Annotated in this window: 121 protein-coding genes and 1 other RNA gene (2 of these 122 cut by a window edge); 60 read left to right on the plus strand and 62 right to left on the minus strand. The window is 37.3% G+C overall.

Features of this window, described 5'->3' with window-relative positions; genetic code table 11:
• Both HCU67_RS11175 and HCU67_RS11180 read right to left on the minus strand, forming a co-directional pair.
• A protein-coding gene (locus HCU67_RS11175) for an NIPSNAP family protein (RefSeq protein WP_168552702.1) crosses the window boundary here: on the minus strand, positions 1-117 show its 5' end (the start). 627 nt of this gene lie to the left of the window's left edge; the window shows 117 of its 744 coding nt (coding positions 1-117); it begins with the start codon at positions 115-117; its stop codon lies beyond the left edge, outside the window.
• Between the two features lie 32 nt (positions 118-149).
• Positions 150-617 carry a nuclear transport factor 2 family protein gene (locus HCU67_RS11180; RefSeq protein ID WP_168552703.1) on the minus strand — a complete coding sequence of 156 codons (468 nt, stop codon included), beginning with the start codon at positions 615-617 and terminating at the stop codon, positions 150-152.
• A 69-nt stretch (positions 618-686) separates the two neighbouring features.
• On the opposite strand from HCU67_RS11180, the gene panB reads away from it, so the two are divergent.
• From panB to HCU67_RS11200, 4 genes are all read left to right on the plus strand, one after another.
• A complete protein-coding gene (gene panB / locus HCU67_RS11185) occupies positions 687-1,505 on the plus strand; it encodes a 3-methyl-2-oxobutanoate hydroxymethyltransferase (protein WP_168552704.1) in 819 nt (272 codons plus the stop codon).
• A 9-nt stretch (positions 1,506-1,514) separates the two neighbouring features.
• Complete coding sequence (locus HCU67_RS11190) at positions 1,515-2,210, plus strand: RluA family pseudouridine synthase (RefSeq protein ID WP_428047162.1); 696 nt, start codon at positions 1,515-1,517, stop codon at positions 2,208-2,210.
• A gap of 113 nt (positions 2,211-2,323) precedes the next feature.
• On the plus strand, positions 2,324-4,087 hold the full coding sequence (locus HCU67_RS11195; RefSeq protein WP_168552706.1) for an adenylate/guanylate cyclase domain-containing protein: 1,764 nt from the start codon (positions 2,324-2,326) through the stop codon (positions 4,085-4,087).
• Between the two features lie 45 nt (positions 4,088-4,132).
• Positions 4,133-4,654 carry a DUF4252 domain-containing protein gene (locus tag HCU67_RS11200; protein WP_168552707.1) on the plus strand — a complete coding sequence of 174 codons (522 nt, stop codon included), beginning with the start codon at positions 4,133-4,135 and terminating at the stop codon, positions 4,652-4,654.
• Here HCU67_RS11200 and HCU67_RS11205 read toward each other — a convergent pair.
• Positions 4,651-5,517 carry a DMT family transporter gene (locus HCU67_RS11205; RefSeq protein ID WP_246865765.1) on the minus strand — a complete coding sequence of 289 codons (867 nt, stop codon included), beginning with the start codon at positions 5,515-5,517 and terminating at the stop codon, positions 4,651-4,653. The genes HCU67_RS11200 and HCU67_RS11205 overlap by 4 nt on opposite strands.
• A 9-nt stretch (positions 5,518-5,526) precedes the next feature.
• Positions 5,527-7,071 carry a hypothetical protein gene (locus tag HCU67_RS11210; protein WP_168552708.1) on the minus strand — a complete coding sequence of 515 codons (1,545 nt, stop codon included), beginning with the start codon at positions 7,069-7,071 and terminating at the stop codon, positions 5,527-5,529.
• 143 nt (positions 7,072-7,214) lie between these two features.
• Here HCU67_RS11210 and HCU67_RS11215 point away from each other — a divergent pair, with 143 nt between their 5' ends.
• On the plus strand, positions 7,215-8,387 hold the full coding sequence (locus HCU67_RS11215; RefSeq protein WP_168552709.1) for a 2-isopropylmalate synthase: 1,173 nt from the start codon (positions 7,215-7,217) through the stop codon (positions 8,385-8,387).
• A 20-nt stretch (positions 8,388-8,407) separates the two neighbouring features.
• Complete coding sequence (locus HCU67_RS11220) at positions 8,408-8,551, plus strand: hypothetical protein (protein WP_168552710.1); 144 nt, start codon at positions 8,408-8,410, stop codon at positions 8,549-8,551.
• Here HCU67_RS11220 and HCU67_RS11225 read toward each other — a convergent pair whose 3' ends face one another.
• Positions 8,552-9,781, minus strand: coding sequence for a peroxiredoxin family protein (locus HCU67_RS11225; protein ID WP_168552711.1), 1,230 nt, complete (start codon positions 9,779-9,781; stop codon positions 8,552-8,554).
• 130 nt (positions 9,782-9,911) lie between these two features.
• Here HCU67_RS11225 and pheT point away from each other — a divergent pair, with 130 nt between their 5' ends.
• Complete coding sequence (gene pheT / locus HCU67_RS11230) at positions 9,912-12,317, plus strand: phenylalanine--tRNA ligase subunit beta (protein ID WP_168552712.1); 2,406 nt, start codon at positions 9,912-9,914, stop codon at positions 12,315-12,317.
• 10 nt (positions 12,318-12,327) lie between these two features.
• On the opposite strand, the gene HCU67_RS11235 is transcribed toward pheT, so the two are convergent.
• Positions 12,328-12,852, minus strand: coding sequence for a fasciclin domain-containing protein (locus HCU67_RS11235; RefSeq protein WP_210423692.1), 525 nt, complete (start codon positions 12,850-12,852; stop codon positions 12,328-12,330).
• 264 nt (positions 12,853-13,116) lie between these two features.
• On the opposite strand from HCU67_RS11235, the gene HCU67_RS11240 reads away from it, so the two are divergent.
• Positions 13,117-13,830, plus strand: a complete 714-nt coding sequence (locus tag HCU67_RS11240; RefSeq protein ID WP_168552714.1) for a hypothetical protein — start codon at positions 13,117-13,119, stop codon at positions 13,828-13,830.
• Between the two features lie 10 nt (positions 13,831-13,840).
• On the opposite strand, the gene HCU67_RS11245 is transcribed toward HCU67_RS11240, so the two are convergent.
• A complete protein-coding gene (locus HCU67_RS11245) occupies positions 13,841-15,472 on the minus strand; it encodes an ABC-F family ATP-binding cassette domain-containing protein (protein WP_168552715.1) in 1,632 nt (543 codons plus the stop codon).
• A 164-nt stretch (positions 15,473-15,636) separates the two neighbouring features.
• Here HCU67_RS11245 and HCU67_RS11250 point away from each other — a divergent pair, with 164 nt between their 5' ends.
• Positions 15,637-17,019, plus strand: a complete 1,383-nt coding sequence (locus HCU67_RS11250; RefSeq protein ID WP_168552716.1) for a TlpA family protein disulfide reductase — start codon at positions 15,637-15,639, stop codon at positions 17,017-17,019.
• A gap of 57 nt (positions 17,020-17,076) precedes the next feature.
• Here HCU67_RS11250 and fsa read toward each other — a convergent pair whose 3' ends face one another.
• From fsa to ffs, 4 genes are all read right to left on the minus strand, one after another.
• On the minus strand, positions 17,077-17,733 hold the full coding sequence (gene fsa, locus HCU67_RS11255; protein WP_168552717.1) for a fructose-6-phosphate aldolase: 657 nt from the start codon (positions 17,731-17,733) through the stop codon (positions 17,077-17,079).
• A gap of 232 nt (positions 17,734-17,965) precedes the next feature.
• The gene (locus HCU67_RS11260) at positions 17,966-18,382 is read right to left on the minus strand and encodes a hypothetical protein (protein ID WP_168552718.1); all 417 of its coding nucleotides are present in this window, start codon (positions 18,380-18,382) and stop codon (positions 17,966-17,968) included.
• Between the two features lie 31 nt (positions 18,383-18,413).
• The gene (locus HCU67_RS11265) at positions 18,414-19,223 is read right to left on the minus strand and encodes an SDR family oxidoreductase (RefSeq protein ID WP_168552719.1); all 810 of its coding nucleotides are present in this window, start codon (positions 19,221-19,223) and stop codon (positions 18,414-18,416) included.
• 47 nt (positions 19,224-19,270) lie between these two features.
• Positions 19,271-19,369: signal recognition particle sRNA small type (gene ffs / locus HCU67_RS11270), an RNA gene on the minus strand.
• Between the two features lie 75 nt (positions 19,370-19,444).
• Between ffs and HCU67_RS11275 the strand changes: the two genes are divergently transcribed.
• The 8 genes from HCU67_RS11275 (at position 19,445) to HCU67_RS11310 (ending at position 27,319) form a co-directional block, all read left to right on the plus strand.
• Positions 19,445-20,482 carry a glutaminyl-peptide cyclotransferase gene (locus HCU67_RS11275; RefSeq protein WP_168552720.1) on the plus strand — a complete coding sequence of 346 codons (1,038 nt, stop codon included), beginning with the start codon at positions 19,445-19,447 and terminating at the stop codon, positions 20,480-20,482.
• A gap of 1 nt (position 20,483) precedes the next feature.
• The gene (locus HCU67_RS11280) at positions 20,484-20,873 is read left to right on the plus strand and encodes an acyl-CoA thioesterase (protein WP_168552721.1); all 390 of its coding nucleotides are present in this window, start codon (positions 20,484-20,486) and stop codon (positions 20,871-20,873) included.
• Between the two features lie 59 nt (positions 20,874-20,932).
• Positions 20,933-22,423 (plus strand): hypothetical protein, encoded by a 1,491-nt coding sequence (locus HCU67_RS11285; protein ID WP_246865766.1) that lies wholly within the window; start codon positions 20,933-20,935, stop codon positions 22,421-22,423.
• Between the two features lie 103 nt (positions 22,424-22,526).
• Positions 22,527-23,261, plus strand: a complete 735-nt coding sequence (locus HCU67_RS11290) for a LytR/AlgR family response regulator transcription factor (RefSeq protein ID WP_168552723.1) — start codon at positions 22,527-22,529, stop codon at positions 23,259-23,261.
• Between the two features lie 133 nt (positions 23,262-23,394).
• The gene (locus HCU67_RS11295; protein ID WP_168552724.1) at positions 23,395-23,568 is read left to right on the plus strand and encodes a hypothetical protein; all 174 of its coding nucleotides are present in this window, start codon (positions 23,395-23,397) and stop codon (positions 23,566-23,568) included.
• Between the two features lie 118 nt (positions 23,569-23,686).
• Positions 23,687-25,789 carry an ATP-binding protein gene (locus HCU67_RS11300; RefSeq protein ID WP_168552725.1) on the plus strand — a complete coding sequence of 701 codons (2,103 nt, stop codon included), beginning with the start codon at positions 23,687-23,689 and terminating at the stop codon, positions 25,787-25,789.
• Positions 25,789-26,457: a response regulator gene (locus tag HCU67_RS11305; protein ID WP_168552726.1), complete on the plus strand. Its 669-nt coding sequence runs from the start codon at positions 25,789-25,791 to the stop codon at positions 26,455-26,457. The genes HCU67_RS11300 and HCU67_RS11305 overlap by 1 nt, the downstream gene beginning before the upstream one ends.
• A gap of 190 nt (positions 26,458-26,647) precedes the next feature.
• A complete protein-coding gene (locus tag HCU67_RS11310) occupies positions 26,648-27,319 on the plus strand; it encodes a hypothetical protein (protein WP_168552727.1) in 672 nt (223 codons plus the stop codon).
• 10 nt (positions 27,320-27,329) lie between these two features.
• On the opposite strand, the gene glyA is transcribed toward HCU67_RS11310, so the two are convergent.
• The gene (gene glyA, locus HCU67_RS11315) at positions 27,330-28,601 is read right to left on the minus strand and encodes a serine hydroxymethyltransferase (RefSeq protein WP_168552728.1); all 1,272 of its coding nucleotides are present in this window, start codon (positions 28,599-28,601) and stop codon (positions 27,330-27,332) included.
• Between the two features lie 222 nt (positions 28,602-28,823).
• On the opposite strand from glyA, the gene HCU67_RS11320 reads away from it, so the two are divergent.
• Complete coding sequence (locus HCU67_RS11320) at positions 28,824-30,008, plus strand: hypothetical protein (protein WP_168552729.1); 1,185 nt, start codon at positions 28,824-28,826, stop codon at positions 30,006-30,008.
• A 47-nt stretch (positions 30,009-30,055) separates the two neighbouring features.
• On the opposite strand, the gene ytxJ is transcribed toward HCU67_RS11320, so the two are convergent.
• The gene (gene ytxJ / locus HCU67_RS11325; RefSeq protein WP_168552730.1) at positions 30,056-30,448 is read right to left on the minus strand and encodes a bacillithiol system redox-active protein YtxJ; all 393 of its coding nucleotides are present in this window, start codon (positions 30,446-30,448) and stop codon (positions 30,056-30,058) included.
• A 141-nt stretch (positions 30,449-30,589) separates the two neighbouring features.
• On the opposite strand from ytxJ, the gene clpB reads away from it, so the two are divergent.
• Both clpB and HCU67_RS11335 read left to right on the plus strand, forming a co-directional pair.
• Complete coding sequence (clpB, locus tag HCU67_RS11330) at positions 30,590-33,190, plus strand: ATP-dependent chaperone ClpB (RefSeq protein ID WP_168552731.1); 2,601 nt, start codon at positions 30,590-30,592, stop codon at positions 33,188-33,190.
• A gap of 75 nt (positions 33,191-33,265) precedes the next feature.
• Entirely contained in the window at positions 33,266-33,865 is a 600-nt protein-coding gene (locus HCU67_RS11335; RefSeq protein ID WP_168552732.1) for a TetR/AcrR family transcriptional regulator, read from the plus strand.
• Between the two features lie 10 nt (positions 33,866-33,875).
• On the opposite strand, the gene HCU67_RS11340 is transcribed toward HCU67_RS11335, so the two are convergent.
• Complete coding sequence (locus HCU67_RS11340) at positions 33,876-35,453, minus strand: PorP/SprF family type IX secretion system membrane protein (RefSeq protein WP_168552733.1); 1,578 nt, start codon at positions 35,451-35,453, stop codon at positions 33,876-33,878.
• A 58-nt stretch (positions 35,454-35,511) separates the two neighbouring features.
• Here HCU67_RS11340 and HCU67_RS11345 point away from each other — a divergent pair, with 58 nt between their 5' ends.
• The gene (locus tag HCU67_RS11345) at positions 35,512-36,057 is read left to right on the plus strand and encodes a phosphoglycerate mutase family protein (RefSeq protein ID WP_168552734.1); all 546 of its coding nucleotides are present in this window, start codon (positions 35,512-35,514) and stop codon (positions 36,055-36,057) included.
• 4 nt (positions 36,058-36,061) lie between these two features.
• Here HCU67_RS11345 and HCU67_RS11350 read toward each other — a convergent pair whose 3' ends face one another.
• Complete coding sequence (locus HCU67_RS11350) at positions 36,062-36,799, minus strand: DUF6503 family protein (RefSeq protein WP_168552735.1); 738 nt, start codon at positions 36,797-36,799, stop codon at positions 36,062-36,064.
• Between the two features lie 76 nt (positions 36,800-36,875).
• On the opposite strand from HCU67_RS11350, the gene smpB reads away from it, so the two are divergent.
• Positions 36,876-37,337, plus strand: coding sequence for an SsrA-binding protein SmpB (gene smpB, locus HCU67_RS11355; protein ID WP_168552736.1), 462 nt, complete (start codon positions 36,876-36,878; stop codon positions 37,335-37,337).
• On the opposite strand, the gene HCU67_RS11360 is transcribed toward smpB, so the two are convergent.
• Positions 37,334-37,975: a protein-L-isoaspartate(D-aspartate) O-methyltransferase gene (locus HCU67_RS11360; RefSeq protein WP_168552737.1), complete on the minus strand. Its 642-nt coding sequence runs from the start codon at positions 37,973-37,975 to the stop codon at positions 37,334-37,336. The genes smpB and HCU67_RS11360 overlap by 4 nt on opposite strands.
• Before the next feature lie 98 nt (positions 37,976-38,073).
• Here HCU67_RS11360 and HCU67_RS11365 point away from each other — a divergent pair, with 98 nt between their 5' ends.
• From HCU67_RS11365 to HCU67_RS11400, 8 genes are read left to right on the plus strand one after another with little or no spacing between them, the layout of a single operon-like run.
• Complete coding sequence (locus tag HCU67_RS11365) at positions 38,074-39,036, plus strand: Gfo/Idh/MocA family protein (RefSeq protein ID WP_168553498.1); 963 nt, start codon at positions 38,074-38,076, stop codon at positions 39,034-39,036.
• A 1-nt stretch (position 39,037) separates the two neighbouring features.
• Positions 39,038-39,925 carry a 3-hydroxyacyl-CoA dehydrogenase family protein gene (locus HCU67_RS11370; protein ID WP_168552738.1) on the plus strand — a complete coding sequence of 296 codons (888 nt, stop codon included), beginning with the start codon at positions 39,038-39,040 and terminating at the stop codon, positions 39,923-39,925.
• 1 nt (position 39,926) lies between these two features.
• Complete coding sequence (locus HCU67_RS11375; RefSeq protein ID WP_168552739.1) at positions 39,927-41,156, plus strand: DUF1015 domain-containing protein; 1,230 nt, start codon at positions 39,927-39,929, stop codon at positions 41,154-41,156.
• Positions 41,157-41,162: 6 nt separating this feature from the next.
• The gene (locus tag HCU67_RS11380) at positions 41,163-41,822 is read left to right on the plus strand and encodes a YggS family pyridoxal phosphate-dependent enzyme (RefSeq protein WP_168552740.1); all 660 of its coding nucleotides are present in this window, start codon (positions 41,163-41,165) and stop codon (positions 41,820-41,822) included.
• 19 nt (positions 41,823-41,841) lie between these two features.
• Positions 41,842-43,128, plus strand: a complete 1,287-nt coding sequence (locus HCU67_RS11385; protein WP_168552741.1) for an exonuclease domain-containing protein — start codon at positions 41,842-41,844, stop codon at positions 43,126-43,128.
• 5 nt (positions 43,129-43,133) lie between these two features.
• Positions 43,134-43,982, plus strand: coding sequence for an ion transporter (locus HCU67_RS11390; RefSeq protein WP_168552742.1), 849 nt, complete (start codon positions 43,134-43,136; stop codon positions 43,980-43,982).
• Positions 43,972-44,892, plus strand: coding sequence for a tRNA (adenosine(37)-N6)-dimethylallyltransferase MiaA (gene miaA / locus HCU67_RS11395; RefSeq protein WP_168552743.1), 921 nt, complete (start codon positions 43,972-43,974; stop codon positions 44,890-44,892). Before HCU67_RS11390 ends, miaA begins: the two co-directional genes overlap by 11 nt.
• A complete protein-coding gene (locus HCU67_RS11400) occupies positions 44,885-45,376 on the plus strand; it encodes a gluconokinase (RefSeq protein WP_168552744.1) in 492 nt (163 codons plus the stop codon). The genes miaA and HCU67_RS11400 overlap by 8 nt, the downstream gene beginning before the upstream one ends.
• Positions 45,377-45,435: 59 nt before the next feature.
• On the opposite strand, the gene HCU67_RS11405 is transcribed toward HCU67_RS11400, so the two are convergent.
• The 15 genes from HCU67_RS11405 to HCU67_RS11475 all read right to left on the minus strand — a co-directional run bounded on the left by HCU67_RS11405 (position 45,436) and on the right by HCU67_RS11475 (position 58,866).
• Positions 45,436-46,155, minus strand: coding sequence for a response regulator transcription factor (locus HCU67_RS11405; protein WP_168552745.1), 720 nt, complete (start codon positions 46,153-46,155; stop codon positions 45,436-45,438).
• Between the two features lie 6 nt (positions 46,156-46,161).
• Complete coding sequence (locus HCU67_RS11410; RefSeq protein WP_168552746.1) at positions 46,162-47,742, minus strand: sensor histidine kinase; 1,581 nt, start codon at positions 47,740-47,742, stop codon at positions 46,162-46,164.
• Positions 47,743-47,819: 77 nt separating this feature from the next.
• Positions 47,820-48,404 (minus strand): dephospho-CoA kinase, encoded by a 585-nt coding sequence (gene coaE / locus HCU67_RS11415; protein ID WP_168552747.1) that lies wholly within the window; start codon positions 48,402-48,404, stop codon positions 47,820-47,822.
• Positions 48,401-49,351, minus strand: a complete 951-nt coding sequence (locus HCU67_RS11420) for a CdaR family protein (protein ID WP_168552748.1) — start codon at positions 49,349-49,351, stop codon at positions 48,401-48,403. The genes coaE and HCU67_RS11420 overlap by 4 nt, the downstream gene beginning before the upstream one ends.
• Positions 49,352-49,357: 6 nt before the next feature.
• Positions 49,358-50,365: a glycosyltransferase family 2 protein gene (locus tag HCU67_RS11425; RefSeq protein ID WP_168553499.1), complete on the minus strand. Its 1,008-nt coding sequence runs from the start codon at positions 50,363-50,365 to the stop codon at positions 49,358-49,360.
• A 64-nt stretch (positions 50,366-50,429) separates the two neighbouring features.
• Entirely contained in the window at positions 50,430-51,239 is an 810-nt protein-coding gene (locus HCU67_RS11430; RefSeq protein ID WP_168552749.1) for an enoyl-ACP reductase FabI, read from the minus strand.
• A gap of 96 nt (positions 51,240-51,335) precedes the next feature.
• On the minus strand, positions 51,336-52,997 hold the full coding sequence (gene recN / locus HCU67_RS11435) for a DNA repair protein RecN (protein ID WP_168552750.1): 1,662 nt from the start codon (positions 52,995-52,997) through the stop codon (positions 51,336-51,338).
• Between the two features lie 45 nt (positions 52,998-53,042).
• Positions 53,043-53,933 (minus strand): type IX secretion system protein PorD, encoded by an 891-nt coding sequence (gene porD / locus HCU67_RS11440; protein WP_168552751.1) that lies wholly within the window; start codon positions 53,931-53,933, stop codon positions 53,043-53,045.
• Positions 53,926-55,134, minus strand: a complete 1,209-nt coding sequence (gene coaBC, locus HCU67_RS11445; protein WP_168552752.1) for a bifunctional phosphopantothenoylcysteine decarboxylase/phosphopantothenate--cysteine ligase CoaBC — start codon at positions 55,132-55,134, stop codon at positions 53,926-53,928. The genes porD and coaBC overlap by 8 nt, the downstream gene beginning before the upstream one ends.
• A 1-nt stretch (position 55,135) precedes the next feature.
• Positions 55,136-55,465: a DNA-directed RNA polymerase subunit omega gene (locus HCU67_RS11450; RefSeq protein WP_168552753.1), complete on the minus strand. Its 330-nt coding sequence runs from the start codon at positions 55,463-55,465 to the stop codon at positions 55,136-55,138.
• 13 nt (positions 55,466-55,478) lie between these two features.
• Positions 55,479-56,303, minus strand: a complete 825-nt coding sequence (locus HCU67_RS11455) for an outer membrane protein assembly factor BamD (RefSeq protein ID WP_246865767.1) — start codon at positions 56,301-56,303, stop codon at positions 55,479-55,481.
• A 112-nt stretch (positions 56,304-56,415) separates the two neighbouring features.
• Positions 56,416-57,306, minus strand: a complete 891-nt coding sequence (dapA, locus tag HCU67_RS11460; RefSeq protein WP_168552755.1) for a 4-hydroxy-tetrahydrodipicolinate synthase — start codon at positions 57,304-57,306, stop codon at positions 56,416-56,418.
• Positions 57,307-57,308: 2 nt separating this feature from the next.
• Positions 57,309-57,839: a DUF6913 domain-containing protein gene (locus HCU67_RS11465; protein WP_168552756.1), complete on the minus strand. Its 531-nt coding sequence runs from the start codon at positions 57,837-57,839 to the stop codon at positions 57,309-57,311.
• Positions 57,840-57,974: 135 nt separating this feature from the next.
• The gene (locus tag HCU67_RS11470; protein WP_168552757.1) at positions 57,975-58,271 is read right to left on the minus strand and encodes a hypothetical protein; all 297 of its coding nucleotides are present in this window, start codon (positions 58,269-58,271) and stop codon (positions 57,975-57,977) included.
• 10 nt (positions 58,272-58,281) lie between these two features.
• Entirely contained in the window at positions 58,282-58,866 is a 585-nt protein-coding gene (locus HCU67_RS11475) for a M23 family metallopeptidase (protein ID WP_168552758.1), read from the minus strand.
• A gap of 43 nt (positions 58,867-58,909) precedes the next feature.
• Between HCU67_RS11475 and HCU67_RS11480 the strand changes: the two genes are divergently transcribed.
• Positions 58,910-59,908, plus strand: a complete 999-nt coding sequence (locus tag HCU67_RS11480) for a DUF3089 domain-containing protein (RefSeq protein ID WP_168552759.1) — start codon at positions 58,910-58,912, stop codon at positions 59,906-59,908.
• Here the strand turns inward: HCU67_RS11480 and ligA are convergent.
• From ligA to prmC, 3 genes are read right to left on the minus strand one after another with little or no spacing between them, the layout of a single operon-like run.
• Positions 59,902-61,896: an NAD-dependent DNA ligase LigA gene (gene ligA / locus HCU67_RS11485; RefSeq protein WP_168552760.1), complete on the minus strand. Its 1,995-nt coding sequence runs from the start codon at positions 61,894-61,896 to the stop codon at positions 59,902-59,904. The two genes, HCU67_RS11480 and ligA, sit on opposite strands and share 7 nt — an antisense overlap.
• A 17-nt stretch (positions 61,897-61,913) precedes the next feature.
• Positions 61,914-62,495: an LOG family protein gene (locus HCU67_RS16640; RefSeq protein ID WP_246865768.1), complete on the minus strand. Its 582-nt coding sequence runs from the start codon at positions 62,493-62,495 to the stop codon at positions 61,914-61,916.
• Between the two features lie 18 nt (positions 62,496-62,513).
• Positions 62,514-63,362 (minus strand): peptide chain release factor N(5)-glutamine methyltransferase, encoded by an 849-nt coding sequence (gene prmC, locus HCU67_RS16645; protein WP_246865769.1) that lies wholly within the window; start codon positions 63,360-63,362, stop codon positions 62,514-62,516.
• 25 nt (positions 63,363-63,387) lie between these two features.
• On the opposite strand from prmC, the gene ribD reads away from it, so the two are divergent.
• Genes ribD through HCU67_RS11510 form a run of 4 tightly spaced genes read left to right on the plus strand, consistent with a single transcriptional unit; the run spans position 63,388 to position 66,502 of the window.
• Positions 63,388-64,434, plus strand: coding sequence for a bifunctional diaminohydroxyphosphoribosylaminopyrimidine deaminase/5-amino-6-(5-phosphoribosylamino)uracil reductase RibD (ribD, locus tag HCU67_RS11495; RefSeq protein WP_345890711.1), 1,047 nt, complete (start codon positions 63,388-63,390; stop codon positions 64,432-64,434).
• Complete coding sequence (locus tag HCU67_RS11500; protein ID WP_168552761.1) at positions 64,431-65,033, plus strand: HAD-IA family hydrolase; 603 nt, start codon at positions 64,431-64,433, stop codon at positions 65,031-65,033. Before ribD ends, HCU67_RS11500 begins: the two co-directional genes overlap by 4 nt.
• Positions 65,033-65,896, plus strand: coding sequence for a DMT family transporter (locus HCU67_RS11505; RefSeq protein WP_168552762.1), 864 nt, complete (start codon positions 65,033-65,035; stop codon positions 65,894-65,896). The genes HCU67_RS11500 and HCU67_RS11505 overlap by 1 nt, the downstream gene beginning before the upstream one ends.
• A 6-nt stretch (positions 65,897-65,902) precedes the next feature.
• Positions 65,903-66,502 carry an IMPACT family protein gene (locus tag HCU67_RS11510; RefSeq protein ID WP_168552763.1) on the plus strand — a complete coding sequence of 200 codons (600 nt, stop codon included), beginning with the start codon at positions 65,903-65,905 and terminating at the stop codon, positions 66,500-66,502.
• Here the strand turns inward: HCU67_RS11510 and HCU67_RS11515 are convergent.
• Positions 66,499-66,912 (minus strand): acyl-CoA thioesterase, encoded by a 414-nt coding sequence (locus HCU67_RS11515; RefSeq protein WP_282597829.1) that lies wholly within the window; start codon positions 66,910-66,912, stop codon positions 66,499-66,501. The genes HCU67_RS11510 and HCU67_RS11515 overlap by 4 nt on opposite strands.
• A 195-nt stretch (positions 66,913-67,107) precedes the next feature.
• Between HCU67_RS11515 and dnaA the strand changes: the two genes are divergently transcribed.
• From dnaA to HCU67_RS11530, 3 genes are read left to right on the plus strand one after another with little or no spacing between them, the layout of a single operon-like run.
• The gene (dnaA, locus tag HCU67_RS11520) at positions 67,108-68,532 is read left to right on the plus strand and encodes a chromosomal replication initiator protein DnaA (protein WP_168552764.1); all 1,425 of its coding nucleotides are present in this window, start codon (positions 67,108-67,110) and stop codon (positions 68,530-68,532) included.
• A 10-nt stretch (positions 68,533-68,542) separates the two neighbouring features.
• Positions 68,543-69,004 (plus strand): low molecular weight protein-tyrosine-phosphatase, encoded by a 462-nt coding sequence (locus HCU67_RS11525; RefSeq protein WP_168552765.1) that lies wholly within the window; start codon positions 68,543-68,545, stop codon positions 69,002-69,004.
• Positions 68,994-69,722 (plus strand): SAM-dependent methyltransferase, encoded by a 729-nt coding sequence (locus HCU67_RS11530; protein ID WP_168552766.1) that lies wholly within the window; start codon positions 68,994-68,996, stop codon positions 69,720-69,722. Before HCU67_RS11525 ends, HCU67_RS11530 begins: the two co-directional genes overlap by 11 nt.
• Before the next feature lie 11 nt (positions 69,723-69,733).
• On the opposite strand, the gene HCU67_RS11535 is transcribed toward HCU67_RS11530, so the two are convergent.
• The 4 genes from HCU67_RS11535 to dapF all read right to left on the minus strand — a co-directional run bounded on the left by HCU67_RS11535 (position 69,734) and on the right by dapF (position 72,873).
• Complete coding sequence (locus tag HCU67_RS11535) at positions 69,734-70,372, minus strand: hypothetical protein (protein ID WP_168552767.1); 639 nt, start codon at positions 70,370-70,372, stop codon at positions 69,734-69,736.
• A 151-nt stretch (positions 70,373-70,523) separates the two neighbouring features.
• On the minus strand, positions 70,524-71,570 hold the full coding sequence (gene mltG / locus HCU67_RS11540) for an endolytic transglycosylase MltG (RefSeq protein ID WP_168552768.1): 1,047 nt from the start codon (positions 71,568-71,570) through the stop codon (positions 70,524-70,526).
• Positions 71,567-72,091, minus strand: coding sequence for a GNAT family N-acetyltransferase (locus HCU67_RS11545; protein ID WP_168552769.1), 525 nt, complete (start codon positions 72,089-72,091; stop codon positions 71,567-71,569). The genes mltG and HCU67_RS11545 overlap by 4 nt, the downstream gene beginning before the upstream one ends.
• A complete protein-coding gene (dapF, locus tag HCU67_RS11550) occupies positions 72,085-72,873 on the minus strand; it encodes a diaminopimelate epimerase (protein ID WP_168552770.1) in 789 nt (262 codons plus the stop codon). The genes HCU67_RS11545 and dapF overlap by 7 nt, the downstream gene beginning before the upstream one ends.
• Before the next feature lie 118 nt (positions 72,874-72,991).
• Between dapF and HCU67_RS11555 the strand changes: the two genes are divergently transcribed.
• The 10 genes from HCU67_RS11555 (at position 72,992) to HCU67_RS11600 (ending at position 85,479) form a co-directional block, all read left to right on the plus strand.
• On the plus strand, positions 72,992-74,386 hold the full coding sequence (locus HCU67_RS11555; protein WP_168552771.1) for a trypsin-like peptidase domain-containing protein: 1,395 nt from the start codon (positions 72,992-72,994) through the stop codon (positions 74,384-74,386).
• Positions 74,387-74,509: 123 nt separating this feature from the next.
• Positions 74,510-75,958, plus strand: coding sequence for a glyceraldehyde-3-phosphate dehydrogenase (locus tag HCU67_RS11560; RefSeq protein ID WP_168552772.1), 1,449 nt, complete (start codon positions 74,510-74,512; stop codon positions 75,956-75,958).
• Positions 75,959-76,031: 73 nt separating this feature from the next.
• Positions 76,032-76,667, plus strand: a complete 636-nt coding sequence (locus HCU67_RS11565; protein WP_168552773.1) for a tRNA (guanine-N1)-methyltransferase — start codon at positions 76,032-76,034, stop codon at positions 76,665-76,667.
• Positions 76,668-76,724: 57 nt separating this feature from the next.
• Entirely contained in the window at positions 76,725-77,129 is a 405-nt protein-coding gene (locus HCU67_RS11570; protein ID WP_246865770.1) for a GNAT family N-acetyltransferase, read from the plus strand.
• Positions 77,130-77,163: 34 nt separating this feature from the next.
• Positions 77,164-77,838, plus strand: a complete 675-nt coding sequence (gene trmD / locus HCU67_RS11575; RefSeq protein WP_168552774.1) for a tRNA (guanosine(37)-N1)-methyltransferase TrmD — start codon at positions 77,164-77,166, stop codon at positions 77,836-77,838.
• Positions 77,839-77,961: 123 nt separating this feature from the next.
• On the plus strand, positions 77,962-78,312 hold the full coding sequence (gene rplS / locus HCU67_RS11580) for a 50S ribosomal protein L19 (RefSeq protein ID WP_168552775.1): 351 nt from the start codon (positions 77,962-77,964) through the stop codon (positions 78,310-78,312).
• A gap of 581 nt (positions 78,313-78,893) precedes the next feature.
• Entirely contained in the window at positions 78,894-81,113 is a 2,220-nt protein-coding gene (locus HCU67_RS11585; RefSeq protein ID WP_168552776.1) for an NADP-dependent isocitrate dehydrogenase, read from the plus strand.
• A 162-nt stretch (positions 81,114-81,275) separates the two neighbouring features.
• A complete protein-coding gene (locus HCU67_RS11590) occupies positions 81,276-83,675 on the plus strand; it encodes a TonB-dependent receptor (protein WP_168552777.1) in 2,400 nt (799 codons plus the stop codon).
• A 2-nt stretch (positions 83,676-83,677) separates the two neighbouring features.
• Entirely contained in the window at positions 83,678-84,580 is a 903-nt protein-coding gene (locus HCU67_RS11595) for a DUF4249 family protein (RefSeq protein ID WP_168552778.1), read from the plus strand.
• Positions 84,577-85,479, plus strand: a complete 903-nt coding sequence (locus HCU67_RS11600; protein ID WP_168552779.1) for a DUF4249 family protein — start codon at positions 84,577-84,579, stop codon at positions 85,477-85,479. The genes HCU67_RS11595 and HCU67_RS11600 overlap by 4 nt, the downstream gene beginning before the upstream one ends.
• Here the strand turns inward: HCU67_RS11600 and HCU67_RS11605 are convergent.
• Entirely contained in the window at positions 85,469-86,800 is a 1,332-nt protein-coding gene (locus HCU67_RS11605; RefSeq protein WP_168552780.1) for a GntP family permease, read from the minus strand. The two genes, HCU67_RS11600 and HCU67_RS11605, sit on opposite strands and share 11 nt — an antisense overlap.
• A 57-nt stretch (positions 86,801-86,857) precedes the next feature.
• Here HCU67_RS11605 and HCU67_RS11610 point away from each other — a divergent pair, with 57 nt between their 5' ends.
• On the plus strand, positions 86,858-87,091 hold the full coding sequence (locus tag HCU67_RS11610) for a DUF6095 family protein (RefSeq protein ID WP_168552781.1): 234 nt from the start codon (positions 86,858-86,860) through the stop codon (positions 87,089-87,091).
• Position 87,092: 1 nt separating this feature from the next.
• On the opposite strand, the gene HCU67_RS11615 is transcribed toward HCU67_RS11610, so the two are convergent.
• The gene (locus tag HCU67_RS11615) at positions 87,093-87,791 is read right to left on the minus strand and encodes a DUF4294 domain-containing protein (RefSeq protein ID WP_168552782.1); all 699 of its coding nucleotides are present in this window, start codon (positions 87,789-87,791) and stop codon (positions 87,093-87,095) included.
• A 103-nt stretch (positions 87,792-87,894) separates the two neighbouring features.
• Here HCU67_RS11615 and HCU67_RS11620 point away from each other — a divergent pair, with 103 nt between their 5' ends.
• Entirely contained in the window at positions 87,895-88,986 is a 1,092-nt protein-coding gene (locus HCU67_RS11620) for a M42 family metallopeptidase (protein ID WP_168552783.1), read from the plus strand.
• A 39-nt stretch (positions 88,987-89,025) separates the two neighbouring features.
• A complete protein-coding gene (locus HCU67_RS11625; RefSeq protein WP_168552784.1) occupies positions 89,026-89,565 on the plus strand; it encodes an NUDIX hydrolase in 540 nt (179 codons plus the stop codon).
• Here the strand turns inward: HCU67_RS11625 and hisS are convergent.
• From hisS to rpsF, 5 genes are all read right to left on the minus strand, one after another.
• Positions 89,562-90,941: a histidine--tRNA ligase gene (gene hisS / locus HCU67_RS11630; protein ID WP_168552785.1), complete on the minus strand. Its 1,380-nt coding sequence runs from the start codon at positions 90,939-90,941 to the stop codon at positions 89,562-89,564. The genes HCU67_RS11625 and hisS overlap by 4 nt on opposite strands.
• A 98-nt stretch (positions 90,942-91,039) precedes the next feature.
• A complete protein-coding gene (locus HCU67_RS11635) occupies positions 91,040-91,510 on the minus strand; it encodes a DUF6495 family protein (protein WP_168552786.1) in 471 nt (156 codons plus the stop codon).
• A gap of 72 nt (positions 91,511-91,582) precedes the next feature.
• The gene (rplI, locus tag HCU67_RS11640) at positions 91,583-92,035 is read right to left on the minus strand and encodes a 50S ribosomal protein L9 (protein ID WP_168552787.1); all 453 of its coding nucleotides are present in this window, start codon (positions 92,033-92,035) and stop codon (positions 91,583-91,585) included.
• 12 nt (positions 92,036-92,047) lie between these two features.
• Entirely contained in the window at positions 92,048-92,344 is a 297-nt protein-coding gene (rpsR, locus tag HCU67_RS11645) for a 30S ribosomal protein S18 (protein ID WP_168552788.1), read from the minus strand.
• A gap of 2 nt (positions 92,345-92,346) precedes the next feature.
• A complete protein-coding gene (gene rpsF, locus HCU67_RS11650) occupies positions 92,347-92,688 on the minus strand; it encodes a 30S ribosomal protein S6 (protein ID WP_168552789.1) in 342 nt (113 codons plus the stop codon).
• Positions 92,689-92,921: 233 nt separating this feature from the next.
• Here rpsF and HCU67_RS11655 point away from each other — a divergent pair, with 233 nt between their 5' ends.
• Positions 92,922-93,614 carry a LytR/AlgR family response regulator transcription factor gene (locus HCU67_RS11655; protein ID WP_168552790.1) on the plus strand — a complete coding sequence of 231 codons (693 nt, stop codon included), beginning with the start codon at positions 92,922-92,924 and terminating at the stop codon, positions 93,612-93,614.
• On the opposite strand, the gene priA is transcribed toward HCU67_RS11655, so the two are convergent.
• From priA to nadC, 4 genes are read right to left on the minus strand one after another with little or no spacing between them, the layout of a single operon-like run.
• A complete protein-coding gene (priA, locus tag HCU67_RS11660) occupies positions 93,611-96,064 on the minus strand; it encodes a replication restart helicase PriA (RefSeq protein ID WP_168552791.1) in 2,454 nt (817 codons plus the stop codon). The two genes, HCU67_RS11655 and priA, sit on opposite strands and share 4 nt — an antisense overlap.
• A 2-nt stretch (positions 96,065-96,066) precedes the next feature.
• Positions 96,067-96,498, minus strand: a complete 432-nt coding sequence (locus HCU67_RS11665; protein ID WP_168552792.1) for a DUF2147 domain-containing protein — start codon at positions 96,496-96,498, stop codon at positions 96,067-96,069.
• Positions 96,485-97,474: a YihY/virulence factor BrkB family protein gene (locus HCU67_RS11670; RefSeq protein WP_168552793.1), complete on the minus strand. Its 990-nt coding sequence runs from the start codon at positions 97,472-97,474 to the stop codon at positions 96,485-96,487. The genes HCU67_RS11665 and HCU67_RS11670 overlap by 14 nt, the downstream gene beginning before the upstream one ends.
• Positions 97,474-98,331, minus strand: a complete 858-nt coding sequence (gene nadC, locus HCU67_RS11675) for a carboxylating nicotinate-nucleotide diphosphorylase (protein ID WP_168552794.1) — start codon at positions 98,329-98,331, stop codon at positions 97,474-97,476. The genes HCU67_RS11670 and nadC overlap by 1 nt, the downstream gene beginning before the upstream one ends.
• Positions 98,332-98,402: 71 nt before the next feature.
• Here nadC and rlmH point away from each other — a divergent pair, with 71 nt between their 5' ends.
• Positions 98,403-98,876 (plus strand): 23S rRNA (pseudouridine(1915)-N(3))-methyltransferase RlmH, encoded by a 474-nt coding sequence (gene rlmH / locus HCU67_RS11680; protein ID WP_168552795.1) that lies wholly within the window; start codon positions 98,403-98,405, stop codon positions 98,874-98,876.
• On the opposite strand, the gene HCU67_RS11685 is transcribed toward rlmH, so the two are convergent.
• The 4 genes from HCU67_RS11685 to HCU67_RS11700 all read right to left on the minus strand — a co-directional run bounded on the left by HCU67_RS11685 (position 98,812) and on the right by HCU67_RS11700 (position 102,994).
• The gene (locus HCU67_RS11685; RefSeq protein ID WP_168552796.1) at positions 98,812-99,774 is read right to left on the minus strand and encodes a type IV pili methyl-accepting chemotaxis transducer N-terminal domain-containing protein; all 963 of its coding nucleotides are present in this window, start codon (positions 99,772-99,774) and stop codon (positions 98,812-98,814) included. The two genes, rlmH and HCU67_RS11685, sit on opposite strands and share 65 nt — an antisense overlap.
• Positions 99,775-99,864: 90 nt before the next feature.
• The gene (locus tag HCU67_RS11690; RefSeq protein ID WP_168552797.1) at positions 99,865-100,398 is read right to left on the minus strand and encodes a type IV pili methyl-accepting chemotaxis transducer N-terminal domain-containing protein; all 534 of its coding nucleotides are present in this window, start codon (positions 100,396-100,398) and stop codon (positions 99,865-99,867) included.
• Positions 100,399-100,513: 115 nt separating this feature from the next.
• Positions 100,514-102,406, minus strand: a complete 1,893-nt coding sequence (gene serA, locus HCU67_RS11695; protein WP_168552798.1) for a phosphoglycerate dehydrogenase — start codon at positions 102,404-102,406, stop codon at positions 100,514-100,516.
• Positions 102,407-102,541: 135 nt separating this feature from the next.
• Positions 102,542-102,994 (minus strand): methyltransferase family protein, encoded by a 453-nt coding sequence (locus HCU67_RS11700; RefSeq protein ID WP_168552799.1) that lies wholly within the window; start codon positions 102,992-102,994, stop codon positions 102,542-102,544.
• A gap of 38 nt (positions 102,995-103,032) precedes the next feature.
• On the opposite strand from HCU67_RS11700, the gene HCU67_RS11705 reads away from it, so the two are divergent.
• The 4 genes from HCU67_RS11705 (at position 103,033) to HCU67_RS11720 (ending at position 108,080) form a co-directional block, all read left to right on the plus strand.
• Complete coding sequence (locus tag HCU67_RS11705; RefSeq protein WP_168552800.1) at positions 103,033-103,611, plus strand: non-canonical purine NTP diphosphatase; 579 nt, start codon at positions 103,033-103,035, stop codon at positions 103,609-103,611.
• Positions 103,612-103,752: 141 nt separating this feature from the next.
• Positions 103,753-105,468: a DEAD/DEAH box helicase gene (locus HCU67_RS11710; RefSeq protein ID WP_168552801.1), complete on the plus strand. Its 1,716-nt coding sequence runs from the start codon at positions 103,753-103,755 to the stop codon at positions 105,466-105,468.
• 76 nt (positions 105,469-105,544) lie between these two features.
• Positions 105,545-106,333 carry a carboxypeptidase-like regulatory domain-containing protein gene (locus tag HCU67_RS11715; RefSeq protein ID WP_168552802.1) on the plus strand — a complete coding sequence of 263 codons (789 nt, stop codon included), beginning with the start codon at positions 105,545-105,547 and terminating at the stop codon, positions 106,331-106,333.
• 55 nt (positions 106,334-106,388) lie between these two features.
• Complete coding sequence (locus tag HCU67_RS11720) at positions 106,389-108,080, plus strand: alpha-amylase family glycosyl hydrolase (RefSeq protein WP_168552803.1); 1,692 nt, start codon at positions 106,389-106,391, stop codon at positions 108,078-108,080.
• 12 nt (positions 108,081-108,092) lie between these two features.
• Here HCU67_RS11720 and HCU67_RS11725 read toward each other — a convergent pair whose 3' ends face one another.
• Genes HCU67_RS11725 through HCU67_RS11735 form a run of 3 tightly spaced genes read right to left on the minus strand, consistent with a single transcriptional unit; the run spans position 108,093 to position 109,694 of the window.
• The gene (locus HCU67_RS11725; RefSeq protein WP_168552804.1) at positions 108,093-108,473 is read right to left on the minus strand and encodes a VOC family protein; all 381 of its coding nucleotides are present in this window, start codon (positions 108,471-108,473) and stop codon (positions 108,093-108,095) included.
• Between the two features lie 4 nt (positions 108,474-108,477).
• Positions 108,478-108,999 (minus strand): SRPBCC family protein, encoded by a 522-nt coding sequence (locus tag HCU67_RS11730; RefSeq protein ID WP_168552805.1) that lies wholly within the window; start codon positions 108,997-108,999, stop codon positions 108,478-108,480.
• Positions 109,000-109,040: 41 nt separating this feature from the next.
• Complete coding sequence (locus tag HCU67_RS11735) at positions 109,041-109,694, minus strand: TrmH family RNA methyltransferase (protein ID WP_168552806.1); 654 nt, start codon at positions 109,692-109,694, stop codon at positions 109,041-109,043.
• Between the two features lie 44 nt (positions 109,695-109,738).
• Between HCU67_RS11735 and HCU67_RS11740 the strand changes: the two genes are divergently transcribed.
• Genes HCU67_RS11740 through purB form a run of 3 tightly spaced genes read left to right on the plus strand, consistent with a single transcriptional unit; the run spans position 109,739 to position 112,417 of the window.
• Positions 109,739-110,455, plus strand: a complete 717-nt coding sequence (locus tag HCU67_RS11740) for an SIR2 family NAD-dependent protein deacylase (protein ID WP_246865771.1) — start codon at positions 109,739-109,741, stop codon at positions 110,453-110,455.
• Positions 110,456-110,460: 5 nt separating this feature from the next.
• Entirely contained in the window at positions 110,461-111,042 is a 582-nt protein-coding gene (locus tag HCU67_RS11745; RefSeq protein WP_168552807.1) for an adenylosuccinate lyase, read from the plus strand.
• 31 nt (positions 111,043-111,073) lie between these two features.
• Positions 111,074-112,417 (plus strand): adenylosuccinate lyase, encoded by a 1,344-nt coding sequence (purB, locus tag HCU67_RS11750; RefSeq protein WP_168552808.1) that lies wholly within the window; start codon positions 111,074-111,076, stop codon positions 112,415-112,417.
• 82 nt (positions 112,418-112,499) lie between these two features.
• Here purB and HCU67_RS11755 read toward each other — a convergent pair whose 3' ends face one another.
• From HCU67_RS11755 to HCU67_RS11775, 5 genes are all read right to left on the minus strand, one after another.
• The gene (locus tag HCU67_RS11755) at positions 112,500-113,321 is read right to left on the minus strand and encodes a mechanosensitive ion channel family protein (protein WP_168552809.1); all 822 of its coding nucleotides are present in this window, start codon (positions 113,319-113,321) and stop codon (positions 112,500-112,502) included.
• Positions 113,322-113,442: 121 nt separating this feature from the next.
• The gene (locus tag HCU67_RS11760; protein WP_168552810.1) at positions 113,443-113,982 is read right to left on the minus strand and encodes a DUF4252 domain-containing protein; all 540 of its coding nucleotides are present in this window, start codon (positions 113,980-113,982) and stop codon (positions 113,443-113,445) included.
• Positions 113,983-113,988: 6 nt separating this feature from the next.
• Positions 113,989-114,522, minus strand: coding sequence for a DUF4252 domain-containing protein (locus HCU67_RS11765; RefSeq protein WP_168552811.1), 534 nt, complete (start codon positions 114,520-114,522; stop codon positions 113,989-113,991).
• A gap of 84 nt (positions 114,523-114,606) precedes the next feature.
• Positions 114,607-115,149, minus strand: a complete 543-nt coding sequence (locus HCU67_RS11770; protein WP_168552812.1) for a DUF4252 domain-containing protein — start codon at positions 115,147-115,149, stop codon at positions 114,607-114,609.
• A 10-nt stretch (positions 115,150-115,159) separates the two neighbouring features.
• On the minus strand, positions 115,160-115,343 hold the end of the coding sequence (locus HCU67_RS11775) for a hypothetical protein (RefSeq protein WP_168552813.1). 242 nt of this gene lie beyond the right edge of the window; the window shows 184 of its 426 coding nt (coding positions 243-426); its start codon lies beyond the right edge, outside the window; it ends in the stop codon at positions 115,160-115,162.

Below are 115,343 nucleotides of genomic sequence, written 5' to 3' on the forward strand. Positions count from 1 at the left end.
ATCGGCATTTTTAAAAAAACCGATTTCATAGGTACGCAGCTCGTAAACCTGATCTTGTGCATTTATTGACAACGCTACAAAAAAACTAAGTGTCGCAATTACTTTGTGAAGTTTCATTTTATTGGTTTGATTTTTTGTTAGACAGATTTCTATTCTACATTACAATCCGCTTTCCCCCGAGTATCGATAAGGTAGATTATTTTCCATTCTCCATCAAAATTCACCATCTGAAACGAATTGATGCCGCAGTGGCTAAATTTATCATTTAGCCAAAACTCATAACCCACCCAAGCATTGGCCATTGTTCGATCTACTTGTACATTCCATGATGTTAGCCTTTCCTCAAAAGAAATACTATCGGGAATTGATACAATAGATTCGTACAATTTTTCGATGGGTTGACTTCGATACATGGTTTTACCCTCTTTATTTCTGCCCGTTGTTTGCAATACTACATTTTCTCCCATATAACTTTTCATGGCCATGGAATCCTGTTTGTGGAAGGCTTCAAAAAAACCTTCCACTACTTTTTTAACAGATTCTTTTTCAGAATCCTGCGCAAGATTGATTTGGCTGGCAAATAGTGCAAGGCTTAAAATCAACAGTTTGTTTTTCATGATTTCCATTATTTGATTCGTCTACAAATTAACCAAATCTGCTTATTTTTAGCGTCAAACCCGATAAGAATGTCCATTGCAAAAAAGGAATACAAGCGCGTTACAGTCAAATCGCTAATTGAAATGAAACAGAATGGGGAAAAAATCTCCATGTTGACTGCTTATGATTTTTCAATGGCCAAAATTGTCGATTCTGCCAACGTAGATGTGATTTTGGTTGGTGATTCTGCAAGTAATGTTATGGCCGGTCATGAAACAACGTTGCCCATTACCCTTGATCAAATGATTTATCATGCAAGTTCGGTAGTAAGAGCGGCAAAACGGGCGCTTATTGTTGTTGATATTCCTTTTGGAAGTTATCAAAGTGACTCTAAAGAAGCACTTCGTTCTGCAATTCGAATTATGAAAGAAAGTGGTGCCCATGCAATAAAGGTTGAAGGAGGAGTAGAAATAAAAGATTCTGTAAAACGTATTTTACAGGCAGGCATTCCGGTTATGGGGCATTTGGGACTTACACCGCAATCCATTTATAAATTTGGAACCTATACCGTACGAGCTAAAGAAGAAGCTGAAGCCGAAAAGTTAAAAGAAGATGCCAAATTTTTAGAAAAAGTAGGATGCTTCGGGATTGTTTTGGAAAAGATTCCAGCAAATCTAGCCAAGGAAGTTGCCGATAGTGTCTCTATACCAGTAATCGGTATTGGAGCTGGCGGAGGTGTTGACGGTCAAGTTTTGGTCGTTCATGATTTATTGGGTATGACACATGAGTTTAATCCACGCTTCTTACGTCGTTATTTGAACTTATACGATGAGATGGGAAAAGCCATTGGCCAATATGTGGCCGATGTAAAATCAAAAGATTTTCCGAATACCAACGAGAGTTACTAATTGTCTGAATTGGACCAACACTCCACTCCCGCTAATTTGCAAGTGCTCTATGAGGACAATCACCTGATTGTTGTCAATAAACGTGCTGGTGATATTGTTCAGGGTGATAAGACGGGTGATATTCCTCTTGCCGATGTAGTCAAGGAATACATAAGGATAAAATACAACAAACCCAGAAACGTCTATTTGGGTGTTGTTCACCGATTGGACCGACCAACCTCGGGTATTGTTGTTTTCTCGAAAACCTCCAAGGCTTTACCCCGACTCAACAAATTGTTTGCTGAAGGCAAAACGAAAAAAACGTATTGGGCCGTGGTTAAAAATGCCCCTCCCAAAGAAAAGGACGAACTTGTTCATTGGCTTGTCAGAAATCCAAAACAGAATAAATCATACGCTCATAAAAATGAAGTGCCTAAAAGCAAAAAGGCCATCTTAAGCTATCGTATACTGAAAAAGCTTGATCACTACTTCTTATTGGAAATTGATTTAAAAACAGGTCGACACCATCAAATCAGGGCCCAACTTTCCGCAATCAATTCAATTATCAAAGGAGATTTAAAATATGGTGCCGATAGAAGTAACAAAGATGGTAGTATTCATTTACACTCAAGATATCTGGCCTTTGAACATCCCGTAAAAAAAGAACAAGTACAATTTTTAGCTCCCCCACCCCATGATGTTATTTGGGATACATGTGTGGATTAATTTGTATTTTTTATTTGATGAAAATCTGTTTGTCAATAACTCTTCGTTTTTGGTTTTTCTTCCTGTTTTTAATAGGATCATTCTTTTCCTACGCTCAAATAAACGAATCTGATTTGGAGCTTAAAGAAAAACAGCTTCGTGTTATTTATGGAGTGGACAAACTTAATATGCTCAATGAACTTTCCTCAGATTTCCAAGAACTCAATGAAAGAAAAGCATTGAGATATGCCAAACAAGCAGCATCATTGGCCGACAATCTTAAGAATGAAGACAATTCCTTGCCAACCAATTCTAGTATTGCCCAGGCCTATGAACAAATGGCAACTATCAATTTAAGCCGAGGCAAATACTTCGAGTTTGCAAAAAATGTAGAAGCATTAAAATCCGTTCAATCCTTTTTGCGAGACAGTATGCTGCATAAAAGAATTATGGATTATGATTTCAAAATTGACTCCTTGGATGCCCTGGGAGAAATTAAATCAGGATTTATAAATAGAACGCTATCTAAAATAAAGGTGGGCGAAGCCATTAGAAATGAGTCGAACGACCTAAGACTTAAGTCAAAACTTAACCAAGCCACTAGCAAAGAAGAAAGTGGCGATTTTCTTGCGGCCATAGCAAATTATGAAGAGGCCATAAATCTTTACAGAAACTCTGGAGAACGTGTTGAGATTAATAAGCTAAGACTAAAGATTGCCACACTATACGATAGCTTGAACATGCACAAAACCGGACAAGCATATCTTGAAGAAGTGTTGAAGGAAAAAAATCCTAGTTCTACTAAGGAAGAAGTAATACCAAACTTCAGCAACCTGTCATCGGTTTCTCGAGATTCTTTGCAGAATGTTCAAAAAAAATATCAAGGTCTTGCTAAAAAGTTCGAAAACGAAAAAGACTTTAATCGATCATTACGGTATTATGATCTTTACCAACAAGTTACCCAAAAACTTTTCGAAGATAGTATTGCTGCCATCGCCCAAAACAAGATCAATGAAAATGAGATTACCCTATTAACCCAGCAAAAGAACATAGCTGCCCTTAAACTTGAAAAATCAAAGGCTGAAAACGTAAGGCAAATCCAGCTTAAAAGAACCTATCTAATAATAGGCTTATTGGCTCTTGTTAGCGCAATAATTGGTGGTTCATTGTTTTTGTCCAAGCGCAAAAAACATAAAAAACTAACGATAGCCTATACCGATTTAGATGTGGCAAATGTAAAATTGAAACAGGCCGAATCGCGAATAACAACATTACTACAACAACAAGTTTCAGATGTAGCTGCCAACGAACTATTAAAAGCCGGTGATAAATACAGTGGAGAGTCGAATACCGTTTGTGTATTGTTCCTTGATATTCGAGGATTTACAAAAATTGCTCAGGTATTAAGCCCTGAGAAATTAATTGAATTTCAAAACGAGGCATTTGGACCGATGTTGGACAGTATTCAAAAAAATGGTGGAATGGTTAATCAACTGATGGGTGACGGATTCATGGCCACCTTTGGAATTGGGAACAAAGAAAAAGATTTTTGTGTTCGAGCCTTTGAATCGGCTATTGAAATTTTAGAGGCCTTACAAGGTAGAATTTTAAAAAAAGAAATCAGAAACTTTGAAATTGGTATTGGGCTTCACACTGGTGATGTAGTCGTTGGTAATGTTGGCAATGATAGTCGTAAACAATTTTCTATAACAGGAAACCCGGTTATTATCGCGAGTCGATTAGAGCAACTCAACAAAAAATACCAATCTAATCTTATTGTTTCTGACGAAGTATACGCCAATATCAGCCGAATAATAACGGATGAACAATTTGAAACCGAGGTAGTGAACTTAAAAGGGAGAAACGACAGATTTAAAATCCATATTTTGAAAGGGTAATCTCATGGAGTATTTTTTTGTTACATTTCGGTCAAACACAATCTCATGAAAAAATTCTTTTTTCTTCTGTTCCTGTTTTTATTGGCGTCTTGCAGTAGTTACAATTCTATTGACGGATTTTACGAAGCACATAAAAATGATGATAAAGTCACTGCTTTTAGGGTACCACAATTCATGTTTTCGCTCTTAAGTGAAATTTCTCCAGAGATGAAAAGTATGGTCGGAAATACAAAGGACTTACGCTACATGCAGTTTCCTAGCGCCAGTGATTCTCAAACAAGATTCTTAAACTCTCAAATGGATAATTTTGCTTCTAATTCATTTATAGAGGTATTTCGTAAGAATGATGATTTGAAACGAAACATTGTTTCAATTCGTGAAAAAAAGGATGTTGTAAAGGAAATACTGGTCTATAAGAACGATAATGCTTTTGGTTCTTTTCTATATTTCAGTGGCAATTTTGACCCTATGAAGGTTCGTGAATTGGCAAAAAATCAGGAATTCGAAAAATTTACAAGCGGGTTGCTTCCTCAAATGAACTTGCAAACCCCGGGCTTTTCCAATTAGGAAATTTTTCTATTTCTGTAACTTTCTATCACTACGGCCGACAAAATCAAAACCCCACCCCCTATTGTTGTAAGACTTGGAAATTCTTTCAAAAAAAGAGCTCCTAAGAGAATACCATAAATAGGCTGGATACTACTTAAAATACTAATTGAGGTTATTGAGAAATACCGAAAACACTTCAAGAAAAGCGTGTGCCCAATGGCGGTGGTAACTAAAGCCAAAGTAAAAATCCAAGGTAATTGCGATAAAGCTTGACCACTATCTTCCCAAAAAAAGAAGGGAAATAAGCCGATGGCTACTATAGCCATTTGCCAAGTCATTAAACTGGAACCATTGTATTCTGCAACCCGTTTTTTTAGAATAATATTCCGTAATGAATACAGGACAGCTGAGAACAGGCCAATTAACACTGCCAAGGTGCTGCTATTGCCAAAATCAAAATCAGGAACCAAAAAATAAACCCCTACCAAAACCAAAAACCCTAAAAAAAGATGTACACGCTGTAGTTTTGTTTTTAAAATAAGTGGCTCTAAGAAAGCCGTTATTACGGGATAGGTAAAAAGTGAAAGCATCCCAATTGCAACATTTGACAGTTGCAGGGAATAGAAATATGTAACCCAATGAGCTCCCATAAAAAGGCCACTTAAAATAACCGGGAGCCGATGCCCCCTTTCAATCTTGAGAGTAATACCTCGAAATTTACAATAACCCCAAAGCAACATAAATGCCAATATCCCTCGAATACAAATAGTCAATGAAGGAGCCAATTGAATATACCTACCCAAAGCTCCTGATGTACCCACCAAGATCATGGCTAGATTAATTTCAAAAAAATGTGAGAGATTACCCTTATTAAGACTCAAATCAACAAATTATCGTGTGACAGCCAACGCCTTTTCGTGAATGATTTCAGCTACTGGCCGGTTCTGCAAATGACTCTCCAACCATGAAAGAATATCCAGGTACAAAAACGCCCTCTTTTCATAAGGATGGTCTTCATATTGCTTCAAATTGTCATAGAGTTTTTGAAACTCATTTTTTAAGTCACTAGGATAGATGTCACCCAATCCTCTGAGAAACTTTATCATTTCTTCTTGGACTGCATGTAAGTCATTCATTTTCAGCAAGAATTTATACGTACTCTTAAGTTGAACTTCAAGATGATAGTCCATACCTGCCTCATAATGTGCGACCAAACTTAAAACTCGCGCAAAACACATGAGGTCCTCACGCATTTTCAAGTTTTTATTATTGATGATTCTTTTCAGATATTCTATGCAATTTTTGTTGTCTCCTACGCCAAAATACAAGCAAGCTATTTTATAGTACAACAACATTACGTGGTGCTCATCGATACGGTTTTTGTGTTTCTTAATTCCATACTCAATGATATTGACCAAATAAAGCCCTTTTTGAAAAGTTCCTTCCAAAAAATGATGGTTCAGCTTATTGGAATTCAAATATAAAAACGCCAAAGAGTTGATGTTGTCATTCTTAGGGAAAGCATCGGATTCCAATACTCCCTCTAACCGTTCTAAGGTGCCTTTGAATTGTGTGGCGTACTTAATGAAGAACAAAGCTTCCAATAAATAGTTGTTTCCCTTTAAAAAGAAAACTGGATTAAGCGAAATCATTTCTGAATTATCATAAAACAGATCCACCCATTTACTTGCAAACTTGTAAGATGAAAGAAAATCTTGGGTCAATAGACTATACCACAAATGAGCCTTGTAATACCATAATTTTTCACGAAAACCCAATTCAACCAAATTGATGTTGGGAAGTTGTTTTTCGAAATAAGACCTAACATTTTTTAAATCTTCATCATTTCGAACATAACCAACTTTCAACATCATTCCATAAAGCTGAAGCGAAAGGTTTGAAAGCTTACTTGTCAAAACATTATGCTGCGAAAGCTCCTTTGCTTGTTGCACCAACTCTTCGGCCCTGGCAGGTATGCTTCTGGTAATATATTGTGTTTCAATTACTTTTTCGAGCTCAACAATTTCATAGGCTACGTTTTTCTCTTCATGTTCAATAGCCAAGTTTTTTGCCTTTTCCAACAACTTAAGGCTTTGTTTGTAAAGTCCTTTTTGGTATAGAATAGTTGCAAAATCGAGTTGTTCCCGTATTTGAACCCTGATATTTTGGTTGACTGGATTTAGACGTAAACTGATGAGCAACTGTTTGTACAAATGGGCCTTCAAATTAGATAGCTGCGCTTTTTTGACAATTCCGTTATTAAGAATCTGAGACTCGTCATAGCTTTTCAGCTTATCTAAAAGATTAAATAAGGCCAGAAATTTTGCGTCAGAATTGACGCCCAATCTTCCCACATACAATTTAAATTGTCGCTTTTCTGATTTCGAAAGCGATTTTACCAAAACGAACAGGGGGTCGGAATGGTTATTTGTCATCGTAAAAACAATTAGCTATCTTCTTGAAATTCAGTCTAAAAAATAGACTCATTACCTATTTAACGTTGTAAAGTTTTCACCCCTATTTTACAATCGTAAGACCATAATCTTACATTCGTAAGAATTAGCAAAAACCAACTATAATGGGTAAAGATAGGGTACATATTTTTGACACTACATTGAGAGATGGTGAGCAGGTTCCAGGATGCAAATTGGATACCACTCAAAAGCTAGTTATAGCAAAAAGACTAGATGAGCTTGGAGTAGACATTATTGAAGCAGGCTTCCCTATTTCAAGCCCTGGTGATTTTAATTCTGTCAGTGAAATTGCAAAGTTGGTCAAAAACGCTACTGTCTGTGGATTGACCCGGTCAGTCAAAAAGGATATTGAAGTTGCAGCTGATGCCATTAGGCATGCCAAAAGACCTAGGATTCATACAGGCATCGGAACGTCAGATTCCCATATAAACTTCAAATTCAAATCAAATCGAGATGATATTTTAGAGCGTGCAGTTGCTGCAGTGAGCTATGCTAAATCATTTGTCGAAGATGTTGAGTTCTATGCTGAAGATGCCGGTCGTACGGATAACGAGTACCTAGCTAGGGTTTGTGAGGCAGTTATCAAGGCAGGGGCTACAGTATTGAACATCCCTGATACGACAGGTTATTGCCTACCTGAGGAATACGGGGCAAAAATGAAGTATTTAAAAGAAAATGTAAAAGGTATAGAGAAGGCCATTTTGTCCTGTCATTGTCATAACGATTTAGGTCTTGCAACTGCAAATTCAATTGCCGGTGTAATAAACGGGGCAAGGCAAATAGAATGTACTATAAACGGAATTGGTGAAAGAGCTGGAAACACTTCGCTAGAGGAAGTGGTAATGATTATGCGCCAGCATCCTGATTTGAACTTGGACACTAATATCAACAGTAAACTTCTGAACGATACCAGTCAAATGGTATCAGAGAAAATGGGAATGCCTGTACAACCAAACAAGGCCATTGTTGGTTCAAACGCGTTTGCGCATAGTTCAGGTATTCATCAAGATGGCGTAATAAAGAATCGTGAAACTTACGAGATTATTGACCCCGCAGATGTTGGCGTCAGTGAATCATCTATAGTGCTAACTGCTAGAAGTGGAAGGGCGGCCTTGGCTTACCGTGCAAAAAACGTAGGCTATGAATTGACTAAACTTCAGCTAGACAAAGTCTATGAAAACTTCCTTCGCTTTGCTGACCAGAAAAAGGAAGTTGTGGATAGCGACATCCATAAAATAATAGAGACAAGCGATGTCAATCTTGCAAGTTTGGCTTAGGTTAAAAGAAAGTTCAAGCAATGACTGAAAAAGAAAAATCATTCCCCTTATTTGAAAGTAACCGTATGAGTTCTGTGGTGGATGAATTGTTTAGAACCGCTGAGATGAAATCTACAGATTGGAGACAGGAAAACCTCGGTCTTGGCAAGTCTACGATTATTTAATCATTCAGCTAGTAATTCTTTTACTGTTTCATTAAAGTCAACCTGGAATTCTTCATATTTTTCTCCCGTTGCGGGACCATTGAATCCAGTATGGATTTTTCTAACCTTACCCATTTTATCAACGAATATTGTTGTTGGATAGGAAAGTACATGATTGAGCATTGGTAATTTTTCATTCGCCAATTTTTTATCAGCACCTCCATATTGAGCGAGTAAAATAGGATAAGGAATTTCTTCACGATCTATTAAGCGTTTTACCCTACCCATTGCCTTTTCTTTTGTTTTGGCGTATTCAAATGCCAACCCAATCATTTTTAAATCTGGATTAGGATTTTGTTGCAGGTAATCCACATAATATCTAGTCTCATCCAAACAATTGGGACACCATGTTCCTAAAATCTGAACTAAAACCACCTTGTTTTCAAATGATTCGTCCGATATGCTTATCATATCGCCCTTGGTATCAGGAAAGGAAAAATCGAATGAATCGAACCCATCCTTTAAAAAGGTGAGCGTATTGGAATCAGACAATTCGAAAGCTTCATTGCGCTTTGCTACAAACTTTTCGATGGAATGTTTGCCAGAATAAAAAGTTCCATTGAGCGTACTATCAGTTGCTTCTGCCAAGAAAAGGAAGGCATGGGTTCCATCAAATGTGGACAATTTCAATTCAACGCCGTCAACAACACCTTCCAAATAACGGTAATCACCAGTATTCGTGCGAAAAGTTCCAGTGACCAAACTATCCGTTTGCGTGAAAATTCCTTTGGCAGGATAACCGCCATTAGGGTTATCAATATCAAAAGTTACTTCCCAAATGCCTGAAACATTCACTTTGGACTGTGAGCCTACAACAAAACGAGGTGAATCACCAAACGTAGCTGAAAACGGAACAACCCTATCCCTGCTTTCTTCTATAAATTGGCCTTCGATTTTCTCTTGAGAATAAATCCCCTTTAACTCTCCATCAAAAACAGAAAGCTGCACTATTATTGAATCGCCACTCAAAAAAACTTCATCAAATTCGACCTTTTCATCAGCATTTCTCACAGTAAGATTATATTTTTCGGAAGAATCCTTTGAAATACTGAAATTAAAAGGAAGCGATTGGTTTTCTGAAAGTGTCATTGTCCCTTTCCAAGTTCCTTCTTTAAGTCCTTGTTTTTCATCTGAATTCTTGCAAGCTATAATTGAGCTTATGAGCAATAAGCTAAAGACGAATTTTTTCATTCCAGTGTTTTAGATGTCAAGTATATCGAAAAAATCAGGTTCGACTTACAAAAAGCACAAAAAAGATGCTATTTGAACTCTTTGAAAGCATAACACCAACGGTTATCTTTGCTGACTTTAAAATTAACCAATGAAAATTTCATATAACTGGCTCAAACAATTCTTAAATCTTGATTGGGAAGTTTCAAAAACCGCTGAATTACTAACTGATTTAGGACTAGAGGTTGGTGGTATAGATGATTTTGAATCGGTTAAAGGAGGTCTTGAAGGTGTTGTTGTCGGACACGTGCTCACATGTGTAAAACATCCTAATGCAGATCGACTAAAATTAACTACGGTAGACATAGGCGGTGACTCCCCAGTGCAAATCGTTTGTGGAGCACCTAATGTAGCAGTTGGACAAAAGGTACCGGTTGCTACGGTTGGCACAACCCTTTATAATCCTGAAGGTGAAGAATGGCAAATAAAAAAGGGTAAGATAAGAGGTGAAGAAAGCCATGGTATGATATGCGCCGAGGATGAACTTGGACTGGGAGAAAGCCATGATGGCATTCTTGTTCTAGATGAAAAATTAGTTCCTGGAACACCTTGCTCACAAGTTTTTGCCATAGAAAATGACAAGATTATAGAGATAGACTTAACCCCTAATCGTTCAGATGCAATGAGTCATTATGGGGTTGCAAGAGACCTAAAAGCTGGTTTAGAGCAAAATAAGGTAGATGTAGAATTGATTACACCTTCAACAAGTAATTTTTCGGTAGATAACCGCACTTTAAAATTGGATGTAGAGGTCGAAAATTCTGAAAAGGCACCGCGATATTGCGGGGTTACCATTGATGGCATCAAAGTAGGGCCGTCACCAGATTGGATGCAGCATCGATTAAAAGCAATTGGCTTGTCTCCTATTAACAATGTTGTAGATGCCACTAACTATGTATTGCACGACTTAGGCCAACCACTTCACGCTTTTGACGCACATAAAATAAAGGGTGGAAAGGTTGAAGTACGAACATTACCTCAAGGAACTAAGTTCATTACTCTAGATGGTGTTGAACGTGAACTACACCAAGATGACCTTATGATTTGTGATATCGAAAAACCTATGTGTATTGCGGGCGTTTTTGGCGGTATTCATTCTGGGGTGACCGAAGAAACTTCTGCGATATTTTTGGAAAGTGCATATTTTGACCCAATTACAGTACGTAAAACAGCCAAAAGACATGGGCTGAACACAGACGCCTCTTTTCGCTTTGAACGAGGTATTGATATAAATTTCACAGAATATGCACTAAAGGTTGCAGCTAATCTTATTAAAGAAGTTGCCGGCGGACAGATAAGTTCTGAAATCGTTGATCTTTACCCAACTAAGAAAGAAGATCTTCAAGTTGTCGTCACTTTTGAGAGGATAAACTCTCTCGTTGGTCAAGAAATTCCTCGTGAAACAGTTAAATCAATCCTAACCTCCCTAGAGATAAAAATTAACAATGTCACGGAAACTGGATTGGGTCTAACAATCCCGTCGTATCGAACCGATGTTGTTCGTGAAGTAGATGTAATTGAAGAAATACTAAGGGTTTACGGGTATAATAATGTCGAATCCAAGGAAAAATTCACCACTTCAATTTCAAAAACTGAAAAGGTAGAAAACCACATTTTGCAAAACATTATATCTGATGTATTGGTAAGTAGAGGCTTTTTCGAAATCATGACCAATAGCTTGTCAAGTAATTCGAAAAATGAAACGAATAGCGTGGAAATGCTCAATCCGCTAAGTGCAGATTTAGCAGTACTCCGAACTTCTATGATAAAAAGTGGTTTGGATACCATACTTCACAATTCAAATCGAAAACAAGCTGATTTAAAATTATTCGAGTTTGGAAAAACATATTCGGTTGTTGAAAATAAGTACCTTGAATCACAGCAGCTGGCACTTTTTATAACTGGAAACATTAACGCAGAAAGTTGGTTAGAACCTTCACGGACAAGTAATTTTTTCTATTTAAAGGGAATGGTTAACGCGATTATCTCGAAATTAGGTTTGGGTAGATTGAGTGAAGAACCATCTCTTAGCGACATTTTTTCTGAAGGATTACAGCTTTCATTGGATAAAAAAATCATAGTTGAGCTCGGTTTACTTTCTAAAAACTTAATTAAAGAAGGTCAACTTAAAGCTGACGTTTTTTATGCCAAATTCAATTGGGACGCCATTTTGGAACTATTGAATCGAAGTAATACCGTTTTCTCTCAACTATCAAAGTTTCCCGAAGTTAAAAGGGATTTTTCGCTTTTATTGGATGACAACATTAGTTATGCAAGATTAAAGGAAACAGCATTTAATGCGGAACGTTCCTTGCTGAAAGAAATAAATCTATTTGATGTCTATACAGGAGATAAGCTGCCAAAAGGAAAAAAATCCTATGCCGTTAGTTTTACCTTATTAGATGAAAAGCGAACGTTAACGGAGAAGAATATTGATAAAACAATGCAAAAACTTCAGAGGGCGTTTGAAAAGGAATTGAAAGCCGAACTTCGTTAAGAAAGTACCTTTAGGGAATACTGGCCACCATTACGCTATCAATTTCATGTATGACGGTGGCATCATTTTTAAAATCTGCTTTTGTAATTTTTGTTCGGTGACCTAAACTGTCTATTAGAACAATATCCAAGCCATCCATTCGAGCAGTCAACTTATTGCCTTGAATTGTAGTAAAAACTGCTCTGCCCCCACCTTTGCACATCGCTTTCAAAATTTTTGATGCAGTGAGTTTACCAGGAACGATATGACTGGACATTAGATAACTTAGTTTTTTTAAGTTATCAGATTCAAAAAGGTCCTTTAATTCTTCAGCAGTAAATTGAGAAAAAGCATTTTCAGAAGGAGCGAAAATTGTGAAAGACCCACTGTTTCTCATTAAATCATCAAGCCGAGTTGCTTTGAGTGCTGCGTAAAGTGTTTTGTGACGAACAGAATCCGCAAAAATTACTTCCTTTTCAACTTTAATATCAGATTTAAAATAGAAAGAGGAAGGGACGGTACTTAACTTGTTTTGAGCGGAAACTATTGTGCACAAAAGGCACAAAAAGATACATACAGTGTTCCGGGAGTTAAGCATGTTTTGTTAGTCGTTGGTTTCGTATCGATTAAATAGTACAAATAATCGATGAAATGCACTCTTATATCGACAAAGAAACAACTTTATGGTCAATACTGTTTTTTTATAGTATGCAGTTCATCGTATTTAACATTTTATTAACATAATCAAAGGCCACTATAACGATGTAGTGAAATTTCATAATTCTTTACCTTTGTAAGGCTACCGAAAAAGAGAAATATTATGTTCAAAACAAACATCGAACTACAGCTTAAAAAATTACGTGAAAATCAGTTAAATGAATCACGCATTCTTGAGGAAGTTGCCCATATTTTAAAGCAAACTGAACTTCAAGACGACGAAATCAAAGAAAAACTTTCAAGTGGTAAAAATTCAAACTTCAATGAATTCGAATTTGATTTGCTAGAAACCGACAAAATCTACCACATAGAAACCATCAAGAATATCTGTATTGATTACAGGTTACGTTTTCTAGATTCAAAGTATTTCAAAGGTATTATTCCTCAGTCCGCCATTTCTAAAATAAAATCTTTGGAAAAACAGCACAATACGGAACTGGAAGGCTTTAAAATAATGGCACCCTCAAAACTTTTCAAGCTAGCGGATAAAGATGATCCTTTACTATTTGCTCCAATAGGAAATGGTTACTACTATTTGATACATAAATGGGGAAATGATTTGCATCCATTAAGAAAGTTGTTGGTATGGCCCTTTAAGAACATAGTCAACCTAACTTTGGTAACATTGGTAATAAGTTATTTTGCCACTTTACTAGTTCCACATGGTCTCTTTTCAAAATCAAATTCCTCAGCTGAATTTTGGATTATTTACTTTTTTATGTTCAAATCAGTTGCAGCGGTAGTTTTGTTTTATGGTTTTGCCATGGGTAAGAACTTTAATCCCGCTATTTGGAACAGCAAATATTTTAATGCTTAAGTTTTTTTCTTTAAGCTTCGACCAAACCGTACATTTTTTCGCGTTGTGCTTTGATTGATTTATCTGTCATATAATCATCAAACGACAAGTACCTATCGATGGTGCCTTTTGGTGTAAGCTCAATGATTCGGTTGGCAACTGTTTGAACAAACTCATGGTCATGTGTGGTGAGAAGAACGGTTCCCTTGAAATTCTTCAAAGAATTGTTAAACGCAGTAATACTTTCGAGATCTAAATGGTTAGTTGGTTCATCAAGCATTAAAACATTCGCACGTTGCAACATCATTCGACTTAACATACAACGTACTTTTTCACCTCCAGAAAGTACGTTGCTCTTTTTAAGGGCTTCTTCCCCACTAAAAAGCATTTTTCCTAAAAACCCCCTTACATAGACTTCTTCTCTTTCTTCTTCTGTTTTTGTGTATTGCCTCAGCCAATCAACAAGACTTAAATCATTCCTGAAGAAATCAGAATTATCAACAGGTAGATACGACTGGTTAGTAGTTACCCCCCAACTAAATTTTCCTGCTTGCGGGTTTCGATTACCAGATACGATTTCGTAAAAGGCTGTGGATGCACGAGAATCTTTGGAAATAATTGCCACTTTATCTCCTTTGGCCAAATTGATATCGACATTGTCAAATAATAAATCACCATCTTCAGAAATTGCAGAAAGACCTTCTATATTTAATATTTGATCTCCAGCCTCACGTTCGCGATCGAATATAATTGCAGGGTATCTTCTGCTCGAGGGTTTTATGTCATCAATTTTTAGTTTGTCAAGCATTTTCTTTCTTGAAGTAGCTTGCTTACTCTTAGCCACATTAGCACTGAAACGTTGGATAAACTCCTGAAGTTCCTTCGCTTTTTCTTCAGCTTTTTTATTCTGTTGAGCTCGCTGTCGTGCTGCCAACTGACTACTTTCGTACCAGAATGAATAATTACCTGAATAAAGGTTTATTTTGCCAAAATCTATATCTGCTATGTTGGTGCAGACTGCATCTAAAAAGTGTCTATCGTGCGAAACTACAATAACCGTGTTCTCGTAGTTTGCTAAAAAATTTTCCAACCAACTTATGGTTTCATAATCCAAATCGTTGGTAGGCTCATCCATTATCAGAACATCAGGGCTACCAAAAAGAGCTTGAGCCAAGAGTACTCTTACTTTGAGCTTGGAGTCCAAATCAGCCATATTACTGTAATGTAGATCTTCCTTAATTCCAAGGTTTGAAAGTAAGGCCGCTGCATCACTCTCAGCATTCCATCCATTCATTTCTTCAAATTGGACCTGAAGCTCTCCTATTTTTTCAGCGTTCTCATCCGTATAATCAGCATAAAGGGCATCTATTTGGGTCTTTATTTCAAATAGGGGTTTATTACCCATCATAACTGATTCCAACACTTGTTTTTCGTCATAGGCATTGTGATTCTGCTCTAATACGGACATCCGCTTACCGGGTTCTAAATGAACATGCCCAGAAGTAGCTTCCTGCTTACCTGATAAAATCTTTAGGAATGTTGATTTCCCTGCCCCGTTAGCACCAATGATTCCATAACAATTGCCGATGGTAAAAGCAACATTGACCTCATCAAAAAGCACTCTTTTTCCAAATTGTACAGAAAGATTGGATACTGATAGCATAGGAATATCTTTAAAATTCGCGCAAAAATAATCAAATTTTAGGCCTTAACCCAATATCCTTGTTTGCATATAAAACTCTTTATTCACAAGCTTTAGCAATATTTAACGGGTCATTAACAACGGTGTTTTTTGCCTATTCATAGTTTTGTTCACCAATAATTTATATGGCGAAGTATTTACTTCTATTTTCTTTATTAGCGTGTATTGCTTGCGGGTCATCAGATAAAAATGATACCGAGGGTGTATATTTTGCTGGTGAAATAGTTAATCCGACCAGTAGTCATGTTGTACTTTACAAAAATGATATGGTCGTTGATTCAGCTGAATTGGATGCCAACAATCATTTTAAATTCAACTTGGCACAAATCGATAAAGGATTGCACCATTTTGACCATTCTCCGGAACTCCAATATGTTTTTCTTGAACCAGGAGATAGTCTAACGCTTCGCTTAAATACCGTTGCTTTTGATGAATCTTTAGTTTTTTCAGGAACGAATGGTGATGTAAACAACTTTCTTGTAGAGATGTTTTTGAGCTATGAAGACGAGGAAAGGTTTGTTTACTCGCTTTATAAATTACATCCTGAGGAATTTAGTACTAAAATCGATTCTTTACGTAGCCTTAAACTTGAAGAGTTGAAAACCTTAAAAGAATCAAATAGTATTTCTGATGATGCTTATGGTATGGCAAAAGCAGCAATTGACTATAGTAGCTTTACCTACAAGGAAAAATATCCGTTTTACCATAAGAAATACACTGGTGAAGAAACTATTCATGAATTGGATGATATCTACTATGATTATCGAAAAGAAGTAAACACAAATCATGAAGACCTTGTGTATTTCAGGCCTTACTATGATTATATGAAATACCATTTTGGCAATCTTTCATACATGCATTGTTCTAAAAACTGCGGTATGCACACCCACAAACCGATTGATTATATCCATTTGAACAAGCATAAACTTGCACTCATTGATAGCACAATCAAGCATGAAGAACTTCGAAACAACCTTTTTAGAAGTGTAGCCATGGACGTACTTCTAAAAGAACACGATATCAATGAAGAGTGCAAGAAATTCATTGAAGACTTCGAAAAGTTATCTACCAACAAGACTCATCATGACGAAGTGCAGTTCGTATTTAATGGTATCCGTGATTTACAACCCAAACATGTGGTACCAGAAGTGAACTTGGTAACGCTAAATAATAACCCAATCACACTAAAAGAGGTTGTCGGCGATGGTGAAAGTATAATCTATTTTTGGTCAGGTGTGCAAAAAAGACACTTTAAAAATGTATCAAAACACGTTAGACAACTGCAACAAGAGAAACCAGATGTGAAATTTATCGGTATATGCGTTCAAACTTCCCGCAATCAATGGCAGAAAATGGTTGAAGATTCAGGCCTTGATAAAGAGAGTCAATTTTGGAGTGTAGACGATGATAATGTTCGAAAAACACTTATCCTTGACGGACTGAATAAGTGTATTGTAACGAAAGACTCGTTAATAGAAAACGGATTCGCCTACCTTTATTCTTTATAAGAAAGGCTTTCCAAAATAGTTCAGAAAGCCTTCAAAATTCATTAAGTCAATTTCTATTTAAGAATTTCCTTTTCTATAGTCTGCCAAGAATTTTTCAAGACCGATATCTGTAAGTGGATGTTTCAAAAGCCCTTCAATCGAAGAAAGTGGACCGGTCATTACATCGGCTCCAATTTTTGCACAGTCAATAACGTGCATGGTATGCCTAATTGAAGCTGCTAATATTTGAGTATCAAATTGATAATTGTCGTAAATCAATCGAATCTCAGATATTAGATTAAGTCCATCAGTTGAAATATCATCAAGCCTTCCTAGGAAAGGAGAGACATACGTGGCTCCTGCCTTGGCTGCCAATAAGGCTTGACCTGGGGAAAACACCAATGTGCAATTTGTTTTGATTCCATTATCAGAAAAGTGCTTTAGTGCTTTTACTCCTTCTTTAATCATTGGCACTTTAACCACAATTTGATTGTGTAATTTGGCCAATGCTTCACCTTCCTTCACCATACCTTCAAAGTCAGTTGATACCACTTCGGCGGAAACATCTCCGTCTACGATTTCACAAATATGTTCATAGTGCTTTAAAATATTTTCTTGTCCGGTAATACCCTCTTTTGCCATTAAAGATGGATTCGTAGTAACACCATCAAGTACACCAAGAGCTTGAGCCTCCCTAATTTGATCAAGGTTCGCTGTATCAATAAAGAATTTCATACTGTATTTTTTACGATTTTATTTTTGAGTTTGGGACTAAGGTACAATCTAGAGATTGAAATACGGTCCATGCAATGCCCTAAACTCAGGCATAATTTGAAAAAATCGTCGAAAAGGTTTTAGTAAAAGATAGTACCTAGCTTGTGGTAATTATTGCTTAATAAATAGGTTGTGCAAGAGAATCAATTATCCAGAGTAAAATTCAGAAATTAAACTTTTGACTCAATTCACCCTAGGGTAAAACCCGAATCGAAAATTGTCTTTCAACATATTCCTTGCAGGTGGGACTACCATCAAAGCCATCTTCGTCAAAGGTCTCCACAAAAAGCTCAACGGAAAAGTAGTATGTACCTGCTTCTTGAGGAGTACCATACAATTCTATTGATCTACGGTCAATATCAAAATAAACCCCTGGAGGAAGCTCTCCCAAAACATCGAAAAAATAGTCATATGAATTGTCAAAAACGGCATTTTTCACTTCGGCCGTAATCACGTCATAATATTGTTCTCCAACAACACCCATTGACAAACGCCTATCATGAATTTCAGGATTTACCCCAAAAACACACTCACTTATTTCATCACAACCATTAAAAAAGAACGCTAGAATAACTAGGCTTAAACTTGCAAAAAATTTTTGATACCCCATATCAAATGGTAATCAAAAAACATGCCAACTCTTAGATTTTATAATGCCTCAAGAGTAATTTTTCGAAAACCTTACTGGGAAGTATTTTCTTAAGAACAATAGAAAAGCGTTGCATAAAATCCCCTACCCTATAATGACCTTTTGGGTTTTTAGCATTGATTATTTGCCACACTTTCATTGCGACCATTTTTGGGTCACCACCATCATCAACATGGGCATTCATCAAATCCAATGACATTTTGTAGTTCTTATAATATGGTGAATCTTCATTTGGCTCCACTGTGTATCGGCCTGATGCTATATTTGTTGCAAAATCGCCTGGGGCTAAGTTTACCATGTTGACGCCAAAATTCTTTATTTCCATGCGATAGGCTTCAGTTAACAGTTCCAAAGCCCCTTTAGACGCTGAATAAGCGCCCCTGAAAGGTAAACCCATATAACCTGCAATCGAAGTTATATTCACAATCAAACCAGATTGTTGTTGCCTCATAAACGGAAGAACGGTTTTAATGACACGCATCGGACCTGAAAAATTAATGTCAAAAACATTTGCAATAGCATCAACAGGTGTTTCCTCTAATGGCCCGGTAATTCCAATGCCCGCATTATTTATAACAATATCAATACTTCCTTGTTCATCAATAATTTGTTTAACTGCTTTATTGATGCTTTGTTGATCTCTAACATCTAATTGTAGTAATTGGAAGTCTTGAAAATCTTTATGTTGGTCTAAATTTCTTGAGGTTCCGTAAACAATATATCCCCTACTTGAAAGAAAATTACCGATGGCCTTTCCTATACCACTTGAACCACCAGTAATCAGAACTACTCTTTTTTTCATCCGTCAAAGCTATTTAATCCTTTTAAATGCTAAAATTAGGGTACAAAAAAAGGCAAGCTACCTACATCGCACCGCTACAACCGCTTACCCTTGCTGCGTTCCCGCCCTGGGGGATTCTGCAGGAGCTGGTCGTGTAGGACTTGCCAAGGGCAAATATACAACCCTTTAAATTTGCCGCAAAGTTGCTACATGCTTAATTTGGTCAAAGAATACTTTCAATCATGAAACGCATTTATAATTTAATTTTCATTCTGAGCCTAATCTTAATTTCCTGCGGAAGCACTGCTGATGCTTCTAACTTTTTTGCAATTGAATTAGAGGGCAAAAAGAAAGAATTTCAAAAAGGCGAAAAAGTTGGTGTTGCCATTAAAAACAAAAAAGAAAAGACCATCAATAAAGTTGAATATGAATTAGACGGTCAAGCAATTGTAATTGAAAACGGTAAACTCACTTTAGATTCCCAAAAATTGGGACGCAAGGAACTCAAGGCAAAAATATATTTTGACGACACCTCAACTGAGGTAACTAAATCAATTAGCATACTAGCCACCAGAGCTCCTGAAATTTATACTTATGAAATAATAAACGAGTTCCCCCATGACAAACGGGCTTTTACCCAAGGATTGGAATTTTACAAAGACACCTTATACGAAAGTACGGGCAGGTTGGGTAAATCAACACTTAGAAAAGTCGATTTTAAAACTGGTGAAATACTTCAAAAGATTGATTTAAAAAATGACGAGTTTGGTGAAGGACTCACCATAATCAATGACCAAATCGTACAATTAACTTGGCAAAATGGATTGGGCTATGTGTATGACCTGCCCGATTTAAACCAAACTAGCAGCTTCAATTACGGGCAAAGCAAAGAAGGATGGGGCCTATGTAATGATGGCTCAAAAATCTACAAGAGCGATGGTACTGAAAAAATATGGATACTCGATGCCAAAACTTTTACTGAGATAGACTACATAGAAACGGTTACCAATAAGTCAATTTTCAATAAGGCTAACGAATTGGAATATGTTGATGGAAAAATCTATGCTAATGTATGGCAAAAACCAAGCATGATGATTATAGATACTAAATCAGGGGCCATTGAAGGTGTTGTGAATTTTTCTGGATTAAAAAGCAAGGTCGAACAGCACTCAGAAATCGATGTTTTTAATGGTGTTGCTTATCATCCTGAACGAAAGACTTTTTTTGTTACGGGAAAGAATTGGAGTAAGATTTTTGAAGTTAGCATCAATAAAAAGTAATATGAATTCCTACTCAAAATTGATTTATGTATCAAAGGATGATCTTGATGAATTAAATCATGTCAATAATATTCGATACATAGAATGGATTCAAGAAATTTCACGTGAACATTGGCAAAACGCCGTTTCAAAAGATATTGCCAATAGTTGTATTTGGGTGGTTAGAAATCACAATATAACCTACCATAAAAGTGCGGTTTTAAATGATGAACTAAATATTAGGACTTATGTAAAGCAATGGCATGGAGTGATTTCGACCAGATTTGTTGAAATTAAAAACAATAAAACAGATGTCATTTTGGTTACATCCCATACAGAATGGTGTATGTTAGATTCCAAGTCATTTAAGCCTAAACGGGTTACGGAAGAAATCATTCGTCAATTTGAGTAATCAAAATGCAACAATTCTTTAAAATTTTAGTTTTTTCGATTTTTTTAACCGGTGCTATCTTGAGTTCCTGCAGAAAAGACTTTGATTTTGAAGTTTCTTCCTGTGATTTACGGTTTTCAAAAGACACTGTTTTTTTGGATACCATATTTGCCAACATTTCAAGCAGCACATATGTCTTAAAAGTTTATAATGATAGTAGTAGAGACTTATCCATACCCACAATACGGTTGCGGCAAGATGCCAGCAACTATCGTTTGAATGTTGATGGTCTCTCAGGTCAAAGTTTTGATAACATTCCATTATTGGCAAATGATAGTCTTTTTGTTTTTATTGAAACTGTTTTACCTCAAACGCAATTAGAGCAAGCGGAATTCTTAAATACAGACGCTATACAGTTTATTGGAAGTCAAAATACACAAGAGGTGCAACTGGTTTCCTTGGTCAAGGATGCAAATTTTCTTTTTCCACAAGAGGATGGAAATGGAATGTCAGAAACCCTCTTGATAGGGATTGATGAAGATGGTAATGAATTACGAATTGATGGTTTTTTCTTAGAAGAAGAAGAATTGGTTTTTTCCAATGAAAAACCCATAGTAGTTTATGGTTATGCAGCCGTACCGCCCAATAGAACTCTGACCATTGAAGCCGGAGCAAGGGTGCATTTTCATAAGAACTCTGGATTAATTATTGGAAATACCTCTTCATTGCATGTTTTAGGGTCGCTTAGTCAAGACCTTGAACTGTTGGAAAACGAGGTGATTTTTGAAGGAGATAGGCTCGAGCCCGAATTTGCTGATGTTGGCGGTCAATGGGGTACCATATGGTTTTTTCCTGAAAGTACCGATAATCAATTGGAACATCTTACAATCAAAAATGCTACCATTGGATTGTTCTGTGAGGGTACGGAGAATGATGAAACAATACGATATCAAATGAACAATCTTCAAATCTACAATAGCTCATCGACCAACCTATGGGCAAGAACTGCAAATATCGTAGCCAATAATTGTGTTTTTGGCAATGCCGGTGAGGTATCGGCATATTTAAACTTAGGAGGAAGCTACGATTTCAAACACTGTACGCTGGCAAATTATTGGACAGCTTCATTTAGATCTTCCCCCACCCTCTTAATAGATAATATTCTTGAATTGCAGCCAGATGTATTCATCCAAGCTAACCTTACAAAAGCTACGTTTGGCAATTGTATTATTGATGGTAATCAATTTTTAGAACTTGGTTTGGTGAAATCAGATACTAAAACATTCAATTTTCAATTTAAAAATTGTTTGATTCAATTTGATGATAGAAACTCTGATTTTACGGATAATCCACTTTTTAACTTTGCGGACCTAACCAATTACGACGAAATTGGATTGAATATGGATGTAGGATTCAGCAAACCACTTAGTAACGATTTCAATCTTTTGGAAAACTCTGCCGCTATCGGGTTTGGAGACTCAACCATCTCTTTATCAGTGCCTTTAGACCTTGTTGGAAGCTCTAGAGCAAACCAATCAGATGTCGGCGCATATAATTATATTCCTCAATAATTGTAAGTTTTCCTTTACTTTTTTATGTAAAAACCATAGTTTTTTTAAGGGAAAACTATAAACCTTTTTGACCCCTTCTTACTAATTTAGAGAGTTGATTCTTATGGGTTTTAGATACATCATAGTCGATTCGAATGCATCCGCCATATTGCGGATGAGAGGTATTCTTGAAGAGCTTCAAGACCTTGAATGCGTTTCTATGTGTAATTCCCTTAGTGAATTGCAAAACAATATCTTTAAGCATCTGCCTGATGTCGTTATTATTAATGTAGATGAAAATCAACACTGTCCATTTCAAATAATTGACGGATTACACCAGTACCTTGACACTTTACCAAAAATAGTCGGGTTTTCAAAAACCACAGAGCGTGCCTACAAAGCGATAAAATCAGGATTCTTTGACTATTGGGTTCTGCCATTAAATGAATTTGAGGCAAGAAGAACTGTTTTTAAACTCAAAAAAGAAGAAAGTCTTAATCCTGCACCTACCACAATCTGTCTTAAATCTTATAAAGACTACCATTATCTTAATACGGATGAAATCCTTTATTTAAAAGCAGACAATAACGCCACTGATTTTTTCATGAAAGATGGGAGAAAAATAAGTGCTTACAAAACATTAAAGTCTTTTGAACAGAAGTTGCCCGATAACTTTATGCGGGTACACCAAAGCTATATTATCAATAGCAAATTTGTTTCTAGGATCAACTACGGTAAATCTATCTGTACCCTAAAAAATGAGACCAATGGTCTTCCTTTTTCAAAGTCTTACAAGGAAAAAATCGATGAGTTGAAAGCCTTGCTCTCCAAAAACGCGATTAATACACTTTCGCAATAGAATTCTTACAAATTTAAGAGGTATACTCACAAAGCTTCTTAATATACTAACAAACTCATTTCTGCAAGTAAAGCCTTGATGACACCAAGTAGCTTTGAGTCATTAATCATTATTAACCTCAAAATCTACACGTATGAAAAAAGTATTCAGTATTTTATTGATATCGGTCTTTACCTTTGGTATGATTTCTTGTGAAACCGAAAGTACAGCAGAACAAGAACAACTCTATATTGACTCTCCAGATACAGACGATATACCACCACCAACCGATTCACCAGATACCGATGATATCCCGCCAAAAGGATAAGCTCAGTTAGAATTACTGTTATATCTACAACATACCCCAAATTTAACGTTTGGGGTTTTTTTGTATCTTGTAAGTAAGTCTTTTCTTAAGATGCTGGGAGACGGGAAGAAACTGCGCTATGAAGGGAGCTTTTTTACTTCTTTACACTTGTTTGTCTATTGTCACAATTCTTCATACCAACAAAACAGAAGAAAAGACCGATAAACCATCATGTTGTGATTCCATTCAGGATCTTTTAAAAAATCCCAACATAGATTCACCAGATAAAATCAAATTATTAGATAATAAGGTTAGTCATTGTTTAGGTCATACTAAGACTTTAGAAGAAACGTGTATCAATATTTTCTCTTCTGCTTATTTGGAATTAGGCCAAGACAAGAAATTTAGAAGCTTCATAGAAGAACAAATAAAACAAAGTGCCAGAGAGGTTTCGATAGAAAAGTTGAGCGCTGCCTATATTGCCCTTGGCGACTATCAGAAAAAGAACTCACAAAAAGATAGCGCATATTACTACTACTATCAAGGGTATAAAGAAGTAACATCATTTAAACCTATTGTCAATACTCATGAAGTAGGCTTATTACTTTACCATATGGCGTCTATGCAGGAAAAAACCAATGATTATGTTGGCGCTGAAAAAAACTCCATTGAGGCCTTGAAATGGTTTAGTGTTAAGGCTGAGGCCCAATATATGTTTTTGGTACACAATCTTTTAGCAATTACCCAAAATGGCTTGAATAAACTCAATGAAACATTGGAATATCATATAATAGCAAAAGGGTTTATTCCAGAAATCGAAGATGAGCAAAAGAGAAGGTTGTATGGAATCATCAACGCTAACAACATTGCCAGCGCCTATTTAAGAGCAAATAAAGAGAATAGAGCCTTGGAATTATATGACGAACTTTTATTAAAAGAATCTGAAATAAAGTCTTTGAGACCTACCACCCTTATCAAAGCTTTAGCGAGTAGAGCCGAGGCCAAATTAAGGCTTGGCACCTTTTCTGAAAGTGAAATCTTAAATGATTTGGATAAGGCCTATGATTTAGCCAATAATGTAGAATTGAATTATGAATTGGCAATGATCAATCATTACTATGCCAGAACCTATTTAGCACTTGGCAAAAAAGAGGTCGCTTTTGAAAAAGCAGTTATAGCCAAAGAATTGGCCGAAGCAAGTGAAAATAATGGCCGTCTGCTTGAAGTTCTCAAATTTTTAGCAGAAAATGATTTCAGCGGAAGCAGTCAGTACGCCAAAGCCTCTTATGAATTAAATGAACGACTGACTCTGGAAGAACGAAACACGCAAGAAAAATTTGCTAGAATCCAGTTTGAATCAGACGAAATAGAGTCACAAAATGCCAAGCTTTCAAAACAACGCGAACTTTTAGCTGGAATCGCCTTAGGGCTTTTGTTATTGGGTATCGGGGTAATCACTATAATCACCCAACGAATTAGCAACGAGAAATTAAGGTTCGAAAAAACCCAACAAGAGAGTAATCAAGAGATTTATAACCTTATGCTTTCCCAAAAAGGTAAAGTAGAAGAGGGGAAAAAATTTGAGCAGCGCCGAATCTCAGAAGAATTACACGATGGTGTTTTAGGCCAAATGCTGGGCATACGGTTAATTCTTAGTGGACTTAACGAACGTAATGACGATGAAGCTATAGCGCAAAGGGCTGAACTTATCGAGAAATTGCAAGAACTGGAAGAAGAGATTAGGCTGATTTCCCATGAGCTTAATAAAGAATCGTATAAAAAAGTGGATAACTTTATATCAGCCTTACACGATTTGATTCAAACATCCGAAAAAGCCGGAAAGGCAAAAGTGCTTCCGAATTTTGACACCTCGATTGATTGGGATATGGTAGATGGAAATTCCAAGATTAACATCTATCGGATAATTCAAGAGGCCTTACAAAATTGTATTAAGCATGCCAATTGCCAAAATATCTACGTTGAACTGAAAAAATCGAATCAAAATCTTTATATTCAAATAAAGGATGATGGTATAGGTTATCGTACAAACAAAACCAAAAAGGGTATTGGGCTAAAAAATATCGTATCCCGCACAAAAAAGATAAATGGAAGCTTAGATGTTGAGAGCATAAAAGGCAAAGGGACATCGGTAAACATTAAAGTTCCTTTAGATTTTTCAAAAGAAAATATTGCTGGAACACGTAAAAAAAAATTGACTACCAACTTTAAACTACAGACCTGATGAAAACACTGAGAATACTTGCAGTTGATGATCATGAAATGATAATGCTCGGTTATAAATTCATTCTTGAAAGACTCATTTTCGAAGACTACAACATTATAGTCGATACGGCAAACGATTATGAAACCGGTAGACAAAAAATTGAAGAGTCCTCAACATCATTCAAATATGATGTTTTGTTATTGGATGTTCAGCTATATCCTCCAAATGAAGAAAAACCGTATAGTGGAGAAGACTTGGGCAAGTTAGCGCGAACACTGGTGCCTGATACTAAAATTATTTTTATGTCCTCCTTTGGTGACAACTATCGCATTAATAGCATTTTAAGGTCGGTAGATCCAGACGGGTATATGGTAAAATCCGATATTGACCCACGGACTTTAGAAGAAGCCATACGAACCGTTGTCAAAAATCCCCCATTCTATTCTTCAAAAGCGCTAAGCGCCATTAGAAAAAAAATGGCGAACAACATTTCTTTGGACGAAAATGACAAAAAGATTCTATTTCATTTGGCAAAAGGTACCAAGACCAAAGATTTAGAGAAATATATTAAGCTTTCTTCTTCTTCAATTGAAAATAGAAAAAGACATTTGAAATCACTTTTTGGTACAGAAAAAGAAAACGATTTGGCATTAATCTTGGCAGCGAAAAACAGGGGTTTTATATAAACTGCTCACCTTTACTTTAGAACAGTTCACCTTTTATAACCGACATTTCAACCCTGCATTTCATCGAATTTAACATTTTTTTAAGAAAAAAATGATGGTTTTGGGGAAATTCCCTAGAATAAATATGGTTTTTCTACTGCCGTTGATGAAAAATTCATTCTAATTTTACTTGAGTACCAGAAAATAGTCTATGTCAAATAAAAACAAAATCCATTTCGAAAACGGGGTAAGCGATGGGTCTAGAAAACCTGAGGCTGTTGGTTTAGAAACATTTCAAAAAATATTGGAACGTGATTTTTTCGCAGAATCATCTATTGAAACCATCTATGTAGAAGAACACGACCGATTTGATTTAATCATTGATTTAAATTGTAATTTCAGTTTAACCGAAAGTCTTTTTCACCTAAATAATGGGAATTGGGGTTCCTTTAAAAAAGGAGAAGGAAAGCACAATAAAAAGTCCGTTTGTCAATTTCAAGAGTATTTTGAATACTTAATTGAAATCAACTACACAAAATTTGATTTGAAGGAATTATCCATTCATCTCAGTGATACATCCATTGTTGTTGAACGTCTGTATTGTATGAGCATAGTTGAACAACTTGCAACAATAATGGATTCTATATGCAGCAATTTTGTTCATATAACACTTGGTTTAACTGAAATGCCATACGAGATATTCGTACCAGTATTCGAAGAAAAAAGTTCCAATGGCATGTTGCCTACTCATTGTGAAAGCAATAGAGGACCAGAAGACTACTTTAAATATTGGGGATTGTATTTTGATTCTTCCTCAAAAATGATGGTCTACGATTATGGATCCAAAAAGGTCATTTCAGGAGACTTTCACTTGATAGCTTAGGCATATTTTGCTAATTAAATAAAGGACGGTCGACCATTAGTTGGTTGACCTTCTCTTTTATAGCGGCTACAGTTTTTTGATTTTCATGATTATTGATTACCTCATCAATATATCCTACAATTTGCTCCATATCCCCTTCCTTGAGCCCTCGAGTGGTAATTGCAGCAGTTCCGAATCGAATTCCTGAGGTGATGAATGGTGATTGATCATCAAAAGGCACCATGTTCTTGTTAGCCGTAATATCTGCATGTTCAAGAACCTTTTCGGCGTCTTTGCCTGTAATGTTCTTGTTACGTAAATCAATTAGCATCATGTGATTATCAGTACCGCCAGAAATCACTTTGTAGTCTAAATCAACAAATGCCTTTGCCATTGCCACAGCATTTTTCTTTACCTGCACTATATATTCCAAAAAGTCGTCTTCTAAAGCTTCTCCGAAGGCCACAGCTTTAGCAGCAATAACATGTTCAAGTGGCCCACCCTGATTACCTGGGAAAACTGCCAAATCGAAAAGTCCTGACATTTTTCTCAAATTTCCATTTTTCAATTTAATTCCGAATGGGTTCTCAAAATTCTCACCCATCATGATTAATCCCCCGCGAGGTCCACGCAAGGTTTTATGGGTTGTGGTAGTCACTACATGGCAATGTGGTATCGGATCACTTAGCACTCCTTTGGCAATAAGACCTGCGGGGTGTGATATATCAGCTAGCAATAAGGCACCTACCTCATCTGCAATCTCCCGAAAGCGCTTAAAATCCATATCACGCGAATACGCTGATGCCCCAGCAATTATCATTTTGGGTTTTTCCTTAGCCGCTATCTCAAGAATGTTATCGTAATTCAACATGCCTGATTCCTCTTCCACACCATAAAAAACAGGGTTGTAAAGCCTGCCTGAAAAGTTCACTGGCGAACCATGCGTTAAATGCCCTCCGTGTGATAAATCAAAGCCCAAGATGGTATCGCCCGGTTGTAAACATGCGTGATAGACTGAAGCATTGGCCTGTGACCCTGAATGAGGCTGAACATTGGCGTAAGAAGCACCAAAAAGTTCCTTGGCCCTATCAATAGCTAGTTGTTCTACCTGATCAACAACTTCACAACCTCCATAATAACGCTTACCAGGATATCCCTCAGCATACTTATTGGTCAAAACTGAGCCAGCAGCCTCCATTACTTGAGGGCTCGTAAAATTTTCAGAAGCAATTAATTCGATTCCCCTGATTTGCCTACTCTCTTCCTTCTTGATTAAATCAAATAGATGCTGGTCTCTTTTCATTTTAAAATTTTAAGTGGTAAAAATACAAAGAGACAGAACAAATTAATACTCGGCCTGAAAGGTTTTAAAAGAACTTTTTAGGCAGTTTTCAACACTCATATTTTTAGACTAAAAGTGCATTTCATCGATATTATACGTTCTTTCAACTTATAGCGTTCTTATGAAAATGGATTTTGGCACGTTGCTTGAACTCCATAACCCAAATCATAAAACCATAACATCATGAAAAAATCTCTACTCCTAATTGTTTTAGCGGTTTTAGCATCGTGTAGCGGTGTAAAGAAAACCCAGCAAGCCCTTAATACTGGAAATTATTTGACAGCCATGAATAGGGCCATTGATAACCTTTCTAAGAATAAAACGAAGAAAGGAAATCAACAATACGTTTTGATGCTTGAAGAAGCTTTTGCCAAACACACTGAAAGAGAGTTGAACAACATCAACTTTTTACAGAATGATGGCAATCATGCAGGTTATCGCCAGATATATGAAAGTTACACTGGACTAAAAGATTTACAAAATCGAATCAGTCCACTATTACCATTGCCTGTTTACGATGAGAGTAGACAAGCTAATTTTACATTGAGAAACTATGACCATCAAATTGTTTCGGCTAAGAATGAACTCTCAAAGTATCTCTTTGAAAGTGCCAACAACACCATCGAAAATGCGGTTACGAAGCTTGATTTTAGACGTGCTTATGAAGATTTGCATTATCTAGAAGAGATTAATCCCGGCGCTTATGATGTTGTGGAATTAATGGAAACATCATATAAGAACGGTTTGGATTATGTCAAGGTAAAACTGAATAATAATACAGAACAAATATTACCATCACGATTAGAGGAAGAATTATTGGACTTTAATGCATTTGGTGTAAATAACTTTTGGACACAATATCATACAAATCCCATCAAAGATTTTAGGTATGATTATGAAATGGAATTGGATTTTGAGCGAATTAACATATCTCCAGAACAGGTACAAGAAAAACAACTGGTTAAGGAAAAATTAATCAAAGATGGATTCGAATATGTGCTTGATGAAAATGGAAATGTGGCGAAAGATAGCCTTGGAAATGATATCAAAGTAGATAAATTCAAAAAAGTCAAATGCAGCTTTTATCAATTTACGCAATTGAAGACAGCGCAAGTTGGTGCCCAAATCACTTTCAGAGACTTGCAAACTAAGCAGGACATCAATTCCTATCCAATTTCCAGTCAATTTGTATTCGAACATGTTTATGCCAGACATAGTGGTGACAGAAGAGCACTTGACGATGATTTAATTGGTTTGTTGGACCTGGTTGCGATTCAATTTCCAAGCAATGAACAAATGGTCTACGACGCTGGTGAAGACTTGAAAAACAGATTATCAGAAATCGTTAGAAGACACGGTTTCAATTAAAGACCATATTTGTAATACTTATAAAGCCCCTTTATTTGGGGCTTTTTTTATAAATATTTATTGATATCCACATCTGTTATGGCACCATGGGAGGTATGGAAGGTTGTTTGACCATTGCTTACGATTATTAATTGCGGGGATTGGTGTATTACCTGAAATTTTATTGCTGCTTCATTTGAAACTTCCCGGTATGCATGTAAATCGAGAAAGTACAAGTCTGAAGTATCGGCATCAAGCTCCCAAGAACTAGTTATCATTCGTAAAACCATTCCACTAATACCACAGGTAGTTGAATGTTTAAAAATAAGTTGTGGTTTGTCTTTTGAATTAACCAAGATCTCCTCCAATTGTTCCAATGAAGTCAGGGGTTTCCAAGGTAACTTCTTTTCAGGTTTTCTAGATTGTTCACCACCACCGAATAGTTTTCCGAATAAAGCCATAATGCAAATTTAATGGTATGTCGGAATATAGAACAATACATTTCATGCTGACTAATTGGCACTCAAAATCAATCAATTACGGCCATTTTGACACTCTCTTTGGAATGGTAAGATTATTGAACACAATTGGAAAAAGAATATATGAATCCGAATAACTTCACTATAAAATCACAGGAGGCTTTGCAGCAAGCACAGCAAATTGCTATGGGCCATGAGCACCAGCAAGTAGAAAATGAACATCTATTTAAAGCAATTGCCGAGGTTGACGAAAACGTTCTTCCTTTTTTATTAAAAAAAATAGGAGTTGACCTCAATTTATTACTTCAAGTATTGGAGCGAGAATTACAGAGTTTTCCCAAGGTTTCCGGTGGCGACCTCATGTTTTCACGAGAAGCTGGCAATACTCTGAACCAAGCAGCTGTTACTTCAAAAAAAATGGGCGATGACTATGTTTCCATTGAACATATTCTTTTGGCAATAGTTAAGTCCAAAAGTAAAATCGCAAAAATCCTAAAGGACCAAAACATAAAAGAATCGGCACTTTTAGCTGCTATTGAAGAACTTAGAAAAGGCGGAAAAGTGACTTCGCAAGGTGCTGAAGACACGTATAATTCATTGGAGAAATACGCTAAAAATCTGAACAATCTTGCAGATTCAGGTAAACTTGACCCCGTAATTGGTAGGGATGAGGAGATTCGGAGAGTTTTACAAATACTTTCACGAAGAACGAAAAACAACCCAATGCTGGTCGGCGAACCGGGCGTGGGTAAAACGGCAATAGCCGAAGGATTGGCCCATAGAATAGTTCAGGGAGACGTACCTGAAAACCTAAAAGAAAAGACACTCTATTCTTTAGATATGGGGGCGCTAATTGCTGGCGCAAAATATAAAGGGGAGTTTGAAGAGCGATTAAAATCAGTAATCAAAGAAGTTACCACTTCCGATGGTGACATCGTACTTTTTATTGATGAAATACATACACTTGTTGGTGCTGGTGGCGGCCAAGGTGCAATGGACGCTGCTAATATTCTCAAACCTGCTTTGGCTCGTGGGGAACTTCGTGCAATTGGGGCAACCACTTTGGATGAATACCAAAAATATTTTGAAAAGGACAAGGCATTAGAACGTAGATTCCAAAAAGTATTGGTTGATGAACCCGATACTGAAAGTGCCATTTCAATTCTTAGGGGTATTAAAGAAAAATATGAAGCACATCACAAAGTAAGAATCAAGGATGAAGCGGTTATCGCAGCAGTTGAATTATCACAACGGTACATTACCAATCGATTTTTACCGGACAAGGCAATTGACTTAATTGACGAAGCAGCCTCAAAGCTTCGCATGGAAATCAACTCTAAACCAGAGGAATTGGATGTTTTGGACAGAAAAATAATGCAGCTGGAGATTGAGATTGAAGCCATCAAACGTGAAAAGGATGATGAAAAACTTAAGTCCTTAAATCTTGAATTAGCGAATCTAAAAGAAGAACGCAACGAAATCTTCGCACAATGGGAAAGTGAAAAATCTGTTGTTGATAACATTCAAAAAACCAAGCAAAACATTGAAAACTTCAAAATTGAAGCAGAACGTGCGGAGCGTAATGGTGATTATGGATTAGTTGCAGAGCTGCGCTATGGCAAAATAAAAGACGCCCAAGATGAATTGGAAAAACTCAATACCCAGCTGCAAGAGCAACAAAAGGGAAATACACTAATTAAGGAAGAGGTTTCCAACGAAGACATTGCAGAAGTTGTAGCAAAATGGACCGGTATTCCGGTCACTAAAATGCTCCAAAGCGAAAGGGAAAAATTGTTGAACCTGGAATCAGTGTTGCATGAACGTGTCATTGGCCAAAATGAAGCCATACAAGCCGTGGCTGATGCCATAAGAAGAAGTAGAACCGGTCTTCAAGATGAGAAAAAGCCAATTGGTTCCTTCTTGTTCTTGGGCACTACAGGTGTGGGAAAGACGGAGCTTGCAAAAACGTTGGCGTCATATCTTTTTGATGATGAAAATGCTATTACGCGTATTGACATGAGTGAATACCAAGAAAGGCATTCGGTTAGTAGGTTGGTTGGGGCTCCTCCAGGTTATGTTGGTTATGAGGAAGGTGGTCAATTGACCGAAGCGGTAAGAAGAAGGCCATATTCCGTTATTTTATTGGATGAAATTGAAAAAGCCCATCCAGATACATTCAACGTTCTTTTACAAGTTTTGGATGAAGGTAGACTAACAGACAATAAAGGACGTGTTGCCGATTTTAAAAATGCCATAATCATCATGACCAGTAATATGGGCAGCCATATTATCCAGGAAAAATTTGAAACATTGGATGATTTGGATAGTGCAACAGAAGCATCACGGGTTGAAGTACTTGGTTTATTGCGAAAGACAATACGTCCTGAGTTTTTGAATCGGATTGATGATATAATTATGTTTACCCCACTTTCAAATTCAGATATTAAAGCTATCGTAAAATTACAACTAGAACAGTTGAAGAAATTATTGATGAAACAACATATTACCCTTGAGGCAACCGAAGAAGCAGTGGACTATTTGTCCAATAAGGGATTTGACCCTCAATATGGGGCCAGACCCATAAAAAGACTGATTCAGAAGGAGGTTCTCAATCTTTTGTCAAAAAAATTGCTAAAAGGAACCGTAAAAAATGAAAGCATCATTCTTTTGGATTCATTTAATGAAACCTTAGTATTTAGAAATCAATCCCAGCTTGTGGAATAAAGAAGGCCCCTAAAGGGGTCTTTTTTAATACCCTACGGTATCTTTTCATATATTTAGTCCTTCAAACCAACCGAAATGACTACCAAGGCAGAGCGCACCTCTCAGTATATTATTGAGACCGTAGCCCCCATATTCAACAAGCATGGTTATGTTGGAACCAGTTTAAGTCATCTAACAGAAGCAACTGGTCTCACCAAGGGTGCCATCTACGGGAATTTTGAGAATAAAGAATCTCTTGCACTTATTTCTTTTCAACATCTACGAACGATTTTACTGGACAAAATCGATGAAAAGCTTGGTGTGGAGGGAGATTCGAAAGTTCGAATTTTCAATTTGATAAATTTTTATCGCGAGTATGATCAATTTATTGAACCACTTGGTGGCTGTCCAATATTAAATTTTGGAGTGGATTCGCAGGGCAATAATGATAAGCTGGCAGCAGCTTGTAAAGAAACTGTAAAGGAGATTGAAGGTAAAATCGCCTTTGTTCTGGAAAATGGTGTCAATTTTGGGGAAATAAGGCTCCCCGTAGCACCTTTGCAATTTGCTAAACAACTGTTTACTTTTTTAAATGGAGCAATCGCCATGAATGATATAACGGGGGACAGAAAATACCTGCTCAATACGATTGCGTACTTAGAACAATTAATTGGGCAAGAGTTCAGTCAGCATTAAAACACGTACTTTATTTAACTCTGAAAACCCATAACTCCCCAGAATACCTACCGCCAAAATTGCTATTGCGAGCAGCCCTAGCTTCTCCAAGGGTACTATACCTTTCTAAATAAACATAATTGAATTTATTCACACTTCGATAAAATGATTTTGGCTCCAATCCTCGATTACGGAGTGTAACCATGAAGTTTTCAAAATAGCGTTGCGTTCCAAATACATTGGCAATCAAATAATAACCAGGCTCCAGACCCTCAGCAGAAGAAACTTCTTGATATCGTTCATTTGGTTCGGGTTTCTCTTCTAATTGTTGTGCCTCAACTCTCGCAATGCTATCTTGCTTAGCCTTCTCAATTTCCTTTCTTATCTCTTCCTGGCGAACCTTTCTAATTGAGTCTTCTTTAGTTTGACGTAGTTGTTCAAGTTTTTCTGCTTCAGCAAGTTGCTTGGCTTCTTCAACCCTTGCTAAGGAATCGTTTGTGGCCTTATTCCACTCTTCCCACCTTTTTGCCTCTTGAGCCCTCTGAATGGAATCTCTTGCAACCTCGGCCAGCCTTTTCGCTTCTTCACGTTGTTCACGTTCCAAGCGCCTTTGTTCCCTTCTTGAAAGCTTAGGTTCTTCAGGAGACAATTTCTCTTCTTCTAATTGTTCTTCTGTATTTCCTTCCTCGGGTTCCTCTTCTAAATCGGTCTCATTTTGTGCCTCTTGGGGAGAAAATTGTTGTTTGCCAAAATGATATGTAGCGACCAATTCAAATGTTGGGTCAGCTTCGCTAGCCACATCATCTATTCCGAACTCAACAAGGCCTCCAATTGAGAAATTCTGAAATAAGGTGACACCAGCCCCTCCGGAAATTCCATAAAAATTATTGTATCCCCCTTGAACCCAAAATTTTGGATGCTGTAATAAACTCACTAACCCATATTGTAAATCGGCCTCTGGAAAAGAACGAACATACGCCTGCGGCCTCAAATAACTGTCTGCCCCGAATAGAGTAATTGGAAAGTCATAGGACATTAAGCTCCCGAAAACCCGACCTGTTTCTTCTCTTTGACTATCAGAAAAATCAAAATTCAATGCATTTTCAACGGTAAATCCCAAGTTAAACGAACCAACCTGTACGCGAATTCCAGGGGCAAATTGTCCAACAAAACTATCTTCCAAAGTATCAGTTAGCGTGTTGTCAACGACCTTCTGTTGAAAAAAACTAACATTAGAACCAAAAAACAAATTGGATTGTCCCGTTTCATCAAGCGGTATCGCAAATGAAAAATTAAGAATTCCACCTGTCAATTGAAACGCCCCTGTATTATTTTGAAAGAAACCAATTCCTCCTGCTGCTTGAGGACCAAGTCCTTGGGTATAATTAAAAAAAAGGGTTGTAGGATCTCCATCAGGTGCTTGCCACTGCCATCGGGTCCAGACGGATAAAGAGCGAGGATTATTCCTGTCTAGCGAGAAAGTTGGATTTAGCAAGCTTGAATTTATATTGCTAAGGTTATGTTGGCGCAAATCATCCAGTAATATGGTCTGAGCGCTCAATCCGATTGAAAAGAAAAATAAAACAGCCTTAAATATGAATTTATACATATTTTTAAAATTAGACGCCCATACAAAGTCTTGACAAATCGTTTTAAACCAAATAATTATGATTAAAATTCCTGTTGCTTTAACTAAATATGTTCTTTTTGCTTCCTTATTGTTTTGGGGGAATTGGTGTCAAAACACAATGCAAGATATGGAAAATAGGCAAGAAGGGCTTGCAACTACATTTTACTTTATAAGGCATGCTGAAAAAGAAACGGCCAATAAGAATGATAGAAATCCTGATTTAACGAATGTCGGAATTGAAAGGTCGAATAAGTGGGCAGGTATATTTGAATTTATTGATTTGGATGCCATATTTAGTACTAATTACAAGAGAACTAGAAATACTGCCAAACCAATTGCAGTTTCAAAAAATCTTCCAGTTGAGCGATTAAACTATCCTGAAATTCCTTACGATTCCTTGTTGTCGGTTTATAAGGGAAAGCAAATTTTGTTTGTGGGGCACAGCAATACAACTCCAGAAATGGTAAATTACTTATTAGGTTCCGATGTTTACGCCCAAATGGATGAAAATGACTACGGAAGTCTCTTTGTAGTAACACTAATTGATAAGAAAGCTACCAGCACTAGACTTAATTTAGATTGACGGTCTATCTCACCTCTATCTCCTCCAGTTTAATTTCTGAGAGCAGTTCTAACCCATCATTCACGTAAAGACTATCGATTTTTTCAAAATTGGTCCCTTTGACCTTGGGTTTAAAATTCAAATAATCCACAAACCGGATACCATTGACATACCTTTCATTAAAGGCTTTACGAAAACGTTGACCCCCGCCTTCGGTTTGATATTCATAAGCTAAAAAATCAGGCTTTTGGGTTTCCTTGTTAAACCAATAAAGGAAAACATCTTCAAAATCTTCTCCTCCGTTTTCTTCAGAAAACGTTATTCTAACCTTGTCATAAGTCTTATTAGCAATTACTACTTCCCCTAAAAACTTTTTCCGCACTGCTTGGTCGTTTAATCCGTAAGGCAACCTAGAAAAATAATGAACCGAATTAACTGAATTTGCATACTTAACCGCCATGCTGTCCGGCACTGTGATTAAGCTATCGTTTACATACCTTTTTAAAACGTTATTGTATAAAATGTCAATTATCACCAAATCATCATCTTGTTGTTCACGCTCTAGTCTGGGCTTGCCTGACTCATACGAATACCGGTAACGCATACCCCTAAATAAAAAAGACGTTTGTTTGTTCTTGTAGTTTTCGCCTCCCGAAACCGTAATAGCTTCATCAACAAACTGTTGTGCGCTAGGAACACTTTTAACCTCGTTTTTACACGAAATAATACTAATTGCAACAAAAAGGGTAAGATAAACTTTCATCAAAAACGTTTTGTTCTAAATCGGATTATTCCGGACAAACTTACAATTTAGAGTGTTTAGCTTAATTTTGCAGGCCATGCAGAAGAATATCAACATAAAAAATAAGCGGGCCACATTTGATTACGAAGTTCTGGACAGGTATCAAGCTGGAATTGTTCTTTCTGGAACTGAAATAAAGTCAATAAGATTAGGTAAAGCGTCTATTTCTCAAAGTTTCTGCGAATTCAATGACCGAGGAGAACTATACATTATCAATATGCAAATTGACCCATATAGTCACGGAGGTCACTACAATCACAGCCCAAAAGCTGAACGTAAATTATTATTGAATAAGAAAGAACTGAAAAAACTGAACAAAGAAGTCAACACTTCTGGCCTGACGATTGTTCCCTTAAATTTATTTGTTAACGACGGAGGGTTGGCTAAAATGAACATTGCCCTTGCAAGGGGAAAAAAACAGTATGACAAACGGGAAACTATAAAGGACAGGGACAATAAACGAAACCTCTCTAGGATAAAAAAGGCTTTCAATAATTAATTCTTATTTCCTAAAAGCGGTACAAATCTGAAACTACCCAACTCCTGTTTTTTAAATTCTTTTTCCGAAGCTCTCACATAAATTGTCATAATTTGGGTATTCGTTCCAATAGGGATTACAAGACGTCCTCCAATTTTTAACTGGGATAAAAGAGCCTTAGGCACCTCTGGAGCACCAGCAGTTACGATTATACCATCAAACTGGGCATCTTCGGGTAATCCCTTATAACCATCTCCAAAAACCATTTTCTTGGGACGATAGCCCATCTTTTTAAAAAAGAGTCTTGTTTTCTTGAACAGTTCACTTTGTCGCTCAATAGTATACACTTTAGCCTTTAAATACAGTAAGATGGCAGTTTGATAACCACTTCCAGTACCTATTTCCAAAATCTTATCACCTGGTTTTATATCCAATAACTCTGTTTGGAAGGCCACCGTGTAAGGTTGGGAAATGGTTTGTTCAGCACCTATAGGAAACGCCTTGTCTTGATAGGCATGATCCTCGAAGCTACTATCCAAAAAAAGATGGCGTGGTACAGTTCGAATTGCTTCAAGCACCGTAGAATCGGTAATACCCTTTTGAGCAACCTCATTGGCGAGCTGGTTTCGTTTTCCCCGGTGTCTCGGTAAGTCTTGCATATTATTTCAGTGCGAATTTAAAAACATTGCTTTGAAGTTACCATTTGAGCAGACCTTTATTTATACTCATATCCGTATTTTTGAAAAAAATAAAACCTATGCTCAAAGCAGGTGTTTTAGGCGCCGGTCATCTTGGTAAAATTCATCTTAGATTACTCGAACAATCAGATAAATATGAGCTTGTTGGATTCCATGACCCCGACCAAATTTTAGCAAAAAATGTGGGAGATGAATTCGGGTATACCTCATTTGACAATATCAATGACTTAATTGAAAAGACGGATGTCATTGATATCGTGACCCCTACCCTATCACATTTTGATGTTGCGAAAAAGGCGATTGAAAAAGGTAAGCACATTTTCATTGAAAAACCCATAACAAAGACTTTAGATGAAGCCGAAGAACTAATTCGACTTAAAAACAAGCATAATATCAAAGGACAAGTAGGGCATGTGGAGCGTTTCAATCCAGCATTTATAGCGGTCAAGAATAACATAAAGAATCCAATGTTCATTGAGACACATCGCTTAGCTGAATTCAACCCAAGAGGTACTGACGTCCCTGTGGTTTTGGATTTGATGATACATGATATTGATGTAATACTGAGTGTAGTCAATTCAAATGTGAAAAGCATCAATGCCAGCGGTGTCTCGGTAATCAGTAAGTCGCCCGATATAGCAAATGCCAGATTGGAGTTTGAAAATGGATGTGTAGCGAATTTGACGGCGAGCCGTATTTCATTGAAGAATATGAGAAAGTCAAGATTCTTTCAGCAGGATGCATATATCGCGGTCGATTTTTTAGAAAAAGCAGTGGAGGTTGTTCGTATGAAAGATGCGCCTAAACAACCAGGGGATTTTGACATGATTTTGCAAAATGCAGAAGGGGAAAAAAAGCAGATTTATTTTGAAAATCCTGAAATAAATCCCAACAATGCCATTTTAGACGAGCTCGAGACCTTTGCTGACGCTATTGTAAATCAAACAGAACCTATTGTTAGTTTAGAACAAGGAACAGAGGCATTGCGTGTAGCTTTAAAAATAATTGAAGATTTTAACTAAAATGAAATATATTGCTGTAATTGGTGCGGGAACAATGGGTAATGGAATTGCCCATGTCTTTGCGCAAAATGGTTTTAAGGTTAATTTGATTGATATTTCTGAAGAAGCCTTGAATAAAGGCTTGGCGACCATTACAAAAAACTTGGATAGAATGCTTTCAAGGGAAAAGATTACAGTTTCCGACAAGGAAAACACCTTGAATAACCTAACTACTTTCCATAAAATTGAAAATGGAGTAAAAGACGTTGAATTGGTGGTTGAAGCGGCAACAGAGAATATCGCCTTAAAACTTAAAATTTTCAAAGAACTAGATGAAATATGCCCAAGTGATACAATACTTGCAACTAATACCTCTTCAATTTCCATAACTCAAATAGCAGCACAAACCAATCGCGCAGAAAAAGTGATTGGCATGCATTTTATGAATCCGGTTCCAATCATGAAACTAGTTGAAATCATTAGGGGCTACAATACCTCTGAAGAAGTTACTCGAACAATTATGGATCTTTCAAGGCAATTGGGAAAAGTGCCAACAGAGGTAAATGATTACCCAGGATTCATCGCCAATAGGATATTAATGCCCATGATTAATGAAGCTATTGAGAGTTTGTTCAATGGCGTGGCCGGAGTTGAAGAAATAGATACAGTAATGAAATTGGGAATGGCCCATCCAATGGGACCGTTACAGCTTGCAGATTTTATTGGCTTAGATGTATGTTTATCAATTTTGAACGTTATGCATGACGGCTTTAAAAATCCGAAATATGCTCCTTGCCCATTATTGGTGAATATGGTTACAGCAAGAAAACTAGGGGTTAAATCTGGGGAAGGCTTTTATGATTATTCAGAAAGCCGAAAAGCTGAAAAGGTAGCTTCACAATTTTCTTAAAATGGCTAGTATTAAGCCCTTTAAGGCTATTCGGCCTGCACCAGACAAAGTTTCTTTCGTAGCTTCAAGGTCCTATGAAGAGTATGATAAAAAGGAATTAAAGGCTGTTTTGGCGTACAATCCCTACTCCTTTTTACATATAATCAATCCTGGGTTTAAGTATCACCGAAATTCCAGTGGTGAGGAACGTTTTAAGTTGGTGCGAAACAGGTACCTGGAATTTTTAGAAGAATCAACACTTATCCGAGATTTAGAGCCTTGTTTTTACCTGTATCAAATAAGTAAGAATGATTTTAGCAGTCTAGGCCTATTCTGTATAACCAGTATCGAAGATTATAGAAAGAATATCATTAAGAAACATGAGGATACCATTGAGAAAAGAGTCTCCCTTTTTAAGGATTATTTGAATACAGTAGGATTTAATGCCGAACCAGTGCTCATGACTTATGAAGATAAGACTGCAATCAGACAGGTCTTAAATAGAGAAATTAAGCACACTCCTGCTTATGATTTTACCACAACTGACGGATTTAAACATACCATGTGGAAAGTTTCCAGCATCGAAAGTATTCAGAAATTAGAGATGGCCTTCGACGAAATTCAAGAGTTGTATATTGCCGACGGGCATCATAGAAGCGCTTCAAGCGAATTATTACTAAAAGAACTGGAACATCAAAAAAGCGGTAATTCAAATTCTAAACAATATTTTTTGAGCTACCTGATTCCTGAATCAGAGATAAAAATATCTGGTTTCAACCGTATGCTCTCTGACCTAAATGGCCTTACAAAACAAGAATTTTTGGTTCGCCTAGATGAGTTCTTTCTTATTGAGCATAAAAAGTATATGGGTGTACTTCCGAAATCAAAGCATCAATTCACGATGTATTTGGAGGATGAGTTCTATATACTCCAACTCAGAAAAAACATCATTCAGTTCGAAGATGCACTCAGTCGACTTGACACCTACATTCTTTATAAAACCATATTGAAGCCAATTTTAGGTATTGAGGATCTAACTCGGGATAAACGAATTTCATATAGTCAAGGAAAAGCAGATTTATTGGAACTAAAAGAATCAATCGATAACGGCCCATATAAAGTTGGGTTCAGCACTGCTCCAATTTCAATTGAAGAGATAAAAGCAATTGCAGATGAAGGTCTTGTAATGCCGCCAAAAAGCACCTATATCGAACCAAAGCTTAGAAGTGGCCTAACCATTTATGAAATTTGATAACGTATGTCAATCCAGGAAAATCTCCGCTCAATAAAATCCTCCTTAGCGAAGGAAGTCACATTAGTGGCCGTTTCAAAGACCAAACCTATTGATGATATCATGGAAGCCTATAATGCAGGGCAACGCATATTTGGTGAAAACAAGGTGCAAGAAATGGTAAAGAAATGGGAGCAATTACCCAAAGATATTCAATGGCATATGATTGGACATTTACAACGGAATAAGGTCAAGTATATGGCTGAATTTGTTGATTTAGTTCACGGTGTTGACAGTTTAAGATTACTTAAAGAAATTAATAAGAATGGTGCGAAACATAACAGAAAAATAGGTTGCTTACTACAAATGCACATTGCAGAGGAGGACACAAAATTTGGTTTAGATCAAGAAGAATTAAACGACTTAATTGCGTCAGACGAATTCCAAGCCATGCAGTATATAGAAATTAGAGGGTTGATGGGCATGGCAACTTTTACAAATAATACCGATCAAATTCGTAAAGAATTTAAATTTCTAAAATTGTGTTTTGAAGACCTAAGTAAAAAATTGCCTCAAATTTCAATTCTCTCGATGGGTATGAGTGGAGATTATCAACTGGCCATGGAAGAAGGAAGCACTATGGTGCGTATTGGAAGTAGTATCTTTGGGGCGAGAAATTACCAATGATTGTCACAAATTTATTAAGGTGTACGCAGTTTTAGACATTGAAAGTACAGGAGGTAAATACAATGAAGAAGGAATCATGGAAATTGCCATACACCGCTTCGATGGACACTCTGTAACGGACAAATTCATTAGCCTTATAAATCCTGAGCGTGAAATTCAGCCATTTGTTTCAAAATTGACTGGAATAAACAACAAGATGCTCAGAACGGCTCCCAAATTCCATGAAGTCGCTAAAAGAATAATAGAGATTACAGAAGATGTAACTTTAGTTGCCCATAACGCCCAGTTTGATTATCGCATTCTAAGGACTGAATTTAGACGCCTTGGTTATGACTACCAGCGTAAAACGTTGTGTACGGTTGATTTATCCAAACAATTAATGCCTGATGCAGAATCTCATAGTTTAGGAAAATTAGTGCGTTCATTGGGCATTCCAGTTAGCGACCGGCATCGTGCAAATGGAGATGCCATAGCCACATTAAAGTTGTTTAAATTGCTTTTAACCAAAGACTCAGATAAAAAAATAATTAAAGAGGTTATAAGGGCAGAGACCTTGGGGGAACTTTCACAGGTACAACTAGATATCGTTGAAAGCTTGCCAAGTGAAACCGGGGTTTATTATATGCATGATAAGAGAGGTGAGATTATTTTTATTGGCAAAACCAAGAACGTTAAAAAAAGGGTCAATCAACATTTTACCAACGTTGGTGATTTGGCAAGAAAACTTCAAAAAGAAACGAAAAAAGTAACGTTTGAAAAGACCGGTAGTGAATTGATTGCATTACTGAAAGAACAACATGAGATTAAAAAAAATAAACCTCAATACAACAAATCAGGTTCGAAGGGCTTTACCTATGGTATCTATAAAAAAACCGATGAGCATGGAAAGTATCTCCTAAAATCTGAACCTAAAAATGGCCAATCTGAGCGTCTCAGCAGTTTCACTAGTCTCAAGTCCAGTAGGGATTTTTTGCGAAAATTAACTTCAGAGTATGATTTGGAGCAAGAAGAATCCGTAGAGCTTCATAATCAAAAAATCCTCTCCCTTTTCGAAAAATACAGTATCAATAATCGGAATTTAATACTCTTGGATAGAGGTCGTGAATTAGGAGAACAAAGTGCCATCTTAATAAAGCATGGGCAAGTTAAGGGCTATGCCTTTACAGAATTAAATCATCAAGTGAATAGCCCTGAAGTACTTCATAAAATTGCGACACCAATAGAGGATTCAGATGAAAGCACTTATATTGTAGAATCTTTTTTAAGAAAACAGAATCGATTGAAAATGATTCAAGACACGAATTAACAAAGTTGAAAAAAGACGAATCAAATAGAGGCTGGAAACATCGTCTTCATGAGATAATTTATGAAGCAGATACTCCAGCAGGTAAATTCTTTGACATCTTACTTTTTATCCTAATTCTTGTCAGCGTGGTTCTGGTCATGCTTGAAAGCGTTAAGGAAATAGACATCAAGTATCACAACATACTTCTTGTCTGCGAATGGATTGTCACTATTTTTTTTACCATTGAGTACATAGCGAGGATTATAGCCGTCAAGAAACCTTGGAAATACATTTTCAGTTTTTATGGAGTTATTGACTTTTTGTCTACCATACCATTATATGTTTCTTATTTGTTCGCTGGTTCACAAGTTCTACTTGCATTTAGAGCTTTTCGCCTTTTAAGAATTTTCAGGATTTTAAAATTGGTCAAATATATTGGGGAAGCTTCGCAATTAAGGGCTGCATTAATTGCCAGTCGAACTAAAATTGCCGTATTCATTTATGTGGTGTTGATATTGTCAGTTATCATGGGAACAATTATGTACTTAATTGAAAGCGATGAGGCTGGTTTTACAAGTATTCCACGTAGTATCTATTGGACTATTGTGACCTTGACCACTGTTGGTTACGGAGATATAGCACCTCAGACAAATCTTGGACAATTTATTGCTACGGTAATCATGATATTGGGTTATGGAATAATTGCCGTACCCACTGGAATTGTTACTGTAGAATTCTCCAGAGCAGGTAAAGACCAATTAAACAAACGTACGCCAGGATTTGTTCACACAAATACACAAGCGTGCCCGAGTTGTGCTAGCGAAGGCCATAGGGACGACGCAACACATTGTTACAGTTGTGGTGATGCCCTCTAAAAAAAAGCGGTTAATCGCAATAGTAGGGCCAACAGCTATTGGCAAAACCGCCCTGGCCATTAAATTGGCCGAGCATTATCAAACTGAAATCATATCGGCGGATTCCAGACAATTTTTTAAGGAAATGAAAATAGGAACCGCTGTTCCTTCTGAAAGTGAATTGGCCTCAGTCAAACACCATTTCATACAACATAAGAGTATAAATGAAAGCTACTCTGTAGGTGATTTTGAAAGGGAGGCCCTTAGTTTATTGAAAAAGCTGTTTTCGAAATTTGACAATGTTATAATGGTTGGCGGAAGCGGGCTTTATGTAGATGCAGTTACCAATGGCCTTGATAAATTTCCCGAAGTTCCTGATGCTGTTCGTCTTGAATTAATAAAAAAACTGGATTCGGAGGGCTTAGAAAGTCTTCAGAACGAATTAGCTAAAAAAGACCCAGAATACTATCAAAGAGTTGATTTGGAAAATCCACATCGATTAATTCGAGCTTTAGAGGTCTGCGTAGCATCTGGCCAACCTTACTCTTCTTTTTTAAATCAAAATAAGGTGCCTCGAAATTTTGAAACGATTTATATAGGAATCACAGCTGAAAGGGAAATTATCTATGATCGTATTAATCAACGCGTAGATCAAATGATTAAAAACGGTTTGGTCGAAGAGGTTAAAAAACTGTATCCCTACAAAAAACTCAATGCCTTACAGACCGTTGGTTACAAAGAACTATTTCAATTTTTTGATGGAAGGGTAACACAGCAAGGAGCAGTGAAAGAAATCAAAAAAAACACACGCAGATTCGCTAAACGGCAATTGACCTGGTATAGAAAAAAAGATGATATGCTTTGGGTTGATTTTCAAGAATCGTTTGTATCGGTTCATAATAAATTACAATCAAAAATCGAGCATGGATAAAACTATTTTTTACATCATGGGTGTTTCAGGTTGTGGAAAAAGTACAATCGGCAAACTACTGGCCGCTGAATTGGAATTACCTTTTTTTGACGGAGATGATTATCACCCTCAGGAAAACATTAAAAAGATGCAATCTGGCCAAGCTTTGGATGATAATGACCGAAATGGCTGGTTGAAACGTTTGAATACCTTGGCATCGGAACACCATAAAAAAGGCGCTGTTATAGCATGTTCAGCACTTAAGGAAAGATATCGAACAATTCTTTCCCATGAATTAAAAGAAAAGGTTTCATTCATATTTCTCAACGGTACATTTGATGAAATCCATTCGCGGTTAAAAAATCGAAAAGGTCATTTTATGCCAACTGCTTTGTTGCAATCACAGTTTGAAACCTTGGAAATCCCTACAGAAGCCATTGAAGTGCCGGTTTCGCTCGAATTAAAAGAACAATTAAAAATCATCCTTTCCGCATTAAACAAATAAAAAAAGCGGTCTGCAGAATAAACTGATGACCGCTCGGTTTCTAAATTTTGAATAATCTTTTATTTGGTTTCTCCCTCAGTTTTTACAACCAATCGGAAACCTTCGCCGTGAATATTTAAAATCTCTACTACATCATCACGTTTCAAATACTTTCTCAATTTAGCAATATAAACATCCATACTTCTAGAAGTAAAGTAATTGTCATCTCTCCAAATTTTTGTTAGGGCCAATTCTCTTGGCATCAAGTCATTTTCATGTAATGCCAACAAACGAAGTAATTCGTTCTCTTTTGGTGACAATTTAATTGGTTCCTCCTCTAAATACTTCAGAAAACGCAGCTTAGAATTCAAGTGGAAATTACCTATTTGAAATTCAAATTGTTTACTATCGGCTAACGTATTTGACGCTTTACGTTGAATAATGGCCTTTAGTTTCATTAAAAGGACTTCTGAATCGAAAGGTTTGTTTAAGTAATCATCAGCACCTGCCTTATATCCTTTCAACACATCCTCTTTCATTGTCTTAGCTGTTAGAAATATGATTGGAACGTTCTCGTTCTTTTCTCGTATCTCTTTTGCCAAGGTGAAACCATCTTTATAGGGCATCATTACATCTAAAATACAGACGTCGTAATTATCTTTTTTGAACTTCTCAAAGCCTTCCATTCCATTTTTCGCCAAAACAACATCGAAGTTGTTCATCTGCAAATAATCCTTCAATACGATTCCGAAATTTGGATCGTCCTCTACTAACAGTATTTTCTTGTTCTCAGTTTCCATAGATTTTTAAATTAAGGGTAGCTTTATGAAAAAAGTGCTTCCTTTTCCTTTTTCACTTTCAGCATAGACCTCACCCTGGTGATCATCGACTATTCGTTTTACGTAGGCAAGACCTAAGCCGTGCCCCTTGACATTATGTATATTCCCGGTATGTTCCCGGTAAAATTTTTCAAATACTTTCTTTAAAACTGCCTTGCTCATACCCGCCCCTCGATCCTGAATCTTTACTACGATATGGTTTTTGACCACTTCGGTAAAAACATCAATTTTAGGAGCTTCCGGAGAATACTTCACAGCATTATCCATGATATTTACAAGTACATTGGTAAAATGCATATCATTGGCCAACACTTCATCACGTTCAGCTTCTAGGTGCGTATTTATATATCCACCTCTATCTTGTACAATTAGCTCAACATGGGAAATGGCGTCATTTACAATGTCGTGAACACGCACCCTATCCTTACTAATATCAAGCTGATTCTTTTCTAATTTCGATATTCGGAGAACATTTTCTACCTGAGCATGCATACGTTTGTTCTCGTCTCGAATCATACCCAAATACCTTAATACCTTATCCTTGTCGTCTATGGAAGCAGGATTTCTGATTGCTTCAACTGCAAGGTTTATGGTGGCTATTGGCGTTTTAAATTCGTGAGTCATATTATTGATAATATCCGATTTGATTTCAGAAATCTGCTTCTGTTTTATCAATTGATAAATCGCGCTGGAATAGGCTACAACTATCACTAAAGTGAACGCAAGCGACAGAACTGCCATTCCCAAGATACTTCTCAGTAAAAATTTCTTTTTCTCAGGGAAAGACATTAACAATGAAAAGTTGGTATTGCCCTCACTATCTCTAAATATGGGCATTTTATACATGGTGGTTTTACCAAATTTGAATCGTTTCGATTTTATTTTGGTTGGGAAACCTCGGCTGTAAACTCCATATTCATAGCCTATATCAATACCATGGTCATCCAATTCTTGACTTATCAAAAGTTCAAGTTCTTGAGTACTAACCCTCTGATGTATGGGTTGTCTCTTGGCTGATTCTAAAAACACATCTTCTATAGCCAATTTATCGATTTTCGATAAGCCGCCTATCTTCTCTAATTTTTGAATTGGGGTCAAAGCATATTGCTTACCGTCAAGTCCATATTCCTCTTTTAGAACAGTTGTGGTGCGCTTACTCGTAAAATTGGTTACAGTTGTAGTGTCTGCATTACCATCGTTGTCAAAGAACAATGATGAAACATCATAATCTTCTTCTAGTATTCCATGGGAATAGAACGTTCTCTCGTCAGAACTGATATCGCGTTCAACAAAAAGAAACTCTCTTATTTGAGTGGCTTTTGGCTGGCCAGCACTGTCTATTGCTTCTACCAACCTATCTGAATACTCCTGAAGCTCCCTGCGTTCTACCCTATCCACCACCTTCGCCAGAACATCCTTAACTGTTGTCTTGAACTGTTCTTCTTTGTCGTCTACGGATTTTTGTATCCAATAAACTTGTACAAAGATTATCCCAACTAGGGAAAGGCTCATCAAAATGACTAGAAGAACAAAAAGTTTTCTGTTCATCGGTGTAAAATTAGAAATTTAACATTTAGACGTTTTTGCGTTTAACCTAACCTTAACAAAAATGTTAAAATCTTGATTTATCCAACCTGATTTAACAATAATTGGTGTATTTCTACAACTCTTTCTTTCGTCAATGTAAGGTCTACATTTTCAACCAAGAAGTCCGATTTTGGAATCTTTTCTTCATCCGATAGTTGATTTTCCATGCGTGACAACACTGCTTCCTTAGCTACATCATCTCGCTGAACCACCCTGTTTATACGTAATTCAAGAGGTGCGGTAACCAATATTATTCTATGATAAGAAGCTTGCATTTGATTCTCAAAAATCAAAGCTGTCTCTTGAATAACGTATGGAGAATCTTGATTTTCGACCCATTTTTCAAAATGGGCACGAACTGCAGGGTGTACAATTTTGTTTAACTTTTCCAGTAATTTTTTATCATAGAAGACTTTAGATGCAAGGAAAGTGCGGTTTAGTTTACCTCCTTCATATGCCATCTTTCCAAACAATGAAATAATCGCTTTTTTTACCTTGGCATCATCGTTCATTAAGTTTTTTGCTTCTTTATCAGAATCGTAAATGGGAACACCCAACTCATTGAACATCTGAGCAACCGTGCTCTTACCACTTCCAATACCACCTGTTAAACCGACAATCATTTTGGTTCTAATACAAATTTTACCTCATTTTCCAGGAGTCGTAGAGCAATAGTGTTTTTGGGTTTTTGTTCAATTGTAAGTCTTAATGCGTTTTGATTCGTTACTATTGAATCATAAACTGCAACGACTTTAAAATCACTTTCAGTTAATTTTCTCAAATCATCCTCCCCTGCTTTACACAGTAATGAAACAGTTTTAGGAAAAACCCTTAAATCATATCCTTTTGGTGTATTTTTTACTTCAATGGGCAGTTCAAAGACTTTTTCTGAAAACTTTACAACATTCCCTGAAACCAATACAGCACTTTTCAATATCTCGCTGGATGAAAAATTTTCAGGTTTTGCTATTAAAAGTTTTTGACTAAAATTTTCAGAGACTTCTCTTAAAGTGAATTCAACTGTTTCAATGACATTAATATTTTCAATTTCACTTGCAGGGCCTTTTATCATTATGCTATCTGGTTCAACTCTTAATGAACCTAATAAAACGTAATTCTGAACTAAATCCAGTCCCAATTTTGGTTTGACCTTAACTTTTTTAGCTTGTACTTGGTAAAGATCAAAAAAAACAGAATCTGGTTGAAGGCTTAAAATTTCGGCATTCGAAAATCGACGTTCCCATTGGTTTTTTAGTTTTCCATTGGTTAGATAATAGCCTGCATTGTTTTTAGAAATGGAACTCAGATTGACCTTCTCGCTTTTTTCCCCAATCTGCATACCCAATAATTTAAAACCACTCGCTTTCAATCTAAGATTGACCCTTTGGGTACTTTCATTTTTGAGCAACAAGCTATCAGGAAATTTTGTCGGAATCAAAGTGACCTCAATCCAAGAGTCATAGGTTTGAGATAGCTTACTAATACTCCATGAAACAAATGAAAAAATCAAAAACACAAAGAATACCTTCAGTTTTTTTTGATCTAGATTTTGAATGAAGTTTCTAAACATTTGTTCCTATTTCTTAAAGAATAGTTTTGGAAACAATACTTCTGGTTCTCCTCCTTTAAAAGTAAGCAAGAAAGTAGATTTTAAAAACCCCTTTCCATAACCATAAAATTGAATAATCGATGCATAAACAGACCAAAATGCAATTTTCAAACTTTTGTTTTTAACTAAGGAATCAAGAAACAGAAGAATAAAATAGGCCAAATACAACAGCAATGGCAAATACCACTTAATTAATAGTACAGCAATTGAAGCCAAAAAGCCAACAACAAAGAGAGTTGGAAACCAGTAAGTGAGTTTTTTGGTTGATGGGTGCCAATGATTAAGAATTGGTCGAACCATACCGAATTTATTGACTTGAACTTTAAATTTATTCCAATCAATTCTTCGCTTGTGGTAAACAAAGGCGTTTGGGAAAAGTCTGGTTTCATAACCTGCATCCCAAATACGGAAAGTTAAATCAGGGTCTTCTCCAGGGTGTATGTTTCCGAATCCATTGGTTTTAGAGAAGGCTTCCTTAGAAATACCCATATTAAAACTTCTTGGTTGAAATTTACCTACCGCAGTCTTTTTACCACGAATACCCCCTGTAGTAAAAATTGAGGTCATCGCATAATTTATTGCTTTTTGTACATCTGAAAATGAATCATGAGCCGCATCCGGACCTCCAAAACAATGAACAAAATTCGATTGAAGTTCTTTCTCAACTTCGGCAAGATAATTCTTGGGTAAAATACAATCGGAGTCCAACACCAAGAAATAATTGCCCTTTGCATTTCGCATTCCAAAATTTCTGGAATCACCTGGACCGGAATTCTCCTTAAAGTAATATGCTATTTGTAACCTATCAGCGTATCTTTCAACAACAGCTTGTGAATCTTTATCTGACCCATCTTCAATAATAACTATCTCGAATTCTTTATCTATGGTTTGGTGTAATAAACTATCTAGTAGCTCGTCAACTTCATCTGGCCTGTTATAAACCGGAACAATAAAAGAATAGCTGATATCCTCCATACTTAATAATACGAAAGCCACCCAGACTATGGATGGCTCTACTTTTTATTCTTTTCTACGATTTTTATGAAAACTCGTCAATCACTTCTTGGCTAACTCCTGTATTTGAGAATCCGCCATCGTGAAATAAGTTTTGCATCGTAACCTTTTTGGTTAAATCTGAGAATAACGAGACCGTATAATTGGCACAATCATCAGCCGTGGCATTGCCCAGAGGTGACATTTTTTCCGCATAACTTATAAAACCGTCAAATCCTTTAACACCTTGTCCTGCAGTAGTTGGAGTCGGTGATTGTGAAATGGTATTTACACGAACTTTCTTCTCTTTTCCAAAGAAATAACCAAAACTTCTAGCCACCGATTCCAAATAAGCCTTATTATCAGCCATATCATTGTAATCAGGAAAAGTTCTTTGAGCTGCCATGTATGTTAAGGCCACAATACTACCCCATTCATTCATGGCATCAGCCTTAAACAAAGTCTGCATTACTTTATGAAATGACAAAGCCGAAACATCCCAGCCTTTAGCCGTAAAATCATATTTTTCGTCTGTGTAGTGTCGGCCTTTCCGAACATTTATTGACATTCCTATAGAATGGAGCACAAAATCCAATTTACCTCCTAAAACCTCCATGGACTGAGTTACCAGATTGTGAAGATCTTCTTCATTTGTAGCATCAGCAGGAATAATCTCAGAACCTGTTTTTTCGGCCAATGTTTTTATTTGGCCCATTCGCATTGCAATTGGGGCGTTTGTCAAAACAAATTTACCTCCTTGTTCATGGACCCGTTCAGCGGTTTTCCAGGCGATTGAATTTTCATCCAATGCACCGAAGATGATTCCTTTTTTGCCTTCTAATAAACTATTTGCCATTTTCAATTGTTCTTTTACGCGCCCAAAGATAATGAAATGCCCTGACCAAGAATTCCAAAAAACAGGCGTTTAGATTTGTTCGCAAAACTGAAAAAACTAACTGTTGGATGTCAAAAGTTCCTTAGCGTGATTTATGGCAGTGGCTGAAAACTGACTGCCACCAAGCATTTCAGCTAGCTCAGTGATGCGCTCTTCCTCTTTTAGCAATTTTAAATAAGTTGATGTGGAATTTGAGTCTTCCTCTTTGAATACCTTGTATTGTTGTTTTCCCTGCGCTGCCACTTGAGGTAAATGGGTTATCGAAAAAACCTGCATCGATTTTCCCATCTTTTTCATTATGGCCCCCATTCTACCTGATATCTCGCCAGAAACCCCTGTGTCAATTTCATCGAACATCAAGGTCGGCAGCTTATCATATTCTGCCAAAATTGATTTAATCACAAGCATTATTCTGGATAATTCACCGCCTGAAGCTACTTTTTTCAGCTCACCAAAGTCTGAGCCTTTGTTCGCAGCAAATAAAAAACTTAAATCGTCTTTACCATTTTGCCTGAACTCAGGTGATTCATTCAATTCAATATTGAATTTTGCTGCTGACATACCCAGGTTTGCCAGTTCGCTCTCTAAAGATCTACCAAGTGTAGGAATAATTTCTCGGCGTGCCTTTCGAATTGAAATTGAGATTTTATTCAACTCCTCTTCTTGATTAGCTACACTATTCGATTTTGCTTCAATTTTTGAATCAATATTCAATGAATGATCAACCTTCTTTTCAAGATCTCTTTTAATCTCAATTAATTCTTCAATAGAGGTAGTCTGGTGTTTTTTAAGCAAATCATGTAGCAAACTCAATTGGCTATTCACTTGTTCCAATCGTTGAGGGTCGGGTTCCACCCCTTCACCCAATCGTTCTAAATCAGAAGCAATATCATCAAATTCAATAGTAACTGAATTTACCCTTTCAAGAATGGCCTCATAATCCTTATTCAACCCAGCTATCTTTGTTAAAGCCTGTTTGAGTTGTAATATTTGAACTAAAATGCCATGATTCTCTTCTTGTGACAATTGATTGCCCAAAGCAAGTTGTTCTAAAATAATTTCAACATTATTTAATTGGTCGTACTCTTGTTCGAGTAATTCTTGAATCCCTGGTTTTAGATTGGCAGCTTGTAATTCCTCCAGCAAAAAACTATTGTAATCCAATTCCTTTTTTGCCGTTTCTTGTTGCGCTAATAGTAAGTCTAGCTCTCTTTTTTCTTTTTTGAATTGACTCAGTTTGGATTCAAAATCTGAAAGGAGCTTTCCGTTGTTGGCATAGGCATCAAGCACCTTCATCTGAAATTGATTATCTGTCAACAATAAAGTCTGATGTTGTGAATGAATATCCACCAAGCGCCCACCCAATTCTGATAGCACATTTAATGTGACAGGAGAATCATTAATGAATGCCCGGGATTTTCCACTGGGTAGAATTTCACGCCTTAAAAGCGTTTGAATTTCAAAATCCAACTCATTTTCGGAGAAAAAACTTTTTAATTGATAATCTTCAATTGAAAACTCAGCTTCAACAACACATTTTTTATCCTTATCACGAAGTGAAGAAGAATCGGCTCTTTTGCCCAAAACCAATGATAGCGCATCTAATAGAATAGACTTCCCTGCCCCAGTTTCACCTGTAATAGTGCTAAAACCACTTTCAAAACTGGTTTCAAGTTCTTCGATTAATGCGTAATTTTTTATTGTAAGCTGGGTAAGCATGTTGTCCTATTCGGAAGGCAAATATAGGACTCGTATTGAAATCAGTTAGTATTTAATCTGATTCCAAACCGTAGAATAGAAAGGAGCTACTTTATTAAGGCTCTCTTTAAGTTTTACAACGTCAATTTTAGGGCCATCTGAAAAAATATTCTGGATTTCCTCGCTTTTGGCATCAAAAAATGTTTGTATTAAAAACGCGTTGGGCCTTCTTTTAACAAGACTTTCAAAAAGGCGAATGCTACCGGCCACAATCTGTTTTCCAGTACTATTGTTGTCAGCCATTACATCCAAGCCTTTACGGTGGTAGTTGTACATTGCCAAGCGATATTCCCGAAAGGTGTTAGACAACAAATTGTCAATCAATTCATATCTTGTTCGTTCCCCAGTCTCTTGAGCCCATCCCTGATTTCCAGAACTTTGAGCTTGGGTTACTATATTCCTGGCCTTTTCAAAATACTCGTCACCGCCCTGAAGGGTAAATGTGTCTGCATCCAAGCCCAAAATAACGTAGATATAGTATGTTACAACACCTACTAAATTCGAATCAAAAGAGTTTGGATTGTACACTAATGGTTCAAATTCTTGATACCGAAAATTAAATGCATTGTCTTTGTAATTGAATATTGGACTTTCGTAAGAAGTATTAAAAACTGGTCGCGAAGATTGAATTTGAATATTGGCTTCGAAACGATCGGATTCGTAGTTACTCACCGTAATGAACATGCTACAATTTATTCTTTCGTTTTCTTCAAAAACGCGATCACTCCACTTGGTCTTATTTACGTAATCATTTAAAGAACTTTCTAGAGTCTTGAATATTTGTTGATTGGTTTGGTTTACCTGTCCAGAATTCACCACAATTCTACATTCCAACTCCTGACCAAACAAACGAACTGAACTAAATAAAATAAGGTAAACGAAAATGAAATTACGCATGTGTTCTGGCAATTATTTCTGCCCAAATATCTGAGGCAACCTCTGCTTTGGACTTAAGTTCAAACGTTTTTTCACTTAATTTCTTATCAAGAAAGGTTATTTTATTAGTACTCCTGCCAAATCCTGCACCTTCATCTTCAAGCGTATTTAATACTATTGCATCAAGGTTCTTCTTTTTCAACTTCGCCTTCGCATTTTCAATTGCATTATTGGTCTCCAGCGCAAATCCGACTAAAAATTGATTTTCCTTTTCTTGACCAAGGGAAAGTAAAATGTCTTTTGTTCGTTCAAGCTCTAGTTTGAAATCGTTCCCTGGTTGTTTTTTAAGTTTCTGATTTGAAGGATTTTTAGGGCGGTAATCAGCAACGGCAGCAGCACTAATAACAAAATCCATCATTTTAAAATGTTCATGAGCAGCCTGATACATTTCTTCCGCTGTCTCAACATTGACCAAGCGAATATTAGAATGGGTAATTGACAAATTAGTAGGTCCGGAAACCAACACCACATCAGCTCCTAAATCCGCAGCACATTTTGCCAATTCGTACCCCATGGTTCCTGTGGATCTATTTCCTAAAAACCGAACTGGATCTAGGGCTTCGTAGGTCGGCCCAGCGGTTATAAGAACCTTTTTCGTTGACAATGGCAACCCTGTTGATAGGTGGTTTTCAATAAATGTAATTATATGCTCAGGTTCGGCCATTCGCCCTTCGCCACTAAGACCACTTGCAAGTTCTCCAGATTCAGCAGGAATCATGACATTCCCAAATTTTTGAAGTTTTTCGAATGAATTTTTTGTGGTTGGATGTTTAAACATATCCAAATCCATAGCGGGGGCAAAGTAAACTGGACATTTTGCGGAAAGATAGGTCGCCATTAATAAGTTGTCGCAAGTACCATTCGCCATTTTGGACAAGCTATTCGCTGTAGCAGGCGCAACTATCATCAAATCGGCCCAAAGACCCAATTCAACGTGGTTATTCCAAGAAATTGTGCCGTCTTCTTGGTTCACAAAATCCATCATAACAGGATTTTTGGATAACGTTGAAAGCGTAAGTGGGGAAACAAAAGAGCTGGCGCTTTCCGTCAAAACAATTTTGACTGCTGCACCAGCTTTAATCAATAAACGAACAAGAAATGTTGTTTTGTAGGCAGCAATCCCTCCGGTAATCCCCAAAAGGATGTTTTTTCCGCCTAGCATACTATTCTGTATCTCGCTCCGTATTTCTGTAGTAAATTTTGTCATCCATCCATTCCTGAACGGCTAAAGCGTGTGGCTTCGGAAGCTTTTCGTAAAACTTGGAAACTTCTATTTGTTCTTTGTTTTCAAAAACTTCTTCTAAGCTATCACTATAGGTTGCGAACTCCTCCAATTTCTCCAATAGCTCTTTCTTAATTTCAGAGTTAATCTGAACCGCTCGTTTTGAAGCTATAGAAATGGCCTCATAGATATTATCCGTTTTTTCGTCAAATTCATTTTTGTTATGAGTGACTGTAGAAACGTGAGCTTTGGTGTTTTTTAAATCCTGCATCTATTTGTAATATTTATTTTGTTATTCCATCCTTTACTTCAACTTCCTTTTGGAGTTTTTTCAAAAGATTATCTGCTTGCTTTTTATATTCTGATTCTGGATACGATTTTAGTAATGCCTTGTACGCATCCATGGCATTCTCAACACGCTCTTGCTTTTTACTGTAAGTACTGTTAAAAGCTAAATTCGATAGCGCCACTAGTCTTTGGTATAAAGCATCTTCCTTGTAAATGGTTCCGGGATTCTCCGAAACAAAATTTTCTAAGGCAGTACCTGCTGCAACATTAAAATCGAGGAGATACAACTCTCCCAGTTTTGCATACTGCTTACCAATTTCAAACTGTTTTTTTTGTTTTTTCCTGGCCAACTCTTGTGCCAATGCATTTGCTTCTTCAAAATATTCCGATTCCGGATACGTATTGATAAAAACCTGAAGCTTACTAAGTGCCTTTTCGGTATCTGTCTGATCTAAAGAATACTTTGGTGAGAGTTGGTAATAACTTTTAGCTTCTAGAAATGAGGCTTCTTGAAGTTTATCACTATTCGGATAGGAACGGATAAATCTTTCAAATTGATAACCTGCCAAATAAAAACTTTTTGTTTGGTAATAGGAATTGGCAAAGAAGAACATTACGCGTTCACCTTGGGGTTTACCGGCATATTTCGGAGCTATTTGTTCGAACAGACGTTTAGCCCTAGTATAATCCCCTTCATTATAGTACTTCTCCGCTAACTCATATTTAGCTTTGACATCGGTATTCTTGAGTACTTTTTGGTACTCGTTACATGAAGTCAGTAGAAGTAATAGGAGTAAAATTGGAAAAGTTATCGCCCTCATTTTCAAAAACATTCGGCAAAATTATAAATTATCACTGAATTACTAAAATCGAAAATGCTCATAAATGGGCACAGTTCAAAGAAGTGTCCTGATTTTTGGGCGAAGTTTAACGTTAGGCCTCTACCCTATCCTGCCTATTGAGAAAGCTTCCGATTTTGGATTTAAGAACTCGACTGGCAGGAACCAATGGTAAACGAACACCACCCGTACAAAGCCCAAGGTGTTCAAAAATTGATTTAATCCCTGCAGGATTTCCCTCTTCAAAAATCAGGTGCATTCCGTCCAGCATAGCTTGATGAAGTTCGTACGCAGATTCAGAGTTTCCGTTCAATGCGTAAGAAATCATACTCGAAAATTGATTAGGAAGTCCTTGACCTAGAACTGAAATTACCCCAGAACCACCAGCCAATACTGTGCTCAAGGCTGTAAAATCGTCACCAGAAATGATATGAAAATCTTCAGGTTTACCTTGCATCAGCTTATCTATTTGAATAGGGTCGGCACAAGCCTCCTTTATAGCGATAATGTTCTTAAAATCGCGTGCTAAATGAATTGTAGTTTCCGGCAACATGTTACTGCCTGTTCTTGATGGAACATTGTATAGAATGATTGGTAGTGGAGAAGCTTCAGAAATTGCTTTAAAATGTTGATATATCCCTTCTTGAGTAGGCTTATTGTACGCTGGAGAAACTGATAAAATGGCTTGGTAATCCAAAAAGTCAATTGACTTCAAATCCTCAACAACTGCGTGGGTATTGTTTCCACCCACACCAACTACTAAGGGCAATCGCCCCGCGTTTACCAAAGATACGGTCCGCATTACCAGTTCCTTTTCATCTTTATTTAAGGTTACAGACTCCGCTGTAGTTCCTAAAACAACAAGATAATCGATACCACCGGCAATATTGAATTCTACTATTTCTTGAAGTGCCTGAACATCAATTGACAAATCCTCCTTAAAAGGCGTTACCAATGCCACGCCAGTGCCTATAAAACAATCCATTACTATATTTCTTTCAGAATTTTTAGATACTTCTTTAATTCTGCTTGAAAGGTTTTAATGTCGCCCAATTGACAGTCAAAAATTAAATCGTTCATTAGATTATCTGCTTCCACTAATCCAACTCTTAACCTAGCATTGACCTTAACCGACATTAACTTAAGAACAAGTCTATCTGCGGTGTAGTAGTTAATCAAAACATCATAATTACGACCTGCAAATTCTGAAAAATCACCATTCTCAATTGACCCGTTCCAACCCAAATCTTTTTCCACAACAAAAGGAATCGAGAACATTCCTGCCTTGTCTTCAGATTTTTTATAACCAATGATATTGATGGCATTGGGTTTTAAACCCAACTCTTTTACTAAGGCATTAAAAGCCTCGGCATTTTTAAATGAGTCCATATCAACAATACAGGCAATGCTGGAAATTCCTTTTTTTTCAGAGAACGGTTTGGGCCTGTTAAGTTCATCTTCGAGATATTTTTGTCCCGACTTGACCTTGAATTTATCCTGAATTGAGCGAAAAATCATTCGAAAATGTATTTTCACAAATGTAGACAATCCCCTTACAAGCTACTGCGAAATTATTTCAAACAGTTTGTTGAAAAAATATATGGTTTGTTATAAATACAACAAACAGAAGCGTGTCGGAGTTCTTATGGACGACTATTTGGAACAGAAATAACCCAGTAGTTGCTCAAATTCCATTTCTAAAGCACCCTTACAAAATGGTCTATCGGCCTGTCGGTACCAATAGCTCGCATTCCATTCATCACCTTCCTTTCGATGCAAATAAGCATGAATCCATTTTGAATCCGAATCAACCTCTTGATCTACCAATTCATGGGCCTTTTTCCAATCTCCTTTGGCATCGAACCAAAGTGATTTTAAGTGTAAGTTGAAATTACTTGGCGGTAGGTTACCTTCTAAACTTTCCTCGAAATGAGCTCTATCTAAATTCATACCAGAAATATTAAGGGCGTAGCCAATTATCAGGATTCAAATAAAACATCTTTTTCCAGCCCTGCACGGCCTCACCATCTCTCAACCAAAAATAAGGAAACGGACTAGTGATGCTGTAATGTAAATGTGGAGGTGTAAATTTAGCATTTCCGGTATTACCCACGGTACCAATGGTTGTTCCGAGCGAAATTGGCTGCATCGGAAAAGCATTTATTTCATCTAAATGGGCATAGTAGTGAAATCGCCATTTAGGACCTAAAACCATAACAGAATTACCACCTTTACCCGAATTCTCGGCAGTATAAATAACCAACCCATGGGTAGCAGAGATAACTGGCTTTCCCTTTTTAGCAAAAATATCGATACCCTTATGCGTTATTGAACTCCCCCACGGATAGGCCCAAAACGAATCTTTTGACCAACTCTGGGTATTTGCCCCGACTACTGGAATTATCATTTTTTGGGGAAGCAAAAAACCAATTAGTAAAACCGCCAACGGCAACCAAAACCATTTTTTAAAATAGCGGTATCGAACCAAAAAAGCGAATACGCTCAATAGCAAATACCAAAATCTTCTGGTTGTGTTGGTTATCATCGCTTTTTCTATTTTAGCATCAATGATACAAAACCTCAATTTGATGCAAACCAGAATCTTCATCCTGCTTCTATTTTTTGTGATTTCACTTTCTCAATTATTTGGGCAAGAAGTTGAGGACGAAACAGTGGACTATAGTAACCTTAACAATTGGGCCGCCCACCCCGATAAAAAAGATAACGCAGACAGAATACCCGGAACGGAATTCACTGCTAAGAAGAATTTAGACGCAGATGTTTTTTTCATTCATCCAACAATTTATTCTGAGAAAGATGATTCACTCCCATGGAATCCTCGCATCGACGATGCTGAGTTGAACAAAAAAGTAGATGAGAGCACCATACTTTTTCAAGCGAGTGCTTTTAATGGTGCAGGAAGGGTATTTGCCCCACGTTATAGACAGGCTCATTTAAGGAGTTATTCCACGTCAAATAAAGAGGCAGCCAAAAAAGCCTTTGCATTGGCTTACGAGGATGTCAAAAATGCTTTTGAACACTATTTAACTTATTACAACCATGGCAGGCCTTTTATTATAGCCTCGCATAGTCAAGGCACAACACATGCTGGTCCATTAATTCGTGAGCTTATCGACGCTTCGCCATTACAAAACAAATTGGTTGCTGCTTATTTAATTGGCATGCCTGTACCTAAAGACTATTTCAAAACTATTCGCCCTTGCGAAAGCCCAAATTCGTTGCATTGCAGTATTTCTTGGCGAACTTTCAAACGTGATCATTTACCTGATAACAGGCCACTGGGCGATTCTATTTTGGTGACCAATCCACTGAGTTGGAAGACGGACACCACCTACGTAGCCAAAAGTGAGAACAAGGGGGCAGTTCTTCGCAATTTCGATAAAATTTTATTACAACGAGTTGATGCCCAAGTACATAATGGCGTATTATGGGCAAAAAAACCTCGATTCCCTTGGAGTTTTCTGTTTCGCCAAAAAAACTATCACATTGCCGATATAAATTTTTATTACGGTAATATCCGGCAGAATGCCAAGGATCGCGTGCGAACTTTTCTTGAACGCTATTGAACCATGGTTAAAAAATCCTTCTCTGAAATAATTGGAACGCCATTGGCTTCTGCTTTGGTTCGTTTACTTGGCCCCATGTTTTCGCCAGCAACTAAGTAGGAAGTCTTTGAGGATACTGAAGAAGCGACTTTACCGCCATTATCTTCAATTAACTTTTTAAGTTCATTTCTGCTAATAGTTTGAAATACCCCGGAAACCACAAAGGTCTTCCCTTTTAAGGTGTCTGATTGATTCTGTAGTTGTTCTTCAGACAGGGAAAATTGTAATCCATATGTTTTAAGGCGTTCCACCAATTCCCGGTTTTTTTCTTCGCTGAAAAACTGAACCACACTTTCTGCGATTCGACCCCCTATTTCATCAACAGCGACCAATTCTTCTTCTGAAGCTGCCATTAGGGTATCAATGTTTTTATAAGCTTTTGCCAATTTTTTAGCAACCGTTTCGCCCACATAACGAATACCAAGGGCGAACAAAACTCGCTCGAACGGAATACCTTTTGAAGCAGCTACACCCTTGACCAAATTCACTGCAGACTTTTCAGCCATACGCTCCAGAGGAATAATTTGCTCCTTGGTCAAGGTGTACAAATCTGCATAGTTTTTAATCAGTCCTTCTTTAAACAACAACTCAACGGTCTCTCCTCCAAGCCCTTCGATATCCATTGCCTTTCGGGAAATAAAATGTTGAATGCGTCCGGTAATTTGTGGTGGACAACCGACATCATTGGGACAAAAATGTTGGGCTTCCCCTTCTTTTCGAATTAATTCCGTACCGCATTCAGGACAACATCCAATGTATTCTGTGGGGGTCAGTCCGGCAGGTCGTTTTGATAAGTCTACCGAAATAATTTTTGGAATTATCTCCCCCCCTTTTTCTACAAAAACCGTATCCCCTTCTCGCACATCCAATTTCGCGATTTGGTCAGCATTATGAAGTGAAGCACGTTTTACAGTTGTTCCCGCTAACAAAACAGGTTCTAAGTTGGCTACTGGGGTAATCGCTCCTGTACGGCCCACTTGATAGGTAATTTCATTCAAAACCGTCGAAACCTGTTCTGCTTTGAATTTATAGGCCATAGCCCAGCGAGGAGCTTTTGCCGTATACCCCAATTCTTCTTGATGCTGCAGGTTGTTGACTTTTATAACAACACCATCGGTTTCATAGGGCAAGTCATGGCGGTGGATATCCCAATACTGAACAAACTTCAATACCTCATCAATCGATTTGGCCAATTTTGATACGGGCGGAACTTTAAATCCCCATGACCTAGCCTTTTCCAACACCTCGAATTGCGTTTGTAATCCAGAAGCTCCCGCAAGACTATATAGCAAACATTCCAAAGGTCTTTTAGCAACAATAGAGCTGTCTTGCAATTTCAAACTACCCGAAGCGGTATTTCGAGGGTTCATATAGGGTTCCTCACCATTTTCCAATCGTTCCTTATTCATTTTTGCGAAACCTTCCAAGGTCAAAATAATTTCACCTCGTATATCAAATTTAGATGGATAGTCCCCTTTTAACTTCAAGGGGATTGTATTTATGGTCTTGATATTTGTAGTCACCAAATCACCCTGAAATCCATCGCCCCGCGTTACCGCTCTAGAAAGCTCACCGTTTTCATACGTAAGGCTTATCGAAGCTCCGTCATATTTTAGTTCACAGACAAATTCAACAGGTACATCTCCCAAAATACGTTGTATGCGCTTTTCCCAATCTTCCAGATCTTCTTTTGAATACGAATTATCAAGGGAATACATACGATGTTCATGAACTACAGTTTCAAAGTTTTTAGTGACTTCACCTCCAACTCGCAACGTTGGTGAATTAGAATCGTAAAATTCTGGATGGGCCTCTTCCAATTTTTGAAGCTCCTTTAACTTCATATCAAAATCATAATCGGATATGGAAGGAGTATCCAATACGTAATATTTGTAATTGTGTTCTCTCAGCTCTTCCCTTAGTGATTCTATTCTTTCCTTAATCTGCATTGTAGTTTGAGGATTATTTAAGTTTGGTCCTTGTCCATCCATTTGGGAACACCATGACCTTCGTAATTGTTCATTTTTGTAAGCAGTCGTTTTATGTCATCATCAATCAAAACCATAAATCGGTTTTCGTTACTCAAAAATCGGTTTTCTACCATTTTGTCCATCATCTTGATAAGAGGATTATAAAAACCGTTGGTGTTCAAAATACCCATTGGTTTTTGATGTAAACCTAATTGCCCCCAGGTCAACATTTCGAAAAATTCCTCAAATGTTCCAAACCCTCCTGGAAGCATTAGTACCCCATCAGAAAGATTATGCATTTGAAGTTTTCGGTCATGCATGGTATCCACCAAAATTAACTCTGTAAGTCCGGTATGATGCACTTCTTTTGCCTTCAAAAAATTTGGGATAATCCCTATAACTTTTCCTTTATGTTCCAATGCACCTTGAGCAAGTATTCCCATCAGTCCCACCTTTCCTCCGCCATATACTAGTTTTATGTTATTCTCAGCTAAATGGGCCCCGGTATAACGGACAGCTTCTATAATCTCTTCATCCTTCCCAGGACTACTCCCACAAAACACGGCAATGCTCTTCAATTTTTACTTATTAGGCTTCTAAGGTCGAATGCCTTTTAACATTCGAAAATTACCAAAAATATCCTGCTTCAATTCAGTACTTGTAAAATCATTATCCACTAATAATTGTTTAGTTTCCTTGCTTAGGTACTGATTGATTTCTAAGTACAAGCACCCTCTTCTATTTAAGTGTTCTAAAGCAAAATCAACAATCGCATTATAAAACTTCAATGGGTTTTCATTCGGAACAAAAAGTGCTTGTTGCGGTTCGTATGACTTTACATTGTTTTTCATTTCCTTTTTTTCGAGCTCACGAACATATGGTGGATTGGAAATTATCACATCAAAATTCAAGTCAGTGTTAAGGTCCAGAATGTCCGCATGAAAAAACTCAATTTCAACATTGTTGAGTTCAGCATTTTCCCTAGCTATTTTTAACGCTGCTTCAGAAACATCGAGTGCTTGAACTTTTGCATTGGGCAATTCTTTGGCTAAGGCGATTGCGATACACCCACTACCAGTTCCAATATCAAGAATATTGATATCGGTTTGTTGACTCCTAAAATCATCGATTACCCAAGAAACCAATTCTTCAGTTTCAGGTCGGGGTATAAGAACACTTGGGTCTACTTTTAACTTAAAGTCCAGAAAATAAGTTTCCCCCAATATATACTGTAAGGGTTCTTCTTGCTTAAGCCGTGACAATCCATCAAAGAGTGGAGTTTCTTCTTCCTTGCTCAGCGTAAGTTCAGGATTTAAAACCAAGACAAAACGTTCTAAACCCAGATAGTGTTCGAGCATATTGTAGAAAAAAGAATCCACTTCCGTTTTGGGGAAAAGAGCATCCAATTCATTATGGAAAATGTTTTTGATATCTCGCAACAGCATTTTAATAAACTTCTACTTTTGCAGCGTGAATATAGACCATAAATACATGCTTCGTGCAATTGAATTGGGCAAAAAAGCGATAAGTTTTGCGGCCCCAAATCCCATGGTTGGTTGTGTGATAGTTCACAATGACAGAATAATTGGAGAAGGTTTCACCAGTGCTTATGGTGGGCCGCACGCAGAAGTCAATGCCATTAACTCTGTTAATGATAAATCAATTTTAGAAAAAGCCACGCTGTATGTGACTTTGGAACCTTGTTCGCATTTTGGTAAAACACCACCTTGTGCAAATCTCATTGCAAAACACAAAATACCTAAGGTAGTAATTGGATTAGTAGACCCAAACACAAAAGTATCTGGCGCTGGGATTAAAAAACTCCGAGATTCAGGCAGTGTAGTGGTTGTTGGTGTATTGGAAGATGAGTGTCGTGAACATCACAAGCGCTTTTTGACGTTTCAAGAAAAAAAGAGACCATATGTAATCTTAAAATGGGCAGAATCACAAGACGGATTTATCGCTCCAGATAAAATAAAACGTGACGAAGCGCCCCAACCCTACTGGATTACCAATTCCATATCCAGGCAACTGGTACACAAATGGAGAAGTGAGGAAATGGCCATTCTCGTTGGAACGAATACTGTTTTCGCCGATAATCCAAAATTGAATGTTCGAAGCTGGAAAGGTCGTTCCTCCATTCGAGTGGTTTTGGATAGGGAACTTAAAATTCCAATTGAATTTTTTATATATGATGGTTCTGTAAAAACAATTGTCGTAACAGAATCAAAATCGCATTTCTCAAAGGAAAATACAATCTTCGAGTTCGCAGAATTTGGTGCGAATTTAGCTGCATCTATTTGTGAAATCTTATACAAACACAACATCAATAGTCTACTGGTTGAGGGAGGTCAACAAACTTTACAAACCTTTATTAATGAAGATATTTGGGATGAGGCCTATATATTTAAAGGAGAAAATTCTTTTGAAGCTGGAATAGCTGCACCTACCGTTTCTGGTTGCATTGTGGCAAAACAAAAAATTCTGGAAGACGGTTTAACCTTACTTACAAAATGATAAAAAACATCATCTTTGATTTTGGGGATGTATTCATCAATCTTGATAAACCGGCCACTTTTCGCGAGATGCAGAAGTTTGGATTAACTGCTGTGACTCCTGAGTTGGACATACTTTGCAAGAATTATGAAAAGGGGCTCATTAGTTCAACATCGTTCTTGAATGAAACGTCGGCAATGTTCCCTCAAGCTTCAAAACAAGAATTGACAAATGCTTGGAACGCCATTCTTTTAGATTTTCCAAGTCATCGATTGGACTTTATTGAAAGTATAGCAGCACAAGAACCCTACAGGCTATTTCTATTGAGTAACACCAATGAACTACATATAGATTTTGTGCGAAAAAAAATGGGAGAAGAAGATTTTACTCGTTTTAAAAACCTCTTTGAAAAATTCTATTTATCACATGAAATTCACATGCGAAAACCTGATAGGGAAATTTTTGATTTTGTGCTGGACGAAAATGAATTGAATCCGGTTGAAACCTTATTGGTCGATGATACAGTGGAAAATATTGAAACGGCTTTACGTTTAAAAATTAATTGCTGGCATATAAAAGTGGGCAAGGAAGATGTTGTTCAACTAAAAGAACATTTATAATGTTGGATCTAATACTGAGCGTATTATGCTCCAGTCTCATTTTTGTGGTATTCAAATTATTCGACACCTACAAAGTACAGACATTGTTTGCCATAGTAACCAATTACGTGGTTGCTTGTGTCTCTGGAATCGTATATAATCCAAATCCATACAACATATCTGAGCTACCTTCAGAAAAATGGTTTTATGGTACTGTTGGCCTTGGGATATTATTCATTGTCATTTTTAATGTGATGGCGAAATCATCACAAATCAATGGTGTGGGCGTTACCTCGGTAGCAACAAAAATGTCGTTTGTTATACCAGTCATTTTCGCAGTTTTCTATTACAAAGACGTTTTGAACACATGGCAAATCATCGGGGTATTATTAGCTATAGGGGCGGTTTACCTTACTTCATTAAAAAAACAAGGACTTCAATTGAAAAACGGTGCCCTTTGGTTACCTTTTGTGGTTTTCTTGGGTTCCGGAATTATCGACACGGCCATTAAGTTTTTTCAAGAAGACTATCTGACAGATAGTGAGTTTGCAGTCTTTTCTTCTACGGTTTTCGGTTCTGCTGCAATGACCGGCTTTATTTACATTGGCGTAAATAGCTTCAAAAAACCTTTAAAACTAAATTTTAGAAATATTCTTGGTGGTATAGCATTAGGCATACCAAACTACTTTTCTATTTTCTTTTTACTTCGTGCTTTGAACAGTGAGAATTTGAACACTACTTCCGTTTTTACCATAAATAATGTTGCCATTGTGCTATTCTCCACACTCCTCGGAATTTTATTATTCAAAGAGAAATTAATCCTTAATAATTGGCTTGGAGTCCTGTTATCCGTTTTAAGTATTTTAATGGTAGCACTATTATAAACTTTCATGAGTACCTATAAGACATTAGCAAGAGCATCTTCTGAAATTCTTTTCAAAGAAAGGAAGAGCAAATTTTACGGGTACGCCTTTCCTGTATTGGAAGAAGTTCAAATAAAAAAGCAACTTGAATCACTCCAAAAAATACACTCAAATGCCAATCACGTTTGCTATGCTTGGCAATTGGGAGTCCAATCAACTAATTACAGGGCAAATGATGATGGTGAACCTAATAATTCTGCTGGCAAACCAATTCTGGGTCAAATACAGTCTTTCCAACTTACCAATGTACTTGTGGCCGTTGTAAGATATTTTGGTGGAACAAAATTGGGTGTAGGCGGTTTAATTCAGGCCTATAAAGAAACAGCTAAATTGACTTTAGAGAATTCTGCAATAATTGAAAAAGAGTTAATGGCAATTCTAGAACTGAGGTTTGGTTATGAAAACATGAACATTGTAATGGGCGCTTTGAAAAGGTTCGATTGTAAAATTAACGCCCAACAAATGGAAATAGATTGCAAGATGAGAATTGAAATGCCGGCAAAATTAAAATCAGACTTTTTGAACACCTTGAAAAAAAACCACAAAATTTCGGTTTCAACGACCTAAGAATCCTTTAATTTTTCGAGTATATAATCCGGACACCTTGTTGGCCTATTTCTTGCCTTATTCATGAAAGCCAAAACCGTATTTGCTTCAACCAATAATTCCCTATTATTATTATAGATTTTGTAGTCAAATTCTATTTTTACGGAAGGCATTTTTTTTAGTTTAGTCTCAACGGTCAGGAGATCATCATATTTTGCAGATTTCTTAAAATCAAGTTGTAAGGAAATTACTGGAAGAATAATTCCATTTTCCTCCATACTCTTGTAAGAAATTCCCAGAGTCCGCAGCCACTCTACTCTCCCCATCTCTAGATACTGTGCGTAATTGCCATGATAAACGATTCCCATCTGGTCGGTTTCAGCATATCTGACGCGGAAAGAAAAACTGTTAAAATCGTTAACTATTGACAAAAAAGTATATCTTTAGAGGATTCAAAACTTGAAGCGGGAACATGCAAAAAAAAAAGTAAAAATTCAACTGACTCGTAATTTTTTTTTTAGCTTTTTTGTTCACATATTTGCTCCCATCTCAAAGTTGAGATATCCTCAAAAATAATAAAGAAAGAGAGCCGAAATTTCTAACCAACAAGCAAAGAATAAACTTTTATGAGTGTCACTGCTGATTCCGTATGGAAAAATTGTTTGTCTTTTATTCAAGACAATATTCAACCGCAGGCATTCAAAACTTGGTTTTTGCCAATTAAGCCCGTTCGATTAACAGAAAATGCCCTTAGCATTGAGGTGCCAAGTAAATTTTTCTACGAATGGTTGGAAGAACATTATGTTAAGTTACTTAAAGTGGCTTTGACAAAAGAGTTGGGCGAAAATGCGAAATTGATTTACATCATCAAGATGGAAAACAAGTATGGCAATTCAGAATCAATCACAGAAAAAATTCCTAGCTCCAATCGTTCGGCAATGGCACCGCAGGAATTAGACGTGCCGGTTACTTCCAAAGACCCGGAATTAAAGAACCCTTTTGTTATACCTGGAATACGAAATATTAAGATTGAATCGCAACTCAATCCAAATTACAATTTTGAAAACTTTCTAGAAGGGGACTCTAATAGACTAGCACGTTCAGCAGGTATGGCAGTAGCTAATAAGCCTGGTGGAACTTCATTTAACCCTCTACTGGTTTATGGAGGTGTTGGCTTGGGAAAAACCCATTTGGCACATGCCATTGGAGTTGAAATTAAAGATAAATACCCTGAAAAAACGGTGCTTTATATATCTGCTGAGAAATTTACACAACAGTATATAGAATCCGTAAAGAAAAATACAAGAAACGATTTTATTCATTTCTATCAGTTAATTGATGTTTTGATTATTGACGATGTCCAATTTCTGTCAGGAAAATCTGGAACACAAGATGTGTTTTTCCATATATTCAATCATCTGCATCAAAATGGCAAACAAGTAATTCTTACCTCTGATAAAGCGCCCGTAGACATGCAAGATATTGAGCAACGACTCTTATCCCGTTTCAAATGGGGCTTATCCGCAGAATTACAGGTGCCGAATTATGAAACACGTGTTTCGATTCTTAAAAACAAGCTGTATCGTGATGGTGTAGAAATGCCAGACGCAATCGTTGACCATGTAGCTAAAAACATCAAGACCAATATTCGCGAACTTGAAGGTGCCATTATTTCTTTAATTGCACAGTCTTCTTTTAATAAGAGAGAAGTTACTTTGGAACTAGCAGAGAGTATTGTTGAAAAATTCGTTAAGAATACCAAGCGTGAAGTATCTATTGACTACATTCAAAAAGTAGTTTCGGATTACTTCGATATGGATGTTGCAACATTACAATCCAAAACAAGGAAAAGGCATATCGTTCAAGCCCGACAATTAGCGATGTTCTTCTCGAAAAAATATACCAAAGCCTCATTGGCAAGTATTGGCTCTCAAATTGGTAAGAGAGACCATGCCACCGTTTTACATGCTTGTAAAACCGTTGACAATCTTGCAGAGACCGATAAGCAGTTCAGAAAATACATTGAGGACCTGAACAAAAAATTCACCTGATTTTTAAAAAATGACCAAAGTATTAATGGTGTGCCTTGGTAATATTTGTAGGTCTCCATTGGCTGAGGGTATTTTAAAATCAATGGTTGACCTTAAAAACATTGCCGTTGATTCGGCTGGTACAGGGGGTTATCATGTTGGTTCTTTACCAGACCCTCGTTCAATTGAAGTTGCTCGAAAGAATGGGTTGGATATCACCGACCAGAGAGCAAGGAAATTTAAGCCAAAAGATTTTGAAGATTTTGATTTAATCTACGCCATGGATGAGAGCAACTATCTTAACATCATTGCACTTGCCAATAACGAGTCAGAAAAACTGAAAGTAAAACTACTTCTAAAAGAAGTAGATTTGGGAATACACGAAGTACCGGACCCCTATTACGGTGGTCCAAACGGTTTCGATGCTGTTTTTGAGATGATTCATGAGGCTTGCCAAGCTGTTTCATCCAACTTAGTTGATAATGGGAGATAACAAACCGAATTTGATAATTGGGAACTTATACTTGATTCCCACTACATTGGGAGACAGTGCCCCATTAGAGGTTTTGCCGTATTCCGTCAAGCAAAAAATTGAATCAATACAACATTTTATTGCTGAAAACGAAAAAACAGCGCGTCGTTTTATAAAAAAAATAAGTCCTAGCAAATCGCAGCCAGATTTACATTTTGAGCATTTAAATAAGTTTACCGACCCTGCCGAAATACCTGGCTTTCTTGATCCTTGTATCCATGGTTTGGACGTTGGCCTACTTTCTGAAGCAGGTTGTCCGGGTATTGCAGACCCAGGAGCAGATGTGGTGCGAATTGCACATGAGAAGAAAATCCAGGTTGTTCCATTAGTTGGTCCATCCTCTATTTTATTAGCTCTTATGTCTAGTGGAATGAATGGACAAAGTTTTGCATTTAATGGGTATTTGCCCATTGATGCTGCGGAAAGGACCAAAATGATTAAAACATTTGAACGAAATTCAAGAGAATTTGGGCAAACGCAAATTTTTATTGAAACCCCTTATCGCAATGACAAATTAATAGTTGAGCTCTTGAAGCGATTGCAACCTGAAACACGACTTTGTATTGCTGTTGATATCACATTGGAAAGTGAGTATATAGCTACCAAGACCGTAAGGGAGTGGAATAAGATTCAGTTAGAATTGAATAAAAGACCGGCAATTTTTATAATACAAGCCTAGCCTGTTTTCCTTTAAAATTTTGGATTGTGTTTTTGTGCGACTGACGAGATATCAAAGCCACCGAATTTCTTCATGTAGTACCCAACAGAACTGCCAAATACATCTGATGTGTCTTCCCGGCCGTATGAGCGAAGGTATTTCTTAACATTGCCCGCGCCAGCTAAATGGGCAGAAGCGATTATACCAGATTCAGTAATTTCAGTGCCATTAATTATCTTACCAGAGAATATTTTAATGTAGCGCCTCAATATCCATTTATTCCGAGCAACATTAAGCTTGAAAGCTTTTTCTTGTTGCTCAGGACTTTGAAGAAAGTTATCGGCGTCTGAAATGCCGAGCATTTTCAAAGTACTTTTCCCAAATTGATATTTACCCAAATAACCCAGCTTGTTTATGGTATCATATCTGCCTTGGGACTCTTTGAAACCCAATTCTTCTTTAAAACCTATAAACTCCTCACCAAGAAAAACAAGATTATCTGAAATCTCCTCTAAAGCAACTTCTTCAGATACGACTAGTGTTGGTCTATCCAAATCAGTTTTGAGAATTTCAGGAACCTCAACATTATTTGAAAGAAAACCCATTGGACCAAAACTGGTCAATACGAATATGGTTGTTATGGGCAGTAAAGTACTAATCCATTTTTTCATATAGTTGAACTTTAGAGCCTAAAAACCAGGCTCGAAATTTCAGTCGGCAAATATACGGGGGAATGTTCTCTGTGGTTTTCTAAATGTCTTAAGAAACTCCTAAATCATACCTAAAATACGTTAATCGGTACGATTTATCCGACAAAAACACCTATCGGTTGATATTTTGTTGATTTAACCATCGGATGTATTGTTGCTTATTTCGGTTGTGTTGTTGGCCTGTTTTTGCGAACTTATGGTAACCGAAATTCTCCACATTGGCAACGAAATACAAATAGTCATGGTCCTCTGCGTTAAGTACGGCATCAATAGATGAAATATCAGGCATACATATTGGTCCGGGGGGAACTCCTGTATTTCTATACGTGTTATAAGGTGATTCAATTTCCAAATCCCGATACAATACCCGTTTGATTATGGTATCGTAATTTCCGGTTTCTTTTTTTATCGCATAAATAACAGTCGGATCCGCTTGCAACATCATTCCCCTTTGTATTCTATTCAAGTATACACCTGCCACCCTTGGGCGTTCATCAACTTTTACCGTTTCTTTTTGAACAATTGATGCTAAAGAAATCACTTCATTTCGGGTCATTTTCAAATCCTTGGCTTTACCATCACCAGAGCTTTCCCAAAATTTATTGTATTCATTAAACATTCGATCACGAAAATCAGTTCCAGAAGTATTCCAGAAAAATTCATAAGTGTTAGGCAAATACATTCCGAGAGCGGAATCATCATTGAATCCATTTTTAGAAAGGAAATCAGAATTTGTCATCGCCTCAACCAACTCCAACGAATCTGCCTCTATTTGAACTGAAATTCTTTGGGCCAAGCTTTTAAGGCTTTCTTGATTGTTAAAAGTTATTCGTACCGGTATATTTTGACTACGAAGTGTGTTGATAATTTGATTATTGTTCATGTCCCTTTTTAGGGCATACTTTCCGGCCTTAATATTGTTTACATAACCTTTTCTTTGTGCGACTGCTTCAAAGGACCTCATGTCCTTAATAAGAGGGGTAAGTTGGGTCTTAACGTTATCAAAATTTGCATCTGACGAAATATAAACAAATGCCTCAGTATTGTTAAAATTGGTATTAGGCGAGAAAATAGCATTGTATATGGAATAGGCCGCAAATCCACAGATGACCAAACCCAAAAGAACCGTTCCCCAGAGTACTTTTTTTAGATTACTCACTTTTTGATTTTTTGATATAAAATTTCATTTTTAAAACCAGAACCCGCTCTTATCCAGTCTTTCTTTGTACCAACCCTTGCAAAGCCTTCACTCTCAAATAAATGAATGCTTGCCTTGTTTTCTTCTAAGATATTAGCATAAACCTGATGAACATCTAAATGACCTAGAGCGAATTCACAAATTAGCCCTAAAGCTTCTTTACCAAAACCTTTGTTTCTATGCTCCTCGTCGGCGACGATAAGGCCTACCCCTACCCTCTTGTTGTTGGGATCAAAATCAAACAAGTCAATAAACCCAACTGATTCTCCGGTCTTTTTACAGATGCATAATCTTAATTGCTTAATCTCGTAAATATCAAGGTGGGCGTTCTTAAGATATTTTTTTAATGTTGATTTTGAATATGGTTTTTGGGTGCCACTGATTTCCCAGATTGCAGTATCATTCTCTATCTTATATAGGAAGTCAAGGTCAGCCGGTTCCAATGCCCTTAAAAAAATCTTTTGGCCATTTAAGTTTACCATTCAATTTCTCCTTTAAAAACCAAATCGGCTGGTCCAGTTAATTCAACATTAGTGTAACCATCTCCAACCAAATCAAAACTAACCTTTAATTCACCCCCTTCTGTGGCAATGATAATGTTATTCGTAGTTGTCCTTTTACTAAAATGCATTGCTAGGGCAACAGCAGTTACGCCGGTTCCGCATGAAAGGGTTTCATCTTCAACTCCTCGTTCATAGGTTCTGACCCTAAAGGCATTCTCTGCAGTCTGTTGAACAAAATTAATATTACTGCCCTTTTCACCATATAAACCATAACGCAGTTTCGCGCCATCTTTTTGAACATCTAATTTAGCAACCTCTTCAACCATTTGAACGTGATGTGGGGAACCTGTATTTAGGTAAAAATGATTTCTCTTTTCAATAATGTTGTCTACGTCATTCATAGAAAGACCTACAATACCATCTATAATTTTAGCATGATGGATACCATCAATCGCGTTAAACGTTGCCTCATTGGAAATAATACCTATGGCCTTTGCAAAAGCCACAAGACATCTTCCCCCATTACCGCACATTGTACTTTCGTTTCCGTCAGAATTGTAATAAACCATTTTGAAATCTGACATGTTGTCATTTTCCAATAATATAAGTCCATCAGCTCCTACACCAAACTTTCGGTCACAAAGCTTTGCTACCAACTTGGTATTTTGCTTTGGAAAGAATTGCTGTCTATTATCAAGCATTATAAAGTCATTCCCAGTGCCTTGATATTTGTAAAACTGAAGTGGAAAAGTCCTTTTCATCGAGCAAATATAAGTGAATTCGTTAAGGTTTATTTTGCAGTTAAAAAGGCGTTAAACTGTTAAAAATGGTATGATATTGGTATAATTTTAAACTGCTAAATGAAAAATAAATAGAACAATGAAAAGAACAGCACAATTATTTATTGTAGCATTATTTGCTGGCGCATTTACTCTTGGAGCCTACAAATTATTCTTGGAAAAAAAATCGAATAAAATAGTTTTAGAGGCACAGGATACCCCTTTTGTTGCAACCAGCATAGGAACCTCGGCTAAGGGCGCAGGTATCAATGAAGTTGATTTTACATTGGCAGCGGAAAAAACGGTTAACGCCGTAGTACACGTTAAAAACATGACATTGGGCAAAAGCGCTCCGAATAGTTTATTTGACCTTTTTTCATATGGTTCCGAAGGTTCACAAAGACCCCAGGTGGGCACGGGTTCAGGTGTAATCATATCACCTGATGGTTACATTGTTACGAACAATCATGTAATTGCGAGATCTTCTGAACTAGAAGTGACACTAAATAATAATAGGTCTTATGAAGCTAAGGTTGTTGGAGCCGATGAAGCGTCTGATATTGCACTTTTAAAAATAGAAGCTGAAGATGACCTTCCTTTTTTGGCCTTTGGAGATTCAGATAATGCAAAAATTGGCGAATGGGTTCTTGCTGTAGGTAACCCTTTCAATCTTACATCTACGGTCACTGCCGGCATTGTCAGTGCAAAGGCAAGATCATTGGGAAGAAACCAATCTTTTATTCAAACAGACGCAGCAGTGAATCCAGGAAATAGTGGAGGAGCTTTGGTCAATACCAATGGTGATTTAATAGGGATTAATACTGCGATTACATCAAGAACTGGTTCTTATGTTGGTTATTCTTTTGCGGTTCCCAGTAATATTGCCAAAAAGGTTGTCGATGATTTATTGGAATTTGGAAATGTACAAAAGGGCATTTTGGGAGTAGGTACCGTTCTAAGGGAATCAAGACAAGCTCTAGAATTAGGAATAGATGAAATTGAAGGCGTGTATGTGAGTCGAGTAGAAGAAGACTCTGGTGCGGAAAAAGCAGGTATTCAAGAAGGAGACATTATCAAAAAAGTTGATAATGTTAAGATCAGAAAGTTTTCTGAACTCACGGGATATTTATCGGCAAAAAGACCAAAAGACAAAGTTGATGTCACCGTTGATCGAAATGGCAAATTAGTGACTTTACCAGTAACTCTGATGAAAAATCAAACCATTCAAGTTCCGGTAATGGGCTTTGTAGTCAAAAATCTAAGTAAACAAGATAAAAAGCAGTTTAAACTTGATGAAGGAGTTAAAATTACCGCAGTTCCCGAAGGCTATAGCAGTTATAACCTTGAGGGCAAGGTGATTGTAAAGCTCGATGATCAAGACATTTCAGATATTGAAGACGCAAAGAAAGCATTCTCAAATGTTTCGAGGTACGGCAGAACCAGTATTACACTAATTGACGAGAATGGTGAGCGTGAGCGCTTAATATTTCAATAAAATACTTCTTAAAATAGTTTGAAACACCCTTTTTCAAGGGTGTTTTTTTATGCTTAAAAATGTTTCACGAAAACGTTTGAAATATTTAATTTTGCGCCAATTTTTAAACTTCACCAATAAAAAATGAGCGAATTAAAATCCTACGAACAGGAACTTGCCTTTCAAGCTGACCGCAGAAAAGCCACTACGGAATTCATTAAGATCATAAGTGATTTGTGGTATGATAAATCCATCGAGGTGGTGCTTTTTAAAAATCAAGTCATTGATAAAAATGTAAGTGACATCATCAACCTACATCAATATGCTGGCGAATTTGTTCAAAAGCCAATTTCAATATTTGATTCTGTAGAGATTTTAAGGGCTATCAATGATATTAGCCTACCTCCTGCTAAGTTGGATATTGGCAAATTGACCTATGAATACCATTCTCAAGACAATCACGACTTGAATGTCAAGGGTTTTGTTCTGGATAAGCTTAAAGAAGCGGGAGAGTATAAAGAAATAAAACCTAAAGACGTAGTCCTTTATGGTTTTGGACGAATTGGTCGAATTCTGGCGCGCGAATTAATGGCCAAAACAGGCAAGGGTAATCAATTAAGGCTTAGGGCAGTTGTAACCAGAGGTGAAATTACTCAAGAGATTCTAGAAAAACGTGCTGCTCTGCTCCGGACCGATTCAGTACACGGACAATTCAGCGGTACTGTAGAAGTTGATATTGAAAGAGAGGCATTAATTATTAATGGCACCACGGTTCATTTTATCAATAGCAGCGCTCCAGAAGATATCGATTATACCAAATTCAATATCTACAATGCATTGATTATTGACAATACTGGTGCATTTCGAGATAAAAAAGCCCTTTCCCGCCATTTACAGGCGAAAGGCGCAAGTAGGGTTCTATTGACCGCACCTGGAAAAGAAATTCCGAATATAGTGCACGGGGTAAACCATGGAGAGCATAATCCTGATAAAACAAAAATATTTTCAGCTGCATCGTGCACAACAAATGCTATCACCCCTATTCTCAAAGTTATTGAAGACTCATTAGGCATCGAACATGGCCATTTGGAAACAATTCATGCCTATACCAACGATCAAAACTTGGTAGACAATATGCATAAAAAGTACCGAAGGGGACGTGCGGCTGCGTTGAATATGGTGATTACTGAAACTGGAGCCGGAAAAGCTGTTTCAAAAGCACTTCCGGCCTTGGAAGGCAAACTTAGTTCCAATGCCATTAGAGTTCCAGTGCCTAATGGTTCATTAGCAATACTGAACTTAAAAGTTAAAAACAAGACTTCTGTAGAAGCGGTGAATACAATTCTAAAAAAGTATGCTCTTGAAGGCGATTTGGTTGAACAAATCAAATATTCAATGAGCAATGAGTTGGTTTCTTCAGATATTGTTGGAACCTCTGCACCATCAATTTATGATAGTAGGGCAACTTTAGTAACACCTGACGGTCTTAACCTAATACTTTATGTCTGGTATGATAACGAATATGGTTATTCGCATCAAGTAATTCGACTAGCAAAGTATATAGCTAAAGTCCGAAGATTTACATATTACTAGTTAACTCAAGAGTCAAGTGGAAAATGTGAATATTAATATTCACTAACTTCGCTTACCCAAATGTGATGAATCAATGAAGCGAATTATTTTCTTTTTGGCAATTTCTATTGCTTATTTTGGCTTTAGCCAACAAGACTCCACACAAAACACTCCAAGTCAAACCAAATCGGAAACAACCAACTTGGAAAACGGAACCGTTAACGAGCAATACCAATACCTTCTTAAAAGAGGGGGTAACTACAGTGCAAATGGAATTCGTTATGAAGTTATTCGCATAGGCGAACTCAATAAGTTCATGAAAAACGTTCAAGACAGTCTTTCAATAGCCAATAAATCACTGTTGAGCCTAAGGAATACAATTGCAGAGAATACAACTGAAATTGATGGCTTAAAATCGCAATTGAGTGAAACTTCTGAAAGTCTTAAAACACTTAATGAAGAGAAGGATAGCATGTCATTCTTTGGTGTAATGGTATCAAAAGGAGCGTACAGAGGTATAGTTTGGACGATAATCCTTGTACTACTTTTTCTTTTGTTGATTTTTATCTATAAGTTTAGGAATAGCAACTTTTTAACTGTTCAAGCCAAGTCTGCTTTAGCTAATTTGGAGGATGAATTTGAGCAACATCGAAGAAGGGCTTTGGAACGAGAACAAAAGATAAGTCGTCAACTACAGGACGAAATAAATAAAAACAGAGCAAAAAAATAGCTGACTATCGAAGACCGTATTCAAATTGTTAGGGTCTCTCAAAAAGAACTTCCCGATTTGGTTCCGTTGTTTGACGGATACAGGGTATTCTACAATCAAAATTCTGATTTAGAAGCCGCTGAAAAATTTCTAAGTAGCAGATTGAATAAAAATGAAAGTATCATTTTTATGGCCAAGGTTGGAGCGAAAGCAATGGGCTTCACTCAATTGTACTTTACATTTTCCTCTGTTTCTATGGAGCCATTCTTAATTTTAAATGACTTATATGTCACACCAGATTTTCGTGGATTAGGCGTTGGAGAAAAATTACTTACAATAGCAAAATCCTTCTGCTCAAATAATGGGTATAAGGGTTTAGCCTTGGAAACAGCGGTGGACAATCCTGCTCAATACCTATATGAAAAATTGGGCTGGAAAAAAGACACGGACTTTTTTCACTATTTCTGGAAAAATCCCAAATAGGTACAATCTTTAATTTTGATTAAGTCGAGCTAATATGCGAATCGATATTATTACAGTACTTCCTGAACTTTTAAAAAGTCCATTTGAAGCCTCCATTTTGAAACGTGCCATAGATAAGGGATTGGTTGAAATCCATTTTCATAATCTTAGGGATTATTCTTCAAACCGTTATAAACAAGTAGATGATTACCAATTTGGCGGTGGAGCCGGCATGGTTTTAATGATTGAACCTATCGATAAATGCATTTCAAAATTACGGTCGCAGCGTGATTACGACGAAATTATCTATTTGACTCCTGACGGAACGACCTTAAATCAATCAATCGCAAACGAACTTTCATTAAAACAAAACATCATAATGCTCTGTGGTCACTACAAGGGTGTTGACCAAAGGGTCCGTGACGTATTTGTAACCAAAGAAGTTTCGATTGGAGATTATGTACTATCTGGAGGTGAACTCGCTGCCGCAGTTCTCTCAGATGCGATAATACGGTTATTGCCAGGCGTTCTGAATGACGAAACTTCAGCACTTACGGATACTTTTCAAGACGATATGTTGGCTCCTCCGGTTTACACTAGACCAGCGGACTATAAAGGCAACAAGGTTCCCGAGGTCTTAACTAGTGGAAATTTTGGTAAAATCGAAAAATGGCGCGAACAAAAAGCAATGGAAAGAACTTCAAAATTGCGGCCAGATTTATTGAAATGATAGCAAAAAAGATTGTTATCGCTTGTCAGTTATAAAATAAGAAGTACTTTTGCAGCCTATAAATTCAACCTCTGACGAAAATCGTGAACGTTGTATTTAGCAAATGTCCAAAAAAGCTTTAAAATGGATTCTTTAATTAAGTTCGTAGAGAACGAATTTGTTGAAAAAAAGGATTTCCCTGATTTTTCGTCTGGAGACACAATTACGGTGTATTACGAAATCAAGGAAGGTGAAAAAACACGTACACAGTTCTTTAGAGGTGTTGTAATACAACGCAGAGGAAGTGGCTCTACTGAAACCTTCACCATAAGAAAGATGTCGGGTACGGTAGGAGTGGAACGTATTTTTCCATTGAACATGCCAGCCCTTCAAAAAATTGAAGTCAACAAGAGAGGTAAAGTAAGAAGAGCGAGAATCTTCTATTTCAGAGGATTGACTGGTAAGAAAGCACGAATTAAAGAGGTCCGTAAATAATAACTACCTCTATAACAATAGTAAAAGCACCTAGTTTAGGTGCTTTTTTTATGAACAATTGTTAATAAGTGTAGTTTATAAATTGTTGATTTTAAAACACTTGAAAATTTTTTAGCTGGGCATTCTGTGCCTACATTTGATTCAAATCATGGAGTTATTCAACAATAGCATTATGATTTATCGTTCTTACGAGTATTGAATTTGGAATGGAAATTTTCTTCGGAAAAAGAAATTTAAGAACTAAAGTGAAAACTTTAGGGAAACTTGTTCGGTGTGCAAATCACAAAGCAATTTGAGATTTTGACCAATCAAGCAAAAAAATACACATTGAATGTGATGGTACAGCGTTATTGCATTTCAATGGTAATGAACACCGAAAGCGGTTCGATGCAAACTTCAGTTAAAGCCAAGGCAACTTGGTGAGCATGAAACGATTTCAAAACAAAAGCCATATTCTAGCAGCAATGTAAGAATATGGCTTTTACTTTTTTCGACTCTTCCATGTTGATTTTAGTGATGGTTAAAGCAGTAATAATCGGTTTCGTTGTATATTTGCACGGCAAAAAAAACAACCTTTCTACATGTCAAAGATTCGATATACAAAAACCGATGAAGCACCAGCACTAGCGACTTATTCCTTTCTTCCTATCGTACAGGCATTTGCAAAAACGGCTGACATTCAATTGGAAACAAAAGATATTTCTCTTGCTGGTCGCATTATTGCAACTTTTCCAGAATTTTTGACCGAAGAACAGCGAATTTCAAATGACTTGGAAATCCTTGGAGAGTTAGCAAAAACTCCAGATGCCAATATCATTAAACTACCAAACATTAGTGCTTCCATTCCACAATTGGAAGAGGCCATTGAAGAATTACAAGGTAAGGGTTATGCCCTACCCGATTATCCTGCAGAACCTAAGAACGAAGAAGAAAAAGCGATTAAAGTTCGCTATGATAAAATCAAAGGCAGTGCGGTAAACCCGGTTTTACGCGAAGGAAATTCAGACAGACGGGCTCCAAAACCAATTAAAAATTTCGCCAAAAAAAACCCACACTCAATGGGGGCATGGTCGAAAGACTCTAAAACCCATGTTGCCACCATGAACAAAGGGGATTTTCGTTCAAATGAAAAATCATTGACCACAACCCAGCCCCTAATTGTGGAAATTGTTCACAATTCCAATGGGAGCAAAAAGGTCTTAAAAGAAGGTATTTCATTGTTAGAAGGTGAAATAATAGACGCCTCCGTTATGCAAAAAAGGGAGTTGGTGAATTTCATTTCTAAAGAAATTGAAGATGCGAAAGCAAACGGTTTATTATTCTCAGTTCATTTAAAGGCAACCATGATGAAGGTTTCCGATCCAATTCTCTTCGGTCATGTTCTTGAGAATTACTTTAAAGCGGTATTCGATACTTATGGCGACTACTTTGAAGAAGTTGGTATTAGTCCAAGAAACGGATTGGAAAGTTTGTTTGATAAATTAAGTGAGCTACCAAAAGAAAAGTCCATAGAAATCAGGGAAGCTATTAAAAACGGGTTGGAAAATGGGCCTGATTTGGCCATGGTAAATTCAGATAAGGGAATTACAAATCTTCATGTTCCAAGTGACGTGATTATCGACGCTTCAATGCCTGCTATGATTCGGAATTCTGGAAAAATGTGGAATGCTGCTGGAGAAACACAAGATACCAAAGCCCTTATACCAGACAGCAGCTATTCCGGTGTTTACCAAGCGACCATCGACTTTTGCAAAGAGCATGGGGCATTTGACCCTACAACCATGGGAACAGTTCCCAATGTAGGCCTCATGGCTCAAAAAGCAGAGGAATATGGCTCTCACGACAAGACATTTGAAATACAAGCTAACGGAACTGTTGCCGTTGTGAATGCCGAAACAGGTGAAGTTCTAATTGAACATTCAGTCGAAAAAGGTGATATCTGGCGCATGTGCCAAGTAAAAGATTTACCAATTCAAGATTGGGTCAAGCTTGCGGTTTCCAGAGCTAAAGCGACTGCTACACCGGCAGTATTTTGGCTAGATAAAAACCGTGCTCATGACGCAGAAATCATTAAGAAAGTAAATTCCTATTTACCACAACACGATACTTCTGGATTGGAAATTCATATTCTATCTCCAATAGAGGCGACAAAATTCACGCTAAAGAGATTGAAAAATGGACAAGATACCATTTCAGTATCGGGCAATGTATTGCGCGATTATTTAACCGACCTTTTTCCTATTCTTGAAGTGGGCACTAGTGCAAAAATGTTGTCAATCGTTCCGTTAATGAATGGTGGGGGCCTTTTTGAAACCGGTGCGGGTGGTTCTGCTCCAAAACATGTTGAACAGTTTCTCGAGGAAAATCATTTACGGTGGGACTCGTTAGGGGAATTTATGGCTTTGGAAGTTTCATTGGAGCACTATGCCAACATAAACAAGAATTCAAAAGCCCAAGTACTTGCAGAAGCTCTGGGTGAAGCCACTGAAAAATTCTTGGATGAGAATCGTTCACCCTCACGAAAAGTAAACGAGATTGATACTCGAGGTAGTCATTTTTATTTAGCCAATTATTGGGCCGAAGCTTTGGCAAATCAAAGTCAGGATAAGGATTTAAAAGCAACTTTTGAGAAAATCAGCCAAGAAATTAAAAAGCAGGAAGAAACCATTCTTAATGAACTATTAAGTGTTCAAGGTGAACCCGTTGATGTTGGTGGTTACTATCTTCCTGATTTTGAACTTGTTTCGAATGCAATGAGACCTAGCAGTACATTCAATTCCATACTTGAAGACCTAAGCTAAAGTTTAAAAAAGCGTTAAGACGTTCGTCAACATGGCGGCATTAACTATCTTGAACTATCTTCTTGCTCATGAAAAAGATAGCCCTTAGAAAATAAGGTATGTCTTCTTGAAATTGCAGGAAGTGTTCAAGTTAATTAACTCGTTTTGACTAAGCCTTTTTAAATGCCAAATACCACCAAAAGATTAGCCCTTGTCCTTGTTTTTTTAAGTACTTTTTCTCACGCCCAAACTAGATTCACCCTAAGTGGAACAATTAGGGAAGCTGCCAGTAATGAAACCCTAATTGGGGTTACGGTTGCTTTTCCCGAGTTAAAATCGGGTACGACTACCAACGAATATGGTTTCTACTCAATAACACTGCCTAAAGGGGAGTACCAGGTATTGGTAAGTTATTTGGGATTTCAAGAAATTGTACGCACCATAAACTTAAATAGCGACAAAAACATTGACTTTAATCTACAAGAACAGGCAGAAGAGTTATCTGAGGTGGTTGTGACTGAAAATGTAGAACGATTGGATATTCGTAAACCACAAATGAGTGTCGCTGGTTTACAGGTAAAAACCATAAAGCAGATTCCTGTTGTATTGGGGGAGGCAGATGTTGTAAAATCTTTGTTGTTGTTACCCGGTGTCACCAGTGCCGGTGAAGCTTCATCAGGCTTTAATGTGCGAGGTGGAGCAGCCGACCAAAATCTCATTCTTTTAGACGAGGCCATTATATTCAACTCTTCCCACCTTTTTGGCTTCTTTTCTGTTTTTAATCCAGACGCAATTAAAGATGTTAAGCTATTCAAAGGAGGTATACCTGCCCGATATGGAGGTCGGGTATCTTCGGTATTGGAGATATTTCAGAAAGAAGGTAATAGTAAAGAGGTCAAGGTAAGTGGAGGAATCGGTGCAGTAGCAAGTCGTTTACTGGTCGAGGGACCAATTAAAAAAGATCAGACTGCATTTCTAGCAGGGGGCAGAGCTTCTTATGCCCATCTTTTCCTCCCTCTTTTTGATATAGATAATAGAGCCTATTTCTACGATTTAAATACCAAAATCAGCCATAAAATAAACGACCGTAATAGCATCTACCTATCGGGTTATTTCGGTCGCGACCTTTTTAGTATCAGCGATAGTTTCGTCAACACCTATGGTAATGCTGTTGGTAATTTTAGATGGAACCATCTCTTTTCAGATAAGCTCTTTTCCAACCTTTCGTTGATTTATTCTGATTATTTCTATGGCCTTGAATTGGATTTCGTAGGTTTTGAGTGGGATTCTGGTATTCAAAATTTTAATGTCAAATATGATTTAAAACACTACATCAATAATAAGCTCCAGATCAATTTCGGTTTGAATAACATATACTATGTTTTTAATCCGGGATTCATTCGCCCCAATAGTGCCGATTCAGGAATTCTTGAAGACCAACTAACAAAGAAATATGCTAACGAGGCTGCAGCCTATGTTGATATTGAACAGAAATTAACCGATAAATTAAGTGTCAACTATGGGCTAAGGGCTAGTATGTTCAGTAGACTAGGACAAGACGAGCTTTTTGTTTATCAAAATAACCAACCTGTACTATTTGACCCATTTCAATTGGTCTATCGCGAGGCTACACCCATAGATACGATTAACCCTGGTAGAGGAACCAATTTAAAAACCTTTTTTAATTGGGAACCAAGGGTTTCAATGGCATATACCATAAATGACAATAATTCCATAAAAGCAAGCTATACCCGTTTGGCACAATACCTACATTTACTTTCTAATACAAGCTCTCCTACCCCACTTGACGTTTGGACCCCAAGTGGACCTTTTATTGAGCCACAATTACTTGATCAATACGCCCTCGGATATTTTAAAAATTTTAATAATGGTAATTACAGTTTAGAGCTTGAGGGTTTCTATAAAGACATCCAAAATCGAATCGATTACATTGATGGTGCCGACCTCATTGCCAATGATGCAATTGAACAGGTAATTCTAAATGGAGAAGCAAGAGCTTATGGTCTAGAATTATTACTTCGAAAAAATACCGGGAAATTTCAAGGCTGGCTGGCCTATACACTTTCTCGCTCAGAACAAAGAACACCCGGCCGAGAACCTGTGACGGATAATGGAAGATCAAATGAGGAAACAGGAATCAATTTTGGAGAATGGTACAGTACTCCTTATGATAAGACACATGATATTTCAATTTATGGTAATTATGAATTGAACGATAAATGGCGATTCAATACCAACTTTATCTATCAGACCGGTCAACCGACCAATTATCCTGTTGGTCAGTTTGAATTTGAAGGATTGGTAGTACCATTTTTTGGTCTTAGAAACCAAACCAGATTACCTGATTACCATCGATTGGATGTTTCTGCAACGCTTACCCCAAAAAAGAACCGAAAGAGTTCCTTTCAATCTGAATGGGTGTTCAGCGTTTATAACGTTTATAACAGGATGAATGCCGCATCAATAAACTTTAGACAGAATCAAGATACCGGTAGAAACGAAGCGGTCAGAACCTCGATTTTTGGTGTTGTACCATCGATAACTTATAACTTTAAATTTTAATCATGAGAAAGTACACTTTTATACTATTTGTAGTCGTCAGCTTACTTTCTTGTGAGGATGTAATTGATGTAGAACTGCAGACCACGGAACCTAGGCTAGTGGTCAACGGATTACTGAGGGTTGACCTGAACCAAGAATTCATTCCAATTGAGATTAAGGTATCTGAAACCACTAATTTTTTTGAAAATAATATTCCCACGCAACTTGATGATAATGCAGTTATATTTTATGGCGAACCTGACCCAGATGCGCCGGAAATCATTAATGATATCAAATCTTCATCTTTGACTGAATTGGATGCCGGTAGTGGAATTTATGTTCCAGACCCAAGTTTTGATGGCGATCAGCGAATTCCAACTAGCCTTATTACACCAAATACGGTTTTTATATTGATAATGCAGCACAAGGGAAGAAGATATGCCGCTAGAACCCCATTCGCTACAACAGTACCAATTGATAATTTAGAGCAGGGTACGGAAACCTTATTTGATGAGGATGACAAGGAACTGAAAATCACAATAACCGATCAAGCTAATGTTGATAATTATTATCTCTTTGATTTTGATGAAGGAGAGTTTTTGGCCCTTGACGACCAGTTTATCGACGGACAAGAATTTGAATTTTCCTATTTTGTTGATAGGGATTTAGAGGCAGGCCAAGAATTGGAAATAAGTATTTTGGGGGCGGACTTGGACTTTTTCAATTATATGGATTTACTTGTAGAACAAACGGAAAGCGACGGTGGTGTATTCGAAACTCCTGCGGCAACCGTGCGCGGTAATGTCTTTGATGTGACAGGTTTGGACAACAACCTACTTTTTGATAATGTCAACAGACCAGATGCATTTCCACTTGGTTATTTTGCTGTAGTTCAAGAATTCAAAAGAACTATTATTTTGGAATGAAACCCTATCCAATTCTATTAGGATTATTTCTATTTATTATCTTTTCTTGTGAAGAGGTCATAGACGTTGATTTACAAGAACCTGAGACTAGGTTGGTGGTGAATGGCATCGTAAGGGTCGATGCCAATCAAGAATTTTTGCCGATTGCTATAAAGGTTACGGAATCTTCTGGGTTTTTCGGGGACAATACCATAACAGAGCTGGAAAGTGCCGTTATTTTGGCTGGTTTACGTGATTCCTTAGATGCTACACAATTTCAATTGGGAAGGTCACAATTACGTGAGTACATACCTGGAACCGGAATTTACGAACCCGATACTATTGGCAATGATGTTGATGACCGAATTCGAACGGCCTCCATTAGCGCAGAGACCATTTTTTTTCTAATTGTAGAGCATAAAGGCAGAAGGTATGCAGGCCAAACCATGTATGTGCCAACTGTTCCGATTGATGAAATAAGACAAGGAAACGAAACACTTTTTGATGAAGACGATACCGAAATCGAAGTGAAATTTACCGACCTCGCTGACCAACAAAATTTTTATGTTTTTGACTTTGGATTTGGAAATTTTTTGGCAGTTGATGATCAGTTTATTGATGGACAACAATTTCAATTCTCATACTTCTACGACGAAGACTTAGCATCGGGTCAAGAACTCGAAGTAAGTATATTGGGAGCAGATCAGCAGTTCTTTAATTATATGGATTTATTGGTTGAGCAAACAGAAAACGATGGTGGTGTTTTTGAAACTCCTGCCGCTACGGTAAGGGGTAATATGTTCGACGTGACAGGTTTGGACAATATTGAAATCTTTGACAACGTAGGTCGCCCCCAATCGTTCGCCTTGGGTTATTTCGCAGTAGTTGAGGAAAACAAGACTTCTCTGATTATCGAATAATAAGTAGTAAGGAAGAGATAAGCAGAATGGCTACCAAACCTTGAAAAAGGGTAGCTAAAGTATGACCTTTCAAAGCTGTTTTCAGTTTCATATTCGAAAATTGTGAAACGACCCAAAAATAGCTGTCATTAACATGTGAAACTGTCATTGCGCCCGCCCCAATAGCTAGAACGGCCAAGGCTTTTTCATTAGAATCCTCGAGGCCAAACGTAGTTATCAATGGAGCGACGATGGCTGCCGTAGTTATAATTGAAACGGTAGATGATCCCTGGGCGGTTTTCAACAGAGCCGCAATTCCAAAACAAATAAATAAACCTCCAATCCCTGAATTGGAAGTAAATCCAAGCATTGTGGCAAAATCTATGGAGCGTATTATTTGACCAAAAGCGCCTCCGGCGCCTGTAATCAATATTATCGCCCCAGCCTGTTTCATGGCTTCTTTCATCCAATCACCGGAGTCATAACTTTTTAATGACCGATTGATTACCAGCACCACTAAAACCCCAACAAGTAAAGCAATTGTAGGATTACCAAAAAAAATCATAGTAGCACTTAACCAGCCCTCTCCCATTGGTTTTGAAGGATAGTCAGCAATGGATTTAAAAGCTATAAGAATGATGGGCACTAAAATTGGAAGAAAGGACTGAAACGGTGTTATTGATACAATTGTATCGTTCTCTTCTGTTAGCTTATTGTGATTTTCGGTTTCTGCTTCGGGCAACAAGTTCTTGCCCACCCATAGCGACCAAAAATATCCGGCTAAAGAAACGGGTAAGGCCACTATTAAACCCAATAAAAGTACCGCTCCCAAATCAGCATCCAAGATTGAAGCTGCAGCTAAAGGACCGGGTGTTGGTGGTACAAAAACATGGGCAGAATATAATCCTGTTGCTAGTGCTATTGCGAAAAATAGTACCGGCAGTCCAGTTTTTTTTGCTAGGGCCTTGTTTAAAGATGATAAAATAACGAAGCCTGAATCGCAATATACTGGAATTGAGATTACAAAGCCGGCCAAATTCAATGCAAGGGCGGAACGTTTTAAGCCGACCATTTTCAATATGCTCATGGCTATTACTTTAGTGCCACCGGTACGTTCTAAGAAAATACCTATTACTGTTCCAAAAGCAATGACAAGGCCAATACTAGATAGGGTGTTTCCAAAACCACTTGAAATATTCGTTGTAATCTCAGCAGGGGTCAAGCCAAAACCAAACCCTCCAAAAATTGCAGCCAATACCAACGAAATTACCGGATGTAACTTGAACCGTACCGTTGCTATAATGATAAAGGCAATCTGTATTATGAGAACAAGAAACTCCATATAAAACTAAAAACAGTACTGCTTAAATATAAGTGATTCTTACTACTTTAGACACTGATGAGAAGAACTGATAAAGATTTACTAGTAAAAGGGATTAAGTCGTTTCTTTACACCATTGGGGCGATGTTCCTGGCACCTACAATTATATATCAGGCCTTTAAAAATCAAGAAAATGTATTGTTCTGGCCAGTATTGCTAGTAGGACTATTATTGGCAATCTTGGCAATTTATCTGGGTTTTCGCTCTGTAAAAATCGTAATGGACGCTGTATTTGGAAAAAAGAACAAATAAATCAGTTCTTAGTATTGTCTTTTTTCCACTTATTAGTTAGTGATGCATAATCGTAATCCAAGACGGATTCTTGCCGTTTCAGCCTATCTGTGGCAAACGCCCTTTGAAGGATATCCTCAATAAGATAATCTTCATGTTCCAATTCGGGATGAAATTCCTTTTTCAAATTAATTTTGAAGGCCTTGGCCGTAGTTTGATACCAAAAGGCACGCCAACCACTTCTAAGTTCTTTCACCAATCCAAAAGCGGTAGTACCGGTCTGTCTATGTATTAACTTAACCAATATTTGACCCTCGGTACGGGTCAATTTTTTCAACTCTTCTGAGAACTCGCCTTCAATATATTTCTGAACCTTTTTAGTATATCGCTTCTTGTGCCTATTCTTCTTAATATACGTTAAGCTGTCATTCAATTCGACCAAACGCTCTGCCGCCATTTTAGCATAGGGGTATACTTTTAAAGTCTTGCGCCTAAGAATATAATACCGTAATCGTTCTCGTTTATCAGCAAATTCCAATTTACCAAAAAGATAAACTTCGTCAAGAGCAATAGAACTTCTTAGAATAGAGTCACCTTCGAAGCGCACGTAATACTCATATATTGAATCAAACTCACGTTCGTAAATAGAATCGTTTTCCTTTTGTTGACCTAAGGCCAAAGCAACAGTAAAAAAACACAAAGCAAAAAAGTGCTTCTTCATATAACCATTTAAAGCTAAAATCGCATCAAAATTAACGATAATGCTAGGTGCATATTATTAAATAAGTGTGAATATTGCTAAGTTTGAAAGCTAAAACCAAAACATGGCAAAAGATAAAATCATCACTAAAAAATCGTTGGAATTCTTTGAGAAATATTTAAATAATGCCTCTCCAACGGGTTATGAATGGGAAGGTCAGAAAATTTGGATGGACTATCTCAAACCCTATGTAGATGATTTTATAACGGATACCTATGGTACTGCTGTGGCGGTTATTAACCCTGAGGCAGATTATAAAGTGGTTATCGAAGGACATTCCGATGAGATATCATGGTATGTCAATTATATTACAGACAATGGCTTGCTTTATGTCATAAGAAATGGTGGAAGTGACCACCAAATTGCTCCCTCTAAGTGGGTCAATATACACACTAAAAATAATGGAATTGTCAAAGGTGTTTTTGGATGGCCTGCAATTCATACCAGGAAAAGTGGAAAAGAAGAAGCTCCAAAACTTGATAACATTTTTATAGATATAGGTGCAAAAGATAAAGATGAAGTAGAAAAAATGGGAGTTCATGTGGGTTGTGTTATTACATATCCAGATGAATTTCACATTTTAAATGAAGATAAATTCGTATGTAGAGCCTTGGACAATCGTGCTGGTGGATTTATGATTGCCGAAGTGGCTCGTTTGCTTCATGAAAATGGTAAAAAATTACCATTCGGTCTCTATATCACAAACTCTGTTCAAGAAGAAATTGGTTTAAGGGGTGCTGAAATGATTACACAGACCATTAAGCCGAATGTTGCAATTGTTACTGATGTAACTCACGACACTACCACACCAATGATTGAGAAAAAAGTTCAGGGTGATTGTGCCATGGGTAAGGGGCCTGTGATTGCTTATGCCCCAGCAGTGCAACAAAAATTAAGGGAACGTATTATTGAAACGGCCGAAGAAAATGAGATTCCATTTCAACGAGCAGCTAATTCAAGATATACCGGAACGGATACCGATGCCTTTGCCTACAGTAATGGAGGGGTAGCTTCGGCATTAATCTCTTTACCACTTCGTTACATGCACACTACGGTGGAAACGGTACATCGTGACGATGTTGAAAACGTTATTCGTCTCATCTATGAAACCCTCTTAAACATTAAGTCTGGGGAAACATTCAGTTATTTCGAATAAGAAGTTATTGGTGTTTCTCAAATTCGGCAACTTTTGGCTATGGACGAGTTAGTTGATATTCTAGACGAAGCTGGAAATTACACTGGTACAACAGCATTTAAGTCAGAGGCGCATTTAAAGGGCCTTTTTCATCCTACCGTGCATGTTTGGTGCTACACTAAAAATGGTAAAATTCTTTTGCAACAACGTGGTGCAAACAAAGAAACATATCCATTAAAATGGGATGTATCAGTGGCTGGTCACATCGGCGCAGGAGAAGAAATAACACAAGGTGCGGTTAGGGAAGTACTTGAGGAAATCGGGGTTGTTCTTAAGGTCTCTGATTTAGAAAAAATCGATGTTCACAAAACCGAAAAGAGGCACTCAAATACAATTTGGGATAGGGAATTCAATCATACCTTTTTGACTGCTTTAGAGGAAACTACAGTCCTAATTAAACAAGAAGAAGAAGTTGAAGCACTAGCTTGGATTTCGTTGGCATCTTTTGAAAACATGATTTTCAATGATAACACTGGGCTTGTTCCTAATTCTAAAAAGCGCTATGAACGTATTATCGCAGCCGTGCGGTCAAGAATTTAAAAATTCCAATTTAGCCAAGGGCCCTCAATATTTAATGGTGCTACGTGTTGTTCTCCTGTTCGCATGTCCTTAACAACAAACTCTTTCCTTTCCAATTCTTCCTTACCTAAGAATATTACCATCGGAATGTTTCGTTTATTGGCATACTTCATTTGCTTTTGCATTTTTGCCGCTGTAGGGTACAAATCGACTTTTACACCACCTTTACGCATTTTGGTTATGAGCCTCAGTGCTTCCTTAGCCTCTTCATCTCCAAAATTTAAACATAGTACATCTAGACTTTGACTAACTTCCTCTGGGAACAAACCTAACTCTTCAATTACCAAGTAAATTCTATCAAGACCAAACGAGATGCCTACACCACTTACATCTTTTAATCCAAAAATACCTGTAAGGTCATCATAACGTCCACCACCACCAATTGAGCCCATATTAACGCCTTCAGGGGCTGAAACCTCGAATATTGCTCCAGTATAATAATTCAGGCCTCGTGCCAAGGTCACATCGACTTCAAGTTTAGACGATTTTATGCCCAAATCATTTATCAACGTGATAATTTGTTGCAACTCCCCTACTCCCTTCATTCCAATTTCAGATTCCACTAACAAATCTTTCAATTGTTCAAGTTGTTCTTGCGAATTCCCTGACATTTCAAAAAGCGGAGCGGCTTTCTTAATTGCTGATTCAGAAATGCCTTTAGCAGCCATCTCTTCCTTAACCTTTATGGCTCCAATTTTATCAAGCTTATCCAACGCAACTGTAAAATCAACAAGAAGGTGTTTGGCTCCTATCACCTCGGCGATTCCAGATAATACCTTACGATTATTAAGTTTAATGGTACATCCGCTTAGTCCTAAATCAGTGAAAACTGCATCGTAAAGCTGTACAAATTCCACTTCTTGAAGCAAAGAGTTCGCTCCTACAACATCAGCATCACACTGATAAAATTCCCTGAACCTTCCTTTTTGTGGTCGGTCGGCCCTCCATACCGGCTGTATTTGATAGCGCTTAAATGGAAAATCAATTTCGTTCTGGTGCATGACCACATACCTAGCGAAAGGCACTGTCAAATCATAGCGAAGTGCTTTTTCTGTAATTTTCGGTGCTAACGAAATTGAATTTTTTGAACTGTAAGTAATATCGTCAACCTTGGAAATGAAATCACCTGAATTCAGAATTTTAAAAATCAGGCGGTCACCTTCTTCTCCATATTTACCCAATAAGGTCTCTGAATTTTCAAAACTCGGTGTTTCAATAGGTTGAAAACCGAAAGTTTCAAAATGCCTCTTGATTACGGAGACTATGTGGCTGCGTTTTGCTACTTCTGATGGAGAGAAATCCCTTGTTCCTTTTGGGATTGATGGTTTTTGTGGCATTGAAAAGAATTAAGTGCTAACCCTATTCCGTTTTTTGATTAGAAAAGGAAATCTAGGGTTTCAAAAATATCCAATTATTTACTTTCTAGGTAAAATACTTATTCTATAATTTCGTCAAACCATTGGTAAAGCTCACCTCTTGTAATGACTGCACCCTGTTCAATCAATTTGAACTTGTCGAGGTTCTTATCATCTGAATATGCCTTTGAGGCCATCAAATAATCTACAAAATCTGACTGCCAATTTTTTTTGAACCATCCGAAACCTTCTTTGGTTCTTAAATCAATATCAGGATTCATCACCTTCACTGAAATTAACTTCATTTCTTTCTCACCCATCTGAAAAAGATGCATTTGAAGTGGTGAAATATTTTCCAAATACTTGACTTTTGCCAAAACACCTTCCCAAATCAAATCACTAAAGACATCCATTTCTTCCTCTGCAACTTCTGGTTTTTCCGCTTTTATGGTGCTCCATTCCGTTGAAGTTATACTCTGGGTAGCCAAGAAATTAATAAACTCTTGGTGTAGTTCTTCAAATTGTTCTTTTGATAGTCTCCTATATTTCACACTGCTAATTTTTTCGCAAAAATAAAGCCCTGACAATAATTGCCAGGGCTTGAATTATATAATTTGACAATCTTATTTTGCCTCAGCAACAACCTCAAAAGGAAAATCAATGATTACCTCTCTATGAAGTCTAATCTGCGCATTATAAGGTCCTGTTCTTTTGACGGAACCACCTTGAATATTGATAAACTTCTTGTCAATGGACTCTCCTGCTTTTCCAATGGCATCGGCCAAATCAATGTTGGTTACAGAACCAAAAAGCTTGTCACCTGCACCAACTTTAGCAGTAATTTTAATCTCCATCTTTTTTAAGTTATCTGCAACACCCTGGGCATCCTCAATAACTTTCTTCTCTTTGTGGGCACGTTGACGTAAATTTTCTGCCAAAACCTTTTTAGCAGAAGGTGTTGCCAAAGATGCCAAACCTTTAGGGATTAGGAAGTTTCTTCCGTATCCTGGTTTTACAGTAACGATATCGTCCTTAAATCCTAGATTTTGAACGTCTTCTTTTAATATCAATTCCATCTTACTGCAGTATTATTTTAACATATCACCTACATATGGCATTAAAGCCAAATGTCTTGCTCTCTTGATTGCCTGGGCAACTTTTCTTTGATATTTCAAAGAAGTTCCTGTAAGCCTTCTTGGCAATATCTTTCCTTGCTCGTTCACCAACTTCATTAAAAAATCAGGGTCTTTGTAATCAATATACTTAATACCTGACTTTTTAAAACGACAGTACTTTTCTTGTTTGGTCGTCTCTATATTAAGAGGGGTCAGATATCTGATTTCCCCATCTTTCTTTGCTTTTGCTTGTTGTTCTATAGATGCCATACTTATAATGCCTTGATGTTCAACTTCGTTCTACGCTTCTCAGCCCATGCCACTGCATGCTTATCCAATTTTACAGTTAAAAAACGCATGATACGTTCATCCCTTCTAAACTCAACCTCGAACGGTTCAATAGCTTCACCGGGAGCTGCAAATTCAAATAAGTGGTAGAAACCACTTTTTTTGTGTTGAATTGGGTAGGCCAATTTCTTTAGGCCCCAATTTTCTTTGGCTACCATTTTGGCACCATGTTTCAGTAAGAAATCTTCAAATTTCTTCACTGTTTCCTCTATCTGTGTATCAGACAGAACGGGATTTAAAATGAAAACAGTTTCGTAATGGTTCATTATGAATTAATTTTTAAGGAGCGCAAAAGTAATCATTCCTACCTCATACCACAAGAAAAAAGTCAATTCTTCGTTTAGGAGATATGAACTTATTAACATACTAAAAGCATAATGAACGTTCATCGCACTTATGAATAGTTACACAACAGTTTGGTGAGTGTTTACATCTTTTGTTGCACTTTATCGAACATTTTGAGTAATTTGGCGATGATTTAACCCCACAAATCACTCTTATGAAACTCAGAAGCATTATTGTTGATGACTCTACCATGCAACGGTTGGCAGTAGCAAAACTCGTCAACAACCATCCTCACTTAGCTCTTGTAGCAGAGTATAGCAATGCAATAGAAGCCAAAAACGGCCTAAAAAACAACGAAATAGATTTGATTTTCCTTGATGTGGAAATGCCCATTATCAGCGGTTTTGATTTATTGGAAGCCTTGGAAAATCCACCACAAGTAATTCTTATTACCGGTAAACCGGATTACGCCTTAAAAGCATTCGATTACGATGTAACGGATTACTTACATAAACCAATAACCCTTGCTCGTTTCGAAGCCTCGGTTAAAAGAGCTGTTGCCAAATACGAACAGCTAAACCGCGTGGATGAGGATGAAGAGCACATCTTTGTTAAAAGCAACCTTAAAAAACGTAAGGTTATTCTAAATGATATTAAGTGGATTGAGGCTTTGGGTGATTACATTAAATTGGTTACGCACGAAGCTAATATTGTAATTCTGTCAACGATGAAATCATTTGAGCAGCAATTACCCGCAGAAAAGTTTTTACGAATTCATAAATCATACATCGTAAATCTTGAAAAAATAGAAAAGTTCAATAGTAAGAATGTTGAAGTTGGGGGAAGACAAATACCATTGAGCCGAAATAAAAAGACTGAGTTAGCTGAAGCACTGGCCAACGTCTAAATGTGGTCGACGTCATAAACCAACCGCACACTTTTAAACATTGGAATGGCATCAAAGGATTTTTGAATTCTTTTGATGCCTTTTTTTGTTTTTGAGACGGACTGTTCATGCGGAATTTTCAAAAGGATATTTTTAAGATATTCCCTTCGTATTCTTGATATTACTGGAGATTCGGGGCCCAAGACCAGATTTCCGAATACATTTCTTAACGATTGTGCCAGCCAAGAAGAAGCTTCGTTTAAACGGTTAAAATCTTTCGCTTTTAGAGTAAGCTTTATAATTTTTAGACTCGGAGGATATTTGAATTGTTCACGTTCGTACAATTGTTCTTCGAACATTTCCCTATAGCTATTCGTGGTGACTTGTTGTAGCACTTTATGATATGGGTTATAAGATTGAATTAAAACCTTACCTCTCTTAGCAGTCCTCCCAGCCCTACCGGCAACCTGTGTCAAAAGTTGAAAGGTGCGTTCATGCGCTCTGTAGTCAGGAAAATTCAATAAGGTATCCGCATTTAGAATTCCTACCAAACCAACATTTCTGAAATCGAGTCCTTTTGTAACCATTTGGGTACCAACCAAAATATCTATTTCTTTTTTTTCGAATGCTGCTATTAATTTTTGATATGCATATTTACCTCTAGTCGTATCCAAATCCATTCGAGCTACGTGTGCTTTCGGAAATAATTTTTGGAGCTCTTGTTGAATCTGCTCAGTCCCGAATCCTATGGAATCCAAGGTGTTGTTTCCACAAGCCTTACAAGATGGGCTGACCGACTCATAGTAGCCACAGTAATGACAACGCAATTGATTCTTGTTTTGATGAAAAGTAAGACTAACATCGCAATTTGGGCATTGCTCCACGTGACCACAAGTAGTACATTCAATAACAGGGGCAAAACCGCGTCGGTTTTGGAAAAAAATGATTTGTTCGCCAGCTAGCAAGCTTTCTTCAATACTCTCAAAAAGCGTTTTCGAAAAATGACCTTTCATCTTTTTTTTTCGAGTAGCTTCTTTAATATCAATCAATTGAACATCCGGCATCATGGCCTCACCAAAACGCACGGTCAATTCTGCCAATCCAAACTTTCCTTCTTTGGCATTTTTAAAACTCTCAAGACTGGGGGTTGCCGACCCAAGAACGGCTTGTGCACCGTGTAATTTTGCCAAAACTAAGGCACTATCACGAGCATGGTACCTTGGTGCAGGATCAAATTGTTTGAACGATGCCTCATGCTCTTCATCAATAATTACTAAACCTAGTTTAGAAAATGGTAAAAAAAGTGAAGATCTTGCCCCAATCACCACCTGTGCATTTTCACTTTGATTTTGAACATTATTCCAAACCTCAACGCGTTCATTTGCGCTATATTTTGAGTGGTAAACTGCGACTTTGTTCCCTAGATATCCTTGTAATCGGCTAATTAATTGGGTGGTTAGCGCAATTTCGGGCAGTAGGTATAAAACTTGTTCTCCTTGGTTCAGTTTATCTTCTATCAATTTTAAATAGACCTCGGTCTTTCCAGAAGAAGTGACCCCAAAAAGCAAGGCCGGTTTATTCGCATCAAAAGCATTCTGAATAGTCTTTAAAGCTTGTGTTTGATGATTGCTAAGTTCGAATTGCTTTTGTTCTGCTTCTTGATCAATCAGAATTCGATCTTCCCTAATCAACAATTCTTGCAACACCCCTTTATTCAATAGGGACTTTATGATTGAAGAAGAGGACCCGCTTGCGGAAATTAAATCAGATACTTTTACCCTACCACCCTGTTGAGCCTGCAATTGAAACAGTTGCAATACAACTTGTCGTTGTTTGGGAGCCTTTGATAACACCTCAAGCAATTGGCTCAACGCTTCATCATTTGTAAATTGTTCGGAAAAATGCACATAACGTACCAGCTTTGGCTTATACTGCTCGTAAATTGTTTCTTTTACCTCAATCGCATGTTTGTCTAAAAGGCCATTTAATATCGGTAATACATTTTTCTTTTCTGTTATTTCAATTATATCATTGATGGAAAGGCTGCTTTGATTGCTCAAGGCTTCCAAAATCAGAAATTCATCATCAGACAATAAGGAATCTTCAACCTTTTGATCAGCATTTGAAGTAACGACTGTCTCGCTTTCCAATAAAAATGGCTTAGGTAATGCAGCTCGAATTACTTCACCCAAAGTACACATGTAATAGTTTGCTATCCAATCCCAATGTTTTAATTGGAATGATGTAATTAAGGGATTTTCATCAAGTATTTGATCAATATCTTTTGCCTCGTAAACCGTCGGCGGATTGTCGTGAACAGCAATGGCAATTGAAGTGTAGACCTTGCGTTTTCCAAACGGGACGGAGATACGCATGCCTGGCTGAATTAGTTCAGCCTGTTCTGGAGAAACTTTATAGGTAAATAGTTTTTCAAGCGGAATTGGCAGCGCTACATCAACAAAATAGTCCATTCTCAGGAATTATAACGAACCCATGTTTGGGTACGGTAAAGAAAAGCCAAGTAGCCCCTAACCTTTAATTTATCAGGATTGTCAGGATCTAACCATATCTTTCCCCTGAATGTCATCCCCTGTTCAGGATCGAAAAGAGTATCACCCTTATATTCTCCCTTATTGTTCTTTTTAAACCCATCAATTATAACCATCCCGATAACAGGTTTGTCCTTTTTGTCTCCTTTGCATTTAATACAGCGGGCATCCTCTTTCCCTTTCTCTAAGATAGTTTCGATTTTCCCGTATAGAAGACCGTCTTTTTCGTAAATATTTACAATTGCCTTTGTTAATCCATTGCGATCATCAATGGTCTTCCATTTTCCGAGAATTGATTGTCCGAAAAACAACATCGGACAAAGTGTAAAAAACAATAGGGAATTAATTTTTGTCATTTTCTTCCTTTTTTCTGTTCAAGTTTTTTTTGAGCTGATGCAATGTAGCATTCAATTCGAAACCCAATAAAAGAATATTCGAATTCAACCAAATAAAAACCATCAATATCAATAACCCCCCAAGTGCACCATATAGTTCATTATAACGTGCAAACTTTTCAACATATATACCGAACAAATAAGATGTCAACATAAAAAGAAGCGTGGTCATTAAGGCGCCAGCAGAAAAGAATTTTGCTTTTTTTCCTTCCGCTGTCCCGAAATAATAAAGTATCGCCGTCGTGAAATATGAAAGTACTACGTAAAATAAAATCTTAGTCAAAATAGCTCCAGTATCGTCCATTCTCGAGACTTCATAACCAAACGTTTTGCCAAAATATTCACTGGTATACTCAACAACATAAAACTCGAAATACACAAAGGCCACAGCACCTACAATCAATAAAACCGATAGTATCAGGCCTACCATTAGCGCATAGGCATATTGTTTGAAAAAATTCCGGGTAAGCTCAATATGATACGAGTTTTCAAAGCCACTGAAAATGGCATTGACACCATTTGCGACCAAAAAAATAGAAACCAAAAAAGCTGAAGAAAGTAATCCCCCGCGTTTTTGATCTTTAATCTGTTGGTAAATATCTCCAAAATAATCACTGGTTGCCGTCGGCAAAAAAGATTCCAAGAACATTAGAAATTGAAGGTCAAAATCTTCATTGCCTACTTTTATGTACGGAATTAAAAAAGGTATCAAGGTTACCAAAAAAATAAGGAGCGGAAACAGTGCCATGAAAAGACTAAAAGCGATAGAGCTCGCACGGCTACTTAGGGTGCCACGCACAATACCTAAACCATAAATCTCTAACAAATCATAAAGAGACAGGCCTTCAAAACCTGGTAACTTTATTTTGTCAAAAAAGGAAACCAGCCAATTGACTACCGGAATTTTCTCTAAATTTTCTCGGATACCAAGCTCCATTAAACGGCTTTTAGGCTTAAATCCATATTATGAACAGAGTGTGTCAAAGCACCCGATGATATAAAATCAACACCGCATTCTGCATATTTCCTTATTGTTTTCTCGTTAATTCCGCCGGAGGACTCGGTCAAACACCTATCCCCAATCATAGCAACCGCCATCTTGGTTTCTGAATAGTTGAAATTGTCCAGTAGAATTCTATAGACCCCTTCAGAGTTTAAGATTTCTTCAACCTCTTCAAGGTTTCTGGCTTCAACAACAATTTTTAAGTCCTTTCTGTTATCTTGCAAATAGGATTGGGTCATTTGAATAGCCTTAGTAATTCCGCCCGCAAAATCAATATGATTGTCTTTCAACATTATCATGTCATAGAGCGCAAATCGGTGGTTCTCCCCTCCTCCAATTTTAACTGCCCATTTCTCTAAAGCTCGAATTCCGGGAGTTGTTTTACGGGTATCCAAAACTTTGGTACCTGTTCCTTCTAAAAGATTTACAAAGTATTTGGTTTTAGTGGCAATAGCACTCATACGTTGCATTGCATTCAATACCAATCGCTCAGCTGTCAAAATACTCAATGAACTACCGGAAACATAAAAGGCAATATCACCATATTTTACGTTTTCACCATCATTTACAATAGTTTCTATTGTTAAGTCTGCATCCACATAATTAAATACCCGTTTTGCAAAATCGATTCCAGCAATTGTTCCTTCATCCTTAACCAAAAGCTTTGCTTTCCCCATTGCAGAATTCGGTATACAAGCCAAGGAAGAATGATCACCATCACCAACGTCTTCGCGAATTGCATTGGCGACTATACGCTGTAATTCATCTTCAAATAGTTCAGCTGAAATCATAAGATTTAGTAGTTTGGACGAAATTACTAAAATCAACTGCATCGAGCATTTGCGAAACGCATTAAGCAACAATGAAGATCAAAATAATAGCCATAGGCCGCACAGACGACCACAATTTAAAACAATTGAACGCTGGTTATCTCTCAAGATTAAAACATTACGCTAAAGTTGAGCTAATCGAAATACCGGACTTAAAAAAGGTAAAAAACCTTTCTAAGGACCAGCAAAAAATTAAGGAAGGCGAGTTGATACTCAATAATCTTGAACCTTCTGATGTTCTTGTGCTTTTTGACGAAAAAGGCAAACAATTTTCATCGAGGGAATTTTCAAACGAACTCCAGAAAAGAATGAATAGCGGAATTAAATCCCTTGTTTTTGCTATTGGTGGACCGTATGGGTTCTCAGAAGAGGTTTATATCAGGGCCCAACAGAAAATAAGTCTTTCAAGAATGACATTTTCTCACCAAATGGTTCGTGTATTTATTCTTGAACAGCTGTATCGTGGGTTTTCGATTCTTCGGAATGAACCTTATCATCATGACTAACCTCAGATTTTTGCGAAGAAAAAACGTTATACTTCGCCAATAAATCTTCGACTTGATTTAAGAACTTAGTGTGTGGCATTTCAACTTCTTCTGTCTCTTTCAATGCCGTTTGCATATTGGCAGAAGAATCATTCAAACTATCAAGCTCTTGCGAAATGAACTTTATAATTTCAAGTTGTCGCTCTTGATTTTTCTCAATCTTTAAAACATAATTCATGTCTTTAAGATTTTTTAAATGTGAACTTAATACATGAGATTGATGCCAAGCAATTTCCTTTAATTTCTTCTTCTGATTTAAAATGCGATTAATAATGGGATTTACAATGAAGAATATTTCGAATAAGACAATAAAAACGGAAAATATGGCCAGTTCCACTTCAATAATCATCATTGCTCTAATATCATCTTCCGATTTCTTCTGAAATTGAAAAACAATATCATCCATAATAATCAAAAACCGATCAACATGGTAGCGCATATCATTAAAAGGTACGTTTTCAATGTTATCAAAATCACCCAATTGACTATTTATCCATAGAAGGTGAGGTTCTAATTTTCTGAAATTGACTATTATTTCTTCTTCATCAAGTGGGTCAATCGATAAATTTTCATTACCCTCTTGCAAGAAGCTGTTCATTTGAACCAATTTGTTCAAGGAAAGTTTTAATTCAGCGTAGTCACAATTGTGGTAACGGCATGAATAAAGTTCGTTCAACACCCTTTGGCTCAACATTCGTTGACGCCCAGCCAAGTTAACTACCAAGGCGGTTGAGCGCTGTTTGTTCAGACTATATTGAATCATTGACTGAATAGCAATGGTCAACACAATTATTGACACGACCAACAAATAATAGGCTCTAAATCCTTTTTTGAACAGCTTGGGTAATTTTAACTTCATTAAGGTTTCACAATTTAAAATTGTTCACTTTTATTGGAACGATTAACACAAATGAATGTTGTCTTTTGTAAGAAAAAACGCATGTTAATTTCAATGCATGATTCTCAAGGCCCATCTCGAACGAAAATCTTCCTCCGATTTTTCCTGAAATTGAAAAACAATATCATCCATAATAATCAAAAACTGATCAACGTGATAGCGCATATCATCAAAAGGTACATTTTCAATGTTTTCAAAGGCACCCAATCTGGTTTTCATCCATTTAAGGTGCGGCTCTAATTTTCTAAAATTGACCTTTATTTCTTCTTCATCAAGAGGATCAATGGATAAATTTTCGTTGCCCTCTTGCAAGAAAGTGTTCATTTGAACCAGTTTATTCAGGGAGAGATTTAATTCAGCATAGTCACAATCATGGTAACGGCAAGAGTAGAGTTCATTCACGAGCCTCTGACTCAACATTCGTTGACGCCCAGCTAAGTTAACTAACAAAGCAGCTGATCGCTGTTTGTTCAAACTGTTTTGAATCATTGACTGTATAGCAATGGTCAAGACAATTATCGAAACAACGAACAAAACGTAAGCTCTAATTCCTTTTTTAAATAGATTGGGTAATTTAAGCATCATTAACGTTCAAAAATTACAATTTGCCTCTTGTAATAGAACGAATATGAGTGGGATTTGTTATTTGTATTGTAAGTTTTATCTTACATTTAAAAAACAGGGAATACGAAACGTATTTCTAATAAAGAACCCTAAATTTTATGGTGTTCTCTACTTCTTTCAATGCTTGCATTACTTCTTTGTTGTAATCCTTATCCACATCTGTGATTACATATCCCACCTTTGGTTCAGTTGATAGATATTGACCTGAAATGTTTAAGTCATATTTTGCCAAAACTTCATTTATCTTGGCCATGATTCCTGGAACATTTTTATGAATATGTAAGAATCGATGCCTATTCTCTTGCTTGGGTAAGCGAATATTCGGGAAGTTAACCGCGTCAACAGTATTACCGGAGTTGATATAATCCATAATTTTATTTGGCACAAAATCAGCAATATCACGCTGGGCCTCTTGGGTACTTCCACCAACATGGGGAGTAAGAATCACATTATCCAACCCTCGTAATTCGGTTTCAAAATCACCGTTGCTCCTTGGCTCTTTCGGATATACATCGATTGCCGCACCACCCAACTTACCTGATTTAAGGGCTGATACCAACGCTGGTATATCAACAACGAAGCCGCGTGCCAAGTTTACTAGCATTGCCCCGTCTTTCATTTGATTTATTTCGCGTTCCCCTATGAAGTTCTTATTTGCGGGATTATCGTCAATGTGCAGGGTCACTACATCAGAAATAGATAACAAGTCTTCAAGACGACTACATTTAACCGCATTACCCAATGCTAGCTTGTCAGAGACATCATAGTAGTATACCCGCATACCTAGGGCTTCAGCTAATACGGATAGTTGCTTTCCAATATTTCCGTATCCAATAATCCCCAAATTTTTGCCACGAACCTCATTGGAATTAAGTGCGGTCTTAAACCACTTTCCATTGTGGATTTCAGAGCTGCGAGTAAAGACATTTCGCATCAACATAATGATCTCACCAATAGCCAATTCAACCACGGATCTTGTATTACTATAAGGTGCATTAAAAACAATAACTCCGCGTTCTTTAGCTGCCTCCAATGCTATTTGTGTAGTTCCAATACAAAAGGCACCTATAACCAAAAGTTTATCTGCTGCAGCAAGAACCTTTTCGGTTACTTGCGTTTTTGAACGAATACCCAAAACATGAATTCCTTTTATTTTTTCAATCAATTCATCTTCAGGAATACTATTTTTCACCAATTCAACCGAAAACCCATCATTAGAGAGATTTTCAAATGCATCAGGATGCACGTTTTCAAGTAATAGTATTTTAATTCTGTTCTTGGGGTACGAAATTTTTCTAGGTAAATCGTTCACGAATAAAAATTCATTAAGGTTCGGTGTAATATAATCGGCATTCTTAGCTGCCTTTTCGCGATGCACGTTTTCAGTGTAAGCAAAAAATTTATCGGCAATTCCGGCTTCACGCATGACATAATCACTGTAGCCATCACCAATCACGTGTATTTCACCGTCAAGTTCCAAATTTTTTAAACATTCTATTTTTCCATTGTGCGAAGACAAGACATTCTGTTCATCAAAACCCACAATATTACCTTTATCATCAAATTTAAATGTGTTGGCATACACACGATTTGAAGGAATGTTATATTCTTCAACAATGGGGTCTATAAACTCTTTGAAGCCGCAGGAAATAACATAAATATCATCTGAATGGGAGTGAAAAAATTCTTTGTTCTCTTCAATAGACTTTGAGATTTTCTTTTCCAATTCGGTAATTAAATCTGCAAGGTCGGCTTCCTTGGCATTAAGTAGCTTGATTCTACGCTCCAACGACTCCGTAAATGAAATATCTCCATCAATTCCAAGGTTGGTGATTTCTTGAATTTCATCTAATATTTCTAGCCTTTTCGGATTATGCCTCAAGGTCATTTCCGCCAGAACATCCAATGCCTCAACTTGCGTAAGGGTACTATCAAAATCAAAAACGTATTTCCGTTTTGTACCGACCATCGTAAAGAATTAAGCGGCAAATTTAATTAATTCGGTTATCTCCATTTCCTAAAAAATAGAAAAGTAACATTTGATTCGAGAATTGTAGAAGATCGGCCAAAAATCACAGTGATTTTTCCACCCAGATGTTTGAAATTAAAACCAGCGTCTAACAGCTTTTAAATACAATTTATACTCTTGCCCGAATTTTTTTGCGAGTTCTTCCTCTTCCGGAATAATCTGGAACTTATTCATGTAAAAGACATAGCCTCCAACCAGTAGGGTGTTGAATGCATTTTGGAATTCAAGTCCTAAAGCAACCAATAATAACAGCATGGCCAAGTACATTGGATTTCGTGACAGGTCGTAAATACCTGTAGTCACCAAACTCGATGCTTTTTGTGGTCTTTGCGGATTTACCGTTGTTTTTTTTAGTCTAAACTGTACAATAGCGATAACGGCAATCAAAATAGCAATGCCCAAAAGCACTTTGGTGAACACTTCCCTACCAAAAAAATCGAATTTACCCACTGGTAAGATTCTAGCTAGAAAGAACATCAATGCACCGAATACCAAGAATATAATAGCTGGCGGGAGTTTTAATCTCATTAATCGAAAATACTACTTTTACCAACAAAACAAGGAACGTGAAATTAGTGTTTGCAACACATAACAAGAACAAATTTGAAGAAGTTCGAAAACTTGTGCCAAATCACATAGAGCTGTTATCACTTACCGATATTGATTGTTTTGAAGAAATATCTGAAACTGGTGAAACGCTTCAAGAAAATGCCAAAATCAAAAGTGACTTCGTCCGCAAGAATTATGGCTTGGACTGTTTTTCTGATGATACCGGTCTTTTAGTTGACGCCCTAAATGGTGAACCTGGTGTGTATTCAGCACGTTACGCCGGCCCATCGAAAAGCGCCGAAGCCAATATGGAAAAAATATTAAACAAGATGGGGCTTTTAGAAAACCGATCAGCGCGATTCGAAACGGTAATTTCACTACATTTTCAGGGCATTCATCATTTTTTCACCGGTACCGTAGATGGAAAAATAATAAAAGAAAAAAGAGGTGAAAATGGTTTTGGATACGACCCTATATTCATGCCAAATGGGTACCTAGAGACTTTTGCAGAACTACCCCTTGAAATTAAAAACAAGATCGGCCATCGCGGTAAAGCAATGGCCCAATTAATGGACTATTTGAAAAAGAACAGTTAAGTCATAAATAAGTGTACCTTTGCCGGCTATTAACGACGCCAACCGTTCGATAAGTACAACGGTTTAGGAGTGTTGTTTCGGGCAAGGGTTTAAATAGCATCGCTCAACGCAACACAAATTTTAGCGATATTATTTAAAACTATGACATTCCATGAATTAGGATTGCAGCAGTCCTTGCTTGATGCTGTTAACGACTTGGGTTTTGAAACACCTTCTGAGGTACAAGAAAAAGCCATTCCTATTTTACTTTCAAAAGAATCGGATTTAGTGGCCTTAGCCCAAACCGGTACAGGTAAAACCGCAGCTTTTGGTTTTCCTTTGATTCAAAAAATAAACGGCGATAGTAGAACCACCCAAGGTTTGATCCTATCACCTACCCGTGAACTCTGTGTGCAAATTGCAAAAGAAATGCAGTTGTATTCGAAGTATGAAAAAGGTATGGGCATTGTTGCCATCTATGGTGGCGCCAGTATTTCAGACCAAGCCAAAAAAATAAAACGTGGAGCCCAAATTGTAGTAGCTACACCCGGGCGGATGAAAGATATGATCAGCCGAGGAATGGTCGATATCTCAAAAATCGATTATTGTATACTTGATGAAGCCGATGAAATGCTCAATATGGGCTTTTATGAGGATATAAAAGACATTCTATCGAATACCCCGGAGGACAAATCTACTTGGCTTTTCTCTGCAACCATGCCCAAAGAAGTGGCTACAATTGCGAAAAAATTCATGCATAAACCCATAGAAATCACTGTGGGAGCTAAAAATGCCGGGGCCACAACAGTTCAACATGAATATTATGTTGTTGGAGGACGAGACCGTTATGCCGCTTTAAAAAGATTGGCAGATGCAAATCCTGGAATATTTTCAGTAGTGTTCTGCCGAACAAAACGCGATACCCAAAAAATTGCTGAAAAGCTAATCGAAGATGGGTATAATGCTGGAGCCCTACATGGTGATTTGAGTCAAAACCAACGTGATTTGGCAATGAATGCCTTCCGTAAAAAACAAATTCAAATGTTGGTGGCTACCGATGTCGCTGCGCGTGGTATCGATGTTGATGACATAACACATGTTATCAATTACCAACTACCCGACGAAATAGAAACCTATACCCACAGAAGTGGACGAACAGGTCGAGCTGGAAAGTCTGGAGTTTCCATGGTTATCGTTACTCGAAGTGAAATGCGAAAAATCAAAGCGATTGAGCGCATTATCAAACAAGAATTTGACAAAAAAGAGATTCCATCTGGAATGGAAATCTGTGAAATTCAATTGTACCATTTGGCCAATAAAATCAAGGATACCACCATCAATGATAAAATTGAAGGATACTTACCCGCAATCAATGATGTCTTGGAAGGTGTTGACCGCGAAGAACTCATTAAAAAAGTATTCTCTGTTGAGTTTACCCGTTTTTACAATTACTACAGTAAAACCAAAGATTTAAGTGCTGGTAAGGTAAGCGAAAAAGAAGGTGAATTTTCAAGTGAAGGCTCTGTACGTTACTTTATTAACCTTGGCGAACGTGATGGCTATGATTGGATGTCATTAAAAGATTTTCTAAGGGATACCCTTGGTTTTGACCGTGATGATATTTACAAGGTAGACACTAAGAACTCCTTTTCCTTTTTTAATACCGATGCAAAATTAACCCCACTGGTATTAGAGACTTTCAATGAGTTTAAAATTAAAGGTCGATTTGTCAATGTAGAGGTTTCAAATAATCCTGGAGGCAATAAAAGACGGAAAGACCGAAAAAAGGGACACCGCAAAGGAGGGAATTCAAACTTTCGTTCCCGCAAAGAATCGTCAGGCAAAAGAAGAGGTGGAAGAAAAAAAGGCTTCCAGTAATGTTAAGACGCTGCTAAAGATTTGCAAAGGCCGTTCTAAATGGCCTTGTTTTGTAACTTTAACAACAAATCTGCTAATGAAGAGAGTTCTACTGGTAATCCTTTTTCTAACCACATTTGTGGCTCTGGCTCAAGACGACACTGCAAACGTAATGTCAGATGAATTGACTGCTACTGTGGTTAATGCCCAGACCAGTTTTGCTTTAGAAAGTGTACATGTCATTAACCTCACACAAGTTGTTGGGACAATCACGGGTAAAAAAGGTGAATTTACCATTAAGGCTGCTGTCAACGATACCCTGTATTTAACCTATCTGGGATTCAAGCCACAAAAAATTAGGGTTACCAACGATATGTTTAAAATTGAGGATAACAAAATTGCATTGACCGAATTGGCATTTGCCCTTGAAGAAGTTGTTGTCAGACCATATCAATTAACCGGATATCTTGAAATAGATGTTAAAAACCTGCCGTTAAATAGTGCTTATCAGTATAGTATTTCTGGACTAAACAAAAGTTATGAGGCAGGGAATAAAAGTCCGAGTGCTGTAACAAAAGTTTTGGGTGCGATTCTAAACCCTGCAGATCTCTTGCGAAATTTATTTGGTAAAAAGCCAAAACAAATGCGAAAACTCCAACAAATGAAGCAAGATGAGGATATTAGAAACTTACTGGCTTCAAAATTTGATCGCGTAACCTTGACGGAGTTATTGCAAATAGAGAAAATTGATATCGAAGATATTTTGAACAACTGCAGTTACTCACGAAGTTTTATCGCTACGGCCAATGACCTGCAAATACTTGATGCCATTAGTAGTTGCTATGAAGATTATAAGGCTTTGAACAAAGGAAATCGAGGTCGTTGAACAATTAATTTTTCGTTTCAACATTCATTTCTATCTTTAGGCAAAATCCCTAAATATGCGTAAAACGCTTATTGCCATGTCAATACTTTCGTTGCTTTTTGCTTGTAAAAAGGTCACAAAAGAGGTTCCCAAAAACGATACTATTGTTGCTGAAAATGAAGAGGTTACCCCAAATAAAAACCCTTTTTATTGGGATGGTGCCAACATCTATTTTTTACTGACAGATCGCTTCAACAACGGTAATCCAAATAAGGACATAAATTTCAACAGAACAGATTCTACTGCTGTTCTTCGGGGTTTTGAAGGAGGTGACATCGTTGGTATTACACAAAAAATAGAAGAAGGATACTTTACAGATTTGGGAATAAATGCCATTTGGTTCACTCCTGTAGTGGAACAGATTCATGGTTCAACCAATGAAGGCACGGGCAATACCTACGGTTATCATGGTTATTGGACCAAAGATTGGACGAACATAGATCCTAACTTCGGAACGAAAAATGAGTTGCAAGAATTGGTTAAAACAGCTCACAAAAATGGAATTCGTGTGTTGCTGGATGTGGTTTTAAACCATACCGGACCGGTGACCGATGTAGATCCTGTTTGGCCCAGTGAATGGGTGCGAACAGATCCAAAATGCGATTTTACCAACTACGAGGGTACTACGGCATGTACCCTTGTTGAAAACCTTCCGGATATTTTAACCGAATCAGATGAAGAAGTGGAGTTGCCTGATGCGCTCTTGGCCAAATGGAAATCTGAAGGTAGGCTTAGTCAAGAACTGGACGAGCTGCAACGTTTCTTTGACCGAACCGGCTATCCGCGAGCGCCTCGTTTTTACATAATCAAATGGTTAACGGATTACATTCACGAGTTTGGTGTTGACGGTTTTCGGGTAGATACAGTAAAGCACGTAAACGAAAATGCCTGGGGTGAATTACGGAAAGAAGCAGACTACGCCTTCGCAATGTGGAAGCGTAAACACCCCAAAGATGTACTCGATGACCTACCGTTTTATATGGTTGGTGAAGTTTATAATTATGGTATTTCAGGAGGGCGTTTCTATGATTTTGGAGATAAGAAGGTAGACTATTATAATAATGGTTTCAGTAGCCTGATTAATTTCGAATTAAAGTATGATGCCAATAAGAGTTACGAAGAGGTTTTTAGGAAATACAGTTATTTGTTGGGTTCTAAATTATACGGCAAAAGCGTTCTTAATTATTTAACCTCGCATGATGATGGCTCCCCCTTTGACCCAGACAGAAGTCGTCCCATTAGAACAGCCAATATGTTATTGATGACACCAGGAGCTTCCCAAGTTTATTATGGTGATGAAACCATGCGCCCTTTGCAGATTGAAGGAACGGAAGGTGATGCCACGCTACGTTCATTTATGAATTGGGAGGATTTAGATAGCCTACCCAACGTCCAAAAAGTACACAAACACTGGCAGAAACTAGGACAGTTTCGAGCTAAGCATCCTGCTATAGGTGCCGGGAAACACAAAAAATTAGCCAACAAACCGTATGTGTTTTCCAGAACCTTTACCGATGGTGAATTCAGGGATAAAGTAGTTGTAGCTTTGGATTTACCTAAAGGAAAGAAATCCCTATGGGTCAAAGGCTTTTTTGGTGATGGCACCAGGCTTTTTGACGCCTATTCCCAGACTGAAGTCATAGTCAAAAATGGTCGAGTAGCACTGGATAATGAGTATGATACAGCGCTTTTAGAACTGGTGGAATAGGTATTGATTCATTTATTTTTGAGAATGCAAGGCCAACCGATTGCCTTCAGAATCAATAAATAGGCCCATAAAACCGTGCCCGGGTCCGATTTCTTTTTTTTGTTGCAATACTTTACCTCCAGCCGGTTCTACCCTATCCAACTGCACCTGTAGGTCTTCGCATGAAAAATAGACCAAAGTGCCTTTGTTTTCACTGGGAAAGTAAAAATCTTTGTGCTTGACCAAAGAACCCGTAGCACCCGATTTACCTTCAGCAAAAGGAAACCAGCCCATTACAAGTTCATTCATATCATGGACTTTGATATCAATTTCGAATACAGTATCATAAAATTTTTTAGCACGGTCCATATCCGTTACCGGAATCTCAAACCAGCCTACCATGTTATGCGCCATATAGCTATTTTTCCAGTAAAGTTTTCAAATCACCAAGTCCTTCCTCAAAATCTTTACCTATCATTTTATCCATACTCATAAAAAGCATCATGATGCTCATGGGAAATTTATTATAACCCTTAAACCCCCATGTTACCTTCGTTCCACCTTCTGAATCCTCCGTCATCATAAAGGCATCTGATGTTGACTTCCATGGTTTTAAAAAACGGAGTTCACTCTCAATACGTTCTCCGTCAACAATTTTTTTGATTTCCTGTTCGCCTTCTCCAACTTCTTTATTGCCTTTCCAGTGGCTAATGGCTCCAACTTCACCATCAGTTCCCGTAAAAGATTTTTCCATATTCGGGTCTCGTTTGCCCCATGGAGACCATTCATCTTGCTTTTTTAAAGATTTCAAGTATTCAAAAACCTCTTTTTTGGGCTTTGTTATTACGATTGAGCGGGAAACTTCATAGGTTTTGGGAGCTATCATTGCCAAAATTAAAACCAAGGCAACGATTCCGATTAAAATGTACAGAATCAGCATGTTAATATATTTATTGGTTGATTTTAAATGTACAAAATTCTTTAATCCGCCAGGTAACGTTCTATAATACCTTCCACATTTTTGATTGACTTTTTTGCCCAATCCAATCTTTTACGCAATATCTCATCTTCAGATAGGGTCCAATCAAAATTCGAATTCCGAAGTTTTTTAGAAAGTGTTTGAAGGATAATTGCGGCAGAAACAGAGACGTTTAAACTTTCAGAAAAGCCTATCATTGGTATATGAAGAAATCCATCGGCTTTGTCCAAAACTTCCTGGGATAGACCATGCCACTCCGTGCCAAAAAATAGCGCAGTCTTTGATGAAAACTCAAAACTGTCTAAGGTCACAGATTGCTCGTGAGGAGAAGTTGCGATAACTTGATAACCTCGGCTTTTTAATTCGTCAACACAAGTAGACGTTGATTGGTAACGATGAACATCTACCCACTTTTGTGCACCCATGGCTATATTTTTGTCCAAGCGTTCTTGATACCGCTCTTCAACCACATGAACTGATTGAATACCAAATGAGTCGCAGCTTCTAACGATGGCACTTGTATTATGTAATTGAAATACATCTTCAATCGCCACAGTTAAAAAATTTGTTCGTTCAGAAAGTATCTTTTCGAAACGCGCTTTACGCTCCGTGGTTAAAAATCCTTCTAAATATTCCAACAAATCAATATCGACCATAAAAAGCAAGATAACTAAAATGCTAAATTTGAATTGTTTCCTAAATGAAGGGAATTAAAATTGAACTTGAGATGAGAAAGAGAGCTGTAATTCTAACTGGAGCCGGAATGAGCGCCGAAAGTGGGCTTAAAACCTTTCGGGATGCCAATGGTCTTTGGGAAGGACATGACATAATGGAAGTGGCTTCCCCTCAAGGTTTTGCGAGAAATCCAGAGCTTGTTTTTGAATTTTACAACCAACGAAGACGACAGCTCCATTCAGTTGCTCCAAACGCTGGGCATAAGGCTTTGGTAGATTTAGAAAGAGAATTTGAGGTCAATATCGTTACGCAAAACGTGGATAATCTGCATGAAAAAGCAGGCAGTACGAATGTATTGCATTTACACGGGGAACTGTTCAAAGTGCGCAGCACTGAGAACGAGAACCTGATTTTGGATTGGACCAAAGATTTGAATCTTGGAGATGTGGATGAAAATGGAATCCAATTACGTCCACACATTGTTTGGTTTGGTGAAATGGTACCCATGCTGGAACCTGCAATAGAACTGATCATGAAAGCTGATGTTGTTCTAATTATCGGAACTTCTATGCAAGTCTACCCAGCTGCAAGTTTGGTGAACTATGCCAAACCCGGAATACCCATCTATTTTATCGACCCCAAACCCAGTGTTCACGAATCAGACTTTCAAAATCTAACCATCATACCTAAAACCGCAGCGATAGGTGTTCCAGAACTTGTTGCAGAACTACTTCAGAACTAAGTTCAATGACCGAAAAAGAACTGACTCAAATTTTGGATGCCGGCAGAATATCAATGGCGAAGCGTGATGAATTAGTTGAAGCCATCATTAAAAATTCAAGGCCTGTAGAAATGACCGGTCACCTACTTCATCTGGTTTTTGAAGAAGACAAAACGGATTTATGGCAAAGTAGTTGGGTATTTGATAACGTTATGCGTAAGAAACTATCCTTATTATTCCCACATATCGATACTTTTTGTGCCAGTTTGTCCTCTTTAAAATCGGAATCGGTCATAAGACCCATGGCACATACCTGCGAAATGTTGATACTAAAATATTTTAATAAAAAAGACCCCTCGGTTATTCAAACCTTAAAGCCAAATCATTTGGAACAAATAACCGAAGCCTGTTTTGATTGGCTTATTGGTCAACATAAAGTGGCCAGTAAGGTATTCGCCATGACCAGTCTTTTTTATCTCGGTGAAAAACTCGAATGGATTCGACCTGAATTGAAATTGGTGATTGAGCAGCAAATTACAGAGGGTTCGGCAGGCTTTAAAAGTAGAGGTTCTAAAACCCTTGCACTCCTAAACAATTTAGGGGTTTAACTTATCTTTGCAACTTCTAAAACCAACGCTAATGTCGCTTACTCCACTAAATGCCGTTTCGCCTATTGATGGCCGCTACAGAACTAAAATTGAAGCTTTAGGCAGCTTTTTTTCAGAGGAAGCCCTCATAAAATATCGGGTTTTAGTTGAGATTGAGTATTTCATTGCGCTTTGTGAGCTCCCATTACCCCAATTGGCTAGTTTTAAAGCTGTCGATTTTGATAAATTGAAAAAAATCTATCAAGATTTTTCAACTTCTGATGCAGCACAAATTAAAGAAATAGAGAAAACCACAAACCACGATGTAAAAGCGGTTGAGTATTTTATAAAAGACCATTTTGACAAATTAGGTTTTCAAGAATTCAAAGAATTCATTCACTTTGGTCTGACCTCACAAGACATTAATAATACGGCCATACCACTTTCAATAAAAGAGGCCATGAACGATGTCTATGTCCCTTTATATTTTAAGCTGTTTGATAAGCTTAAAAAACTATCTCTCGAGTGGAAAGGAATTCCAATGTTGGCCCGAACCCATGGACAACCGGCTTCACCAACGCGTTTAGGCAAGGAGTTTGAGGTATTTGTGGAGCGTCTTAAACAACAATTTGATTTGTTGAATGATATTCCTTCCGCAGCGAAGTTCGGCGGTGCTACGGGCAACTACAATGCGCATCAAGTTGCTTACCCAGGCGTGGATTGGAAAACCTTCGGAAAGGCCTTTGTACAATCAAAATTGGGGCTGCACCATTCTTTTCCAACCACTCAAATTGAGCATTACGATCATATGGCCGCTTTATTTGATTGCCTGAAACGAATCAATACGATTATCATTGATTTGAATCGAGATATTTGGACCTATATCTCTATGGACTATTTTAAGCAAAAAATAAAAGAAGGTGAAGTCGGTTCGTCTGCAATGCCCCACAAGGTAAATCCAATTGATTTTGAAAATTCTGAAGGTAATCTTGGTATGGCAAACGCCATTTTTGAACACCTTTCAGCCAAATTGCCGGTTTCACGATTACAACGCGACCTGACTGATAGTACCGTATTACGTAATGTTGGCGTACCCTTTGCACATACATTAATCGCCTTTAAATCAACCTTGAAAGGTCTTGATAAGTTGGTCTTGAACCAAGAGCGTTTTGACGCTGATTTAGAAAACAATTGGGCCGTGGTGGCTGAAGCCATTCAGACCATTTTAAGACGAGAAGGGTATCCTAACCCCTATGAAGCTTTAAAAGGACTGACCCGTACCAATAAAAAAATAGACCAGCAAAGCATCAAGGATTTCATTGAGACTTTAGATGTATCTGAAGCCATAAAGGACGAACTAAAGCAAATAACACCAGCGAATTATACCGGTATTTAATAGTACTGTTTTATAGGATTACAAGGTTGTATTTGCAACCAGTAAAAAAATAACCCCGGAAAATTCCGGGGTTTAGTAGTATTTAGTTCTTGTATACTTTTTTGACTTCCACCTCGTGTGGATAAGGAATTTCGATTCCAGCCTTGTCAAGGGCATTCTTGCATCCCTCATAGGTCGCAAAGTAAACGTCCCAATAATCTTCAGGTTTGCAAAAAGGTCGAACCGCAAAATTTACCGAACTATCGGCCAATTCCAACACATTAACTGATGGGGCGGGATTCTGTAAAACCTGTGGGTTGGAAGTAAGAACTTCTAGCAATACCTCCTTAACTTGTTTGATATCCTCTTCATACGCGACTCCGATTACGGTATCAACACGAATTTTTCCTTCGGCTGTATAATTAATAATATTACCATTGGCCATGGCACCGTTAGGTACTATTGCAAGTTTATTTTCAGGGGTGGTAAGCTTAGTGGTGAATATCTCTATTTCTTTCACAACACCCAAGACACCTTGAGCTTCGACCAAATCGCCAATTCTATAAGGTTTAAAAATCATGATAAGCACTCCGCCTGCAAAATTTGAAAGAGATCCTTGTAATGCAAGCCCGACTGCTAAACCAGCAGCAGCTATTACTGCAGCAAAAGTCGTAACGTCTACGCCGAGTTGAGAAATCACCAATAAGATTAAAAAGACCTTAAGTGTCCAAGAAAGTAAGTTTAAAAGGAATTTTTGCAGTGATTCGTCATATTTACTTTTGGCCATTACCTTACGCAATGCCCCAACGATTTTTTTGACTATCCATGAACCAACAATGTATATCAGTATTGCTGTCAGCAATTTTGGCCCAAATTCTTTTGCAAGATCTAATCCGTAATTAATCCACTCTTGTGCTTTTTCCATAATTATTAGGTTTTTAGTGTTCTTGTTTTAAGAAACTAAAAATAGAGAGAAGTCACTATGTTTCATAAAAAAATCCTGTGTCGCTAGGATACAGGATTTAAAATTTACTACTGAACTTGATTTAACCTTTTAAGAACTTTCCTATTTCACCAAGTCCCTCCCCTTCATAGTCAGATTTCTTTATTGCTTCCATTAGGTGCATTACATGGGCTGGATTCATGTCTTTACCCAAGACCCTGATTACTGCAAAACCTTGTTCTTTGTTATCGCCATATATAATTACCTCATCAATGGCGTCATCATCTCCCAAATACTTAATGACCCCTTTGCCATAAGTTGAATTGATTTTCATTAAGTCAACAAATTCCTCGTCTTTAAGAATTTCTTTAACCTTAGCTTTTTCCAATTTATATTCTTCGCTATTATCAGCTGTTTTTCGAAAAGCCAACATGTTGAACTTGCGAAGCGACTCTACAGCTTCTTTCTGAATATCGCTAAGCTCCACCTCGTCCATCTTTAAAATACTTGCTGGTATATCCAATGAAATAAAATTTGGATTCTCTTGATTGTCAACATAGTATTCCTGCAGTGATTGCTGAGAAGCACAAGAAGCCAACAACAATGGAATACAAACAAAAAGTGATTTAATTAGTGATTTCATAAGTTCTTATTTTTTTCCTTTTTCAGCTTTTTCCAATTCCTTGGGTAAATTCATTTTATTTACCAAGGTTCCAATCTTTGCCAATTCGATTTCTCCAGTCATTGAAACCAACACGGATTCAAAACCAGTATCGTCTTCATCCATACCTTTCACGAACATTAAAAGTTCATTTACAATTTCGTCATTTTTAGTGCTTTTTACATAAAAATCGACTTTGTTGTCTTTCTCCTTCACCTGCATCAAAAGCTCAAGGTTTTCTTTTCTAAGGTATTTTTTTACCGTCTCTGACATTTCTTTTGACGCTGATGGCTTATCGGTAATGAAAACCCGAATCTCATCAATATTTTCAGCCATTTCAATAAACTCCTTGGCTTCTTCGTCCTTATCATTTGCCGAGATATTGGCTACCATACCCAACAAACTTTTATTGATGACTACAGCCCCTACATCATCTGAATCTAAATATTTGTCAAATGCTGATTGCGCCATAAGACCAAATGGCATAACCAAAAATGCGATTACTACTACTATTTTTTTCATGTTCGTTTTATTTGAATGATTTTGATTTTAATAGCTAAATGGACGATAGAAAAACCATCGCCCATTCTGCAAAATTCATGTGATTTATTTCCCTTTCTTCCCTGCCTTATTCAACTCGTCTGGAAGATTCATTTTTTTTGTTAGGGAGTTGATTTTGTTCAAGTCGATGTCACCCGTGAGGGTCAATAAGACGGTTTCGATTTTTCGATCGTTCATCTCTACATTCTGAACCCCAGTCATGAACATCAATAATTCACGAACATGGTCATCGTCCTTACCCTCTCGAATATAAAATTTAACGTTAGCGTCTTTATCTTTCACGCGCATCAACTCACTAAGTTGAGAACTACCCAAGTACTTATCAACAGCAGCCTTCATTTCTGCTGAAATACCTTTGTCTTCAGTGGTAAAAACCTTCATTCCTGACAAACTCGTCGCGATATCCATAAAATCTTGACCGTCTGGGTCATCTACATCTATGTCAAACTTTGCCAAAAGTTCAAAGGCCTTTTTAGAGACAACTACTGAGGTTACCTCATCATAATCTTCAAACTTGTCAAAGACCGATTGTGAAAACCCAAATAAGGGCATTATGGCCAGTGCAAATACTACTATGCTCTTTTTCATCTGTTTAAAATTAATTTTCATTGTAAATTTTTTGTTTAACGACTTCAAATTCATTGAGATACCCAATTTTTTCCGTACCTCGATTAAAATTTTCGGCCAAGAGGTTTAATGCCTCTCTGGTTTCTTGGTACGCAATTTCTGCTTGTCTGCGTTCCCAATATTGATTACCGAAATAAATTCCAAAGATTAGCACT

The organism is Croceivirga thetidis, from assembly GCF_012272815.1.
In the GTDB taxonomy this organism is placed as follows: domain Bacteria; phylum Bacteroidota; class Bacteroidia; order Flavobacteriales; family Flavobacteriaceae; genus Croceivirga; species Croceivirga thetidis.

Excerpts from the sequence above, each read along its gene's own strand:
- HCU67_RS11180 (WP_168552703.1), bottom strand. The coding sequence starts at position 617 with ATGAAAAACAAACTGTTGATTTTAAGCCTTGCACTATTTGCCAGCCAA.
- panB (WP_168552704.1), top strand. The coding sequence starts at position 687 with ATGTCCATTGCAAAAAAGGAATACAAGCGCGTTACAGTCAAATCGCTA.
- HCU67_RS11200 (WP_168552707.1), top strand. The coding sequence starts at position 4,133 with ATGAAAAAATTCTTTTTTCTTCTGTTCCTGTTTTTATTGGCGTCTTGC.
- HCU67_RS11210 (WP_168552708.1), bottom strand. The coding sequence starts at position 7,071 with ATGACAAATAACCATTCCGACCCCCTGTTCGTTTTGGTAAAATCGCTT.
- HCU67_RS11215 (WP_168552709.1), top strand. The coding sequence starts at position 7,215 with ATGGGTAAAGATAGGGTACATATTTTTGACACTACATTGAGAGATGGT.
- HCU67_RS11220 (WP_168552710.1), top strand. The coding sequence starts at position 8,408 with ATGACTGAAAAAGAAAAATCATTCCCCTTATTTGAAAGTAACCGTATG.
- HCU67_RS11225 (WP_168552711.1), bottom strand. The coding sequence starts at position 9,781 with ATGAAAAAATTCGTCTTTAGCTTATTGCTCATAAGCTCAATTATAGCT.
- pheT (WP_168552712.1), top strand. The coding sequence starts at position 9,912 with ATGAAAATTTCATATAACTGGCTCAAACAATTCTTAAATCTTGATTGG.
- HCU67_RS11240 (WP_168552714.1), top strand. The coding sequence starts at position 13,117 with ATGTTCAAAACAAACATCGAACTACAGCTTAAAAAATTACGTGAAAAT.
- HCU67_RS11245 (WP_168552715.1), bottom strand. The coding sequence starts at position 15,472 with ATGCTATCAGTATCCAATCTTTCTGTACAATTTGGAAAAAGAGTGCTT.
- HCU67_RS11250 (WP_168552716.1), top strand. The coding sequence starts at position 15,637 with ATGGCGAAGTATTTACTTCTATTTTCTTTATTAGCGTGTATTGCTTGC.
- fsa (WP_168552717.1), bottom strand. The coding sequence starts at position 17,733 with ATGAAATTCTTTATTGATACAGCGAACCTTGATCAAATTAGGGAGGCT.
- HCU67_RS11260 (WP_168552718.1), bottom strand. The coding sequence starts at position 18,382 with ATGGGGTATCAAAAATTTTTTGCAAGTTTAAGCCTAGTTATTCTAGCG.
- HCU67_RS11265 (WP_168552719.1), bottom strand. The coding sequence starts at position 19,223 with ATGAAAAAAAGAGTAGTTCTGATTACTGGTGGTTCAAGTGGTATAGGA.
- HCU67_RS11275 (WP_168552720.1), top strand. The coding sequence starts at position 19,445 with ATGAAACGCATTTATAATTTAATTTTCATTCTGAGCCTAATCTTAATT.
- HCU67_RS11280 (WP_168552721.1), top strand. The coding sequence starts at position 20,484 with ATGAATTCCTACTCAAAATTGATTTATGTATCAAAGGATGATCTTGAT.
- HCU67_RS11290 (WP_168552723.1), top strand. The coding sequence starts at position 22,527 with ATGGGTTTTAGATACATCATAGTCGATTCGAATGCATCCGCCATATTG.
- HCU67_RS11295 (WP_168552724.1), top strand. The coding sequence starts at position 23,395 with ATGAAAAAAGTATTCAGTATTTTATTGATATCGGTCTTTACCTTTGGT.
- HCU67_RS11300 (WP_168552725.1), top strand. The coding sequence starts at position 23,687 with ATGAAGGGAGCTTTTTTACTTCTTTACACTTGTTTGTCTATTGTCACA.
- HCU67_RS11305 (WP_168552726.1), top strand. The coding sequence starts at position 25,789 with ATGAAAACACTGAGAATACTTGCAGTTGATGATCATGAAATGATAATG.
- HCU67_RS11310 (WP_168552727.1), top strand. The coding sequence starts at position 26,648 with ATGTCAAATAAAAACAAAATCCATTTCGAAAACGGGGTAAGCGATGGG.
- glyA (WP_168552728.1), bottom strand. The coding sequence starts at position 28,601 with ATGAAAAGAGACCAGCATCTATTTGATTTAATCAAGAAGGAAGAGAGT.
- HCU67_RS11320 (WP_168552729.1), top strand. The coding sequence starts at position 28,824 with ATGAAAAAATCTCTACTCCTAATTGTTTTAGCGGTTTTAGCATCGTGT.
- ytxJ (WP_168552730.1), bottom strand. The coding sequence starts at position 30,448 with ATGGCTTTATTCGGAAAACTATTCGGTGGTGGTGAACAATCTAGAAAA.
- clpB (WP_168552731.1), top strand. The coding sequence starts at position 30,590 with ATGAATCCGAATAACTTCACTATAAAATCACAGGAGGCTTTGCAGCAA.
- HCU67_RS11335 (WP_168552732.1), top strand. The coding sequence starts at position 33,266 with ATGACTACCAAGGCAGAGCGCACCTCTCAGTATATTATTGAGACCGTA.
- HCU67_RS11340 (WP_168552733.1), bottom strand. The coding sequence starts at position 35,453 with ATGTATAAATTCATATTTAAGGCTGTTTTATTTTTCTTTTCAATCGGA.
- HCU67_RS11345 (WP_168552734.1), top strand. The coding sequence starts at position 35,512 with ATGATTAAAATTCCTGTTGCTTTAACTAAATATGTTCTTTTTGCTTCC.
- HCU67_RS11350 (WP_168552735.1), bottom strand. The coding sequence starts at position 36,799 with ATGAAAGTTTATCTTACCCTTTTTGTTGCAATTAGTATTATTTCGTGT.
- smpB (WP_168552736.1), top strand. The coding sequence starts at position 36,876 with ATGCAGAAGAATATCAACATAAAAAATAAGCGGGCCACATTTGATTAC.
- HCU67_RS11360 (WP_168552737.1), bottom strand. The coding sequence starts at position 37,975 with ATGCAAGACTTACCGAGACACCGGGGAAAACGAAACCAGCTCGCCAAT.
- HCU67_RS11365 (WP_168553498.1), top strand. The coding sequence starts at position 38,074 with ATGCTCAAAGCAGGTGTTTTAGGCGCCGGTCATCTTGGTAAAATTCAT.
- HCU67_RS11370 (WP_168552738.1), top strand. The coding sequence starts at position 39,038 with ATGAAATATATTGCTGTAATTGGTGCGGGAACAATGGGTAATGGAATT.
- HCU67_RS11375 (WP_168552739.1), top strand. The coding sequence starts at position 39,927 with ATGGCTAGTATTAAGCCCTTTAAGGCTATTCGGCCTGCACCAGACAAA.
- HCU67_RS11380 (WP_168552740.1), top strand. The coding sequence starts at position 41,163 with ATGTCAATCCAGGAAAATCTCCGCTCAATAAAATCCTCCTTAGCGAAG.
- miaA (WP_168552743.1), top strand. The coding sequence starts at position 43,972 with ATGCCCTCTAAAAAAAAGCGGTTAATCGCAATAGTAGGGCCAACAGCT.
- HCU67_RS11400 (WP_168552744.1), top strand. The coding sequence starts at position 44,885 with ATGGATAAAACTATTTTTTACATCATGGGTGTTTCAGGTTGTGGAAAA.
- HCU67_RS11405 (WP_168552745.1), bottom strand. The coding sequence starts at position 46,155 with ATGGAAACTGAGAACAAGAAAATACTGTTAGTAGAGGACGATCCAAAT.
- HCU67_RS11410 (WP_168552746.1), bottom strand. The coding sequence starts at position 47,742 with ATGAACAGAAAACTTTTTGTTCTTCTAGTCATTTTGATGAGCCTTTCC.
- coaE (WP_168552747.1), bottom strand. The coding sequence starts at position 48,404 with ATGATTGTCGGTTTAACAGGTGGTATTGGAAGTGGTAAGAGCACGGTT.
- HCU67_RS11420 (WP_168552748.1), bottom strand. The coding sequence starts at position 49,351 with ATGTTTAGAAACTTCATTCAAAATCTAGATCAAAAAAAACTGAAGGTA.
- HCU67_RS11425 (WP_168553499.1), bottom strand. The coding sequence starts at position 50,365 with ATGGAGGATATCAGCTATTCTTTTATTGTTCCGGTTTATAACAGGCCA.
- HCU67_RS11430 (WP_168552749.1), bottom strand. The coding sequence starts at position 51,239 with ATGGCAAATAGTTTATTAGAAGGCAAAAAAGGAATCATCTTCGGTGCA.
- recN (WP_168552750.1), bottom strand. The coding sequence starts at position 52,997 with ATGCTTACCCAGCTTACAATAAAAAATTACGCATTAATCGAAGAACTT.
- porD (WP_168552751.1), bottom strand. The coding sequence starts at position 53,933 with ATGCGTAATTTCATTTTCGTTTACCTTATTTTATTTAGTTCAGTTCGT.
- coaBC (WP_168552752.1), bottom strand. The coding sequence starts at position 55,134 with ATGCTAGGCGGAAAAAACATCCTTTTGGGGATTACCGGAGGGATTGCT.
- HCU67_RS11450 (WP_168552753.1), bottom strand. The coding sequence starts at position 55,465 with ATGCAGGATTTAAAAAACACCAAAGCTCACGTTTCTACAGTCACTCAT.
- HCU67_RS11455 (WP_246865767.1), bottom strand. The coding sequence starts at position 56,303 with ATGAGGGCGATAACTTTTCCAATTTTACTCCTATTACTTCTACTGACT.
- dapA (WP_168552755.1), bottom strand. The coding sequence starts at position 57,306 with ATGGATTGTTTTATAGGCACTGGCGTGGCATTGGTAACGCCTTTTAAG.
- HCU67_RS11465 (WP_168552756.1), bottom strand. The coding sequence starts at position 57,839 with ATGATTTTTCGCTCAATTCAGGATAAATTCAAGGTCAAGTCGGGACAA.
- HCU67_RS11470 (WP_168552757.1), bottom strand. The coding sequence starts at position 58,271 with ATGAATTTAGATAGAGCTCATTTCGAGGAAAGTTTAGAAGGTAACCTA.
- HCU67_RS11475 (WP_168552758.1), bottom strand. The coding sequence starts at position 58,866 with ATGATAACCAACACAACCAGAAGATTTTGGTATTTGCTATTGAGCGTA.
- HCU67_RS11480 (WP_168552759.1), top strand. The coding sequence starts at position 58,910 with ATGCAAACCAGAATCTTCATCCTGCTTCTATTTTTTGTGATTTCACTT.
- ligA (WP_168552760.1), bottom strand. The coding sequence starts at position 61,896 with ATGCAGATTAAGGAAAGAATAGAATCACTAAGGGAAGAGCTGAGAGAA.
- prmC (WP_246865769.1), bottom strand. The coding sequence starts at position 63,362 with ATGCTGTTGCGAGATATCAAAAACATTTTCCATAATGAATTGGATGCT.
- HCU67_RS11500 (WP_168552761.1), top strand. The coding sequence starts at position 64,431 with ATGATAAAAAACATCATCTTTGATTTTGGGGATGTATTCATCAATCTT.
- HCU67_RS11505 (WP_168552762.1), top strand. The coding sequence starts at position 65,033 with ATGTTGGATCTAATACTGAGCGTATTATGCTCCAGTCTCATTTTTGTG.
- HCU67_RS11510 (WP_168552763.1), top strand. The coding sequence starts at position 65,903 with ATGAGTACCTATAAGACATTAGCAAGAGCATCTTCTGAAATTCTTTTC.
- dnaA (WP_168552764.1), top strand. The coding sequence starts at position 67,108 with ATGAGTGTCACTGCTGATTCCGTATGGAAAAATTGTTTGTCTTTTATT.
- HCU67_RS11525 (WP_168552765.1), top strand. The coding sequence starts at position 68,543 with ATGACCAAAGTATTAATGGTGTGCCTTGGTAATATTTGTAGGTCTCCA.
- HCU67_RS11530 (WP_168552766.1), top strand. The coding sequence starts at position 68,994 with ATGGGAGATAACAAACCGAATTTGATAATTGGGAACTTATACTTGATT.
- HCU67_RS11535 (WP_168552767.1), bottom strand. The coding sequence starts at position 70,372 with ATGAAAAAATGGATTAGTACTTTACTGCCCATAACAACCATATTCGTA.
- HCU67_RS11545 (WP_168552769.1), bottom strand. The coding sequence starts at position 72,091 with ATGGTAAACTTAAATGGCCAAAAGATTTTTTTAAGGGCATTGGAACCG.
- dapF (WP_168552770.1), bottom strand. The coding sequence starts at position 72,873 with ATGAAAAGGACTTTTCCACTTCAGTTTTACAAATATCAAGGCACTGGG.
- HCU67_RS11555 (WP_168552771.1), top strand. The coding sequence starts at position 72,992 with ATGAAAAGAACAGCACAATTATTTATTGTAGCATTATTTGCTGGCGCA.
- HCU67_RS11560 (WP_168552772.1), top strand. The coding sequence starts at position 74,510 with ATGAGCGAATTAAAATCCTACGAACAGGAACTTGCCTTTCAAGCTGAC.
- HCU67_RS11565 (WP_168552773.1), top strand. The coding sequence starts at position 76,032 with ATGAAGCGAATTATTTTCTTTTTGGCAATTTCTATTGCTTATTTTGGC.
- trmD (WP_168552774.1), top strand. The coding sequence starts at position 77,164 with ATGCGAATCGATATTATTACAGTACTTCCTGAACTTTTAAAAAGTCCA.
- rplS (WP_168552775.1), top strand. The coding sequence starts at position 77,962 with ATGGATTCTTTAATTAAGTTCGTAGAGAACGAATTTGTTGAAAAAAAG.
- HCU67_RS11585 (WP_168552776.1), top strand. The coding sequence starts at position 78,894 with ATGTCAAAGATTCGATATACAAAAACCGATGAAGCACCAGCACTAGCG.
- HCU67_RS11590 (WP_168552777.1), top strand. The coding sequence starts at position 81,276 with ATGCCAAATACCACCAAAAGATTAGCCCTTGTCCTTGTTTTTTTAAGT.
- HCU67_RS11595 (WP_168552778.1), top strand. The coding sequence starts at position 83,678 with ATGAGAAAGTACACTTTTATACTATTTGTAGTCGTCAGCTTACTTTCT.
- HCU67_RS11600 (WP_168552779.1), top strand. The coding sequence starts at position 84,577 with ATGAAACCCTATCCAATTCTATTAGGATTATTTCTATTTATTATCTTT.
- HCU67_RS11605 (WP_168552780.1), bottom strand. The coding sequence starts at position 86,800 with ATGGAGTTTCTTGTTCTCATAATACAGATTGCCTTTATCATTATAGCA.
- HCU67_RS11610 (WP_168552781.1), top strand. The coding sequence starts at position 86,858 with ATGAGAAGAACTGATAAAGATTTACTAGTAAAAGGGATTAAGTCGTTT.
- HCU67_RS11615 (WP_168552782.1), bottom strand. The coding sequence starts at position 87,791 with ATGAAGAAGCACTTTTTTGCTTTGTGTTTTTTTACTGTTGCTTTGGCC.
- HCU67_RS11620 (WP_168552783.1), top strand. The coding sequence starts at position 87,895 with ATGGCAAAAGATAAAATCATCACTAAAAAATCGTTGGAATTCTTTGAG.
- HCU67_RS11625 (WP_168552784.1), top strand. The coding sequence starts at position 89,026 with ATGGACGAGTTAGTTGATATTCTAGACGAAGCTGGAAATTACACTGGT.
- hisS (WP_168552785.1), bottom strand. The coding sequence starts at position 90,941 with ATGCCACAAAAACCATCAATCCCAAAAGGAACAAGGGATTTCTCTCCA.
- rplI (WP_168552787.1), bottom strand. The coding sequence starts at position 92,035 with ATGGAATTGATATTAAAAGAAGACGTTCAAAATCTAGGATTTAAGGAC.
- rpsR (WP_168552788.1), bottom strand. The coding sequence starts at position 92,344 with ATGGCATCTATAGAACAACAAGCAAAAGCAAAGAAAGATGGGGAAATC.
- rpsF (WP_168552789.1), bottom strand. The coding sequence starts at position 92,688 with ATGAACCATTACGAAACTGTTTTCATTTTAAATCCCGTTCTGTCTGAT.
- HCU67_RS11655 (WP_168552790.1), top strand. The coding sequence starts at position 92,922 with ATGAAACTCAGAAGCATTATTGTTGATGACTCTACCATGCAACGGTTG.
- priA (WP_168552791.1), bottom strand. The coding sequence starts at position 96,064 with ATGGACTATTTTGTTGATGTAGCGCTGCCAATTCCGCTTGAAAAACTA.
- HCU67_RS11665 (WP_168552792.1), bottom strand. The coding sequence starts at position 96,498 with ATGACAAAAATTAATTCCCTATTGTTTTTTACACTTTGTCCGATGTTG.
- HCU67_RS11670 (WP_168552793.1), bottom strand. The coding sequence starts at position 97,474 with ATGGAGCTTGGTATCCGAGAAAATTTAGAGAAAATTCCGGTAGTCAAT.
- nadC (WP_168552794.1), bottom strand. The coding sequence starts at position 98,331 with ATGATTTCAGCTGAACTATTTGAAGATGAATTACAGCGTATAGTCGCC.
- rlmH (WP_168552795.1), top strand. The coding sequence starts at position 98,403 with ATGAAGATCAAAATAATAGCCATAGGCCGCACAGACGACCACAATTTA.
- HCU67_RS11685 (WP_168552796.1), bottom strand. The coding sequence starts at position 99,774 with ATGAAGTTAAAATTACCCAAGCTGTTCAAAAAAGGATTTAGAGCCTAT.
- HCU67_RS11690 (WP_168552797.1), bottom strand. The coding sequence starts at position 100,398 with ATGATGCTTAAATTACCCAATCTATTTAAAAAAGGAATTAGAGCTTAC.
- serA (WP_168552798.1), bottom strand. The coding sequence starts at position 102,406 with ATGGTCGGTACAAAACGGAAATACGTTTTTGATTTTGATAGTACCCTT.
- HCU67_RS11700 (WP_168552799.1), bottom strand. The coding sequence starts at position 102,994 with ATGAGATTAAAACTCCCGCCAGCTATTATATTCTTGGTATTCGGTGCA.
- HCU67_RS11710 (WP_168552801.1), top strand. The coding sequence starts at position 103,753 with ATGACATTCCATGAATTAGGATTGCAGCAGTCCTTGCTTGATGCTGTT.
- HCU67_RS11715 (WP_168552802.1), top strand. The coding sequence starts at position 105,545 with ATGAAGAGAGTTCTACTGGTAATCCTTTTTCTAACCACATTTGTGGCT.
- HCU67_RS11720 (WP_168552803.1), top strand. The coding sequence starts at position 106,389 with ATGCGTAAAACGCTTATTGCCATGTCAATACTTTCGTTGCTTTTTGCT.
- HCU67_RS11725 (WP_168552804.1), bottom strand. The coding sequence starts at position 108,473 with ATGGCGCATAACATGGTAGGCTGGTTTGAGATTCCGGTAACGGATATG.
- HCU67_RS11730 (WP_168552805.1), bottom strand. The coding sequence starts at position 108,999 with ATGCTGATTCTGTACATTTTAATCGGAATCGTTGCCTTGGTTTTAATT.
- HCU67_RS11735 (WP_168552806.1), bottom strand. The coding sequence starts at position 109,694 with ATGGTCGATATTGATTTGTTGGAATATTTAGAAGGATTTTTAACCACG.
- HCU67_RS11740 (WP_246865771.1), top strand. The coding sequence starts at position 109,739 with ATGAAGGGAATTAAAATTGAACTTGAGATGAGAAAGAGAGCTGTAATT.
- HCU67_RS11745 (WP_168552807.1), top strand. The coding sequence starts at position 110,461 with ATGACCGAAAAAGAACTGACTCAAATTTTGGATGCCGGCAGAATATCA.
- purB (WP_168552808.1), top strand. The coding sequence starts at position 111,074 with ATGTCGCTTACTCCACTAAATGCCGTTTCGCCTATTGATGGCCGCTAC.
- HCU67_RS11755 (WP_168552809.1), bottom strand. The coding sequence starts at position 113,321 with ATGGAAAAAGCACAAGAGTGGATTAATTACGGATTAGATCTTGCAAAA.
- HCU67_RS11760 (WP_168552810.1), bottom strand. The coding sequence starts at position 113,982 with ATGAAATCACTAATTAAATCACTTTTTGTTTGTATTCCATTGTTGTTG.
- HCU67_RS11765 (WP_168552811.1), bottom strand. The coding sequence starts at position 114,522 with ATGAAAAAAATAGTAGTAGTAATCGCATTTTTGGTTATGCCATTTGGT.
- HCU67_RS11770 (WP_168552812.1), bottom strand. The coding sequence starts at position 115,149 with ATGAAAAAGAGCATAGTAGTATTTGCACTGGCCATAATGCCCTTATTT.